Origin of the sequence: Hasllibacter sp. MH4015, assembly GCF_020177575.1 — a bacterium.
Classification (GTDB): Bacteria; Pseudomonadota; Alphaproteobacteria; order Rhodobacterales; family Rhodobacteraceae; genus Gymnodinialimonas.
Window position 1 is genome coordinate 2,787,720 of record NZ_JAHTBK010000001.1, and the last position, 110,054, is coordinate 2,897,773.

The 110,054-nt window shown below is 64.3% G+C and carries 112 protein-coding genes and 1 other RNA gene (2 of these 113 cut by a window edge); 35 read left to right on the forward strand and 78 right to left on the reverse strand.

The window, feature by feature from the left end:
• The 6 genes from KUW62_RS14215 to KUW62_RS14240 all read right to left on the reverse strand — a co-directional run.
• Positions 1–672: the 5' portion of a 2-dehydro-3-deoxygalactonokinase gene (locus KUW62_RS14215; protein WP_224816124.1), read on the reverse strand. The gene continues 240 nt to the left of window position 1, outside the view; only the first 672 of its 912 coding nucleotides appear in the window; its start codon is at positions 670–672; its stop codon lies off the left edge, out of view.
• Positions 669–1,439, reverse strand: a complete 771-nt coding sequence (locus KUW62_RS14220) for an SDR family NAD(P)-dependent oxidoreductase (protein WP_224816125.1) — start codon at positions 1,437–1,439, stop codon at positions 669–671. The genes KUW62_RS14215 and KUW62_RS14220 overlap by 4 nt, the downstream gene beginning before the upstream one ends.
• Positions 1,436–3,559, reverse strand: coding sequence for an alpha-galactosidase (locus KUW62_RS14225; protein WP_224817124.1), 2,124 nt, complete (start codon positions 3,557–3,559; stop codon positions 1,436–1,438). Before KUW62_RS14225 ends, KUW62_RS14220 begins: the two co-directional genes overlap by 4 nt.
• 47 nt (positions 3,560–3,606) lie before the next feature.
• Complete coding sequence (locus KUW62_RS14230) at positions 3,607–4,458, reverse strand: carbohydrate ABC transporter permease (protein ID WP_224816126.1); 852 nt, start codon at positions 4,456–4,458, stop codon at positions 3,607–3,609.
• 3 nt (positions 4,459–4,461) lie between these two features.
• Positions 4,462–5,508: a carbohydrate ABC transporter permease gene (locus tag KUW62_RS14235; RefSeq protein ID WP_224816127.1), complete on the reverse strand. Its 1,047-nt coding sequence runs from the start codon at positions 5,506–5,508 to the stop codon at positions 4,462–4,464.
• Between the two features lie 116 nt (positions 5,509–5,624).
• Complete coding sequence (locus KUW62_RS14240) at positions 5,625–6,887, reverse strand: ABC transporter substrate-binding protein (RefSeq protein ID WP_224816128.1); 1,263 nt, start codon at positions 6,885–6,887, stop codon at positions 5,625–5,627.
• Between the two features lie 154 nt (positions 6,888–7,041).
• Between KUW62_RS14240 and KUW62_RS14245 the strand changes: the two genes are divergently transcribed.
• On the forward strand, positions 7,042–7,866 hold the full coding sequence (locus tag KUW62_RS14245; RefSeq protein ID WP_224816129.1) for an IclR family transcriptional regulator: 825 nt from the start codon (positions 7,042–7,044) through the stop codon (positions 7,864–7,866).
• Between the two features lie 18 nt (positions 7,867–7,884).
• Positions 7,885–8,940: an ABC transporter ATP-binding protein gene (locus KUW62_RS14250; RefSeq protein ID WP_224816130.1), complete on the forward strand. Its 1,056-nt coding sequence runs from the start codon at positions 7,885–7,887 to the stop codon at positions 8,938–8,940.
• 33 nt (positions 8,941–8,973) lie between these two features.
• Here KUW62_RS14250 and KUW62_RS14255 read toward each other — a convergent pair whose 3' ends face one another.
• The 7 genes from KUW62_RS14255 to hemC all read right to left on the reverse strand — a co-directional run bounded on the left by KUW62_RS14255 (position 8,974) and on the right by hemC (position 16,705).
• Complete coding sequence (locus KUW62_RS14255) at positions 8,974–9,789, reverse strand: sulfotransferase (RefSeq protein ID WP_224816131.1); 816 nt, start codon at positions 9,787–9,789, stop codon at positions 8,974–8,976.
• Positions 9,786–12,245: a glycosyltransferase gene (locus KUW62_RS14260; protein WP_224816132.1), complete on the reverse strand. Its 2,460-nt coding sequence runs from the start codon at positions 12,243–12,245 to the stop codon at positions 9,786–9,788. Before KUW62_RS14260 ends, KUW62_RS14255 begins: the two co-directional genes overlap by 4 nt.
• Positions 12,246–12,254: 9 nt before the next feature.
• Entirely contained in the window at positions 12,255–13,127 is an 873-nt protein-coding gene (gene rfbA, locus KUW62_RS14265; RefSeq protein WP_224816133.1) for a glucose-1-phosphate thymidylyltransferase RfbA, read from the reverse strand.
• A gap of 121 nt (positions 13,128–13,248) precedes the next feature.
• Positions 13,249–14,094: a dTDP-4-dehydrorhamnose reductase gene (gene rfbD, locus KUW62_RS14270; protein ID WP_224816134.1), complete on the reverse strand. Its 846-nt coding sequence runs from the start codon at positions 14,092–14,094 to the stop codon at positions 13,249–13,251.
• Positions 14,091–15,131 (reverse strand): dTDP-glucose 4,6-dehydratase, encoded by a 1,041-nt coding sequence (gene rfbB, locus KUW62_RS14275; protein WP_224816135.1) that lies wholly within the window; start codon positions 15,129–15,131, stop codon positions 14,091–14,093. The genes rfbD and rfbB overlap by 4 nt, the downstream gene beginning before the upstream one ends.
• The gene (rfbC, locus tag KUW62_RS14280) at positions 15,128–15,694 is read right to left on the reverse strand and encodes a dTDP-4-dehydrorhamnose 3,5-epimerase (RefSeq protein WP_224816136.1); all 567 of its coding nucleotides are present in this window, start codon (positions 15,692–15,694) and stop codon (positions 15,128–15,130) included. The genes rfbB and rfbC overlap by 4 nt, the downstream gene beginning before the upstream one ends.
• Before the next feature lie 54 nt (positions 15,695–15,748).
• Complete coding sequence (gene hemC / locus KUW62_RS14285) at positions 15,749–16,705, reverse strand: hydroxymethylbilane synthase (protein ID WP_224816137.1); 957 nt, start codon at positions 16,703–16,705, stop codon at positions 15,749–15,751.
• A 102-nt stretch (positions 16,706–16,807) separates the two neighbouring features.
• Here hemC and hemE point away from each other — a divergent pair, with 102 nt between their 5' ends.
• Positions 16,808–17,839, forward strand: coding sequence for a uroporphyrinogen decarboxylase (hemE, locus tag KUW62_RS14290; RefSeq protein ID WP_224816138.1), 1,032 nt, complete (start codon positions 16,808–16,810; stop codon positions 17,837–17,839).
• A 9-nt stretch (positions 17,840–17,848) separates the two neighbouring features.
• Here the strand turns inward: hemE and KUW62_RS14295 are convergent, their stop codons facing one another.
• From KUW62_RS14295 to hemF, 4 genes are read right to left on the reverse strand one after another with little or no spacing between them, the layout of a single operon-like run.
• Positions 17,849–18,607 carry a glycosyltransferase family 25 protein gene (locus tag KUW62_RS14295; RefSeq protein WP_224816139.1) on the reverse strand — a complete coding sequence of 253 codons (759 nt, stop codon included), beginning with the start codon at positions 18,605–18,607 and terminating at the stop codon, positions 17,849–17,851.
• A gap of 2 nt (positions 18,608–18,609) precedes the next feature.
• On the reverse strand, positions 18,610–19,389 hold the full coding sequence (locus KUW62_RS14300; protein ID WP_224816140.1) for a glycosyltransferase family 25 protein: 780 nt from the start codon (positions 19,387–19,389) through the stop codon (positions 18,610–18,612).
• 42 nt (positions 19,390–19,431) lie between these two features.
• Positions 19,432–20,490, reverse strand: a complete 1,059-nt coding sequence (locus tag KUW62_RS14305) for a glycosyltransferase family 4 protein (RefSeq protein WP_224816141.1) — start codon at positions 20,488–20,490, stop codon at positions 19,432–19,434.
• A gap of 27 nt (positions 20,491–20,517) precedes the next feature.
• Entirely contained in the window at positions 20,518–21,396 is an 879-nt protein-coding gene (gene hemF, locus KUW62_RS14310; RefSeq protein ID WP_224816142.1) for an oxygen-dependent coproporphyrinogen oxidase, read from the reverse strand.
• A 243-nt stretch (positions 21,397–21,639) separates the two neighbouring features.
• Here hemF and KUW62_RS14315 point away from each other — a divergent pair, with 243 nt between their 5' ends.
• Positions 21,640–23,052: a serine hydrolase gene (locus KUW62_RS14315; protein WP_224816143.1), complete on the forward strand. Its 1,413-nt coding sequence runs from the start codon at positions 21,640–21,642 to the stop codon at positions 23,050–23,052.
• Positions 23,053–23,063: 11 nt separating this feature from the next.
• Here KUW62_RS14315 and ccoS read toward each other — a convergent pair whose 3' ends face one another.
• From ccoS to fnrL, 9 genes are all read right to left on the reverse strand, one after another.
• Complete coding sequence (gene ccoS / locus KUW62_RS14320; protein WP_224816144.1) at positions 23,064–23,222, reverse strand: cbb3-type cytochrome oxidase assembly protein CcoS; 159 nt, start codon at positions 23,220–23,222, stop codon at positions 23,064–23,066.
• The gene (locus KUW62_RS14325) at positions 23,222–25,405 is read right to left on the reverse strand and encodes a heavy metal translocating P-type ATPase (protein WP_224816145.1); all 2,184 of its coding nucleotides are present in this window, start codon (positions 25,403–25,405) and stop codon (positions 23,222–23,224) included. The genes ccoS and KUW62_RS14325 overlap by 1 nt, the downstream gene beginning before the upstream one ends.
• A complete protein-coding gene (locus KUW62_RS14330; RefSeq protein WP_224816146.1) occupies positions 25,402–25,884 on the reverse strand; it encodes a FixH family protein in 483 nt (160 codons plus the stop codon). Before KUW62_RS14330 ends, KUW62_RS14325 begins: the two co-directional genes overlap by 4 nt.
• A complete protein-coding gene (gene ccoG, locus KUW62_RS14335) occupies positions 25,881–27,404 on the reverse strand; it encodes a cytochrome c oxidase accessory protein CcoG (RefSeq protein WP_224816147.1) in 1,524 nt (507 codons plus the stop codon). The genes KUW62_RS14330 and ccoG overlap by 4 nt, the downstream gene beginning before the upstream one ends.
• 226 nt (positions 27,405–27,630) lie before the next feature.
• Positions 27,631–28,515: a cytochrome-c oxidase, cbb3-type subunit III gene (ccoP, locus tag KUW62_RS14340; protein WP_224816148.1), complete on the reverse strand. Its 885-nt coding sequence runs from the start codon at positions 28,513–28,515 to the stop codon at positions 27,631–27,633.
• A complete protein-coding gene (locus tag KUW62_RS14345) occupies positions 28,512–28,703 on the reverse strand; it encodes a cbb3-type cytochrome c oxidase subunit 3 (protein ID WP_224816149.1) in 192 nt (63 codons plus the stop codon). The genes ccoP and KUW62_RS14345 overlap by 4 nt, the downstream gene beginning before the upstream one ends.
• 13 nt (positions 28,704–28,716) lie before the next feature.
• On the reverse strand, positions 28,717–29,538 hold the full coding sequence (gene ccoO / locus KUW62_RS14350; RefSeq protein ID WP_224816150.1) for a cytochrome-c oxidase, cbb3-type subunit II: 822 nt from the start codon (positions 29,536–29,538) through the stop codon (positions 28,717–28,719).
• A 16-nt stretch (positions 29,539–29,554) separates the two neighbouring features.
• Positions 29,555–31,156: a cytochrome-c oxidase, cbb3-type subunit I gene (gene ccoN / locus KUW62_RS14355; RefSeq protein ID WP_224816151.1), complete on the reverse strand. Its 1,602-nt coding sequence runs from the start codon at positions 31,154–31,156 to the stop codon at positions 29,555–29,557.
• 202 nt (positions 31,157–31,358) lie between these two features.
• Positions 31,359–32,105: a transcriptional regulator FnrL gene (gene fnrL / locus KUW62_RS14360; protein WP_224816152.1), complete on the reverse strand. Its 747-nt coding sequence runs from the start codon at positions 32,103–32,105 to the stop codon at positions 31,359–31,361.
• An 87-nt stretch (positions 32,106–32,192) separates the two neighbouring features.
• Here fnrL and hemN point away from each other — a divergent pair, with 87 nt between their 5' ends.
• Positions 32,193–33,548, forward strand: a complete 1,356-nt coding sequence (gene hemN / locus KUW62_RS14365; RefSeq protein WP_224816153.1) for an oxygen-independent coproporphyrinogen III oxidase — start codon at positions 32,193–32,195, stop codon at positions 33,546–33,548.
• Here hemN and KUW62_RS14370 read toward each other — a convergent pair.
• The 5 genes from KUW62_RS14370 to KUW62_RS14390 all read right to left on the reverse strand — a co-directional run bounded on the left by KUW62_RS14370 (position 33,545) and on the right by KUW62_RS14390 (position 40,634).
• On the reverse strand, positions 33,545–35,452 hold the full coding sequence (locus KUW62_RS14370; protein WP_224816154.1) for an ABC transporter ATP-binding protein: 1,908 nt from the start codon (positions 35,450–35,452) through the stop codon (positions 33,545–33,547). The two genes, hemN and KUW62_RS14370, sit on opposite strands and share 4 nt — an antisense overlap.
• Complete coding sequence (locus tag KUW62_RS14375) at positions 35,449–36,777, reverse strand: ABC transporter permease (RefSeq protein ID WP_224816155.1); 1,329 nt, start codon at positions 36,775–36,777, stop codon at positions 35,449–35,451. The genes KUW62_RS14370 and KUW62_RS14375 overlap by 4 nt, the downstream gene beginning before the upstream one ends.
• A gap of 7 nt (positions 36,778–36,784) precedes the next feature.
• Complete coding sequence (locus KUW62_RS14380; RefSeq protein WP_224816156.1) at positions 36,785–37,936, reverse strand: microcin C ABC transporter permease YejB; 1,152 nt, start codon at positions 37,934–37,936, stop codon at positions 36,785–36,787.
• Positions 37,937–37,942: 6 nt separating this feature from the next.
• Positions 37,943–39,877, reverse strand: coding sequence for an extracellular solute-binding protein (locus KUW62_RS14385; protein ID WP_224816157.1), 1,935 nt, complete (start codon positions 39,875–39,877; stop codon positions 37,943–37,945).
• A gap of 238 nt (positions 39,878–40,115) precedes the next feature.
• On the reverse strand, positions 40,116–40,634 hold the full coding sequence (locus KUW62_RS14390) for a cytochrome c family protein (RefSeq protein ID WP_224816158.1): 519 nt from the start codon (positions 40,632–40,634) through the stop codon (positions 40,116–40,118).
• A 106-nt stretch (positions 40,635–40,740) separates the two neighbouring features.
• Here KUW62_RS14390 and KUW62_RS14395 point away from each other — a divergent pair, with 106 nt between their 5' ends.
• Positions 40,741–41,571, forward strand: a complete 831-nt coding sequence (locus KUW62_RS14395; protein ID WP_224816159.1) for a prephenate dehydratase — start codon at positions 40,741–40,743, stop codon at positions 41,569–41,571.
• 211 nt (positions 41,572–41,782) lie between these two features.
• Here the strand turns inward: KUW62_RS14395 and KUW62_RS14400 are convergent, their stop codons facing one another.
• From KUW62_RS14400 to KUW62_RS14415, 4 genes are all read right to left on the reverse strand, one after another.
• Positions 41,783–42,979 (reverse strand): RNA polymerase sigma factor, encoded by a 1,197-nt coding sequence (locus tag KUW62_RS14400; RefSeq protein ID WP_224816160.1) that lies wholly within the window; start codon positions 42,977–42,979, stop codon positions 41,783–41,785.
• Positions 42,976–43,329 carry a YciI family protein gene (locus tag KUW62_RS14405; protein ID WP_224816161.1) on the reverse strand — a complete coding sequence of 118 codons (354 nt, stop codon included), beginning with the start codon at positions 43,327–43,329 and terminating at the stop codon, positions 42,976–42,978. The genes KUW62_RS14400 and KUW62_RS14405 overlap by 4 nt, the downstream gene beginning before the upstream one ends.
• Before the next feature lie 28 nt (positions 43,330–43,357).
• Positions 43,358–43,870, reverse strand: coding sequence for an SRPBCC family protein (locus tag KUW62_RS14410; RefSeq protein ID WP_224816162.1), 513 nt, complete (start codon positions 43,868–43,870; stop codon positions 43,358–43,360).
• Positions 43,871–44,018: 148 nt separating this feature from the next.
• Entirely contained in the window at positions 44,019–46,031 is a 2,013-nt protein-coding gene (locus KUW62_RS14415) for a bifunctional 2',3'-cyclic-nucleotide 2'-phosphodiesterase/3'-nucleotidase (protein WP_370632897.1), read from the reverse strand.
• Between the two features lie 34 nt (positions 46,032–46,065).
• On the opposite strand from KUW62_RS14415, the gene nudC reads away from it, so the two are divergent.
• The 3 genes from nudC to KUW62_RS14430 all read left to right on the forward strand — a co-directional run bounded on the left by nudC (position 46,066) and on the right by KUW62_RS14430 (position 48,400).
• Positions 46,066–47,049 (forward strand): NAD(+) diphosphatase, encoded by a 984-nt coding sequence (nudC, locus tag KUW62_RS14420; RefSeq protein ID WP_224816164.1) that lies wholly within the window; start codon positions 46,066–46,068, stop codon positions 47,047–47,049.
• A 74-nt stretch (positions 47,050–47,123) separates the two neighbouring features.
• On the forward strand, positions 47,124–47,594 hold the full coding sequence (locus KUW62_RS14425; RefSeq protein WP_224816165.1) for an SRPBCC family protein: 471 nt from the start codon (positions 47,124–47,126) through the stop codon (positions 47,592–47,594).
• 47 nt (positions 47,595–47,641) lie between these two features.
• Positions 47,642–48,400, forward strand: coding sequence for a Stf0 family sulfotransferase (locus tag KUW62_RS14430; RefSeq protein WP_224816166.1), 759 nt, complete (start codon positions 47,642–47,644; stop codon positions 48,398–48,400).
• On the opposite strand, the gene KUW62_RS14435 is transcribed toward KUW62_RS14430, so the two are convergent.
• Positions 48,397–49,326: a DMT family transporter gene (locus KUW62_RS14435; RefSeq protein WP_224816167.1), complete on the reverse strand. Its 930-nt coding sequence runs from the start codon at positions 49,324–49,326 to the stop codon at positions 48,397–48,399. The two genes, KUW62_RS14430 and KUW62_RS14435, sit on opposite strands and share 4 nt — an antisense overlap.
• Before the next feature lie 70 nt (positions 49,327–49,396).
• Positions 49,397–50,269: a neutral zinc metallopeptidase gene (locus tag KUW62_RS14440; RefSeq protein ID WP_224816168.1), complete on the reverse strand. Its 873-nt coding sequence runs from the start codon at positions 50,267–50,269 to the stop codon at positions 49,397–49,399.
• A gap of 102 nt (positions 50,270–50,371) precedes the next feature.
• Here KUW62_RS14440 and ffs point away from each other — a divergent pair.
• Both ffs and rsgA read left to right on the forward strand, forming a co-directional pair.
• Positions 50,372–50,470, forward strand: an RNA gene (gene ffs / locus KUW62_RS14445) — signal recognition particle sRNA small type.
• 201 nt (positions 50,471–50,671) lie between these two features.
• Positions 50,672–51,718, forward strand: coding sequence for a ribosome small subunit-dependent GTPase A (gene rsgA / locus KUW62_RS14450; RefSeq protein WP_224816169.1), 1,047 nt, complete (start codon positions 50,672–50,674; stop codon positions 51,716–51,718).
• A 25-nt stretch (positions 51,719–51,743) separates the two neighbouring features.
• Here the strand turns inward: rsgA and KUW62_RS14455 are convergent, their stop codons facing one another.
• The 3 genes from KUW62_RS14455 to KUW62_RS14465 form a co-directional block, all read right to left on the reverse strand.
• Positions 51,744–52,097 carry a DUF6404 family protein gene (locus KUW62_RS14455; protein WP_224816170.1) on the reverse strand — a complete coding sequence of 118 codons (354 nt, stop codon included), beginning with the start codon at positions 52,095–52,097 and terminating at the stop codon, positions 51,744–51,746.
• Between the two features lie 79 nt (positions 52,098–52,176).
• The gene (locus KUW62_RS14460; protein ID WP_224816171.1) at positions 52,177–53,631 is read right to left on the reverse strand and encodes an ankyrin repeat domain-containing protein; all 1,455 of its coding nucleotides are present in this window, start codon (positions 53,629–53,631) and stop codon (positions 52,177–52,179) included.
• 275 nt (positions 53,632–53,906) lie between these two features.
• The gene (locus KUW62_RS14465; RefSeq protein ID WP_224816172.1) at positions 53,907–54,230 is read right to left on the reverse strand and encodes a hypothetical protein; all 324 of its coding nucleotides are present in this window, start codon (positions 54,228–54,230) and stop codon (positions 53,907–53,909) included.
• A gap of 210 nt (positions 54,231–54,440) precedes the next feature.
• Here KUW62_RS14465 and KUW62_RS14470 point away from each other — a divergent pair, with 210 nt between their 5' ends.
• Both KUW62_RS14470 and KUW62_RS14475 read left to right on the forward strand, forming a co-directional pair.
• A complete protein-coding gene (locus tag KUW62_RS14470) occupies positions 54,441–54,803 on the forward strand; it encodes a YidH family protein (protein ID WP_224816173.1) in 363 nt (120 codons plus the stop codon).
• Between the two features lie 62 nt (positions 54,804–54,865).
• Positions 54,866–56,638 (forward strand): DNA polymerase III subunit gamma/tau, encoded by a 1,773-nt coding sequence (locus KUW62_RS14475; RefSeq protein WP_224816174.1) that lies wholly within the window; start codon positions 54,866–54,868, stop codon positions 56,636–56,638.
• 52 nt (positions 56,639–56,690) lie between these two features.
• Here the strand turns inward: KUW62_RS14475 and KUW62_RS14480 are convergent, their stop codons facing one another.
• Complete coding sequence (locus tag KUW62_RS14480) at positions 56,691–57,296, reverse strand: histidine phosphatase family protein (protein ID WP_224816175.1); 606 nt, start codon at positions 57,294–57,296, stop codon at positions 56,691–56,693.
• Between the two features lie 157 nt (positions 57,297–57,453).
• Between KUW62_RS14480 and KUW62_RS14485 the strand changes: the two genes are divergently transcribed.
• Positions 57,454–57,798, forward strand: coding sequence for a YbaB/EbfC family nucleoid-associated protein (locus KUW62_RS14485; RefSeq protein ID WP_224816176.1), 345 nt, complete (start codon positions 57,454–57,456; stop codon positions 57,796–57,798).
• Positions 57,799–57,814: 16 nt separating this feature from the next.
• Positions 57,815–58,414, forward strand: a complete 600-nt coding sequence (gene recR / locus KUW62_RS14490) for a recombination mediator RecR (protein WP_224816177.1) — start codon at positions 57,815–57,817, stop codon at positions 58,412–58,414.
• Between the two features lie 167 nt (positions 58,415–58,581).
• Here recR and KUW62_RS14495 read toward each other — a convergent pair whose 3' ends face one another.
• Positions 58,582–59,226, reverse strand: a complete 645-nt coding sequence (locus KUW62_RS14495; protein ID WP_224816178.1) for a ribonuclease T2 — start codon at positions 59,224–59,226, stop codon at positions 58,582–58,584.
• 136 nt (positions 59,227–59,362) lie between these two features.
• Between KUW62_RS14495 and KUW62_RS14500 the strand changes: the two genes are divergently transcribed.
• On the forward strand, positions 59,363–60,112 hold the full coding sequence (locus tag KUW62_RS14500) for a DUF1013 domain-containing protein (protein ID WP_224816179.1): 750 nt from the start codon (positions 59,363–59,365) through the stop codon (positions 60,110–60,112).
• 109 nt (positions 60,113–60,221) lie between these two features.
• Complete coding sequence (locus KUW62_RS14505) at positions 60,222–60,806, forward strand: DUF4453 domain-containing protein (RefSeq protein WP_224816180.1); 585 nt, start codon at positions 60,222–60,224, stop codon at positions 60,804–60,806.
• Positions 60,807–60,839: 33 nt separating this feature from the next.
• Here the strand turns inward: KUW62_RS14505 and KUW62_RS14510 are convergent, their stop codons facing one another.
• The 3 genes from KUW62_RS14510 to clpS are packed head-to-tail and all read right to left on the reverse strand — an operon-like array spanning position 60,840 to position 63,041.
• Positions 60,840–61,649: an SDR family NAD(P)-dependent oxidoreductase gene (locus KUW62_RS14510; protein ID WP_224816181.1), complete on the reverse strand. Its 810-nt coding sequence runs from the start codon at positions 61,647–61,649 to the stop codon at positions 60,840–60,842.
• 27 nt (positions 61,650–61,676) lie between these two features.
• Complete coding sequence (locus KUW62_RS14515; protein WP_224816182.1) at positions 61,677–62,672, reverse strand: class I SAM-dependent methyltransferase; 996 nt, start codon at positions 62,670–62,672, stop codon at positions 61,677–61,679.
• Between the two features lie 15 nt (positions 62,673–62,687).
• A complete protein-coding gene (gene clpS, locus KUW62_RS14520; protein WP_370632898.1) occupies positions 62,688–63,041 on the reverse strand; it encodes an ATP-dependent Clp protease adapter ClpS in 354 nt (117 codons plus the stop codon).
• Positions 63,042–63,121: 80 nt separating this feature from the next.
• Here clpS and KUW62_RS14525 point away from each other — a divergent pair, with 80 nt between their 5' ends.
• Genes KUW62_RS14525 through KUW62_RS14535 form a run of 3 tightly spaced genes read left to right on the forward strand, consistent with a single transcriptional unit; the run spans position 63,122 to position 65,696 of the window.
• Complete coding sequence (locus KUW62_RS14525; RefSeq protein WP_224816183.1) at positions 63,122–63,826, forward strand: HAD family hydrolase; 705 nt, start codon at positions 63,122–63,124, stop codon at positions 63,824–63,826.
• 34 nt (positions 63,827–63,860) lie between these two features.
• Complete coding sequence (locus KUW62_RS14530) at positions 63,861–65,027, forward strand: MFS transporter (protein ID WP_224816184.1); 1,167 nt, start codon at positions 63,861–63,863, stop codon at positions 65,025–65,027.
• A 60-nt stretch (positions 65,028–65,087) separates the two neighbouring features.
• The gene (locus tag KUW62_RS14535; RefSeq protein WP_224816185.1) at positions 65,088–65,696 is read left to right on the forward strand and encodes a CDP-alcohol phosphatidyltransferase family protein; all 609 of its coding nucleotides are present in this window, start codon (positions 65,088–65,090) and stop codon (positions 65,694–65,696) included.
• Positions 65,697–65,701: 5 nt separating this feature from the next.
• Here KUW62_RS14535 and KUW62_RS14540 read toward each other — a convergent pair whose 3' ends face one another.
• Positions 65,702–66,685: an NAD(P)H-quinone oxidoreductase gene (locus KUW62_RS14540; RefSeq protein ID WP_224816186.1), complete on the reverse strand. Its 984-nt coding sequence runs from the start codon at positions 66,683–66,685 to the stop codon at positions 65,702–65,704.
• A 71-nt stretch (positions 66,686–66,756) separates the two neighbouring features.
• Positions 66,757–67,446, reverse strand: coding sequence for a COQ9 family protein (locus KUW62_RS14545; RefSeq protein ID WP_224816187.1), 690 nt, complete (start codon positions 67,444–67,446; stop codon positions 66,757–66,759).
• Between the two features lie 104 nt (positions 67,447–67,550).
• On the opposite strand from KUW62_RS14545, the gene rpsU reads away from it, so the two are divergent.
• On the forward strand, positions 67,551–67,757 hold the full coding sequence (gene rpsU / locus KUW62_RS14550) for a 30S ribosomal protein S21 (protein ID WP_224816188.1): 207 nt from the start codon (positions 67,551–67,553) through the stop codon (positions 67,755–67,757).
• A 124-nt stretch (positions 67,758–67,881) separates the two neighbouring features.
• On the opposite strand, the gene KUW62_RS14555 is transcribed toward rpsU, so the two are convergent.
• From KUW62_RS14555 to KUW62_RS14575, 5 genes are all read right to left on the reverse strand, one after another.
• Positions 67,882–68,505 (reverse strand): hypothetical protein, encoded by a 624-nt coding sequence (locus tag KUW62_RS14555; protein WP_224816189.1) that lies wholly within the window; start codon positions 68,503–68,505, stop codon positions 67,882–67,884.
• On the reverse strand, positions 68,502–68,645 hold the full coding sequence (locus KUW62_RS14560) for an aa3-type cytochrome c oxidase subunit IV (protein WP_224816190.1): 144 nt from the start codon (positions 68,643–68,645) through the stop codon (positions 68,502–68,504). The genes KUW62_RS14555 and KUW62_RS14560 overlap by 4 nt, the downstream gene beginning before the upstream one ends.
• An 84-nt stretch (positions 68,646–68,729) precedes the next feature.
• Positions 68,730–69,773 carry an MBL fold metallo-hydrolase gene (locus KUW62_RS14565; RefSeq protein WP_224816191.1) on the reverse strand — a complete coding sequence of 348 codons (1,044 nt, stop codon included), beginning with the start codon at positions 69,771–69,773 and terminating at the stop codon, positions 68,730–68,732.
• A complete protein-coding gene (locus tag KUW62_RS14570; protein WP_224816192.1) occupies positions 69,766–69,990 on the reverse strand; it encodes a hypothetical protein in 225 nt (74 codons plus the stop codon). Before KUW62_RS14570 ends, KUW62_RS14565 begins: the two co-directional genes overlap by 8 nt.
• Positions 69,991–69,992: 2 nt before the next feature.
• Positions 69,993–71,672, reverse strand: coding sequence for an acyl-CoA dehydrogenase (locus tag KUW62_RS14575; RefSeq protein WP_224816193.1), 1,680 nt, complete (start codon positions 71,670–71,672; stop codon positions 69,993–69,995).
• Positions 71,673–71,819: 147 nt separating this feature from the next.
• Here KUW62_RS14575 and KUW62_RS14580 point away from each other — a divergent pair, with 147 nt between their 5' ends.
• A complete protein-coding gene (locus tag KUW62_RS14580) occupies positions 71,820–72,755 on the forward strand; it encodes an L-threonylcarbamoyladenylate synthase (RefSeq protein ID WP_224816194.1) in 936 nt (311 codons plus the stop codon).
• On the opposite strand, the gene KUW62_RS14585 is transcribed toward KUW62_RS14580, so the two are convergent.
• A complete protein-coding gene (locus tag KUW62_RS14585) occupies positions 72,746–73,324 on the reverse strand; it encodes a YqgE/AlgH family protein (RefSeq protein WP_224816195.1) in 579 nt (192 codons plus the stop codon). The genes KUW62_RS14580 and KUW62_RS14585 overlap by 10 nt on opposite strands.
• A gap of 107 nt (positions 73,325–73,431) precedes the next feature.
• Between KUW62_RS14585 and KUW62_RS14590 the strand changes: the two genes are divergently transcribed.
• Positions 73,432–74,241 (forward strand): protein-disulfide reductase DsbD domain-containing protein, encoded by an 810-nt coding sequence (locus KUW62_RS14590; protein ID WP_224816196.1) that lies wholly within the window; start codon positions 73,432–73,434, stop codon positions 74,239–74,241.
• Position 74,242: 1 nt separating this feature from the next.
• Here KUW62_RS14590 and KUW62_RS14595 read toward each other — a convergent pair whose 3' ends face one another.
• The 4 genes from KUW62_RS14595 to KUW62_RS14610 form a co-directional block, all read right to left on the reverse strand.
• Positions 74,243–77,641, reverse strand: a complete 3,399-nt coding sequence (locus tag KUW62_RS14595) for an efflux RND transporter permease subunit (protein ID WP_224816197.1) — start codon at positions 77,639–77,641, stop codon at positions 74,243–74,245.
• Position 77,642: 1 nt separating this feature from the next.
• Complete coding sequence (locus tag KUW62_RS14600) at positions 77,643–79,100, reverse strand: efflux RND transporter periplasmic adaptor subunit (protein ID WP_224816198.1); 1,458 nt, start codon at positions 79,098–79,100, stop codon at positions 77,643–77,645.
• An 86-nt stretch (positions 79,101–79,186) separates the two neighbouring features.
• The gene (gene moaB, locus KUW62_RS14605) at positions 79,187–79,729 is read right to left on the reverse strand and encodes a molybdenum cofactor biosynthesis protein B (RefSeq protein ID WP_224816199.1); all 543 of its coding nucleotides are present in this window, start codon (positions 79,727–79,729) and stop codon (positions 79,187–79,189) included.
• A gap of 37 nt (positions 79,730–79,766) precedes the next feature.
• Positions 79,767–80,549 carry a uracil-DNA glycosylase family protein gene (locus KUW62_RS14610; RefSeq protein ID WP_224816200.1) on the reverse strand — a complete coding sequence of 261 codons (783 nt, stop codon included), beginning with the start codon at positions 80,547–80,549 and terminating at the stop codon, positions 79,767–79,769.
• A gap of 146 nt (positions 80,550–80,695) precedes the next feature.
• Between KUW62_RS14610 and KUW62_RS14615 the strand changes: the two genes are divergently transcribed.
• The 8 genes from KUW62_RS14615 to KUW62_RS14650 all read left to right on the forward strand — a co-directional run bounded on the left by KUW62_RS14615 (position 80,696) and on the right by KUW62_RS14650 (position 86,548).
• Positions 80,696–81,154: a hypothetical protein gene (locus KUW62_RS14615; protein ID WP_224816201.1), complete on the forward strand. Its 459-nt coding sequence runs from the start codon at positions 80,696–80,698 to the stop codon at positions 81,152–81,154.
• 55 nt (positions 81,155–81,209) lie between these two features.
• Complete coding sequence (locus KUW62_RS14620) at positions 81,210–82,154, forward strand: aspartate carbamoyltransferase catalytic subunit (RefSeq protein WP_224816202.1); 945 nt, start codon at positions 81,210–81,212, stop codon at positions 82,152–82,154.
• A gap of 66 nt (positions 82,155–82,220) precedes the next feature.
• Positions 82,221–82,733: a hypothetical protein gene (locus KUW62_RS14625; RefSeq protein ID WP_224816203.1), complete on the forward strand. Its 513-nt coding sequence runs from the start codon at positions 82,221–82,223 to the stop codon at positions 82,731–82,733.
• A gap of 48 nt (positions 82,734–82,781) precedes the next feature.
• Entirely contained in the window at positions 82,782–84,053 is a 1,272-nt protein-coding gene (gene pyrC, locus KUW62_RS14630) for a dihydroorotase (RefSeq protein WP_224816204.1), read from the forward strand.
• Complete coding sequence (gene plsY, locus KUW62_RS14635) at positions 84,053–84,661, forward strand: glycerol-3-phosphate 1-O-acyltransferase PlsY (protein WP_224817126.1); 609 nt, start codon at positions 84,053–84,055, stop codon at positions 84,659–84,661. The genes pyrC and plsY overlap by 1 nt, the downstream gene beginning before the upstream one ends.
• Before the next feature lie 75 nt (positions 84,662–84,736).
• Entirely contained in the window at positions 84,737–85,222 is a 486-nt protein-coding gene (locus KUW62_RS14640; protein WP_224816205.1) for a DUF805 domain-containing protein, read from the forward strand.
• 204 nt (positions 85,223–85,426) lie between these two features.
• Complete coding sequence (locus KUW62_RS14645) at positions 85,427–85,792, forward strand: DUF805 domain-containing protein (RefSeq protein ID WP_224816206.1); 366 nt, start codon at positions 85,427–85,429, stop codon at positions 85,790–85,792.
• Positions 85,793–85,966: 174 nt separating this feature from the next.
• A complete protein-coding gene (locus tag KUW62_RS14650) occupies positions 85,967–86,548 on the forward strand; it encodes a DUF805 domain-containing protein (RefSeq protein WP_224816207.1) in 582 nt (193 codons plus the stop codon).
• A gap of 13 nt (positions 86,549–86,561) precedes the next feature.
• Here KUW62_RS14650 and KUW62_RS14655 read toward each other — a convergent pair whose 3' ends face one another.
• From KUW62_RS14655 to KUW62_RS14670, 4 genes are read right to left on the reverse strand one after another with little or no spacing between them, the layout of a single operon-like run.
• Entirely contained in the window at positions 86,562–87,932 is a 1,371-nt protein-coding gene (locus tag KUW62_RS14655) for a glutamate--cysteine ligase (protein ID WP_224816208.1), read from the reverse strand.
• A 51-nt stretch (positions 87,933–87,983) separates the two neighbouring features.
• Positions 87,984–88,508 (reverse strand): hypothetical protein, encoded by a 525-nt coding sequence (locus KUW62_RS14660; protein ID WP_224816209.1) that lies wholly within the window; start codon positions 88,506–88,508, stop codon positions 87,984–87,986.
• A complete protein-coding gene (locus tag KUW62_RS14665) occupies positions 88,505–89,305 on the reverse strand; it encodes a hypothetical protein (RefSeq protein ID WP_224816210.1) in 801 nt (266 codons plus the stop codon). The genes KUW62_RS14660 and KUW62_RS14665 overlap by 4 nt, the downstream gene beginning before the upstream one ends.
• Positions 89,302–90,036 carry a 16S rRNA (uracil(1498)-N(3))-methyltransferase gene (locus tag KUW62_RS14670; protein WP_224816211.1) on the reverse strand — a complete coding sequence of 245 codons (735 nt, stop codon included), beginning with the start codon at positions 90,034–90,036 and terminating at the stop codon, positions 89,302–89,304. The genes KUW62_RS14665 and KUW62_RS14670 overlap by 4 nt, the downstream gene beginning before the upstream one ends.
• Before the next feature lie 3 nt (positions 90,037–90,039).
• Here KUW62_RS14670 and ubiA point away from each other — a divergent pair, with 3 nt between their 5' ends.
• From ubiA to KUW62_RS14685, 3 genes are all read left to right on the forward strand, one after another.
• On the forward strand, positions 90,040–91,023 hold the full coding sequence (gene ubiA, locus KUW62_RS14675) for a 4-hydroxybenzoate octaprenyltransferase (protein ID WP_370632899.1): 984 nt from the start codon (positions 90,040–90,042) through the stop codon (positions 91,021–91,023).
• Positions 91,024–91,108: 85 nt separating this feature from the next.
• Positions 91,109–93,067 (forward strand): OmpA family protein, encoded by a 1,959-nt coding sequence (locus KUW62_RS14680; RefSeq protein WP_224816213.1) that lies wholly within the window; start codon positions 91,109–91,111, stop codon positions 93,065–93,067.
• A 20-nt stretch (positions 93,068–93,087) separates the two neighbouring features.
• Positions 93,088–93,417: a prefoldin subunit 3 gene (locus tag KUW62_RS14685; protein WP_224816214.1), complete on the forward strand. Its 330-nt coding sequence runs from the start codon at positions 93,088–93,090 to the stop codon at positions 93,415–93,417.
• Between the two features lie 30 nt (positions 93,418–93,447).
• Here the strand turns inward: KUW62_RS14685 and KUW62_RS14690 are convergent, their stop codons facing one another.
• The 9 genes from KUW62_RS14690 to KUW62_RS14730 form a co-directional block, all read right to left on the reverse strand.
• Positions 93,448–93,891, reverse strand: coding sequence for a molybdenum cofactor biosynthesis protein MoaE (locus KUW62_RS14690; RefSeq protein ID WP_224816215.1), 444 nt, complete (start codon positions 93,889–93,891; stop codon positions 93,448–93,450).
• 4 nt (positions 93,892–93,895) lie between these two features.
• Positions 93,896–94,141 (reverse strand): molybdopterin converting factor subunit 1, encoded by a 246-nt coding sequence (gene moaD / locus KUW62_RS14695; RefSeq protein ID WP_224816216.1) that lies wholly within the window; start codon positions 94,139–94,141, stop codon positions 93,896–93,898.
• The gene (gene pgsA, locus KUW62_RS14700) at positions 94,141–94,833 is read right to left on the reverse strand and encodes a CDP-diacylglycerol--glycerol-3-phosphate 3-phosphatidyltransferase (RefSeq protein WP_224816217.1); all 693 of its coding nucleotides are present in this window, start codon (positions 94,831–94,833) and stop codon (positions 94,141–94,143) included. The genes moaD and pgsA overlap by 1 nt, the downstream gene beginning before the upstream one ends.
• A 1,035-nt stretch (positions 94,834–95,868) precedes the next feature.
• Positions 95,869–97,740 carry an excinuclease ABC subunit UvrC gene (uvrC, locus tag KUW62_RS14705; RefSeq protein WP_224816218.1) on the reverse strand — a complete coding sequence of 624 codons (1,872 nt, stop codon included), beginning with the start codon at positions 97,738–97,740 and terminating at the stop codon, positions 95,869–95,871.
• A 289-nt stretch (positions 97,741–98,029) separates the two neighbouring features.
• Positions 98,030–98,803 carry an SDR family oxidoreductase gene (locus KUW62_RS14710; protein ID WP_224816219.1) on the reverse strand — a complete coding sequence of 258 codons (774 nt, stop codon included), beginning with the start codon at positions 98,801–98,803 and terminating at the stop codon, positions 98,030–98,032.
• Positions 98,804–98,816: 13 nt separating this feature from the next.
• On the reverse strand, positions 98,817–99,767 hold the full coding sequence (locus KUW62_RS14715; RefSeq protein ID WP_224816220.1) for a calcium/sodium antiporter: 951 nt from the start codon (positions 99,765–99,767) through the stop codon (positions 98,817–98,819).
• Positions 99,760–99,960 (reverse strand): hypothetical protein, encoded by a 201-nt coding sequence (locus KUW62_RS14720; protein ID WP_255599123.1) that lies wholly within the window; start codon positions 99,958–99,960, stop codon positions 99,760–99,762. The genes KUW62_RS14715 and KUW62_RS14720 overlap by 8 nt, the downstream gene beginning before the upstream one ends.
• Complete coding sequence (locus KUW62_RS14725; RefSeq protein WP_224816222.1) at positions 99,960–100,763, reverse strand: S49 family peptidase; 804 nt, start codon at positions 100,761–100,763, stop codon at positions 99,960–99,962. Before KUW62_RS14725 ends, KUW62_RS14720 begins: the two co-directional genes overlap by 1 nt.
• Before the next feature lie 119 nt (positions 100,764–100,882).
• On the reverse strand, positions 100,883–101,707 hold the full coding sequence (locus KUW62_RS14730; RefSeq protein ID WP_224816223.1) for a fumarylacetoacetate hydrolase family protein: 825 nt from the start codon (positions 101,705–101,707) through the stop codon (positions 100,883–100,885).
• Between the two features lie 74 nt (positions 101,708–101,781).
• Between KUW62_RS14730 and KUW62_RS14735 the strand changes: the two genes are divergently transcribed.
• Complete coding sequence (locus KUW62_RS14735; protein WP_224816224.1) at positions 101,782–102,696, forward strand: ribokinase; 915 nt, start codon at positions 101,782–101,784, stop codon at positions 102,694–102,696.
• Here the strand turns inward: KUW62_RS14735 and KUW62_RS14740 are convergent.
• The 8 genes in view from KUW62_RS14740 to KUW62_RS14775 are tightly spaced (at most 58 nt apart) and all read right to left on the reverse strand, a layout consistent with a single transcriptional unit that may run on beyond the window.
• Positions 102,693–103,646 carry a hypothetical protein gene (locus KUW62_RS14740; protein ID WP_224816225.1) on the reverse strand — a complete coding sequence of 318 codons (954 nt, stop codon included), beginning with the start codon at positions 103,644–103,646 and terminating at the stop codon, positions 102,693–102,695. The two genes, KUW62_RS14735 and KUW62_RS14740, sit on opposite strands and share 4 nt — an antisense overlap.
• 58 nt (positions 103,647–103,704) lie before the next feature.
• Positions 103,705–104,013, reverse strand: coding sequence for a Dabb family protein (locus KUW62_RS14745; RefSeq protein ID WP_224816226.1), 309 nt, complete (start codon positions 104,011–104,013; stop codon positions 103,705–103,707).
• A 41-nt stretch (positions 104,014–104,054) separates the two neighbouring features.
• Positions 104,055–105,290 (reverse strand): glycerate kinase, encoded by a 1,236-nt coding sequence (locus KUW62_RS14750; protein WP_224817127.1) that lies wholly within the window; start codon positions 105,288–105,290, stop codon positions 104,055–104,057.
• Positions 105,281–106,288, reverse strand: coding sequence for a LacI family DNA-binding transcriptional regulator (locus tag KUW62_RS14755; RefSeq protein WP_224816227.1), 1,008 nt, complete (start codon positions 106,286–106,288; stop codon positions 105,281–105,283). The genes KUW62_RS14750 and KUW62_RS14755 overlap by 10 nt, the downstream gene beginning before the upstream one ends.
• Positions 106,285–107,448: a dihydrodipicolinate synthase family protein gene (locus KUW62_RS14760; RefSeq protein WP_224816228.1), complete on the reverse strand. Its 1,164-nt coding sequence runs from the start codon at positions 107,446–107,448 to the stop codon at positions 106,285–106,287. Before KUW62_RS14760 ends, KUW62_RS14755 begins: the two co-directional genes overlap by 4 nt.
• A gap of 3 nt (positions 107,449–107,451) precedes the next feature.
• Positions 107,452–109,038: a GMC family oxidoreductase gene (locus tag KUW62_RS14765; protein ID WP_224816229.1), complete on the reverse strand. Its 1,587-nt coding sequence runs from the start codon at positions 109,036–109,038 to the stop codon at positions 107,452–107,454.
• A 9-nt stretch (positions 109,039–109,047) separates the two neighbouring features.
• A complete protein-coding gene (locus tag KUW62_RS14770) occupies positions 109,048–109,758 on the reverse strand; it encodes a 3-ketoacyl-ACP reductase (RefSeq protein WP_224816230.1) in 711 nt (236 codons plus the stop codon).
• Positions 109,755–110,054, reverse strand: the final stretch of a protein-coding gene (locus KUW62_RS14775) for a GMC oxidoreductase (RefSeq protein ID WP_224816231.1). It continues 1,164 nt past the right edge of the window; 300 of the gene's 1,464 nt are visible here — the last part of the coding sequence; its start codon lies off the right edge, out of view; it ends in the stop codon at positions 109,755–109,757. The genes KUW62_RS14770 and KUW62_RS14775 overlap by 4 nt, the downstream gene beginning before the upstream one ends.

Consider the following 110,054-nt stretch of genomic DNA (forward strand, 5'->3'; position numbering starts at 1 on the left):
GTCGAGAACATTCTGGGCGCGCAGCCCGAACAGCCATTGGGACACCTTCTCGGGCTGGGAAATCGTGTCGGACACCGCCTGCACAAAGGCATCATCGTTCTGGCCCGACGCGGATACCGAGTGGCGCAGGACGGATTCCTCGGCGAGCAATTGAAACAATTCACCGGTCATCGCGGTCTGGAAACTCACCACCTCCTCGGCTGAGATACGGACCCATTTGGAATGGGTGCCGGGCAGCACCAGAACGCCGTCGAATTTCGGGTTCTGCGCCAGAAAGCCCGCGATCTGCGTCTCTTCCCCGCGCATGACGTCCGCGGGCTTTGCCTGTGACAAGCCCGGCACGACGCTGACATGAAGGCGGGGATCGGCGGATGGCGCGACGATGGGCGACAGGTCGGTGGGCCGTGCGGGCACGGCGACATAGGGTGCCTCCACCCAGCCCTGACGCGCGCCGACCATGCCGCAGGCCACAACGCGCATGCGGCCCGCGCCCAACCACGGCTCGACCAGGCGCAAGAGGGCGGGCTCAAACCCGTCGCGCGGCAGCTTGCCCATGCCATCCGCGCTGCTGACCTCTGCCTTCGCCTCGGCCCCGACCATGGCCCAGGCACGCAGATGCGTGGTCCCCCAATCGACGGCGATCCAATCGGCGTATGATTGATTGCCGCTCATCCCGTTGTCACCACGCCGCCGTCGATCACCATGGTCTGACCCGTCATCGCCTTGGAGGCGCGAGAGGCGAGGAAGAGCGTCCCGCCGACGATATCCTCGGGCTTTAGATGTTCTTTCAGGCACATGCGTTTCATGTGGGCGGCAAGATCCTCGGGTGAGGCCCACATCTCCAGTTGCTTTTCCGTCAGCACCCAGCCGGGCGCCAGCGCATTGACGCGGATGCGGTCGGGGCCGAATTCACGGGCGAGGCTGCGCGTCAGGGCGGTGATCGCGCCATTGGCAGCGGTGTACGCGGGGTAGCCCGCATTGCCCATCATGTAGCTGATCGACGACATGTTGATGATGGAGCCACCACCCGCGGCGCGCATCCCCCCGATCACCGCCTGGCAGCCGAAGAAATAGGCCTTCAGGTTGATGGCCTGGGACCAGTCCCAGAACGCCTCATCCACCTCTAGGGTATTGTGCCGTTTGTCGTTTGCGGCGTTGTTGACCATGATTGTGACCGGGCCGTGGGCGTCGGATGCCTCAGCGATGGCGGTGCGCAGGCGATCGGTGTCGGTGATGTCACACAGAAGGCTGAGCGGGCGATTGCCGGTCGCGGCCTCCATCTCATCGGCGAAGGCGCTGGCGTCGGATCGCTGCACGAAGGCCACTTTGGCACCTTGCCGCAAGAACCCTTCCGTCAGGCTGGCGCCGATGCCTGACCCGCCGCCGGTGATGAACACGGATGCGCCGCTCAAATCAGGATAGATCGCGCTGTCGCTCATAATCTCTGGCCCTCCAGGACCCACATCGTATCGGGAAAGTTCCATGGCAAGGTCAGGCCATGATGCATCAGCCACGCGCCGGAGACCTCCACGGGTCCTTGCTTGAGCGCGGGCATGCCGCGACTTAGCGCTGGGGCGTTGTGCCGGTTCATCAAGGTGATCCGGTAGGTGGCAGCTTCGTCCAGGGCGGTAAGGCGCAGGGGGCGCGGGGCGATCTGGTCGGACGTGGCGGACTTGCCCGCGAAGACGACGAATTTGTCGCCGTTGCGCGTGATTTGCTGTTCCGCGATGACCGCCGGATCAGCGGAATCGAGCCGCAGAAGATCGGCCTGCAACATCCAGGTGCGGTTGTGTTTCCACCAGCTTGTGACTTCGCGCAGCACCGCCGCCTCGCGGTCATCCAGCTCGCGCGGGTCCATCTCGAACCCCATGTGGCGTTGGGCGGCAACCCAGGCGCGGAAGGAAATGTCGAAGACACGGCCCGACGTGTGGCACCGCCGCGGCCCGACATGGGAGCCGGTGACGGCGATGGGCAGGAACAGGGCCGCGTCGTGTTGGATGCGCAGGCGTTCGAGGGCGTCATTGCTGTCACTCAACCAAACCCGCTGGGTCCGTTTCATGATGCCGAAGTCGATGCGCCCGCCGCCCGAGGCACAGCTTTCGATCTCCACCTTCGGGAAATCGGCGCGCAGGCGGTCGATCAGCGCGTAGGACCCGCGCGTCTGATCGGCGTCGGGCATGGGCAGTACGCGATTGTGGTCCCATTTGACGTAGTCGATGGGATGGGCAGACAGGATCGCGGCCATCCGGTCGTAGATGAAATCGCGCACCTCCGGCAGGGCCATGTTGAGCGCCTTTTGCTGGCGGCCCAGGGTCTGATCCTCGCCCCCCAAGGCCCAATCGGGATGGGCGCGGTGGATGTCGCTGTCGGGATTTATCATCTCCGGCTCGAACCAGATGCCGAAGGTCATGTCGAGCGCGTGGACATGGTCGATCAGGGGTCCCAGGCCATCGGGGTATTTCCGGGCGTCGACCTCCCAATCCGACAGGGAGCGGGTGTCGTCGTCGCGCTGGCCGAACCAGCCGTCATCGAGCACGAAGCGTTCCGCGCCCAGATCGGCGGCGCGGGTCGCGATGTCTTTGAGAACGTCGAGCTTGTGGTCGAAATAGACCGCTTCCCAGCAATTGTAGTGGACCGGGCGCGGGCGGTTCTTGTCGGGCCAGGTCACGATGCGGTCGCGGAGATGGCGCTGAAAGCTGACCGCGCAACCGTTCAGGCCGGTGCGGGAATAGGTGACGTAGAGCGTCGCGCTCTCGAAGGTGCGGGCGGCTTGAACTTCCATCCTTGCGGCATGGCCGAATTGGATCTGGCGGCGGCCATCGGGCAATTCCTCCGCGATCATCTTGTGACCGCCGGACCAGCCGTAATGGAAGCCGTAGGCCTCCCCTTGGGTGTTGGTGCACCCTTCGCAGGGGATCAGGAGGCCAGGGAAATGTTCGTGACCCGTGCGGCCCGTGCGGTTTTCGCGGTAGCGCATCCCGGCGGACCAGGCGGTGCGATTGGTCTGGAACTCCCCCGTCCAGCGGCCCGCGAAGTCGATCATCTCGGTGGATTGTTGCGGCGCGGGCAGGACGGGCGCGGCCAGCCAGTGGAGGTGTACCGCGCGGTCCGCATCCAACCGGGTCTTGGCAGTGATGATCCGGGTGGAGGGATCGGTGGCAAACAGGAAGGTCAGGGTCAGGCCGTTCGCGTCATCCGCATAGCGCAGAACCAGCGTCCCATCCGCCGCCTCCTCCCCCGCATAACAGAACTTCGGCAACAGCGGCGTGCCGTCCCCGTCCCGCAGGATCAGGCCCGGTTGGCCGGGGAAAGTGCGCACGGCTTCCGGGCACAGCGACAGGTCCGGGTTTTCGTCCAGCATACCGCCCGTGACGTCCAGCTCGTGCGCGGCGTGGAGCGTCTGAAGATGCTCGTCCACCGGAAGCGGTGCACCCCAATAGACGACTTGCGGCAAGCGGTCGCCCGTGGCCGCCAGCACCATGGTCTGCCGCCCATCATCGTCGAGCCGCCATGTCCGCACGGACGGCACGGCGAGGGCCACCTTGCCCTCTCCGGACATGTCTTCAGCTTCGGTGCCGTCGAGGACCACATCCATGGCCGATATCCTTACTTCACGGCGCCGAGCGTCAGGCCCGCGATAAAGTGCTTTTGCATCAGGAAGAACATCGCGACCGGCGGGATGGCCGCCACGATGCTGCCCGCGCTCATCAGGTGATACATCGCGCGGTATTGGCCGTTGAAGGCGGTGATACCGGCGGTGACGGGCTGCGATTCAGGGCTTTGCGTCAGCACGACGGCCCAGAAGAAATCGTTCCAGATGAAGGTGAAGATCAGCACGCACAGGGCCGCGATGGCGGGCTTCATCAGCGGCAGGACGACGAACCAGAAGATGCGCCATTCGCTGACGCCTTCAACGCGCGCGGCCTCGATCAAGGCGCGGGGCAACGCGCGGATGAAGTTGCGCATGAAGAGTGTGCAGAACCCGGTCTGGAAGGCGATGTGGAAGAGGATCAGACCAAGGCGCGTGTCGTAAAGGCCCATCTGGTCCGTCAGGTCGCGCACCGGCACCATGAGGATCTGGAACGGTACGAAATTGCCCGCCACGAACATGAAGAAGATCAGAAGGTTGCCCTTGAAGCGGTAGACCCCCAGCGCGAAGCCGGTCATGCAGCTGAGCGCGACAGCGCCGAACATCGTGGGAATGGTGATGACGACCGAGTTCCACAAATATTGTGGCATCGCGGATTCAGCGAAGACCGTCCAGTAATTCGTGATTCCCTGGAAACCCGTTGCAGGCCAGCCCCAATAATTGCCTTGGGTGAAATCCTCACCCGGTTTGATGGAGAACCAGATCACCGCCAGAAGCGGGATCAGCCACACCAGAAGCGCGATCGGCAGAACCACTTGATAAGTCGCCTGAACGCCACGGGAATAATGCTGGATCGGACGTGGAAACATCGCTTAGGCCCCCTTCTCGTCCCGCCACATCTTCCACAGGAAGCCGGCGATATAGACCATCATGATGAGGAACAGGATCACGGCGATCGCGGAGCCATAGCCCATGCGGAACCCGAATTCGCTGAGCGCCACGTCGTACATGTAGAAGGCGAGCACGGAGGTGTTGTAGAAGCCCGGGCCCCCATTGGTCATGATCGTGATGAGGTCGAAGGACCGAAGCGCCCCGATAACGGTGACGACAATCGCGATGAAGGTGGCGGGCCAGAGCTGCGGCAGGACCACGTACCACAACATTTTCGGCCCCTTGGCGCCGTCAAGGCGCGCAGCCTCGATCTGTTCGGGGTCCACGGCATTCAGGCCGGTCAGGTACAGGATCATGCAATAGGCCGTCTGCGGCCACAGACCGGCGGCGATGATCCCGTATGTGGCGTATTCGTTGGAGCCGAGGATATTGATGCTCTCGAACCCGAAGAAGATCAGCACCTGGTTCAGAAGCCCGTCATTGGGCAGGTAGAACCATGAGAAGACGAGGCCGACGACGACCTGGCTGAGAACAAAGGGGAAGAAGAAGAGCGACTTGTAGAGCCGCATCCCGAACACTTTCTGGTTCAGGAACAGCGAGATGAAGAGGCCGCCGGGGATCGCGAGGAAGTAGAGCAGCAGCCAGATGACGTTGTTCTGGAGTGAGGTCCAGAAGAACGGATCGTTCCAGAGCTGCTGGTAATTCTCCCAACCGACATATTCGCCGGTCCAGACATTCGCGCCCGTGGGTTCACACCCCTCTGTCCGGGCGGCGCGGTTCCCGAGCTCGGTACAGGCGAGATCGGTCAGCTCCGTGCCTTCAACGGCGCGGTATTCCGGCGAGTAGAGCCCGTTCCATTCGTAGAACGAGATGTAGAAGCTCTGCACGATGGGGATGATCACGTAGAGAGCGAAGAACAAAAAGGCGGGCAGCAGGAAAAGCCAAGGGGCGATGGCCTGTTGGCTGATCTTGCGTCGCGGCGTCGGATCGCTGTGCTGGATCGGGGTGTCTGTCGTGACAGATGCCATGGGTCCGGTCCTCTCGGATCTATCGAAATTCTTGCCCGCCCATAGCCTGGCGAGAGGGGGCGGTCCGGCCCACGCAAAGGCGCGGGCCGGACCAGACTTGGATCAGAGGCGCGGCCTCAGTAAATGCGCTGACGCGCACCTTCGAGGATTTGCAGAACCTGGTCCAGGGTCGACGGATCAACCATGAACTGCTGGAAGCCCTGCATGGCGACCTGCGCCATTTCCGCCGGTGCGTCGCGGTCGAAGAACTGCGCGATGCCGCCACCTGCGTTGTTCGACAGCATGTCGAAGCCCGCATTCAGGAACTCGTCGTCGTCAACCGAGGAGTTGGCGTTGACGGGCAGCTGACCCAGATTGTCACCGTTGTTGATGAGCGTCTGGTTCTCGGCCGAGGTCACGAACAGAAGGAAGGCTTCCGCCGCTTCCACGTTCTCGGCATTGGCCGCGATGTGGAACGTGTCGGTCGGCGCGTCTTCACCCGGCTCGATCGAGGCGTCGATCTGCGGGAACTGGTAGAACCCCAGCTGATCGTCGGAAAGCCCGGCCTCGCGCAGCGGTGCCACGGCGAAGTTGCCCATCAGGTAGGCCGCGGCCTCACCGTTGACCATGAAGGGCAACGCTTCCTGCCAGGAATAGGTCTGGTGGTCGTCGATGAAGGCGCCCATTTCGATCAGGGTGGCCCAGTTTTCGAACGTCGCGCGGACGCGATCATCGGTCCACTCGACCTCACCAGCCGTCAGGTCCATGTGGAAATCATAGCCGTTGGTGCGCATATTGAGGTAATCGAACCAACCGCCCGCGGTCCAAAGGAACTTGGTGCCGATGGTGTAGCAGGCGCGACCGCTGTCGATGATCGCCTGGCAGTTCGAAAGCTCTTCTTCCCAAGTGGTCGGCGCTTCAAGCCCGAGCTCCGCAAAGATGTCCTCGCGATAGTAAACGCCCCACTGGTAGTAGGTATAGGGCACGCCCCAGATACCGTCATCCATGGTCATGGAGCCCTGGGTGGAGGCCAGCGTTTCGGTCAGCCCGCCCTCTTCCCACAACTCGGAGATGTCCATGAACAGGCCCGCTTCCACGTAGGGGGCCATGCGGTTGCCCGCGTACCAGTTCACGACATCGGCCGTGCCGGATTGCAGAACGTTGCGGATCTGGGTTTTCCACGCTTCGCGGTCGGTGATGACCAACTCGATCTCGAGATCGGGATGCTCTGCACCGAACCGCTCGACCATACCTTCCATGACCGCGCGCGGTGCCGGGTTCGACATGTCCGAGAAGATGCGCAGCTCGCCCGAAAGCGCGTGGCCATCGGCAAGTGCCGCGCCCGAAAGCATGGTGGCTGCTGCCAGCGCCGCGGCGCCGGTTTTGAAAATGGATCGCATGGTGTCCTCCCTAGTGATCCGTCTGGAATTGGTTTCATTATGTGAAACCTGGTTTCTTATATTGAAATCCTACGACGAATGGGCCTAGTCTTGTCAACAGCAAAGCGCGGGCGGATCGCCACAGATCGCGCGGGCGGCGATGTTCGGGGAGGACATGGCCGAGGGAGACGGGGAGAGGATCAGCGTGACACACGGCACGGGCGAGACAGGGGACGGAACGGTCGGCAAGGCGCTTGCCGTTCTGGATGCCGTCGCCTCCTTCGGGCGCCCCGTCCGGTTCAGTGAACTGCTTCTGTCCAGTCCCTACCCCAAGGCCACGCTTTACCGCCTGCTCCAGGTCCTGACCAAGCAAAGCATGCTGACCTACGATATCGAGCGGCAGACCTACGCACCTGGTCTGCGGCTGGTGCGCCTGGCCCATTCGGCGTGGCAAAGCGCGTCGCTTGCCCCGGTGGCGCGCCCCTATCTCGACGCCCTGTCGGCAGAGGTGGGAGAGACGGTTCACCTTGCCCAACTTGATGGCGGTCAGGTCCTTTACGTCGACAAGATCAACGCGCGCACCCCGCTTCAGATGTACAGTCAGGCGGGCAAGGTCGGGCCGGTCTATTGCACCGGTGTCGGCAAGGCGATGATCGCTTTTCTGTCCGATGCGGAGGTCGAACCGATCTTGCAGCAGCAAAGCTACCACGCCTTCACGCCCGCGACATTGGCCAGCCCGGATTCGCTGCGCGCGGAGCTTGTGGAAATTAGGGCGCGCGGACACGCCTATGACCGTGAAGAGCATGAGCCGGGCATCATCTGCATCGCCGTGCCGATCCTCACGCGGTCCGGCCGGGTGCTTGGGGCCGTCTCCGTCACGTCTTCGACGTCGCGCACCAGCCTTGCCGGGCTCAACGCCCATTTGCCGCGGATCAATGCCGCCGTCGCCTCAATTGCCGGGGAAGCGCAGGATTGGCGCTTTCCCGATGCCGCAGAATAAACCGGAAAGGGAACCAACATGTCAGGGCTGCAACTCAGCGATGTGATCAAACGCTACGGGCAGACGCAGGTGATCCATGGCATCGACCTGACCATCGAGGACGGGGAGTTCTGTGTGTTCGTCGGGCCGTCGGGCTGCGGCAAGTCCACGCTGTTGCGCATGGTGGCGGGGCTGGAGGAAACCACCGAAGGCACCATCGAAATCGGCGCGCGCGACGTGACCCATGCGGACCCGGCAGAGCGCGGGGTCGCCATGGTGTTCCAGACCTACGCGCTTTACCCCCACATGACGGTCGAACAGAATATGGGCTTCGGCTTGAAAATGAACGGGCATCCGGCGGTCGAGATCAAGGAAAAGGTAGCCGAGGCGTCGCGCATCCTCAAGCTGGACGATTACCTTGCGCGCAAGCCCGTGGCCCTGTCGGGCGGCCAGCGTCAGCGGGTGGCCATCGGGCGTGCCATCGTGCGGGGGCCGGAGGTGTTTCTATTCGATGAGCCGCTGTCGAACCTGGACGCGGAATTGCGGGTGGAGATGCGGGTGGAAATCGCGCGTCTGCACAAGGAGATCGGGGCCACGATGATCTACGTGACCCACGACCAGGTCGAAGCCATGACGTTGGCCGACAAGATCGTCGTCCTGCGCGCCGGCTACATCGAGCAGGTGGGCGCCCCCCTTCATCTCTACAACGATCCGGACAACAAGTTCGTGGCGGGCTTCATCGGCAGCCCGGCGATGAATTTCTTCGACGGCGTCCATGCCGGTGGCACCGTAACGGTGCCCGGGCTGGGTGGGGCGACGATGCCCGCCCCCACGAGCCTTGTCGAAGATGGCCCGGTCACGGTCGGCTTGCGTCCGAACAAGGTCGCCTTGACCGACGGCGACACCCACAAGGTGGATCTGTCCGAGCAATTGGGCGGCGTCAGCTACCACTATGTGAACGCGCCGGACGGGTCACGGATCGTGGTGGAGGCCCATGACCAGATGGCGCCCGGTTTCGGTGCCCCGACCGGTATCATGTTCGATCAGGCCGATGTCTATTTCTTCGATGCGAAGACGGAAGCGCGGTTGCGCTGACGGGGCGGGGTCGCCGCACGCTTCGTGGTGCGATCAGGCCGCGCGGGCAGTGTGCGCTGCGATCATCGCGCCAAGGTCGTATCCCCGTGAGGCAGCGATCGGGCCACAGCGCCGGGCCACCCGTGCCGCCGCCGTCGGGGACAGTACACGGCGCCATTGATCGACATCGGCGCGCCCGTCCCCGACACTCCACAGGTGATCGGGATGGGGGATGTCGGCAAATGCTGCGATCCTTGTCATCGCCGCCGGGACGTCCGCCAAGATATCCTCGTAGCGCAGTTCCAGCATCCGCGACGGTGGCGCGAGAGGGGCCATTGCATCCCAGATTTCGACCGCTTCGGACCAGCAATTGATGGCACCTTGCAGATCGGGGATCTTCACCTGTCGGCCCAGTTGAAGGCTGGACACGACATTGAGCGGATTGCGCACAAGGTGCAGGACGCGCGCGCGCGGAAACTGGCCGAGGATGAGGGGCAGGCCGTAGATATTCTGGGGCGTCTTGTCGAACCAGCGAAAGGGAGCGTCAATGCGGTTGGCTTGCGCGAAGGCCCCGACATAGCGCCGTTGCAATTCCGCCTTGTTGGCGCAGCGCCGCAGGAGGAGGTCGAAAGTCGCCTCATCCACGCCGTCGATCTCCCGGTGCCGGCGGAGGAGCGCGTTGCGTCGATGCGGGCGCAGGCCGCCGGGGGACCGGAACGGATCAGACCAGCGCATGAAATGCGTCTCTTCGGGGCAGATGAAGCCCGGAATGCGGCGCAGAAGGTCCCGCACCCAAGTCGTGCCCGACCGCATGGAGCCGACGATGAAAAGCGGCCTCGCATCGGCCATCGGCGGAAGGGCTTGCGTCACGCCGCGACCTCCGCCGTCGGCGGGTGCGATCGGGCGCGCAGCAGAGCGTTGAACATCCGCTCCGGCGCGGTCCCGAACGGGTGAAGCGGCACGGTATGCCCCAAGGCCGCTTCTTCAAGCGCCTCCCCCTGCGCGCCAAGCGCGAAACCCGTCACGGGAAGGCCCGTCGCCAGTGCCTCATGGGTGACGAAGGAGAATGTTTCGGGCCAGATCGATGGCATGATCCATTGGGTGATGCGGTAATGCCGGGTCCAGTGGGTAATGTCCCCGGGCGCGTATTCGCCGTGGATCGTCACGTTGCGCGGCATGGCAAAGTGGCTGTCGACATGGCCGATCACCACGAACGCGACGTCGGGATGGGCCTCGGCCATCCGTTGCAGGACATGCGCGCCCTTCTGCCGGTTGAGATGACCCAGAATGCCGATGCATTGCTGCGGAAGGTGGGACGGGCAAACAGGCGCGGGGCGGGTCGCGATCCGGTGGGGCCGCAAGCGCAGCCGCGCATCGGGATAGGCCGCCTGCATGATCCTCAGGGAGCTGGGGGAAAAGGCGACAACCTCGTGGGATGCCTCGACCAATGCGCCCCATGCGGCGCACCATTGCGGCAGGGCCACAACCCCTCCGTCCGGGCGGCGCGTGGTATGGGCCGGGTCGGATTCGTCCAGTGCGGGAACACCCTTGTAGAGGTCGTTCGCACCGAGCAGCGTATAGGATGGAGAGATGGGGAAGTAGTCATGCACCCGCATCGCGACCAGATCACCGCGCCCGCCACGGCGGAGCGACAGAAGCGCGTCCGGCAGCGAGACAGGGTCGCGATCACCGACCCCGCAGGAATAAATCAGCTCCACCCGATCGACCGGGGCCAGCAAATCCCGGATCAGCGTCAGATCGTCGGTTTCCGCGCAATGGCGCTGCCCGTCGAGGTGCAGCTCGATCCGCCAGCGGCGCGCACCGCCCACGCGCAGAACCACGGCAGCCGGCGCTTGCGCGATCTCGGCCTGGAGCGCGTGTTCGGCCCCACCGCCGAGGGAATGGGCAAGGAAAACCGGCAAAGGCCGCGCCCATTGGCCCGCGAGCGCGATACCGAGAGCGAGGCGCGGGGTGGACAGGGGATCACCCGCGATCCAGCGCTGCACGTCGGCGTCATAATCTGGATAGCGGCGGGAGATTTGCGCGCCCGCGCGACGCAATTGCAGCACCTTGTCGGCCGCACCGAAGCTCTGCCCGCCCACATGCTCCACGAATAGTCGCGGCTGGCAAAGGTGCCGACCGCCCAGGGCGCGCACCTTCTGACACCAATCGACCTCCTCCCCATAGCCGCGCCCGAATGCTCTATCGAACGTCGGCACGCGGGCCAGCCATGCGGCGGACATTGCCATGCAAAATCCGATGCCTGTCGGCAGATCGGGCAAGGCGATCGGGGAGAGGCCACGGGCCACGCGATCCAGCACATCGCCTTCGCCGTTTCGCAGGGCGCAGCCGCGCCCGATTGCGGGGACCGAACAGATCTCCGCCGCGTTGGACATCGGCGTCACCGAAGCCACACCCGGGTCCGACAGCGGACCGGTGAGCCGGGAAAGCCAGTTTTCGGGCACCATAGCATCGGTATTGAGCAAAACGACGGGCCCGTCCCCGGGCCGCGCTTTGGCCGCGGCAAGGCCGTCATTGACGCTTCCCACGAACCCTTCGTTTTCCGCGTGTTCGATCAGCGTGACGCGATCCCCCTGCCCGTCGACCCAGGTTCGGAGCCATGGTCGGACGGCCGGGTCGGTGGATCCATCCTCGACCGCGATCAGGTGCCACGGCAAATCGGAGTGGCGCTCGACCCTGTCGAGGCACGCCTTCACCAGGTCCAGCGCGTTGAAGACGGGCACGATGATGGTCACGATCGCGGGCCGAGCGGGGGGCGACGCGGGTCTGAGCCATCCCGCATCAAGCGGGTGGCCCGTTTGTGGCAGGTCGAGGCGCAAGGCCCGCTTGATCGTCAGACGGTGCTGCGCAGGATCGCCAAGCCCAGTGGCATAACCCGCCAGGGCGGGGCAAGCGCGGAGGACGTCGCGCAGGAATGCGCGCTGGAGACGGCGGTTTGCGGCACGCGGTAGGGGGTCCTCGGGATGGGGAATGGTGACGGCGCGCGCGTCACCCGCGCAGAGCAACCGAAGCGCGCGGGCCGTGTATGGAACCCCAACCTCGAATCCCACATTCACGGCACCGCCGTGCCGCCTTGCGACGTCGGGGCGCGGGATGTCGGGAGTGAAGGCCGCCTCTCCATCGGGCCATGACAGGCGCAATTCGGTGCGATCCGCCCACCCCACGAGTTTCAGCTGGTCCCCGTCGCGAAACACCTGCTCCACCTGCCCCCAGCGGCGCCCCAGCGGTCCGAGGGCAACGCTGCGTCGCCGATCCGAATGGACGGCAGTGTAGCGCAGGTAAAGGGCGTGGAGGCGGCGGAGCATCTGGATGGACTACCCTTTCCGGACCGAGGCGAGGTAGCGGCCATACCCGGTTTTGCCGAACAGCTTTGCCCGCTCGGTCAGGGCATCGCCGTCGATCCATCCGGCCGCGAACGCGATTTCATCGGGGGAGCCGACCTGAAGCCCCTGTCGCTGGGTCAGCGTGCGGACGAAATTCCCGGCATCCAGAAGGCTTTCATGGGTGCCGGTATCGAGCCAGGCATAGCCGCGCCCCATCCGCTCCACCGTCAGGGCGCCGTCGGAGAGGTAGCTTTCCAGAAGGCTCGTGATCTCCAACTCGCCCCGCTGGGAGGGCGTAACCTCCGCCGCGCGGTCGGGGGCCGTGCCGTCGAGGAAATAGAGACCCGTCACCGCGTAGGGCGACGGTGCGACATCCGGCTTTTCAACGATAGCTTTCACGCTGCCATCGGCGGCAAAATCGACGACGCCGTAGCGCTCCGGGTCCGTGACCCGGTAGCCGAACACGGTCCCGCCACGCGCACGTTCGTTGGCCGATGCCAAGACCTCGGGCAGACCGTGGCCGAAGAATATGTTGTCGCCCAGAACCATGGCCGATGGCGCGCCGTCGAGAAACGTCTTGGCCAAAAGATACGCCTGCGCCAGACCATCCGGGCTAGGTTGCTCGATATACGTAAGGTCGAGGCCCCACTGGCCGCCATCGCCCAAGGTACGCTGAAACTGATCCTGGTCGCCGGGGGTGGTGATGATCGCAATCTCGCGAATGCCCGACAGCATCAGGACCGACAGGGGATAGTAGATCATCGGCTTGTCGTAGATCGGTAGAAGCTGCTTGGACACGCCCACCGTCACCGGGTAGAGCCGCGTGCCTGAACCTCCTGCCAGGATGATACCTTTGCGCGCCATTCTGTGCGCCTCCGTCCAAGAAATGTCCCACCGGGCGTAGCGCGTCGGGCGGGACTTGCCAATCGTGACAGACCGATAGGCGGACCATGGACTGACGAAGGTTAAGACCGATTAAACGCGATCAGCGCGATTGAAGATCTTTCACGACAGCGTGCAGCCCCTCGCGCCACGCGGGGCGGTGAAGGCCGAAAGCGGCCTGCGTCGATGCGCAGTCCAGCCGCGAATTCAGGGGGCGTTTTGCCGGGGTCGGATAGTCTTCGGACGGTATGCCTTCGACCGTGCAAGTGATGCCAGCCACGTCGAAAATCGTGCGCGCGAAATCGGCCCAGGATACGTCCGGCGCGCCGGAAAAATGGTAAGTACCGCTCAATCCGGGGTCGCGCGACAAGCCATTGGCGATCTCCACACAGGCCGCCGCAATGGCGCGTGCCGGTGTCGGTCCGCCGATCTGATCGGCAACGATGGTCAGGCAGTCCCGATCGCGCCCCAGCCGCAGCATCGTCTTCACGAAGTTGGAGCCGTGGGCCGAAAAGACCCACGACGTGCGAAGGATGGCATGGGGTCCACCCGCGGCGCGCACCGCAACCTCTCCGGCCAGCTTGGTGCGCCCGTAGGCCCCGAGGGGAGCCGTCACATCACCCGGTTGCCGTGGCTGATTGCCGGAGCCGTCGAAGACGTAATCGGTGGATATTTGGACGAAGGGAATATTCTTCGCCGCGCAAAGCTGCGCAATGGCGCCGGGGGCTTCGGCGTTGATCTTGTGGGCCTGCGCCTCCTCCTCCTCCGCCGTGTCGACGGCTGTGTAGGCGGCGGCGTTGATGACGGCGGTGGCATCGCTGGCCGCGATCAGGGCCGCGCAACGCAAGGGATCGTTCAGGTCCGCCTCGGCCCGGCCGATGCATCGCACGCCAACTTCCGCCAGTTCCCGTGCCACCTGCCCCGATTGGCCAAGGGCGAGAAGCGTCATGCGCCGGTTCCCAGGCGCTGTCCCACGCCATCGCGATCCTGCAAGGCGCGCCACCACTGTGGATTGTCGAGGAACCAGTCCACGGTTTTGGCCAGACCCTCCTCTACCGTGACGGACGGCGACCAGCCCAATTCTGCCTGGATGCGCGAGGCGTCGATGGCGTAGCGCATATCGTGGCCCGGACGGTCGGGGACGAAGGTTATGAGGTCGGCGTGGGGCGCGGCGTCGGGACGGCGTTCGTCCAACAAGCCACATAGCAAGCGGACCAGCTCGATATTCTGCAACTCGTTATGCCCACCAATGTTGTAGCTCCGCCCGACCTGTCCCTTTGCCAGCACACAGAGGAGCGCATCGGCGTGGTCCTCCACGAACAACCAATCGCGGACGTTTTCGCCAGTGCCGTAGACGGGGATCGGCTCTCCGCCTAAAGCCTTGAGGATCACCACGGGGATCAGCTTCTCCGGAAAGTGGAACGGTCCGTAGTTGTTGGAGCAATTCGTCAGTAGCGTCGGCAGGCCGTAGGTTTCGTGCCATGCCCGGACCAGATGGTCGGATGCGGCCTTTGACGCGGAATAGGGCGAGTTGGGCGCGTAGGGCGTATCTTCGGTAAACAGACCCTCCGGACCCAACGTGCCGAACACTTCATCGGTGGAGACGTGGTGGAACCGAAAATCGTCTGGACGACCAAGCGCGTCCCAATGGCTGCGGGCAGCCTCGAGCAAATTGTAGGTGCCGGTCACGTTGGTTTCGATAAACGCGCCCGGCCCGTCGATGGAGCGATCCACGTGGCTTTCGGCGGCCAAATGAAGGATGGCGTCCGGTGCGTGGCGCGACAGGATCGCATCGAGCGTGGCGCGGTCGCGAATATCGCCCCGTTCGAACGTGTAGAGATTCGATTGCGCGACGGAGGCCACGTTGTCCAGGCATGCGGCATAGGTCAGCGCATCTAGGTTGATGACCTCATGTCCCCGCGCAACCGCCAGGCGCACGACAGCCGATCCGATGAACCCCGCCCCGCCCGTGACCAGGATCTTCATTGCGTGCCCCCGTAGACGAACGGCGTTTCAAGGTTCCTCAGCCGCCCCGCGACCCGATCCTTGCTCGACAGGATCGGATCACCGTCCAGCCCCCAGTCGATCCCGATATCTGGATCATTCCAGATCACCGCGCCTTCCGTATCGGGCGCATACGTATCGGAGCATTTGTAGATAATCTCGGTCCCCGGCTCTCGTGTGACGAAGCCATGGGCAAAGCCTTCGGGCACGAGCAATTGCTTTGCGTTCTCGAAGGTCAGTTCGATGCCGAAATACGCGCCGAAGGTGGGCGAGCCTTTGCGGATATCCACGGCGACATCGAAGATCCGCCCCCGTCCGCACCGGACCAGCTTGGCTTGCGCCCTGGGGGGGGCCTGGAAATGCAAGCCACGGATGGTGCCCACCTCTGCCGACAGGGAATGGTTGTCCTGCACGAAGCGCGTCGTGATGCCACCTGCTGCAAACGTGTCTTGATTATAGGTTTCGGCGAAGAAGCCCCGTTCGTCCCCGAAGCGCTTCGGCGTCAGGACCAGAAGGCCGTCGAGGCCGGTTTCTTCAATCTGCATCTGCGGGCCTGCTCTGCCACTTTGCCTTGGCCGGAGCATGCCATGGGGACGCACTCAATGCCAGTCGAAGAAGCCTGGCCCCGCCCGGTCGCGCAGCTCGCGCGCCATCTCGGCACCAAGCGCCGCGCCATCCTCGATCGGGGCCGTGCGGTCGTCGGTCAGCACTTCGGATCCATCGGGGCGCAGGATCTCTCCGCGCAGGCGAAGCGTTGCGCCGTCCAACTCGGCCAGACCCGCAATCGGTGTCTGGCAGGACCCGTCGAGCCCTTTGAGAAACGCACGCTCCGCAGCAAGCCGTTGGCCGGTTGGTCCATCGTGGATCGCCTCCAACATCGCGGCTGCCCTGTTATCATCCATCCGTCGTTCGATCCCGATGGCACCTTGGGCGACGGCGGGCAGCATGTCTTCCACGTCGATGGCGGATTTCACGACATCCACCATGCCCAGACGGCGCAGACCGGCCATGGCAAGGAACGTGGCATCGGCCACCCCGTCCCCCAGTTTCTTCATCCGGGTCTGCACGTTGCCACGAAACTCCACGACGTTGAGGTCCGGACGCCGCGCTGCCAATTGCGCGCGGCGGCGCAGGGACGACGATCCGACCACGGCACCCTCCGGCAATGCGTGCAGGCTGTCATGCCCAAGCGCCACGAAGGCATCCCGCACGTCTTCGCGCGGCAAATAGCAATCGAGGACCAGGCCCGCGGGCTGTTCCACGGGCATGTCCTTCATGGAATGCACCGCGATGTCTATCGAAGATGACAACATGTCCTCCTCGATTTCCTTGGTGAAGAGCCCCTTGCCGCCCAGTTCCTTGAGCGCCACATCCGCGTCGATCAGGCTGCGGTCATCGCCGGTTGTTTTGATGATGACGATTTCGAAAGCCTCTTCAGGCAGTTCGAATGCCGCCATCAGCCGGGCGCGGGTTTCATGGGCCTGTGCCAGCGCCAAAGGAGAGCCGCGTGTTCCAATCCGAAGGGGCTGTGCGGGGGTCGGCAAGTCAGTCGTCATTCTCTCTCCATAGCGGTGTCAACTTGGGTTGACAACGGGCGCTTGCCTGACACTTTTAAGCAGAGTGATCCGGCCCACAATACGACCCTGAGGATAAGTCCCATGCCCGACAAGAAAAAACTGCTGCGCAGCCTCGGCGGGGAAGCGATGGACGTGCCACCGGTTTGGCTGATGCGTCAGGCGGGGCGTTATCTGCCGGAATATCGGGCTACCCGCGCGCAGGCCGGGGATTTCCTGTCGCTGTGCTACAATCCCGAATTGGCCGCCGAGGTCACGTTGCAACCGATCCGGCGCTACGGGTTCGACGCGGCGATCTTGTTCGCCGATATCCTGCTGATCCCACAGGCTCTTGGTGCCGACCTTTGGTTCGTGACCGGCGAAGGGCCGCGCCTGTCCACGATCACCGACGCGTCCGGCATGGCGAGGATAAAGAGCAAAGACGACATCCACGAACACCTCGCCCCGGTCTACGAGACGGTGCGCATCCTATCGCAGGAGCTTCCCCAAGAAACGGCGCTGATCGGCTTTGCGGGCGCGCCCTGGACGGTGGCAACCTACATGATCGCCGGACGCGGGACGCCGGATCAGGCCCCCGCCCACAAGCTACGCGAGGAAGATTCCGGGACGTTCGACGCGCTGATGGACCTGATTACAGAGGCCACTATCGAGTATCTCGACATGCAGGTGCGGGCGGGTGCGGAGGTCGTGAAACTTTTCGATTCCTGGGCCGGCTCCCTCAAGGGCGACGCATTCGACAAATACGCCACTGCACCGGCCAAGAAGATCATTGCCGAGTTGAAATCGCGCCACCCCGATCTTCCCATCATCGCATTCCCGCGCGAAGCGGGTGACAAGTATGTCGGGTTCGCAAACGAAGTCGGCGCGGATTGCCTGGCCATCGATACGTCCGTCGATGCAACATGGGCCGCCGAGAAACTTCAGGTGGATGGCTGCGTACAGGGCAACTTGGACCCCAAGCTGATGGTCACCGGCGGTGAGGCCCTGCAATCGGAGGCGCGCCGGATCGTCGATGCGCTCAAGGGGGGGCCGCATATCTTCAACCTGGGCCACGGGATCACGCCCGATGCCGATCCCGAAAACGTCCATCGCCTGCTGGAAGCCATCCGCGGATAGGCCCGGGCGTTAGTTCCTGTCCAACGGAACGATGGCGTAGTCCGACCCAGGACCGCGCCGCATCCGCCGCAGCCCGATCCGCACCTGCGCCGCGATACGTCGCATGCTTTGGGCAAAGGTCTTGGCCGCCTTCGGGCGCGGCTCCGCGTCAATCGCGCTGGTGGTGGCAAGCGGCGGAGGGATTCCTTCCGCGGCACAACGATCCAGCTGACACGCCAGGGCAGGAACAGCTTGCCACGCCCGCAGATCATAGGCCGCGCACAGGATCGCATCGGCCAGGCCCGGCGCGTAAGCCACCCGGTCCAGCAGGCGTTGCGCGCCAGTCGGCCACAGGACATAGGCGGCCGCTCCGCTCTTGTCCTGCCACAACCGCTGCATGGGTGCGGCGGAATGCGGATCACGCCCAATCAGCTTGCTCCGCCCACGGGTCTCCAGCGTGACAAGATCCACATCGCGAACGGTGTCGAGCCGCTCAAGAAACCGTGGAGCACCGGGCATCAGAACCGCGTCGTCTTCTAAGATCAGGCGCGGCGCGTCCCCTTCCAAAACGGCGCGCCACGCCGCGCGGTGGCTTGCGAACGCGGCCATTTCTGTGGTTCGCAAAGGCCTTTCCCAGCGGCTCCAGTAGGGAAAGTCCCTCGGCGGTTCCAGATGCGCCGGGGTCACGGCCTCCAAACGCTCGTATGGGATGGACAGGGCGTCCAACTGCGACGCCATGAATGCCATACGCTCCGGCTCCAAGGCGAGGTTGATGACAAGCGCCTGCATCGTCAACGCACCCCGCGCAACCGATGCCATCGCAATGCGATATGATACGCCGCCTGTACTCGCAGGTTGCGCCAGATGCGCGATATCCCACCCCCGCGTGCATTTCGGCGGAACTGACTGATCGTGCCTGTGACCGTTTGCTGGTCGCCCATTTGCAAGGGGATGGGGCGGGTCAGGGCGAAGCGCAATCCGTTTTCCCAGAAATACTTGTGGTCGTCGTCAACCGGCCGAAAGAACGGGACCGACCGATCCAAAAGGCGCGTCGCCGCTGCACGGGTCAACGCGTAGCCAAGGCAGCAGGTCGGGACACGGTAAGGGACAGCCAACTGAATCCCGGGGGCCAATTCCCGCTCCGCGATGACCGACGCCTCGGGATGGTAAGAAAAGAGCTTTGCAACATCCCAATCGCTGCCCCCGTCGTCACAGAGCGCCGCCATGACCCGGCGCAGGTCGGGGCTGGCGTCCAGATCATCCTCGAACACGAAACCACCGGGCGCGGCGGCGGTGGCAATGCGACGCCACGCCTCTATGTGACTGAGATAGCATCCAATTTCCGCAGGCACGAGGTCGCGACGCGCGTGGCGGCGATTGGCATCCGCATCATAGGCCGCGCGCATCTCCGCGACGCTCAGGGCGTTCCCATTGACCGCCTCTATCCGTTCAAACTCGATACCCTGCGCCTCGAATTGGCCGCGCACGTTGTCCATCCGCACTGTATTCGCGGCCAGGTTAATGACGAAAGACGGCCAGATCGGCGGGATCGTGTCTTGCTCGCGGCTCATGGTCGAATGCTCTAGCGAATGCGGTGGGATGAGGAAAGCGGCCTAGCCTTCCGACAGCAGCCGCCGATAGATCGCCATTATGGCCTCCGCCTCCGCTTCTATCCGGAAATTCCGCTCCACATGGCGTCGCGCGGATGCTCCCATCGCTGACAGTTTGGTCGTATCCGACAGCATCTCAAGGATCGCATCGGACATGCCCGGTATGTCCTGCGGTGAAATCAGCTTGCCCGTTTCCGCCGTCAGCAATTCCGGAAATGCGCCGACGGTTGTGGCCACGACCGGAACCCCGCAGGCCATCGCCTCAAGCGGGGTCAATCCGAACCCTTCCCAGCGCTGCGGCGCCACGAAAAGATCGAGAACGCGATACCAATCCGCCATTTCGTGAACCGGCACCTCCGGCAGGAAATGGATGCGGTCGCCAACGCCAGACGCGGCAGCCTTAGCGCGGAGATCGGCCTCGTAAGTCGTATGGCTTTCCGTCGCGCGACCCATGATCAGCGCATGGCCGTGTGTCACCTGCTTCAGGACCGGGATCATGGCATCAAGGAAATCACCCGTCCCCTTTTGCGCGCGGATACGCCCGTAGCATCCGACCAAGAGACCGTCTTGCAGTCCCAGCCGGTTCCGAAGGGCAGCTCGGTCGTCGGGCGGCGAAAACTGCGTCGTGTCGATGCCGTGCAGGATCACATCGGCCGGATGATCGAGGTAACCGGCCGTCTTACGAGACGTGGCGATAAGGTGGTCCATCCGGTCGATCAACCACTTGGTGTAGCCCGTGTGTTTACGCTGAGAGGCGGAGGTGAAGACCAGTTTCAGACGCTTGCCGAGCAGGTATTTCAGGGCGAGGCCCGCCAACATCTCCGTATTTCGCCTGGCGTGCCAGACCCGTGGGCCGGAGGGTCCGTTCCGCGACATGGTGATAAGCGCGGAAGGTGGGATCGTCGGGACGTGCAGCGGCATGTCCGGGGCCACGGCGGCCAGTGCCATCGCCTTCGCCTGCAAGGGAACCAGGCGCACGATCGTGGCGGTCACGCCGCTCAACCGCCGTTTAAAATTGGGAACCAGAACGTCAAGCTCGGCGGGATTGGGGCGGTGCTCCATGGGCCGCTTCCTGCCTCAGATGCGGGGTCAGGTCCACTTCGCAATCGGCGGCAGGGACATCAGCACGGCGTTTGCATCATGCCCGGTTTCAAGTCCGAACTTGGTGCCACGGTCGTAGACGAGGTTGTATTCGGCGTAGAGGCCGCGGTGGATCAGCTGCGCCTCGCGGTCTTCTTCCGTGAACGCTTCGTGCCGCCGTTTCTCCACGCAGCCCAGAAATGCCGGAAGGAACGCGCGGCCCACATCCTGGGTGAAGGCGAAATCCGCCTCCCAATCGCCGGTATTGAGGTCATCGTAGAAGATGCCGCCCACGCCACGGGCCCGGTTTCGGTGGGGGACGTAGAAATACTCATCCGCCCAGGCCTTGAACCTTTCGTAATAGTCCGGATCGTGGCGGTCGCAATGGTCCTTGAGGACATGGTGAAAATGCGCCGTATCCTCTTCGTACTCGATGGCGGGGTTCAGGTCCGACCCACCACCGAACCACCACGCTCCGGGGGTCCAGAACATGCGGGTGTTCATGTGAACTGCCGGGACGCGAGGATTTTGCATATGCGCAACCAGGCTGATGCCCGAGGCCCAGAAGCGCGGATCATCCGCCATACCGGCAACACCGCGCGCCGCCATCGCCTTCTGCGCCCTTTCCCCCAACGTTCCGAACACGGCGGAGACATTGACGCCGACCTTTTCGAAAACGCGCCCGTCGCGCATGACGCTCATCAGGCCGCCGCCTGCATCCGACCCGTCGTCGGACGCGCGCTTGGTTTCCGTGACCTCGAACCGACCCGCTGGCGCATCGCCGCCTTGGGAGTCCTCGACCGCCTCGAAGGCTTCGACGATCTCGTCCCTCAGGCTACGGAACCACGCGGCGGCACGGGTCTTGCGATCATCAATCAGGTCTTTCATCGGTCTCGCGGTCCTTTTGCAACACTCGCACAGGTTGTAGCAGGCACGCGGCGGCACCGCCATGGCGCGACGCGCGTGTCGCAGCCCACATTTTGACGGTGGTGTTGCATCGAAGACCACATCTTCCAAATCCTTGCATGCAGTGGGAAAAATCGCGCGAAGCGATGGATTTTGAAACCGCTTTGGCCTAGGATCACACGCAATAGCCGCAACAGACGGCACCTGAGGCAGATAGAGCAACTCATGTTCGTACGGTTTTTTTACGTCGTCCTTCTGGGCGTCGCTTTGACGTTTGGCGCAATTTCGCCCGGTCAGGCCGCGCCCTATGCGGCGATGGTCATGGATGCGCGCAATGGCGAAGTTTTGCATTCGCGCAATGCCGACACCCGCCTGCATCCGGCATCGCTGACCAAGATGATGACCCTCTATATCGCGTTCGAAGCGATCCGGTTGGGTGAGATTACGCTCGATACCGAAGTTACAATCTCCGCCAATGCCGCAGCGGAGCCGCCGTCGGAGCTTGGCCTGCGCGCGGGGTCCACGATCCGCTTCCGCTATCTCATCCGCGCCGCCGCAATCCGCTCTGCCAACGATGCCGCCACCGCGATCGGAGAGGTCTTGTCCGGGTCCGAGGCCGCGTTCGCGCGCCGCATGAACCGTACCGCGCGCGCCCTTGGCATGACACGCACCACGTTTCGCAATGCCCATGGGCTGACCCAAGCCGAACATTTGTCGACGGCGCGGGACATGACGATGCTGGGGCGGCGGCTGATCTACGATTACCCGCAATATTACAACCTCTTCTCCCGCATCACCGCCGATGCCGGTATCGCGCAGGTTCGCAACACCAACCGGCGGGTGCTGACCAATTATCGCGGCGCGGACGGTATCAAGACCGGCTACACCCGCGCTGCGGGCTTCAACCTCGTCGCATCCGCCCAGAGGGGGGAGGAACGGATCATTGCAACCGTTTTCGGGGGTCGAAGTTCGGCGTGGCGAAATGAACGGGTTATGGAGCTTCTCGACATGGGCTTCGAACGCGCGCCATCCTCGGTCGCACTTCGCATACCGCCGCTTCCGACCTATTCGGGCGAAGATCTGGAACCCGCAGGCACCGGGGGCGCACCGCCCGGCCAAAGGGCCGTCACCACGTCGATGCGCCCGATCATGCGTCCCGGAAACGGGCCCGACGGGGAGTTGCTGGCAGCGATTTCCGAAGCCGTGGGCGAAGCGCTGACGAATATCCAGGACCCCGAAGTGGAGGCCGCGATACAGGCCGCCGCCGGTGCGCTGGATACGGCCCCCGCTACACCCGCGCCAAGGCCGGAACCGCAGGCCGCCCTTGAGCCGGAACCGGCGCCGCTGGTCCCGCCCCGCCCGGCCCCGGAGCCGGAGGTGGTGACGCGCGCATCGTCCACGGGTTCGCGTCTTTTCGGCGTCTCTCTCGGGCCGCAGGTGTCGCACCATGCCGCCGAGCGCTTGTTGTTGCGCACGGCGTTGGCCGAGCTTGGCACATTCGACACGGCCCTGCGTCGGGTGGTTTCGACGGGTCGTGGCTTCGATGCGCGGTTCGCCGGAATGACCGAAGACCAGGCCACGCGCGCCTGCGCACGGTTGAGCGCACGCAACGTCACGTGTGAACCGTTCGGGCCGTAACGGTTGGGGCGCTATTGCTTGGGCGTATCGTCGTAATCGTCGCGCAGAATCCTGTGGGCGTCCCCTTCGGGGTCGTCGAACTGGCCCTTGCGCAACATCCACCAGAACGCGACGAGCCCGGCCCCTCCGAGGATCAGGCTGACGGGGATGAGGATGCCAAGTACGTCCATTACTTGAGCCTCAGCGCATTGAGCGAAACGGTCAAGGAAGATGCGGACATGGCCAGCGCGGCGATCAGCGGCGAACACAAGCCCGCCACCGCCAAGGGAACGGCGAGAATGTTGTAGACCGACGCAACGCCGAAATTCTCCTTGATGCGCCGGCGCGCGGATCTGGACGTTGTCATCGCGTCGAGGATCGGCAGCAAGCTGCGCCCGGTCAGCACCATGTCAGACGCGGCGCGGGCCGCCTCCAACGCGGTTGCCGGAGAGATGGAGACATGGGCCGCCGCAAGGGCCGCCGTGTCGTTCATGCCGTCGCCCACCATCAGCACCTTATGGCCCGCCTGCCCCATTTTGGTGACGGCCTCTGCCTTCTGGGCGGGCCGCGCCTCTGCCACGAAGTCCTGGATCCCGATCCGCGCCGCGAAGTCAGAGACGGCAGGGGCGACATCACCGGACAGGAGGATCACGCGCTTGCCGTCTGAAAGGAGCGCGCGAACGAGGTCTTCCGCGCCGTCGCGCAGGGTATCGGCGAAGGGAAGCGCATAGGTTTCTGCCCCGATCCTCAGATAGCTGGCCGTGGTTGCAAGTGCCTCTGCCCCGACCCAGCTGGCACGGCCAAGTTTGACGGGCTGGCCCTGCCATTCCCCCTCGATCCCGTAACCGGGCCGTTCCGCAACATTGCGAAGCCGCGCAGGGGTCACGCCCCTGTCTGTCAGGCCATGCGCCAGCGCCTTGGAGAGCGGATGCTCGGACGCGTCTGCGAGGGCCAGGGCCACGCTGGAAGTGGTCTCGTCCAAGGCATCAAGGTTCAAGGCCTGCGGTGCGCCATCGGTCAGGGTTCCGGTCTTGTCGAACACCACCGTGTCGACATCGGCCAACCGTTCCAACGCCGTTCCGTCCTTGATCAGCATACCTCTGCGAAACAGGCGCGCGGAGGCAGCGGTGGTGACGGCGGGTACGGCAAGGCCAAGGGCACAGGGGCAAGTGATAATGAGGACCGCCGCCGCGATATTAAGGGCCACGCGCAGATCCCACGTGTAAGCGAACCAGCCCATGGCCGCGAGAAGCGCCACGATATGCACACCGGGCGCGTAAAGTTTGGCCGCCGCATCGGCCAGGGATGTGTAATTGTTTCGACCCGCCTCCGCCACTGCGATCAGATCGGCGATGCGCGCCAATTCGGTGTCGCGACCGGCGGCTTGAACCTGCACCGTGATCGGGCCGGTCAGGTTCGCCTCCCCCGCATGTACGGCATCACCTTCGGCGGCGACGGCTGGCAAGGTTTCCCCGGTCATCACCGATCGGTCAAGCTCCGTCCGGCCCTCCGTCACAACACCGTCGACCGGGATGCGCCCACCGGGCAAAACGCGGATCAGGTCCCCCGGGCGCAGGTCCGCCGCAGCCACCGTCCGGGTGCCAGACCCGTCGATGCGCAAGGCGCGCGGAACATCCAGCGCGGCCAGCTCCTGCGCGGCGGAACGTGCATTCGCGCGCGTCCTGTGGTCCAGATAACGCCCGGCCAGAAGGAAGGTGCACAACGCAATCGCCGCATCGAAATAGGCATGTTCGCCCGACAACATCGTCTCGTACAACGAGGTTCCAACGGCCAGAACGATCGCCAGGGTGATCGGCACATCCATGTTGAGCCGCCCACCCTTCAATGCGGCGAAGGCCGAAACGTAGAACGGCTGCCCGGTGAAGATCACGGCAGGGATCGCGATGGCGGCGCTGATCCAGTGCATCATGTCACGGGTCACGCCCTCCGCCCCGGACCAGACCGCCACTGACAGAAGCATCACGTTCATCATGGCGAACACCGCCACGGCGAGACGCATCAAAAGCGCGCGACCCCTCGCATCGACCTGCGTGGCTGCAAGGACCCCGGCATCAAGCTCATGGGCCTCGTAACCCGCATCGGTCAGGTGTTTGCACAGCAGCTCGGGCGCTGTGTCCAGATCCGCGTCCACTGCCACGCGGCGAAGCGTCAGGTTCACATGGGCATCGCGCACACCCGGCACGGCGCGCAGCACACGCTCCACCCCCGAAATGCAACCGGCACAATGAATTCCCGGCAAGGCCAGCATCACGCGCGCGTCGCTGGGGGCGATCCCGGCGATCTGCTGAGCCAGCGGCGCGGCATCACAGGCCGGGCAGGCCGATGGCCGTGCGGGATCGGCGTAAGCGGTCATTGCCCCGCCAGCGTGAAGGTGATGTTGTGGCGATAATCCGTGCCATCGCGCGCCGTCCCGGTCAGGCGCAAACGCCACCGGCCCACGTCCAGGTCAGCCGGGGCAGTCAGAACACCATTCGGCCCCCGGGTCAGGTCCAGCAGCTGGTCATCGGCGCGCGTCGTGGGCCGTGTCAGCAGCGCCTCAAGCTCCGCCGGGTAGACGGGCCGTCCGCCTTCATCCACGAGGGTCAGGACCACGTTTCCATCTTCGACCGTCACCGACGCGATCCAACCCAGCGCCTCCTGCGCCGAACGGCGATCATCGAAGGTCTGGCTGTCGGCATAGCTGGAGGTGACTTCCAATCCCGGAAACGTAGAAACGGCCTGAAACGCCATGAACAGGTTGACCCCGATGATGACGGAGAAGCAGCCACCGAATACGGCCAGCACGTGCCAACCGGTCAGTTTGCGGGTCTCGGCGATGCTCTGGTCGGTCATTGCGGCTCTCCCTGTCCGAAGAATGTCGTATCCTGATGGGCGCGAAGGTTGTCGCCCAATTCCTCCACCCAGAAGCGGAAATCTGTGCGCTCTGCCGCCGCGGCTTCACTGCCCGGGCGCGCGATGACGTAGACCCGTTGGAGCAGAGTTTCATCGGCGGGGACATCCACGGTCAGATTCGGGGTCCCCTCCAATGCCACCTGCAACACGTTGTCGGAGACGAGCGATACGTGGAAGGTGGCGTCCTCGCTCCCCATGTTGCGGATGCGCACGTCATACGTGTTGCGGATGGACCCATCGCTCAGCGTGACGAATTGCGGATTGCGCACTGGCGCGACGGTGATGTCGATTTCTGTCCGCATGAACAATGCCACGACCAGTCCGATGCCGATCAGCGACCATAGGGCGGTATAGATCAGCGTCCGGGGCCGAAGGATGTGGCGCCAGACCGGCACCTTGCTTTTGCCCGCGCGTTCATTCGCCTCATCGGTCAGGGCAACATAGTCGATCAGGCCCCGTTCCGCGCCGATCTTCTCCATGATGTCGTCACAGGCGTCGATGCAGAGCGCGCAGGTGATGCATTCCATCTGCTGACCGTCGCGGATGTCGATGCCGACGGGGCAGACATTCACGCACGCATTGCAGTCGATGCAATCGCCAAGCGCCTGGGCCTCCGGCTCGGCCTTGGTGGTCGATCCCGGCTCCTGCCCCGTGATGGTCGGTCCGGCAAGGCGCGACGAGGCAATGGCCGCCTCGGCGATGGCACGGCGGCGCTTGCCTTTGCCGCGCGGCTCCCCCCGCCAGTCGCGGTATGCGACGGTGATCGTGTGCTCATCCATCATGGCGGCCTGGATGCGGGGCCAGGGGCACATGTAGATGCAGACCTGTTCACGTAGGAACCCACCAAAGATGAAGGTGGTGGCGGTCAGGATCGCGATGGTGACGTAGGCCACGAACGGTGCCTGGCCCGTCACGATCTCTCGCAGCAGGGTCGGTGCGTCGGCGAAGTAGAATACCCAGGCCCCGCCCGTCGCCACCGCGATCAGCAGCCAGACGATCCACTTGGTGACGCGCAGGCGCCACTTGTGGAAATCCCACTTCTGCTTCCACAGGCGCAGGCGGGCGTTGCGATCCCCCTCGATCCAGCGCTCGACGGTGAAGAAAAGATCGGTCCAGACCGTCTGCGGGCAGGCATAGCCGCACCAGACACGCCCCAGCGCGGAGGTGAACAGGAACAAGCCAAGGCCCGCCATGATCAAAAGGCCCGCAACGAAATAGAATTCGTGGGGCCAGATCTCGATCCAGAAGAAGAAGAACCGGCGGTTCGCCATGTCCACAAGCACGGCCTGATCCGGCAAGGCCGATCCGCGGTCCCACCTGATCCACGGGGTGATGTAGTAGATCCCCAGCGTGACGATCAGGATCGCCCATTTCAGGTTCCGGAACCGGCCCGAAACCCGCTTTGGGAACACCGGTTCCTGCGCGGCATAGAGCTTTGGCGCGGCATCGTGAGAGGCCATGGATGTCTTTACCTTGAGATCTGGTTTCTGTTCGCCCCTCGACCCTAGATCGGGCGCGCCATCGTCACCTTGACGTGGATCAATATGCGCCCGGCGGCTCGCTTTACGCCCGCTGATCGGATCGAAGCGCCAGCCCCACGATAAAAGCGCGAACAGGACATGGGGCTGGCGCCGAACCGGCGACGGTCGTTGTGCCGCCGGTGTTCTTTTTCATCCCAAGCGGCGTCTATTCGCCGCCGCCCAGGCTGTGGACGTAGATCGCCGTGGCGCGCACTTCGGCCTCGCTCAGGCGGCCCGACCACGCCGGCATGACGCCGAACCGGGAATGACGCACGGTTTCCTCGATCGCCTCCGGGCTGCCGCCGTAAAGCCAGATGGCATCGGTCAGGTTCGGCGCGCCAAGCACGCGGTCGCCCATGGCGTTTTCGCCGTGACAGGCAGAGCAATTGTCGAGGTAGACAGTTTCGCCCTCCGCTGCCAAGGCCGCGTCCCCGTCCTGACCCGAGATGGTGAGGACATAGTTGACGACCTGCGCGATTTCTTCGTCGCTCAAGATCCCCTCGAACGCGGTCATCTCGGACCAGCGGGCGTCGGGGTCGTCCTCGTTGCGGATACCGTGAGCGATGGTGGCGTTGATCTCCTCCACCGTGCCGCCCCAGAGCCAATCGTCATCCAGAAGGTTCGGATAGCCCGAGGCCTGAACGCCTGCTGCGCCGCGCCCATGGCATTGGGAACACCAGGTGGCAAAACTCGATGCACCGGACTGGATGGCGTAGTTGTAAAGCTCCGGCATCTCGTCGCGGGTCACTTCGGCCAGTTCGACATCCGTCAACTCGGTCCGCAGATCGGCGTTGAGGGCCTCGAACCGGTCGATATCCTCGGCCACTTCCGCCCGGGTGGAATAGCCCAGCACACCCGGTGTCGCGCCCGAAATCATCGGCCAGGCCGGGTACATGACGGTATAGGCCACGCCCCAGATGATGGTGAGGTAGAAGCACCACAGCCACCAGCGCGGCAGGGGGTTGTTGAATTCCTTGATCCCGTCCCAGCTGTGACCGGTGGTTTCGGGATCCCCCTCTTGCAGGTCGGAACGGTTGGTCTGGTCAGTCATTGGCGGGCCTCCTCGGCCTGGGCCTCTATCGGTTTGTCGTCGTGGCGGAACGGGATGTCGGCGCTGTCGGAATGCACCCGACGCGATCCGGGGCGGAATGCGAAGAGCACGAACCCGAGGAAGCTGAGCACAAGGAATACCGTGCCGATGCTGCCGGAGAGTTCGCGAAGAAATGTGTAGTCTTGCATCTTTGCGCCCTCCTCAGCGGCTTTCTTCCGGCGTGAAGGTCGAGAAATCGACCAACGTGCCCAGCATTTGCAGATAGGCGATCAGCGCATCCATTTCGGTGACGTCAGGATTGCCGTCGAAATCACGCTGTTGCGCGCCGGGATAGCGGTCGGTCACGCCGGGGTCGCCAAAATCGGTGGCCTGCTCGATGAAATCGAAACGGGCGTTTTCCAGCATGTCCTCGGTATATGGCACGCCGACGAAGGCATGGGTCGCCATCAGGTCGCCGACATATTCCCCTTGCAGCGTCACATTGGCGAGGAACGCGTAGGACGGCATAATCGATTCCGGCACAACCGATTGAGGGTCGATCAGGTGATCGAGGTGCCATTCGTCCGAATAGCGCCCGCCAACCCGCGCCAGATCCGGCCCGGTGCGTTTGGAGCCCCATTGGAACGGGTGGTCGTACTGGCTTTCAGCCGCAAGGCTGTAATGGCCGTACCGCTCCACCTCGTCGCGCATCGGGCGGATCATCTGGGAGTGGCAGACATAACAGCCCTCCCGGATGTAGATTTCCCGCCCGGCAAGCTCCAACGGGGAATAGGGGCGCATGCCTTCTACATTCTCGATGGTGTTCTCCAGGTAGAAGAGCGGGGCGATTTCCACGATACCGCCCACCGTGACGACCACGAAGCTGAGCGCCAGGAGGAGCGTTGCGTTCGTCTCGATCTTCTTGTGCTTGTCTATGAAGGCCGAGTGATGCGGCAACTCGTTGGGAATCTCCTCGGGAAAATCCGACAGGGTCGAGACCTTGGGATCGTCTTCGGGCGGTGTGACTTTGTCATTCGTTGTCATTTTTCCAGCCCCTTTCTTATTCAGCGGGGACTGCGGAATTGGTGTCGGCCACGGCCTCACCCTTCCGAACAGTCATCCACAGGTTCCAGGCCATGATCAGCGCACCCGACAGGAACAACACCCCGCCCAGGCCCCGGACCACATACATCGGAAGTTTGGCTTCCACGGTGTCGGCGAAGGAGTTCACGAGGAAACCCTGCGCGTCGACCTCACGCCACATCAGACCTTCCATGATCCCCGTGACCCACATCGACGCCGCGTAGAGGACGATGCCAACGGTCGCGAGCCAGAAGTGCCAGCTGACGGCGCGCACGGAATAGAGCGCCTTGCGGTTCCACAGTTTCGGGAACAGGTAGTAGAGCATTCCGAAGGTGATCATCCCGTTCCATCCCAGCGCACCGGAATGCACGTGTCCGATGGTCCAGTCGGTGTAGTGCGACAGCGAGTTGACCGCGCGGATCGACATCATCGGGCCTTCGAAGGTCGACATGCCGTAGAAGGCAAGCGACGTGACCATCATCCGCAGGATCGGGTCGGTGCGCAGCTTGTCCCAGGCCCCTTGCAGGGTCATCAGGCCGTTGATCATGCCACCCCAAGAGGGCATCCAGAGTACGACCGAGAACACCATGCCGAGGGTCGAGGCCCAATCCGGCAGCGCGGTGTAGTGGAGGTGGTGGGGACCGGCCCAGATATACAGGAAGATCAGCGCCCAGAAGTGGATGATCGACAGCTTGTACGAGTAGACCGGGCGTTCGGCCTGCTTCGGCACGAAGTAGTACATCATGCCCAGGAAGCCCGCCGTCAGGAAGAAGCCCACGGCGTTATGGCCGTACCACCATTGCGTCATGGCGTTCTGCACGCCGGAGAAGACCTGCACCGAGCGCGAGCCCCAGATGGAGACCGGGATCGACATGTTGTTGACCAGGTGCAGCATCGCGACGGTCACGATGAAGCTGAGCAAGAACCAGTTGGCCACGTAGATGTGCGGCTCCTTACGGGTCAGGATCGTGCCCATGTAGACGACAAGGAAGGCGACCCAGACGATGGTCAGCCAAAGGTCAACGTACCATTCGGGTTCAGCATATTCCTGACCCTGGCTCGACCCCAGAAGGTATCCGGTTGCCGCCAAGACGATGAACAATTGGTAGCCCCAGAAGACGAACCAGCTGAGATTGCCGCCCCATGCGCGGACGGCGCTGGTGCGTTGCACGATGTAAAGGGACGCCGCGATAAGCGCGTTGCCCCCAAAGGCGAAGATCACGGCGGAGGTGTGAAGCGGACGCAGACGTCCGAAGTTCAGATAGGGCTGCGCCCATTCGAAATTCAGCGCCGGAAACGCCAGTTGGAAGGCGATGAACACGCCCACAAGAAACCCGGTGCATCCCCAGAAGACCGTGGCGATGGCCGCGGCCCGCACGGGGCCGTCCATGTATTCGCCGGTCGGTGTGGCCACTTTCGGCTCACCAGTCTGGCGCACTTGCCACAGAAACAGGCCGCCCGCGACCAGCATGATAATGATGGCATGAACCTTGTATGCCGGGTCCAGGCCGTAATTGGCAGCGATCGCACCAAAGATTGCGATCAGGCCAAGGATCGGCAGCTTCACGTAATCAAGCATCGATCGTCCCTTCGTCGTGCCCCGGTTTGACCTGGATGCGAATCCAAAAGCCGCCCGGAGCGATTCCATCTGCGACAGTGATCGTTGATCGGTCGTGGGCGGGCCTTGATCTGTGTCAAACGTCAGGGCTTGGGGACGCGCCACCGCACAAAAAACGCCCCGGCGAGGCGGGGCGGTCCTTTAAGGTACGTTGTGGGTCGGGTCAGACGAGCATGCCGCCATCGGCATCATCGCCGGTCTCGTCGAGCAGGACGTGGAAATCGGGGATGACGATGCGCCGCTTGCCTTCCAGCACGATAACCCCGTCCCGTTTCAGGCCGGAAATCTGGCGGCTTACGGTTTCCAGCGTCAGTCCGAGATAATCGGCCATCGCCTCCCGTGTCAGCGGCAGATCGAAGGACACATTCGTGCCCGGCACATCCTTGTCGGCCCCTGCCTCCCGCCGGGCAATGATCGACACAAAACTCGCGATCTTCTCCCGCGCGGTCTTGCGACCCAGAAGGAGCATCCACTCGCGCGCGGCGTCCAGCTCGTCCAACGTCATCTCAAGCAGGCGCTGGCTGACATGGGGCGTTGTGATCATCATGTCCTGGAACGGTTTGCGCCGGAAACAGCACAAAGTCACATCTGTGGTGGCCGTCACGTCATAGGCGACAGTCTCTCGGTTGGGGCGCCCGATAAAGTCTGAGGCCAGCAAGAGGCCGGTCATCTGCCGCCGCCCGTCTTCCATGGTTTGCGAAAGCGTTGCCACGCCGCTCACCACCGAGGCGACGAAGTCGATGCTGTCGCCGGCCCATACGATCGTCTCGCCTGGGCTAAATTTCTTGTAATACTTGATCGCCTCCAGCTGCTCCAACTCATCGGCGTCGCAGCGCGCGCACACGGCGCGGTGTCGGATCGGGCATTGCGCGCAATCCAACGGCATCAAGTCTATCGGTCGTTGTTCCATGCCGTGGCTCCTGTCCGCTCGAACCACCGGCGTTCTCGTTGATCCATATCAATGTCGAAGGCCCGGTCTGACCCTAAACCTAGACCCATGGACCAGTATTCTCAACTCCGCCGGTTCGGACTCTTTGACGCGAATGTCCCGCGCTACACGTCCTATCCCCCGGCCTCCAAGTTCAACGATGCCGTGACACCGGACATTCATCGCCAATGGCTTGGTGCGATCCGGCCCGGTGCCCAGGTCTCGATTTACCTGCACATTCCGTTTTGCCGCCGCCTGTGCTGGTTCTGCGCCTGTCGCACGCAAGGCACGCGGTCGCTTTCGCCCGTATCCGCCTATGTCGACACCTTGATCCAGGAGATTGCGACAATTCGCGCGGCCTTGCCCGACGGGGTACAGGCGGCCCGTATCCATTGGGGCGGCGGTACGCCCACGCTTCTTCCGCCTGACGACATCGTGCGCCTGTCCGACGCCGTGTTGACCGCCTTTCCGACGACATCCGCATCCGAGATATCTGTTGAGATCGACCCCAATGAAATCGACGCCCCGCGTCTGGATGCATTGGCGCGGATGGGGATGACCCGTGCCTCGATCGGGGTGCAAGACTTCGACCCTGAGATCCAGACAATTATCGGTCGGGAGCAGAGTTACGACGTGACCCTCGCGGCGGTCGAGGGCATTCGGGCGCGGGGCATCCATTCGCTCAACACCGATCTGCTCTACGGTCTGCCCAAGCAGACGCGGGCCCGGATCGCGTCGTCCATCCAGATGCTGCTGTCGCTCAATCCCGACCGCATCGCGCTTTATGGCTACGCCCACGTTCCGTGGATGGCCAAGCGTCAGGCGCTGATCCCCACCGACGACCTGCCGGGGCCTGAGACACGGCTGCGGCTGTTCGAGACCGCGCAGGAAACCCTGGCCTGGGACGGATATCGCCAGATCGGCATAGATCACTTCGCGCGCTCCTCCGACAGCCTGACGCAAGCGGCGGAGCAAGGGCGGTTGCGGCGCAACTTCCAGGGCTATACGGACGATATCTGTGACGTGCTCATCGGCCTCGGGGCGTCGGCCATCTCGAAATTTCCGCAAGGATTCGTACAGAACCAGGCTGCGACGGCGAAGTATCAAAAAGCCGTTCGCGCCGACGCGCTTCCCACCGGGCGCGGCCATGTCTTCGGCGGCGACGATGTGCTGCGCGCCCGCATGATCGAGATGCTGATGTGCGACTTCCACATCTCCGTGGACGGGTTGGTTGCGGAGAGGCTTGGGTCCGCCAAGCGCATCCGCGGCATTCTGCGCCGTGCGGCGGACGCTTTTCCGGGTCAGGTTCACTACAGCGCCGACGGATTGCACGTGCCCGACCGCGCCCATCCCCTTGCGCGGCTGATCGCGCGGCAACTTGACGCCTACGAGATCGAGCCGTCGGGCCATTCCTCCGCGATCTAGGCCACGCCTGCCTTGGTGTCAGCGAAGGCCGCGCGCATCAATTCGCGAGTGTATTGGGTCTGCGGATTTTCGAACAAGGCCTCTGTCTCACCGGATTCGACGACATCCCCCTGCTTCATCACGATCACCTTATGGCTGAGCGCGCGCACGACCTTGAGGTCGTGGGAAATGAACAGGTAGGCAAGGTTGTTGTCCCGCTGCAGGCGGCGCAGAAGCTCCACGATCTGCACCTGAACCGTCATGTCGAGCGCGCTTGTCGGCTCATCCAGCACCACCAGTTTCGGACGCAGGATCATCGCGCGTGCAATGGCGATCCTTTGCCGTTGTCCGCCGGAAAATTCGTGCGGATAGCGGTGCATCATGTCGGGGTCGAGCCCCACTTCCGTCAGGATCTCCGCCGTCCGCTCGATCCGCTCGGACCGTTCCACCCCTTGTACCTGCAACCCTTCCGACACGATCTGTTCGATCGTCATGCGCGGGCTGAGGGAGCCGAACGGGTCCTGGAATACGATCTGCATATCGCGCCGCACATCGCGCAAATCGGCATTGTGTACCTCCGTCAGGTCCCGGCCCAGAAACACGATCGGTCCATCGGATCGGATCAGGCGCAGAATCGCGAGCGCCAACGTGGTCTTGCCCGATCCGCTTTCGCCCACGACCCCAAGCGTTTCCCTTTGGCGGATAGAGATGCTGGCCGCGTTGACGGCCTTCACATGGCCCACGGTCTTGCGCAGAAGGCCGCGTTGGATCGGGAACCAGATGCGCAGATCCTCGGTCTTGAGGATTTCTTCGGCATCTGCGGGCACCGGATGAGGGCGACCCGACGGCTCCGCGCCCAGAAGCTTGCGGGTATAGGGGTGCTTTGGATTGTCGAAAATCTCGGCGGTGCGCCCCTGCTCCACGATCTCGCCGCCTTGCATGACGCAGACCCTGTCCGCGATCCGGCGGACGATGGCAAGATCGTGGGTGATGAACAGAAGGCTCATACCCTCCGACCGCTTGAGCTCCGCCAGAAGCTCAAGAATTTGCGCCTGGATCGTCACGTCAAGCGCGGTTGTCGGTTCGTCGGCAATCAGCAACTCGGGGCCATTCGCCAATGCCATGGCGATCATGACCCGTTGCCGTTGCCCCCCGCTCAATTGGTGCGGGTAGGCGTCCAACCTTGTTTCGGGATCGCGGATACCGACCTTCGTCATCAACTCGATGATGCGGTCCTTCAACTCGGACGGCACCGCATCGTGCAAACCCATCGTGCGGAACAAAAGCTTCAGCAGCAAGAGCGGCACGCCGATGATTGCCGTCCAGATGGCGGCCTGTATCGCCGCCGCGACCGCAGCAGCGATTAGAAAGAACAGCCAACTGCCATGACCGATGGCCGCCTCGACCTGCGCGCGCCAAGGGCTGAGATCGCCCGGTTGAACAACTGCGAAAACGTAGAAGGCAATCAGCGCCAGAATGCCCCACATCACCAGGAGGCTGCGCAGCAGATTTGCCCGCGCAAGGCCCCCTGCGCTGCGGCGCAAGGAATTCGGGTAGCGATAGCCGCCGTGCAGAACAAGGCTTTCGGCCAATTGCCGTTCCAGCGTGTGCAACGGGTTCAGCGACGTCATCGGCTCCTGAAAGATGAAGCTGATGTCGTTGCCGCGAACCTCGCGCAGCTTGGCCTCGGACGCGCCGATCATCTCCTGCCCGTTGTAAGTGACCGAACCGCCGAGTGTCGCGGATGGGGGCAGAAGCTCCACCGCCGACAGGGCGGACACCGATTTGCCTGATCCGCTTTCGCCCACAAGGGCCACGGTCTCACCCTTGTCGACATGGAACGAGATGCCCTTGACCGCTCGCACGGATTGCCCGTCCTGGCTGAAATCGACGGTCAGGTCGCGGACGTCCAGAACCCGGCTCATGCGAAGGTTTTCCTTGGATCAAACGCATCCCGGATGCCTTCGAACACGAAGACAAGAAGCGACAGCATGATGGCGAAGGTGAAAAACGCGGTGAAGCCAAGCCACGGCGCGGTCAGGTTGTTCTTGGCCTGCAACGTCATCTCCCCCAGCGATGGCTCGGACGACGGCAACCCGAAGCCCAGGAAGTCGAGGGAGGCAAGGCCACCAATGGTTCCCGTCACGATAAACGGCAGGAAGGTCAGGGTCGCGACCATGGCGTTGGGCAGGACATGCCGGAACATGATGGTCATCGAGCCCACGCCAAGCGCGCGGGCGGCGCGGACATATTCGAAATTGCGCGCCCGCAGGAATTCCGCGCGGACCACGCCCACAAGACCGGTCCACCCGAAGGCCACCATCAAGAAGACCAGAAGCCAGAAGTCCATCGCGAAAATCGTAGCGACGATGATGATGACGTAAAGACTTGGCGTCGCGTTCCAGATCTCGATGATGCGCTGGAAGATCAGGTCGACCCAACCGCCGAAAAAGCCCTGTATTGCGCCCGCGAAAATGCCGATGGCACTTGCAAGCACGGTCACGATCAGCGCGAAACTGACCGACAGCTCGAACCCGTAGATTACGCGCGACAGCACATCGCGGGACGTGTCGTCGGTCCCCAGAAGGTTTGCGCCCCGGATCTCCTCGGGCAGAAGGCCAAAGCGGCGGTCCCAATCCTCCGGATCAGCGCTTCGAGGCAGATCGAAGACAGGCGCGCCATCGGGATCGTCAGCCGGAACAAACCACGTATTGATCACGTTGGGCGCGCCGGGCGCGGTGCCGGGCCGATCCACGATCGTGTCGTAGGCATAAGGGATCGGGGGCCAGATCAGCCACCCTTCTTCAACATCCGTCCCGGCATATTGGCCGGTGCTCTGCACCTGTTCGATGACATCTTCCGGATCATCCCAACAGGCGTCCAACCCGCCAGAGATGATAAGGCACTGCACCTCCACATCGCGGTAGACGGCCTCAGCCCGGAAATCGCCGCCGAACTGGGTCTCCGGATAGAAGTTGAGCATCGGCGTGTAATATTCGCCCTGAAACTGCACCAGCAGGGGCCTGTCATTTGCCAGAAGCGGTGCAAGCAGGCTTAGCCCGTAGAGCACCAGGAAGATCCAGAATGACCGGTACGCGCGGCGATTGGCCTTGAAGTTCCGCCAACGGCGTTGGTTGAGCGGGCTGAGCCAACCCGACTTGCGCCCGGTGCCGCGCAGCTTCGGGCCGCCGGGCTCCGGGTCCTGCTCCGGCAAGGGCGTGGGGATTGGCTGATCTATGGGATGGCTCATCCGCGCGTCATCCCTGCCGCGTCTCGAAGTCGATACGTGGATCAATCCAGACATACATCAGGTCCGAGATGATCCCGACCGCCAGCCCGATCAGGCCGAAGACGTAAAGCGTGCCGAAGATCACGGGATAATCGCGACTGACCGCCGCCTCGAACGACAAACGCCCCAACCCGTCGAGCGAGAAGATCGTTTCGATAATCAGCGACCCGCCGAAGAACACGCCCACGAAGACCGCCGGGAAGCCCGCGATCACGATCAGCATCGCGTTACGGAAGACATGGCCGTAAAGCACGCGCCGTTCCGGCAGACCCTTGGCCTTGGCCGTCATCACGTACTGCTTCTTGATCTCATCCAGGAAGCTGTTCTTGGTCAGCAAGGTCAGTGTCGCGAAGGCGGAGATGGTGGAGGCCAGAACCGGCAACGTGATGTGCCACAGGTAATCCCCGATCTGCCGGAGCATCGTCATATCCTCGAACCCGTCGGAGGTCAGGCCACGTAAGGGGAACCATTGCAAATATCGCCCGCCTGCAAACAAGACGAGCAGCAAGATGGCAAAGAGGAAGCCGGGGATCGCGTAGGCCACGATGATGATGCCTGATGTGATGCTGTCGAAAGCAGAGCCGTCGCGCACGGCCTTGCGGATGCCAAGCGGGATCGACACGAGATAGGCGATCACCGTCGACCACAGGCCAAGCGTGATCGACACCGGCAGCTTTTCGATCACCAGATCCACGACGGAGATGGAGCGGAAGTAACTCTCCCCGAAGTCGAATTGCAGATAGCCCTTCATCATCAGCCAGAACCGTTCCCAAACCGGGATGTCCTCGGCGAAGCAGGCGTCCTCATCCAGGTCCGGTTCGCCCGTGAACCCATCTTCACACACGATCCGGGCGAAGTTGAACTCCACTCGCAGGCTTTCGAGGAATTGCGGCGGCAGGCCGCGTGCGCCCTGATAGCCCGTGTCGAAGTCGGACTCGCCAATGGTCTCCGACCCGCCGCCCGAGATACCGGCGAACACGTCCCCTTCCCCTTCCAACTGTGCGATGACCTGATCGATCGGTCCGCCCGGCACGAATTGGGTCAGCAGGAAGTTGACCATCATGACCCCGATCAATGTCGGGATCACGAGCGCCAGTCGTCTGAGGATATATGCGCCCATCTTGGGTTAGAAGGCACCCTGTTCGCGCAAGGCGGCTTCGGCTTCCGGGTCGATCCACCAGAAGTCGAGGAAGCCGAGCGAGTAAGGCGGGAGTTCTTCGGGGTAGCGGTACATGTCATAATACGCGACCCAATGCCCGTCACTGAACCATTGCGGGATGCGGATCACGCGATCCCTCAGCACACGGTCGAAGGCTCGGACAGCGACATCCAACTCCTCGCGGGTTTCGGAATTCACCACGATCTCGATCAACGCATCAATGGCAGGATCGGCGAGACCCGGTTGGTTAAAGAGGCTTTCGTCGGCCCCGAGCGATCCGAAATACTGCCGCAATCCCGACCCGGGCTCATAGCCCATGGGGAAGTGCCCGGTCACGATATCGAAATCGGCATCCCGTTCACGCTGCTGGAGCTGCGCATTGTCCACGCGGTTCAGCGAAGCATTGACACCGATCGCGCGCAGGTTCTCGACGAAGGGGTTTATGATGCGATCAAAGAGCGGAGAGGAATTGAGGAATTCCACGTCGAGGGTGCGCCCCTCTTCGTTGCGCAGCATTCCGTCGTCGCCCGGAACCCATCCGGCTTCTTCCAGTAGCGCGGTGGCGCGACGCGACTGGCGTCGGTCAAGCGCGCGATCCGGGTTGGACGGCGGCACGACGAACGCCTCTTCGGTAAAGACGGTCTCGGGCAGTTGATCGCGAAGGGGTTCCAGAAGAGCGATTTCCTCGGCACTGGGCAAACCCTCGGCCTCCATCCACGTGTTCTCCCAAAAGCTGTTCGGCTGCCTGTAGAGGCCGTAAAACAGCGTTTGGTTGGTCCATTCGAAATTGAACATATGTGCGATCGCGCGACGCACGCGGACATCCTGGAACTGCGGACGACGCAGGTTGATCATGAACGATTGCCCCGATGCGATGGAGCCGTCGGGAAGCTCCTCCCGCACGATGGTCCCGTCTTCCAGGGCCGGGAAATCATAGTTGTTGGCCCAGGCCTGGGACGAGATTTCCTGCCGCCATGTGTAATTGCCTGCCGTGAACCCCTCGAACGCGGCAAGGCTGTCGCCGTAGAACTCGATACGGATCGAACTGAAGTTGTTCCGGCCCCGGTTGATCCACAGATCATCGCCCCAGTAATTCTCGTTGCGGGTGTAAATGACGCGCTGACCCGGCTCGACTTCCCCCAGGACGTAGGGGCCGGAACCGATCAGGGGCTCCAGGCGACTTTCCTCGAAATCAAGACCGCTCGCCTCGTGGCTGGCCTGGCTGATGACCGGAAGGCCGCCCGCGGATTGAATGCGGTCGCGCAACGGCGCATCGGGGTTGAACGTGTAACGGATCCGGCGATCGTCCAGAACCTCAGCGCTTTCAATGGTCAACGGAATGGAGGCGCGGAAGGACGGCAACCCTTCGTCACGCAGGATTTCGTAGGTGAACAACACGTCGTGCGCCGTCATCGGCGTACCATCGGAAAACGTAATCCCCTCGCGCAGCGTGAAGATCACGTAGGACCGATCTTCGGGATAGGCGAATTCCTCGCAAAGCAGGCAGTAAGCCGAACCGATTTCATCGGCGGTCCCGGTCAACATGTTTTCGAAAAAGATGGAGGATAGAACCGCAGGACGACCGATACGCGAGTAGGGATGCATGGAGTCGAAGGAGCCGGAGGACCAGGAGAACGACATCTCGCCGCCCTGGGGCGCGTCGGGGTTGACGTAGTCCAGATGCTCGGCATCCGGGCCATAGCGCAATTCCCCGAAGGTGGAGATCCCGTAGGTGCGGATCAGTCCGTCCTCGCCCACCTCCTGCGCCTTGGCAGAAAGCGCGGTCAGACCAAGGATCAACGCGGCCCCGATCACGGGAAGGCCGAAGCGCCACGCGGCATGGGCCTCCGGTCGATCCTCATGGGCTTTGACGGTCACTTGCGGCTGGTTACGGTCCTGCATCTGCACCTCCCCGGATCATTCGGCAAAATTGGACGCAATTCTTGATCGCGTTACCATTATTATGTGTCATTCGACGTTAGAGACCAGAGTGGGCGAGGTTCAAGTTGAGATTCCGTGATCTCGCCGTGAAATTCCGCCGATCCGGGATCTTCACGACCGCTGCCCGACAATCCCATCGTGAACGACAAAGGCCGCCCCGATCGGGCGGCCTTGCGAAAATCCGGCCCTGGGTGCCGTTTTATTGCTGCGTGGCAAGGTAAGCGATCAGGTTCGCGCGATCCGCGATATCGTCCATGCCGCCATAGCTCATTGCCGTACCGGGCGCCCAGGTGCGCGGATTTTCCAGAAAGCCGGACAGCCGCTCGGGCTCCCACACGCCATCGAGGCTGGCCAGCGCGTCGGAGAAGTCGAAGCCCTCCGCCGCGGCGATGTCACGTCCAACGACGCCCACAAGGTAGGGGCCGACGCCGTTCTGCCCCGCATTCAGCGCATGGCACGACGAACATTGACGCCACAGCCGTTCCCCGGCGATAGCATCGGCGGCTGCAAAGACCTCCTCGAACGGAACTTCCGGTTCGGCCTCCGCCTCGACCACATCGCTGGCATCGGGGATCACGACCCGGTAGCCGCTGACGTGATCTTCGCCGTGGGTATCCACGTTGTAGAGGCCCTCGGCGGCCCAGCCGCCCAGCAAAAGCACCAGAAGCGCGCCGCACAGGGCGCCAAAGGCTTTGGTGATTGTCATCGTGTCGAACATGTCGGCTCCATCGGATGTCGCTTTGCCGGGTATCTATGGTGTTCCTTTAGCCCATGGCAAGGTGTAGGGAGCGCGACGAAACGACCATTTTGCAATGGATTTGCCTATGACGGACCGTATCGCCTTCCAAGGAGAGCCCGGAGCCTATTCGCATCAGGCGTGCCACGATGCGCGTCCGGGGATGGAGGCCCTGCCCTGCGCGACCTTCGAGGACGTGATCGAGGCGGTCCGGTCGGGCGATGCGGCGCAGGCCATGTTGCCGGTGGAAAATTCCACCTATGGTCGCGTGGCCGACATCCACCGCCTGTTGCCTGAATCCGGTCTGAATATCGTGGACGAGGCGTTCGTTCGCGTGCATATCAACCTGCTTGGTGTGAAAGGGGCGGCACTGTCGGACGTGACGGAGGCCTATAGCCACCTTGTCCTGCTGCCCCAGTGCAGCACATTCCTGCGCGAGCACGGTATCACCGGCCGTGTCAGCCCCGACAATGCCCGCGCGGCGCGTGATGTGGCCGACTGGGGGGACACCGGCAAAGCGGCACTGGCCTCCGAACTGGCCGGAGAAATCTACGGCCTCGACGTGTTGGCGCGCAATATCGAGGATCACGACCGCAACACGACGCGGTTCCTTGTCATGGACCGCGCGCCGGACATGACGCGGCGCGCGGACCGGATGATGACCACCTTCGTCTTTCGGGTGCGCAACATCCCCGCCGCGCTTTACAAGGCGATGGGCGGGTTCGCGACCAATGGTGTGAACATGACCAAGCTGGAATCCTACATGGTCGACGGCGTATTCACCGCAACGCAATTCTACGCGGATATCGAGGGGCACCCGGACGACACCAACGTGCAGCTCGCCCTGGACGAGTTGTCGTATTTCACGTCGGAATTGAAAATCCTCGGCACGTATCCGGCGGATCACGCGCGGGATTGATGTCGCTTATCACGTTGAGAAGTCGACTTAAGTGCTTGCTTTCATTTAATTCTGGATGAAATCTTTACCATTTCTTAACAATTTCAGCGGCGTCGAACGGGCCGGCGGCGGATAAGGGGCGCTGCCCCCGTCGCCCGCAAGCGGGCGCCTCCCCCGGGATATTTCCGGCACATGGAAGACAGGGTCCCTGCGCATCAGGTGGCTCCCGTATTCAGGACAGGCGTGGGGCGAGGGCCGCGCGGCGCGCCTCCAACCAGCGGGTGGCGGGCGCGTAGGTGCTGAGGTCGATGGCGCGCGTATACGCATCGGCCGCCGATTGCGGATTGTACGCGGCCAGCAGATGCGCGCGGGTGGCCCAATAGGGTTGAAACGCCTTCACCGCGTCTGGTTCGATCAGGTCGAGAAGCGCCAGTGCTGCCGCGGGACCCGCATCTTCGCCCACGGCGGCGGCGCGGCCCACGGCTGCCCCGAGACTTGGATGGGCCTGCATCAGGCCCGCGTAAAGCTGGCTCAACGCGCGCCAGTTGGTCACCCCGGTGACATGGCGCTCGGCGTGGACCGCCTGAATGGCGGCTTCCAACTGGAATCGGCCCGGCGCGCCCAGGGCACTGGCACGTGTGAGGAACAGGGCGGCGCGGTCGATCAGCCCGGTGTTCCAGAGGTCTGGATCTTGCTCGGGCAAAGGGACGTAAAGCCCCGCGCGCAGGTTGGCCCCACGCCGCGCTTCGATAAAGGTGATGAGGGCGGCGAGGCCAAGGGTTTCGGCATTGTCCGGCATGAGATCCGCAAGAAGCGTGGCGAGGTAATGGGCCTCGTGGCTCAGGTCGCCGGTGCCTTCCTGCCAATCCACCGCGTAGGCGGCATAGACCGCGTTCAGGAGCGCATCGCGGCGGCTGGCAATGTCGGGGTCTCCGGGCAGCACGAAGGGAATGCGGGTGTCCTTAATCTTGCGTTTCACCCGCACCAATCGTTGCGCCATGGCGGAGGGTGCCACGTTGAAGACCCGCGCGATATCGGCGGCCTGTACGCCAAGCACCGTTTGGAGGATCAACGGAGTGCGCAGGCCCTCCTCAATGGCGGGGTGTGCACAGACGAACATCAGCTTGAGCCGGTGGTCGGGAAAGCTCAGGTGATCTGTGGTCGGCATTTCCGGCACCTCCTCGGTGAAGGTGATGCGCCGGTCGCGGCGCGCGCTGTCGGTGGCGCGGTTCCGCGCGGTGGTCAAAAGCCATGCCTCGGGACGATCCGGTATGCCGCGTGCGGGCCATGTTCGGAGCGCCTGCACGAAGGCGTCGGCCAGCGCGTCCTCCGCCGCGGCAATGTCGCCGCTGCGCGCCGCCAGCATCGCCACCAGTTTCCCATAAGATGCGCGCGCCGCATCCTCGGCGGCGCGCGCGGGCGCGGTCAAAGGCTGTCCATGGCGGAGGCGCGGATTTCCACCTTTCCCATCTGCGCAGCGGGGCATTGCTCCGCCCATTTCAGCGCAACGTCCAGATCGGGTACGTCGATCACGAAATAACCGCCGAGGGTTTCGCGGGTTTCAGCGACCGGGCCGTCCTGAACGCTCTTCTCGCCGTCCTTGAGGCTGAGCGTCGTGGCCGTATCGGCGGGGTGAAGCCAGTCGGTGTCCACGAAGATGCCAGCCTCCTGCAACGCACCGATATACTGGCCGTAGACAGCCTTCATTTGCACCCAGTCATCTTGCGTCATCTGGGCCGTGTCAGCGGGATCGGAATAAAGGAGAAACGTGTATCGCATGGGGTATGTCCTTGATGATTGGTCGGAATTAGGCCGTGACACGGGCGATGTTGGCAAGGCCCGTCTCGTAGGTGCCGCCCAGCATCCGATCGAGGAACAGGCCGAAGACCCGCGCGATCGGGTTCAGTCCGAGGTCGGATTCGACCGCCCAGGTCACGCGCGTCCGATCCCCTTCGGCTTCGGCCCGGATATGCTGGACGGGTTGGCCCATGGCGCCAAGGTCGATGGCATAGGTCACGACGTTGGGCGTCACGGCGGAGATGGTTTGCGTGCCGGTACCGTCGCGCCCGTCGAACCGGAACCCGGCCCCGACACCGCCTGCGGGGCCGAAGGGCTCGATCGTCAGCTCCGGATCGGTCGTGAGGTAGGGGTTGAACCGCTGAAACCCTTCGGATGTGGAGGCGAGCGCGATCACCGCATCGGGCGCGGCGTCGATCAGGGCAGACCGTTCCACCGTCACGTGGCGCGGGAGCAGAAAGGTGGCTGCGGTCGCGATGGCAAGGGTGGCGACGCCAGCGGCGAGGATCGTGGTGAGGGTCATGTCATTCTCCGTCTCAATAATGGCGAAGGCATCAGCGCCTTCACTGAGATGACGAACGGGGAGACGGGCAATCGACAGGATGTCGGGAGAAAAACAGCGCGTCGGTCGTAAGCATTTGTTTTCTATATAGAAGAATTTTGCGCGCAGGTCAGAGACGAAGACTATAGGCGTCGTATCCCGGCGTTGCATTGTCGACGGGCGCATTCGGCCCAGTCAGCCCGAGGGCCGCGATCCGGTCCTCGTGCTGCGCCGCGCCGGGTCCGGTTTCGAAGATCACCTCGACCCCGCCCAGCGGTGACAGCGACCATGTCGGCTCCACCTGCGGGTGCAGGGGTTGGTCGGCCTCGGCCATGTGGGTCGCGACGGCGTCACGGACGGCGAAGGGGGCCGACAGCACCTCCTCCGCCGCGCCGGCGGCATGCATGTGCCCGCCCCCTGCGGCGCGGTAGGAATTGGTAATCACGAGCGCCTCGTCCTCCGGCAATACGGGGCGATCATCGGCAAATCGCAGGTTGCGGATGCGTCCCGGCGTGTCGAAGATCACGTCCCCTTCCGCATTGGTGCGGGGTGGCTGTGTTACGTCGATTTCGTACCGAAGACCGGCGAGGCGGTCGAAATTGTATGGCGCGAAGTCATGGTCGATCAGGAATTGCCGTGCCGGTCCGTTCGGGTCGATCTGGCGATAGACCGACGCGCTGCGCTCCAGCCACTCGCGGATGCCGTTTGCGTCGATCCGCAGGACGCTGAGCATGTTGGGATAGATATAGAGGTCGGCCGCGTGGCGCAGCATCAGCGGCCCCGGCGGGATATCGGTGAAGTGGGACGGCCCGGCCCGGCCCCCCGCCTTGAACGGAGAAACGGCGGACAGGATGGGGCGCCCGGAAAGGGTTTCATCCGCGCGGATCAGCGGCGCGGCGGCGGCGAATTGGGCGGCGGCCACGACCTGCGTTGCGTGGCACGGGGCAAGGGTGCTGAAATACGTCTCAAGCGGCACAGCGGTCTGCCCCAGGGGACGAGAAACGAAGGCGCGCGTTGCCTTGTGGGCCCGGTCCATATCGGCCACCAGTTCCGGGAAGTCCGGGAAATAGCCGTGCGCGCCCACCTCAGCCGCACCGGAGCCAAGCGGGACGGCCGCGCAGGCCCGTGTCCGCACCTGCCAGCCGTCTGCGCCTGAATCCGTCAGTTCGAGGTCGATCAGCCCAAGATGGGAGCCGAAAGCGCCCGGTTGTACGATCGGTGTCCCATCGCCGGGGGCGGCGTCGTCGCCGGGGAAGGTCCGGTGCGTGTGGCCCGCGATGACGGCATCCACGCCGTCCAGCGATGCGATCGCGCGGGCCGCATTTTCCGCGCGGTGTTCGGCGACATGGCTGCCCAGCCCGGTATGGGCAAGGACGATGACGAGATCGGCGCCCTTGCCACGCAGGACGCTCACCTGCCCCTGGACGGTCTGCATCATGTCGTCGAATTTCAGCGCGCCATCGAGATGCGGCTTGTTCCATGCCGCGACCTGCGGCGGCAGGCAGCCCGTCACGCCAATCCGCAGCGTCCGCTTGCGGCCTGCCTTGTCCACCATGTCGCGTTCGAGCATGACGTGCCGCGGCACGAAATCGGACCCGTCCGCGTTTTCGCAATTCGCGGAGACGATCGGAAACCGCGCCTCTGCCAGCGTGTCGGTGAGGTACGGAATGCCGAAGTCGAAATCGTGGTTTCCCAATGTGGCCGCATCGAATCCGATCCCGTTCATCGCCGATACCATGGGATGCATGTCGCCCCGCGGCACGATCTCTGCCAGTGCGGCGTCGGCGAGCGGTGTGCCCTGAAACGTGTCGCCATTGTCGAACAGAAGGCAATTCGCGGCGGCGGCACGGTGCGAGGCAATCAGGCTCGACAAACGCGCCAGCCCCAGAACAGGACTGCCGCGATCCGTGAAATAATCGAACGGCAAAAGATGCGCATGCAGGTCCGTTGTGGCCAGAACCCGCAATTCCACTTTGGTGTCACCCGAAATCTGCCGCTCGGTTGCAATTTCCCTCGGGAGGGTCATGTTTGCCCCGATCTGTTTTTCGTTCACCGTTAGACTTCGCGCGCTCCGGGCGAAGGGCAAGGGCGACGTCGCGATCCGTTTTGCCCAACCGCCGCGGGCTTGTTGTAAAATTGGCATACCCAAGCGGGGCGGCCTTCAGGAAAGGACATTCATGTTGCACGCCGAGACAGTCACGTTCGGGACCTCTGGTCTCGACCGGGCCGCCGTCCTGCGCAGGGACGGGGAGCGTCTGAAGGCGGCCCTTGCCGCCGGGGCACCCGTTCTTCCGCTGTGGCAGGGCAAGCCGATGGTCGTCGGCACGCCGGACGCGGGCGACATTCAACTGGCGTTTCGGAAGATGGGGGATGCGGTCCTGTCGAAAACCGATGCGGAGCCGGTCTTGCTCGGCCTTGACGAAACCGGGGACCAGCCGGTCTTCGCGCTCGATGTGTCGGCGTGGGAGCCCAAGAACGTGGATCAAGCCGCGATCAACGCGTTTCGCGATCCATCCGTGCAGGTTCATCCGGCGGAACGGCTGGACGGTGCGGGCTTCCGGGAATTGCGCGGGCTGATGACCCACATGACCCGCAGGGAGGCGGAACTGGCCGCCACGGCGCGTGCCGTCCTCGGTTGGCACCGCACCCATCTTTTCTGCGCCAAGTGCGGCAAGCCATCCCAAGCGGCTGAGGCCGGGTGGCAGCGCGATTGCGGGTCGTGCGGGGCCAAGCATTTCCCGCGCACCGATCCCGTGGTCATCATGCTGATCACCCATGGCGATGCGGTGCTGGTTGGCCGTTCCCCCGGATGGCCCGAGGGTATGTATTCCCTGCTTGCCGGGTTCGTGGAGCCGGGTGAGACGATCGAAGCCGCCGTGCGCCGCGAAGTCTTCGAGGAATCGGGCATCCGCGTGGGTCATGTCGATTACCTCTCCAGCCAGCCCTGGCCGTTCCCCGCCTCGCTGATGTTCGGATGCCGGGGGGAAGCGCTCAGCACCGAGATCGAGGTCGACCCGGAAGAGATCGAGGATGCGAAATGGGTCACGCGGTCCCAGATGCTGGAGGTCTTTGCAGGCAATGATCCCACGATGTTACCGGCCCGAACCGGCGCCATCGCGCATTTCCTTCTGCAACACTGGCTGGCCGATACGCTGGATTGACCGGACCCAAGGCTTGACCAACGCGCCCCGCCCCTTGCACATCAGGGTCGGGGCAGAAAAGGAACGGGCACGCGATGAAATTCAAAGTCTCCGAAGATGTGGACGCACCGGCAAGTATCGTCTGGACACGGTTCACCGATTTCAGCGGGATCGAGGCTGAGGCCACGGGACGCGGTGCGGAACTGTCGCGCGTCGGCAATTGGTCGGAGCCCGCCATCGGACGGTCCTGGCGCGGGTCGGTGACGGTCCGGGGCCGTGTCCGCCCGCTTGCGTCGGAGATCACCGCGCTCGACGCGCCCGATCGCTGCGTGATTGCCACGACCATCGGCGGGATGGAGGCGCTTTACGAGCTGACCTTTCTGGAGCTTCGCCCCGACATGACCCGCGTTCAGGTGGTGCTTGACCTTTCGGCCAACACGCTGTCCGCCCGTCTGGCTCTGCAAACGATGAAACTTGCGCGTGGGCGCGTGATGCAGCGCCTGCAAGGATACCTGGCGCGGCAAGGCAATCTGGCCGAAGACGATTATCGCCGCTCACGGGCCTGAGATGGCGTTGGTGACGCGCACTATGCGCTCACTTGCGGCTTAATCCCGTGCCCGTCCAATCCTACATCATCTGTACCACGCCGCGCAGCGGCAGCACGTTGCTTTGCAAATTGCTTGCGGCAACGGAACAGGCCGGACAGCCGGACTCGCATTTCCACACACCGTCCTTGGATCGGTGGCTGGACGTGTATGGCCTGAACGAGACGACGTTTCGCGACGACCGCGAGCGACTGGTCGCGATCTTCCGGGCCGCCCATGCGCGCGGGACGGGTGAAGGTCGCATCTTCGGGCTCCGCATGCAGCGCAAGAGCTTTCCGTTCTTCATGGCGCAGGCCCGGCACCTGCAAGAGGGACATCTCAGCGATTTGGAGGTACTGGAAGCCGCATTCGGGGCGACCAAAATCATCCATCTCAGCCGCGCCGACAAGGTAGAACAGGCCGTCTCCCTCGTGATCGCGGAGCAATCGGGGCTTTGGCATCGGGCGGCAGATGGATCGGAGTTGGAGCGTCTGACCCCAGCGGCGGAGCCGATCTATGACCGGGACCGGATCAAGTGGGCGATGGCCGATCTGACGCGACAGGATGCGGAGTGGGAGGATTGGTTTTCCTCACAAGGGGTTGCGCCTTTGCGGCTGACTTATAGCGCGCTGGCACATGATCCGAATGCCGTTCTGGCAGAAGTATTAGCGGAGCTGGGGCTTGATCCGGCCCTGGCCGATGGCGTCCGCCCTCCGGTCGCGAAACTCGCCGACGCCCGGAATGCGGAGTGGTGCGCCCGATACAAAAGGAGCGGAGACACACCCTAGGGCTGTGGCGTACCCGCCCGCCTTGCGCCCCGCTGCAACCCCAGTTGCCGTTCGCGCCAAATGATCATGATCCCAGCCACGACGATCAGCGCAGCACCCCCCAGCATGGTCGCCGTGGGCACCTCACCAAACACCGAATAGCCCACGATGATCGCCAGCAGCATCGAGGTGTATTCGAACGGCGCGATCAGGGACGCATCGGCGAACCGGTAGGAGGACGTCAGAAGGATCTGCCCCACACCCCCGGCAAGCCCCGCCGCGATCAGCATCACGAATTGCCCGGTGCTCGGCCAGACCCAGCCCCAAGGCAACGTCAGGAGGCTGAGCCCCGTCGCCGTGATGGAGAACCAGAAGACGATGGCCGCCGTCCGCTCCGTCTGGACCAGTTTTCGGACGAAGACCTGCGCAAGCGCGGCGCAGACCGCCCCCATCAGGACTAGGATCGCGCCGAATGCCTGGGCCGTGTCAGCGGTTGCGGGGTCGATATTCAGGCGGGGCGACAGGACGATCAGGACACCGCCCATGCCAAGGCCGACCATGGACAGGCGGAAGATGCGCACGTCTTCCCCCAGGAACATCGCGGCGAAGACAACGACGAGGATCGGGGCGGCGTATCCGATGGCCGTGACCTCCGGCAGGGGTAGAAGGCCCAGACCGGCAAAACCGAGGCCCATGGCCGTCGTGCCGACCAGCCCGCGCCAGAAATGGCCCATCGGGTTTTTCGTCTCCAGCCCGTGGGCAAGGTCATGCTGGATCAGGAGCCAGGCCAAGATCACGGGGATCGCGAAGAGCGACCGGAAGAACACCGCCTGACCCGGCGGGATCGTGTCCGCGGTCGCCTTGATCAGCGATGCCATCGTCACGAATACGCAAACGGAAGCGATTTTCAGCGCGATGCCGCGCAGCGGGTTCTGGTCGGTGGCCATGGGTCCGGCCTACGCCGGTGGCGGCGGGGCGGCAAGGGCCGTCACCTTTGCGAGCCTGCGCCGGGTCCTGTCACAACCGATCCGCCGCGAAGGTATCGCATTGGTTGGGATCACCGGTCTGGTAGCCGATGGTGAACCAGCGCGCCCGCTGCTCGGACGTGCCGTGGGTGAAGGTGTGCGGACGCGCAACGCCGCCGCCGCGGGTTTGCAGGTAATCGTCCCCGATCCGCCGCGCCGCATTCAACGCCTCGTCCAGATCGCCGGGTTCCAGAATGTCGCCGAGGCGGCTGGCCCAGACGCCCGAGAAGCAGTCGGCCTGAAGCTCAAGCATCACGGAAATCCGGTTGGATTGGGTCTGTGAGGATGAGGCTCGGATGCGGTTGGCCTCTGCCAGAATACCCAGCTCGTTCTGGACATGGTGGGCGACTTCATGGGCGATGACATAGGCGGCGGCGAAATCCCCGCCCGCGCCAAGCTGCCGCGACATGTAGGCGAAGAACGCGGTGTCGAGATACGCGCGTTCGTCGGCGGGGCAGTAGAACGGGCCGGTTGCGGCCTGCGCACCGCCACAACCCGATTGCGTCGCTCCGGAAAACAGCACGAGGGTCGGCGGATCGTAGGGCGCACCGAAAGAAGCGGGATAAACCTCGGCCCAGACATCCTCCGTCGTGGCCAGAACGCGGGATGCGAATTCCCCCGCCTGTTGTTCCTCCGCGCTCAGCGGACCGGTTCCGCGTGTCTGGGTCTGTTGCTGAGGAACACCGCCGGGATTGTTCAGGAGCGGCGTCAGATCCACCCCAAGGAAATAGCCGATCACGACAACCGCCAGCAGGCCGAGGCCACCCGCCCCGGCGGCCCGCCCGGAGCCGCCGCCCCGCGCCCGGCCCCCGGACCGGCGGCGGTCGATCACGTTACGGCTGGAACGGCGGTTGCGCAGGCGCATGGGGTTCTCCTTCAAGCGTGTCGAGGCGTCAACGCCGCCCAGTGTAGCGCGGTTCCGGCGCAGACGTCTTGCGATTCGACGCGCGCCGCCTTATCTGGGCGGGGAGAGGTTGGCGCGGGCAAGCACTTCGCCAACCCGGTCAGATCCGGAAGGAAGCAGCCGTAACGATTCCTGCTTGGGTCGTTGTCCAGCCTCTCACCAACCCTTCTCTCCGCGACTTGGCAAAGGGTTTGGAGCAGCCCCAAGAGCCGCGCGCGCGCCGCGCCAGCGCCCGCAGATACCGGAGGTTCGATGCCGATTGCATGCCCCCTCCGGGCCCGCGCCTGAGATCAGGCCGCGCCCGTTGAATTGACCGCGCCGCGAATAGCGGCACTTTTGTCATGACCAATCGGGATTGTTCCATTGACCACCTATTCCCTCGCCGACCTTGGATGGTCGGCCCGCCACCTTTCGCTCCTCTCGCCGGAGGAGGTTGCCGATCCGCATCCTGCGCGCCTGACCACGATCGCGCGCGACCGGGCCTTCGCGCTGTCCGCATCCGGCCCGATCAGCCTGCTTACCCCATCGGGCCTGCGCACCGGCGATCTTGTCACCGGTGACTGGGTCCTGACCGACCCGGATCAAACCACCATCACCCGCCTGCTCGACCGTGACACGTTGCTGAGCCGTCGCGCCGCCGGTGAAGGGCGGGAGACCCAGTTGATCGCCGCGAATGTCGACACGCTCGGCATCGTCACCTCGTGCAATGCCGACTTCAACGAGGCGCGGCTCGAACGCTACCTCGCCCTTGCCGCCAGCGCCGGATGCCTGCCACTCATCATCCTGACCAAGGCCGATCAATGCGACGATCCCGGCGATTTCGTGCGCCGGGCGGAGAATCTGTCGCCCATGGTGACGGCCATCGCGCTCAACGCCAAGGCGCCGGACGTTGTGGATACCCTGCGCCCGTGGGCCGGGAACGGGCAGACGCTGGCCCTCGTCGGGTCGTCCGGTGTCGGAAAGACGACCTTGTCCAATGCCCTGACCGGCGCGGCTGAGGCGACGGCGGACATCCGGGAGGATGACGCCAAGGGGCGGCACACGACAACGTCCCGCGGCCTAGCGCGGACCATCCACGGTGGCTGGTTGATCGACACGCCCGGGATGCGGTCCCTGCCGCTGACCGATGCGGCTGACGGGATCGAGGCGGTTTTTGCGGATATCGAGGCGTTGACGCAGCAATGCCGGTTCAACGATTGCGCCCACGCGACCGAGCCGGGATGCGCCGTTCAAACCGCGGTTGCGTCGGGCGATCTGGATCCGGACCGCCTGAAACGGTTCCTCAAGCTGATGCGGGAAGACGCGATCAACAGCGAACAGGTTCACGAATCCCGCGCCCGTCAGAAGAATCTGCACAAGATGTACCGCAGCACCCAGAATGCAGGCCGGTCGCGGAAGGGCGGAACATGACGCGGACACACGGGGTTGGGAGGCGCTAAAGCTCCTCCCAACGGCTCAGCTTGGCTTCCGCACCGGCCCATCGGTAATAGGCCGCCATGGCCAATCCGAACAATACACCCGCCAGAAGCGAGGCAAGGATCGCGACCACGACCGGAAGGTCCTGCGTGCGCCAACTGAGCAGCCACATCACCAAACCCCATAGCAACCCGAAGGCCGGGCCAAGGATCAGGGCCGCACGCCAGAAGCTCATGTAATGGGGCGGACGCGGCCTGAGGCCCATGGCGCGGGCCAGCCGGAAGACAGGTGGCGCATAGTTCATCCGCCGGATGGAGGAGGCCTCAAGCTCCGCCAGGGCGCGCGTGACACGGGCCTCGTAATCGTCCGACATGGCCAACCTCCTTGCGGCGTCCGCTTGTTTCTGGCCCGGCACACGGCTCAAGACAAGCGGGAGGGCCGCGCCGCACCGCTTACACCGGCCCACCATCCACGACCTGTCCCGGCCGCGCCTTGGCCCAGTCGCGCAGGAAATCCGCAATCTCCGGATCGGCCACACGGTCGGGCGCTGATCTGGGCAGCGCAACGCCCTGGTCGAGCGCGAGGCGCAAGCATTCCAGATGGTCGCGATGCGCCCGTTCAGGATTGTTTTCCGCCCCGTGCAGAATCGTGGAAAACAGGTTGCCGCCATAGCCGTTGATATGCCCCAGATCCGGGGCGAGGCTGATGAAATAAGCCAGAACCTCCGGCAGACCCTCCCACCCCGCCAATTGCACGGGCGTCAGGCCCTCCACATCAGGGTGGTCATATTCCGCGCCCGCCGCGACGAGGCGCTTTATATGGTCGAGCTTTCCGGGCAGGTGCAGGATCTCGCGCACGATGTTGCGCGCGGCCTTCGGCATCTTGGCCGGGTCGATATACCGGCCGTCCACGGGTCGATCATCGGCGATATCGGCCAGAAGACGCTCCACCTCCGACAGGGGCGTGGCGTGACCCCGCGCTTCGAGCGTGGTGGCCAGCGCCGCGTTTCCGAAGATCCGGGCATAGGCGTAGGGTGATACGCCATCGTGGACGCGCGTGGGGTCGGCGCCGTTGTCCAGCAACAGGCGCACCATTTCGGGCGGGCTCATCCGTCGGGCGGCCTGATGCAGCGCGGGCATCACCCAAGGAGTTTCACCCCCGACCTCCGCCCCGTTGAAATCGTCCACCCGCGCGCCCGCATCCAACAACAGGCGCACCGCTTCGACATCGTGGAAATCCATCGCCCGCAACAGGGCATTGGTTCCGTTCGGGTTCGCATTATGCGCCAGCATCAGGCGCAGGCCGCCGTGGTGTCCAAGTTCCGTGGCGTGATACAGCGTCTCTCCGTCATCGGGATCGGCACCATTGTCCAGAAGCCATTCGCCCAGCGCCATGTTCCCGGCATGGCCAATCGCAAAGTAGAGGGTGGAAAGCTTGTGGCTCGGGTCGCTTTCGTAGGGAACGCCGTAATTCACGTCGGCCCCATGGCTTAGCAAGAGATTCGCGATGGCCAGCATCGCACCCTCCCGCTCGGGATAGAGCGGGAGGGCCTTGGACTGCGCCATGACAGTCAGGGGCGGGGCAACGGGTGCCGGCCGGGTGGCAAGGGCGGGATCGGAGGCGATCATCGCGGCCACATCGTCGTGCAGGAACAACAGGCAGCAAAGCGCGAGGTTGCCGCGCGGCAGGTCTGGGTCGGCCTGCAACATGCGCTGAACAACCTCCTGCTGGCCCTGCTTGAGCGCCACGCCCAGGCGCTGTTGCCGCTCCGCCCGGTCCATGCCTTGCATTTCCACGGACAATTTCAGGTGCGGCCAGGACGCGAAGGCGCGTTCGCGCGCGATGACATGGAGGAAATCGGCGTGTTTCAGATCCGCCCCCTCGGTCCGGGGGCGGACTGAATTCACGCGTGCGTGCGCATCACGATCTCCGCCGTGATACGCTTTTTTTAACGTCGCAGCCTCGCGACGCAATTGGTCGATCGAAGTCTTCATCGGATCCCTCATACGCTGCCCACCGATCCGCTAAGCGAGGGCCTGAGAGACACCGAACCGTGTCTGTCGTTTGCTCTGGAGGGTGCCGGTATCGGCTTTCCGCGGATCTGGATGCTGCCCTGACAGCCTGCTTATGGTAGGTCACACGGGCAATATTTTCAAGTGAAAGCACTAAATTCGGCGCGCGATCAACTGAGCAGGCTCAGGACGGAGGCGGCGAGGGCGTTGCCAAGAAACGCCACGATGCAGGCGGCGGAAAAATAGATCATCGCCAGGAACAGCGCCCATCGCAGGCCCGTCCGCCCCCGAAACGTCCCATCGCGCCACAGCAGGATCGCCGCCGCCATCGCGGGCAGATGCGCCATGGTGAACAGGACGACCAGCGTCTGGTCGAGGCCCGCCAGAGTCGCCCGCGGACCGCCCGACACGATAGCCGCAAGCCAGAAGAGTGCCGCGGCAATTCCCATCACGCCGGTGAATGCGATCAACGCCTGGCGGAGGGCGGGCCTCATCCCCCGCCCCCTTGGGGCATGCACGTTGGCCGACCGACCGATGCGGTGTCTGACATGACTCACCCTTTTTCTCCCGCGACGCGCCGCGCCCGTACCCCTCCATCGCCCGCCATCCGGCCCAACGCAATGGGCGGCGGTTTGATTGCCGTCGCGGGCGCAAGAAATCTTGCGGGGCTGGATCGAAGGGGCCGGGCGCGCTACGTCCCACCCATGGCAGATCGCAACGACATGGCGGAATCCCGCACCGATTGGGCAGAGGATCGCACGATCCTGGCCAATGAACGCACATTCGCGGGGTGGATGCGCACCGGCATGGCGTCCGTCGCCATCGCCATCGGCCTGAAAGCCGTCTTCGGCGCGTTCGAACCGACATGGGCCGCCAAAGCCCTGTCGAGCGTCTTCATCGCGATTGCGTGCTACATCTTCTACTCCGCCCGCCAACAGGCCTGCGCCACGCTGCGCCGGATGGATGAGCACGAGGCGGAGGCCAAGCCGACCCATTCCATGACCCTGATCGCGGTGCTTCTGGCGGCGGGCTCGATCCTGACGGGCGCCATCCTGTGGCTCCTCTAATCCAGTGGACGCCGTGATCCGGGCCGCATACCTTTGGCGCTGACCCGAGAGCACGGATTCCCATGAGCGCCGACGAAAAGCCCACCTACCAGGTCCTTGCCCGCAAGTATCGCCCCGCGACCTTCGCCGATCTGATCGGGCAGGAGGCGATGGTCCGCACGCTCAAGAACGCTTTCGACGCGGACCGGATCGCGCAGGCCTTCATGCTGACGGGCATCCGGGGCACCGGAAAGACGACGACCGCCCGGATCATCGCCAAGGGCCTGAACTGCATCGGCCCGGACGGGACAGGCGGGCCGACGACCGACCCCTGCGGCACCTGTCAGAATTGCGTGGCCATCGCCGAAGGCCGCCATGTCGACGTGATGGAGATGGACGCGGCCTCCAACACCGGGGTGCAGAACATCCGCGATGCGATCATCGAAACGGTCAGCTACCGGGCCGCACAGGCGCGCTTCAAGATCTTCATCATCGACGAAGTTCACATGCTGTCGACCTCGGCATTTAATGCCTTGCTCAAGACGCTCGAAGAACCGCCCGCCCACGTGAAGTTTCTTTTTGCGACCACGGAAATCCGCAAGGTTCCGGTGACGGTCCTGTCGCGCTGCCAGCGGTTCGATCTGCGCCGGATCGAACCTGAAGTTATGATCGCGCATTTGCAGCGCATCGCGGGGCTTGAGGACGCCCAGATCGCCGAGGATGCGCTGGCCCTGATCACCCGCGCCGCCGAGGGCTCCGTCCGCGATGCCATGAGCCTGCTGGACCAGGCCATTGCCCACGGGGCCGGAGAGACGACCGCCGATCAGGTCCGCGCGATGTTGGGCCTAGCAGACCGCGGACGCGTCATGGACCTGTTCGAGGCGATCATGGCGGGCGAGGCCGCGAAAGCCCTCGATGAATTAGGCGCGCAATATGCCGATGGCGCCGATCCGGTCGCCGTCCTGCGGGATCTGGCGGAGATCACCCACTGGCTGTCCGTGATCTCCATCACGCCGGATGCTGCCGACGATCCCACGATCGCACCCGATGAACGCACCCGCGGGCTGGCGCTGGCCGAAAAGCTGCCGATGCGGGTGCTGACGCGGATGTGGCAGATGCTACTCAAGGCGTTGGAAGAGGTCCGGATGGCCCCCAACGCGATGATGGCCGCTGAGATGGCCGTGATCCGCCTGACCCATGTGGCGGAGCTTCCGACGCCGGGCGATCTGGTCAAGAAGCTGGGGCAGATGCAGCCCCCCGCCGGCGGCGCGCCCGCCGGTGGTGGTCGCGGCGGCGGTGGCGGCGGGACGCCCGCGCCCGCACCCGGCCCGCAGGCCCGAACCACCGGCACCGCGCCCCTTGGCGGGGGTGGCCCGCAAGCCGCCCTTGCGCCGCAATCCGGCCCCGACCTGAGCCTCTATCCCACGTTTGAAAGCGTTGTGGCGCTGGTTGAACAGGCCCGCGACATAAAGCTGTTGATCGAGGTGAAGACGAGCCTGCGCCTCGTCTCCTACAGCCCCGGCCGGATCGAGGTACAGACGACCGACGCCGCACCCAGGGATCTGATCCCCCGCCTTGGGCGATTGTTGCAGACCGCGACGAGCGCACGCTGGGGCATAACCGTCGCCTCGGATGGCGGCGGGCCGACGATCGAGGAACAGGAGCAGGCGAAGCGCAGGACGCTGGAGGCGGAGATTACCGAGCACCCGTTGATGCAGGCCGTGCTCAGCCGTTTCCCCAAGGCCCGCATCTCCGAAATCCGATCCCACGCGGAGCTGGAGCAGGAAGCCGCCGTGCAGGCGCTCGAAGAGATCCCCGAAGAAGCCGACGACTGGGACCCGTTCGAGGATGAATGATCCGGCCCGGCGCTGCCCAGCCCGGATCGAGGACTGAAACCCGCGCACCCGCTCAGGGTTGCGGCCAGGCATCCGGCCCGATGGCGCCCAGAACCTCCACCTGCCCGTCCGCCACGCGCAGCACATAGGCCACGCCTTGCGGTTCGGGGTAGATGCCGGTCACGGCCTCGAACGGGTCGTCGTGGCCGACGATAACGCGGTTCGTTCCCTCGGCGATCGGGGCGGCGATCAACGGCTCCACCCGGGCGCGCATCGCCTCGAACTGGGCATCGGTGTATTCTTCCGCCGGCTCGAAATTCAGCGCGCTCGTCTCGGAAAAGGTGCCGAAGGCAAGGCCAGCCGTCTGCCAGGCCCGGCAGTATTCGCTGGACAGAACGTCGCCGACGGGAATGCCGTGCCCCTCGATCATCGCGCCGATATGGAGGGCCTGCTGCCATCCCGTCCGGCTGAGCACGCGCTGGGTGGCGCAGTTTTGCGGATCGGCGGTCACCTGGTCGGCATAGTCGGATTCCGTCTGGGCGTGGCGGATATAGACCACGTGTCCGCCGTCTTGCAGCGCTTCGATCAGGTCCGACGGGGCGGCGTCCTGTGCAAGCGCGGGCAATGCGGCGAGCAGCGGCAGAAGGGGTGAAAGGGTCAGGGCAATACGAAAGGTCATCGGGTCGGCCTCTTGCGTGAGTTTTCCGGGTGCCGACGAGGTGCCTTGGCCATCAGGTCTCATATCCGATTATTTTTGTCAAGAATTGTCCGCCTTGCCGCCACGCCTCCACCCCCGTATCTGTTGCGCAAACGTATTTCAGCGGGAGAGCACCACGATGATGAAGGGTTTGGGCGGCCTTGGCGACATGGCCAAGATGATGAAACAGGCGCAGGAATTGCAGGGCAAGATGGCCCAGCTGCAAGAAGACCTCGCCTCCATGACGGTGCAGGGCGAAAGCGGCGCGGGCCTGGTGAAGGCGACCGCGACGGCGAAGGGTGAGCTGACGGCGCTGGATATCGACCCGTCCATCTTCAACGAGGATGACAAGGAAGTGGTGGAGGACCTGATCCTTGCCGCGATCAAGGACGCGCAGAGCAAGGCCCAGGACAAGCATAACGAGGAAATGGGCCGCCTGACCGAGGAGATGGGCCTGCCCGCGGGCGTGAAGATGCCGTTCTGACCCTGGCCCGATCGACGTGTCCGATACGCCCAAAGACATTGAAGAGCTGATCGGGATCATGGCCCGCCTGCCGGGTCTCGGCCCCCGCTCCGCCAGGCGCGCGGTCCTGACGCTCATTAAGAAGCGCGGCGCGTTGATGCGACCCCTTGCGGACACGATGGCGCGTGTGGCCGAGACGGCGCGCGAATGCGTGAATTGCGGGAATATCGGAACCGGCGACCTGTGCCCGATCTGTCAGGACGTGCGCCGCGCCACCGGAGAGCTCTGTGTCGTCGAGGACGTCGCAGACCTCTGGGCGATGGAACGCGGCGGCGCCTTCAAGGGGCGCTACCATGTCCTGGGCGGCACTCTCTCGGCGCTTGACGATATCGGGCCGGAGGATCTGCGCATCCCCAGGCTGCGCGACCGTATCGCCGATGAGGGCATCACCGAAGTCATCCTCGCGTTGAACGCGACGGTCGACGGGCAGACCACGGCCCATTACATCGCCGACGAAATCGCCACGACGAACGTCACGCTTTCCTCCCTTGCCCAGGGCGTGCCGATCGGGGGGGAGCTGGATTACCTCGACGATGGAACAATCTCCGCCGCGCTCCGCGCGCGAAAATCCCTCTGACACCACACACCGCGCGCGCTCTTCCATGTGCCGAAAATATCCTCGGGGGAATCGTCCCCAAGGGGACGATGGGGGCAGACAGCCCCCGACCCCGGTCGCATTGCGCAAGACCGCATGATTGGGCGAGGTGCGGAGGGGGCAGCCCCGTGCGTCTCCTCCCCTGCCCTTCAGCGCATCGGAGAGAACAGGGCGTCGGGCGACGTGCAATCGCGGATCACGTCCGCCCCGCACGCTCTCGGCTCCAGGTCGCGGGTCAGGCAGATACGCACTTCCTGAATGCGGTTCGCCCGGCAGGTCACGGTCAGCATATCCGCCTCCAATTGCGGATTCACCTCCAGGAACGCGGCCTCGATCACCGCGGCGGCGACGCGCAGGTCCTCGTCCACGCGGCGCAGCAGCTCCGGCCTAGTGACGCTCTCATAGGCCAGCCGGGACAGCGCGAAATAATCCCGCGCCTCCAGGCCCGTGCACACGCCGTGCTTGCGCCATTGGTGCCACGCGAGGCCGCTGGTGCCCATGATGTCGGCCATCCCCCCGGTCATGCCGCGTGATGGAGCGCGCATGGTGGTGGGGCAATAGCTTGGCCAGCCGTCCTCGTATTGCGGCCAAAGCCCGTGAAGCGTGAAACCGAAACCCTGCCCGGCCTCGCATTGGGGGCTGTCGCGGTCATCGCCTTCCAGCGCGCACCATGTGGGCGTCCAGCTTAGGCTCATGACGTAATAGTCGAATTCACCCGCCGGTTCCCCGTCCGCCCGCACCATGCCCGACAGGCAGATCAATACCCCCGCCAATGCCTGTCCCAACCTTGTCATTTGCTCTTCCCTCCGGGCAATCCAGCGCCTATATAGCCGTGGATTTCCCTGAAATCGAGGATCGGCGGGCCAGCCCCGCAAGCCGCTTCCACCGGCCATTCTCCTCGTATCCGCAAGACCCTTGGAGGGACCTGAGATGAACAAACCGATCATGGCAAAAGCCACCGCTGTCTGGCTGGTCGACAACACCACGCTGTCGTTCAAGCAGATCGGCGATTTCTGCGGCCTGCACGAGTTGGAGGTGCAAGGCATCGCCGATGGCGACGTGGCAGCCGGCGTGAAGGGCTTCGACCCCATCGTCAACAATCAGCTGACCCAGGAAGAGATCGACGCGGCCACCGCCGATCCGACCCACAAGCTGAAACTGAAATTCAACTCCGCCGCCGTGGGCGAGGAAAAGCGCCGTGGCCCGCGCTACACGCCCTTGTCCAAGCGTCAGGATCGCCCGGCCTCCATCCTGTGGTTGGTTAAGTTCCATCCCGAATTGACCGATGGGCAGATCTCCAAGCTGGTGGGCACCACCAAGCCAACGATCCAGGCCATCCGGGAGCGGACCCACTGGAACATCCAGAACATCCAGCCCATCGACCCGGTCGCCCTCGGCCTGTGCAAGCAATCCGAGCTGGACGCGGCCGTGCAGAAGGCCAACGCCAAGAAGCTGGCCGAAGGCGGCGCGATGACGGACGATGAACGGCGCAAGCTTGTGTCGACCGAAACGTCCCTCGGCCTTGATACCGAACCCAGCGTGCCCGCCGCCATCGCGGGGCTTGAGACCTTCAGCCTCTCGACCGACGACGTGGAGATCGAGAAGCCCGAAGAAACGCCGGACGCCGACAGCTTCTTCAACCTGCCGGACAAGGACGACGATAAGGACGACGAGGATTGATCGCCGCCTGATCGCCCGGATACCCAACCCCGCATGGCAACCCGGTGCGGGGTTTTTCTTTGCCGGATCGCAGGTTAGCGTGGTCCCGAACCGGTGGAGAGGATGCGCCATGCCCCGTCTTGCCCTGCTTGGCCTGCTTTGGCTTATCGCCTCGCCCGCGCAGGCGCAGAACGATGCGTGGTGTCAGGAACTTTGGCTCAGTCGGAACACCGTGTTCGACCGTGCCGGGCAATGCTTTGCCTCCAATCTTGGGCGGGCCGTCTTCGACAATTCCGATTGTACCGGCCCGGTGGAAGCCCTGTCGCCGCTGGATGCGGAAATCGTTCGTCAGGTGATTGAGATGGAGGACGGCGCGGGCTGCAATGTGGATACCAGCGCCCACCGGGTGAACCCGGAGGTGCTGGAGTTCCGCGCCCGCCTGAGGGAGCTTTGGACGGTGCCCGTGCGTGCAGATTCAGAACACGGATGCGGCGGATATCGCGGCCCGGTGCGGGAACTGCATGCCGGTATCTCCACCAGCACGGGCGTGATTGGCTATCTGTGGCACGGCAATTGGTTCAGCTTCGTCCACCAGCCCCTGCCGCCGAATTGGGAATACATCACCGTCAGCGACGGCAATGGTGAGCGTGTGGCCCATGGCTGGGTCCAGAACCTCGTGATGAGTGACGACACGTGCGATTTCATGGCCGGGTAACCGGCGCGTCCGGTGCGGCTCGGCGAACCCGACCTAATGCGCCGCAGTGGTGACCGCGTCCAGAAGTGTGCGCCCGCCGTCGATGGTCAGCACCTCACCGGTGACGAACCCGGCCCCGTCGGAGGCGAGGAATTGCACCGCTGACGTCACCTCGCGGGCGGAGGCGATGCGCCCCATGGGCGTGCATTCCCGGATCTCCTGCCGCAGACCATCGGTTTCATTCAGGCTGTCCTTGAGGCTTGCCGACATGACGGAGCCGAAAGCCACACCGTTCACGCGGATGCGATGCGGGGCGAGTGCCACGGCAAGGCTGCGCGTGACCTGGTCGAGCGCGGCGGTGGCGATCGAATAGCCCATCAGGTCGGGGTGCGTCCGCCGCGCCGCGATGGACGAGATATTGACGATGGAGCCAACCGGCCCCTCTCCCTGCTCATCCTCTTCGGCCTGCGCGATCATGCGTTTCGCGACCGCCTGGCTTAGCCGAAGGGCCGCAAACGTGTTCTGTTCCAGCATCGCCTCGACGGAGGTGTCGGCCGGGTCCAGCGGATCGGTCGTCAGGATCTGGCGGCTTGCATTCACCAGGATATCGACCCGGTCATAGGCGTCGATCGTGGCGGAGATCAGGTTCTCGACCGTCAGGCGCTCGCGCAGATCGCCGCTGAAATAGCGGATCTGGCTATCGTCGCCCTCGGTCTCTCCGCATTCGTCCTTCAGGCGATCCTTGTCGCGGTCGGCGAACATCACGTTCGCGCCCCGGTCAATGAAATGGCGTGCAATCGCCAGACCCACGCCGTTCGCGGCGCCGGTCACAATCGCGGTCTTGCCCTGGATGGATAGGCCCATCGTTTCAATCCTTCGGAAATGGACGTGTCAGCGACCGGCCGTTTTCGGCTTGGTCGCCTCGTAGATCTTGTAGCCCTCAAGCTCACCCAACATGGCGCCCGTCCCAAACGTCGCCTTGAGCGTGTCTTCATAGGGCAGGTGACGGTTGGCCACCATGAAAAAGCGCCCGCGTGACGTCAGGTTGCGCGCCGCAGACTGGATGAAGGCGCGGCCCAGGGACGGATCAGCGCGGCGGCCCACGTGGAAGGGCGGGTTGCAGATGATCGCGTCATAGGGGGCTTCGGGCGTGTAGGTGGTGGCATCGGCCCAGTGGAACGCGGCCCGGGGGTCGGTGACGTTGACCCGCGCGGCCTCCAGCATGGCGTGGTCCGCCTCGATCAGGTCGAGCGTTTCGATCTCGGCGTGTTCGTCCAGCACTTCACCGGCCAGGTATCCCCATCCCGCGCCCCAATCCGCGACACGACCCTTGAGTTGCGGCAGCAGCGCCACAAGGATTTCGGAGCCCCGATCCGGCCCGTCCACGGAAAAACCGCCCGGAACGGTGACGTAGCCATCGGGGCCTTCCCGTGGCGTAGCGATCCACCCAAGGACATCCTCGGGGATCAGCTCAGGACGGCGCAGCCAGATCAGTTTGCCGTGGGATTTCGACATCACGCCGTCGACCTCGAACACGCGGCGGAGTTGCTTGAGGATCGCTTCGATCCCCTCCTCCTTCTGGCCGTCGACCATCACGAGCCCGCCGGGGACGACATGGCCCATCGCCTCGGCAATCGACGACAGCGTTCCGGCGCGGGATTTCGTGATCTGGACAAGCGCGGCGGGGAAATCGCCCTCCGCATCCACCGAAACGTCCAGCCCGCGCGCGGCAAGCCGGTCGTGGTCCGGCGCAAAGCCTTGGACGCACGTCACCTGTCCCAGCGCCGAAAAATCGCTATCGGCCCGCGCGCGCAGGACCAGCACCGGGGTGCCGGGCGGATCAATCTCTCCGCCCTCGATCGCGAGGGTCCATCTGTCGGGGGTCATGGATCAGGCAGAGGATTACTCCTCTTTCTCCATCGTGCATTGCAGCGGATGCTGGTTGCGGCGCGCGAAATCCATCACCTGCGCAACCTTCGTCTCCGCAATCTCGTGGGAGAAGACGCCAACCACGGCCAGGCCCTTCTTGTGGACCGTCAGCATGATCTCCACCGCCTGGGAATGCGTGATGCCAAAGAACCGCTCCAGCACGTGCACGACGAATTCCATCGGCGTGTAGTCATCGTTGAGAAGCAGCACCTTGTACATCGGTGGCTTCTGCGTCTTGGGCTTTGTCTTGGTCAGGATGGAGGTATCCGCATCGCCCCCATCGGGACCCATCGGATCATCCGCCATCATGTGCAAGCTCTGGATCATAGGCCATTGTCCCGGTTACAACGCGCGAACGCTTGGGACGCAGTATATAGGAGCGAAACCGATTCCGAAAAGAGGGGCCGATGGGTGAAAGGTTAAGCGTGGTCGGATTCGATGCCGATGACACGCTCTGGCAGAACGAAAGCTTCTTCCGCCTGACCGAGGATCGGTTCGCGGACCTCTTGCGCGATTTCGTGGATGGCGATCACCTGATGGAGCGGCTTCTGGCCGCCGAGCGCAAGAATATCGGCCATTACGGCTTCGGGATCAAAGGCTTCATGCTGTCGATGATCGAAACCGCGATCGAGGTGACGGAAAACCGTGTCCCCGCCCAGATCATCGGCCAAATTCTCGACATGGGGCAGGAGATGCTGCGCCACCCGATCGAGCTTCTGCCCCATGTGGAAGACACCCTTGCCACGCTCTCTGACACCCATCCCCTGATCCTGATTACCAAGGGCGATCTTCTGCATCAGGAACAGAAACTGGCGGCCAGCGGTCTGGGCGATCTGTTCCACGGGGTCGAGATCGTGTCGGAGAAACACCCCGAAACCTATCGCCGGGCCTTCACCGATCACGGGGCGGGACCAGACCGCGCCATGATGATCGGCAATTCAATGAAATCCGACATCGTCCCCGCGTTGGAGGCCGGCGCATGGGCCGTCTACGTCCCCCACGGTCTCACCTGGGCACTGGAGGCGGCGGAGGCGCCCGAAGGTCACCCGCGCTTCCGCGAGATGCCGGATCTGGGCGGCGTTCCCGATCACATTGCCCGGATCGAGGGATGAGCCCGCCGCCACGCCCCCCCGGCACGCCGCTCCGATGATTGTCCCCGCGCGCCCCGCCCCAATCGTCGCGGCCCTTGGGATCGTCCAGATCCTCACATGGGGCAGCAGCTTCTACCTCGTTGCCGTGCTTAGCTCTCCGATTGCCTTGGAGACCGGCTGGTCCTTGCGCGCAATCTCCGGCGGGGTGTCCCTTGCACTTCTGATCGCGGGCCTGTGTGCGCCCCGGGTCGGGCACCTGATCCGCAGCCACGGCGGAAGACCCGTCCTGCTCGGGGGCATCGGGCTTCTGATGATCGGGCAGATCCTGCTCGCCTCCGCCACCAATCTGCCGCTCTATTTCCTCGCATGGGTGGTGCTTGGCGCGGGCATGGCCGGGGCGCTCTACAACGCGGCCTTCTCCGCGCTTGGCGTGATCTACGGGGCAGGCGCGCGGGGCGCGATTACACGGCTGACGCTGTGGGGCGGGTTCGCCAGCACGATATGTTGGCCGCTCACGGCGTTTTTCGTGGAGCATCTGGGCTGGCGCGGCGCGGTCCTGTGTTACGTCGGGATCAACCTGTTCGTGACGGTGCCGCTTGTCTGGTTCGTCCTGCCGCGCCACACAATCGACGCAGCCCCCGACACGGCAACCGAATTGCCGCCCGTGATCTCCGCCTTTGATCCGCGCTTCGCTTGCATGGCGGTCGCCGGGATCAGCCTTTCGCTGGTGGGTGCAACCGTGTCCGTGCATCTGATAACGCTCCTGACCGCCACGGGGATCAGCGTGGCCGCGGCCGTGGGGCTTGGCGCGTTGATCGGACCCGCGCAGGTCGGCGCGCGTCTGTTGGAGCTTCTCGGACGGGAACGCCACCATCCCGTTGTCACCCTGATCGCGGCAGCGGCCTTCATTTGCGCGGGGTTCGCCATATTGCGGTTCAACCTGCCCGCGGCGGCGGGGTTGATTGCCTATGGCGCGGGCAACGGGCTCTTCTCCATCGCCCGGGGCACCGTACCCTTGGCCGTATTCGGTGTGCGCGACTACGCGCCGATCATGGGTCGGCTCGCGCGTCCGATCCTCCTGGCCTCCGCTGCCGGACCGTTTCTGGGCGCCTTCGTGATCGAGGCTTTGGGGCCGCAAACAACCCTCACCCTCCTTTTGATCCTGACGGCCCTGCCGCTTCTGTCCGCCCTGGTGCTCGCCGCGCTGATCCGGCGCGGATAACGCAAAGGTCAGCGGCGTCAGGATTGACGGGCCTATCCCACCACGCCAAAGCATCCCCCCATGATCGACGCCCGCCTCCTTCCGCTTCAGCGCGCCCTGATGGCACCGCCCGCGCGGTTTCTGGTGGCGCGCGGCGTCACCGCCGATCAGATCACTATCGCCGGTTGCGGCATCGGCCTGCTGGCCGCGCTCGCCGCCGCGATGCAGCTTTACTGGCTGGCGCTGATCGGTCTGGCGCTCAACCGTCTGGCCGATGGTCTGGACGGGCCGGTCGCGCGCCGGACGCAGGTCACGGATCGCGGTGCGTTTCTCGACATCGCGCTCGACTTCGTGTTCTACGCGGCGTTTCCCCTGGGCTTCATCTTTGCCGATCCCGCGGCCAACGGCCTTGCCGGGGCCAGCCTGATCGCCAGCTTCGTGCTGACTGGCACATCGTTCCTGGCCTTTTCGATCATCGCCGAACGTCGCGGGCTGACGACGGACGATTTTCCGAACAAGGGCATCTACTACCTTGGCGGCCTGGCCGAAGGGGCCGAGACGATTGCCGTCTTCGTTGCCTTTTGCCTGTTCCCGGCGGCGTTTGCGTGGATCGCATGGGGGTTCGCGGCGATCTGCGTGATCACCGGTTTCACCCGCTACATGGCGGCGTGGATCATGTTCGGCGACTGACCCGGTCAGGCGATCTTGAGGATGATCTTGCCGATATGCTGGCTTGATTCCATCCTCCTATGGGCCTCGGCCGCCTGATCCAGGGCGAAAGTCTGATCCATCACAGGCGCCACCCGCCCCGCATCTATCAACGGCCAGACATGGTTTCGCAGGACCTCGGCGATGGCGGCCTTCGCGCCGTCGGATTGCGGGCGCAACGTGGAGCCCGAGATCGTCAGCCGCCGCGTCATCACTTGGGCGAAGTTCATCTCGACCTTCGGGCCTTGCAGGAAGGCGATCTGCTGGAGCCGTCCGTCATCGGCCAAAGCCTTCACGTTGCGCGGCAGGTAATCGCCCCCCACCATGTCGAGGATCAGGTCCGCACCACCGACCCCGCGCATCACCTCCACGAAATCTTCGTCCTGGTAATTGATCGCGCGCTCCGCACCAAGGCGCAGGCAGGCCGCGCATTTCTCATCTGACCCGGCCGTGGTGAAGACCCGCGCGCCAAGCGTGCTGGCCAGTTGGATCGCCGTCGTGCCGATCCCGCTGGACCCGCCATGGACAAGGAAACGTTGCCCGGCGGCCAATCCCGACCGCATGAACACATTGGACCAGACCGTGAAGAAGGTCTCCGGCAGGACGCAGGCCTCCGCCATGGACAGGCCGTCCGGGACGCGAAGGGCGTGGTCCTGGTGGGTGACGGCATATTCCGCATATCCACCGCCCGGCAGCAACGCGCAGACGGTATCACCCGCCGACCAGCGCGTGACGCCGGGGCCGATCGCCTCCACCACGCCCGCCGCTTCCAGACCGGGCAGATCCGAGGCACCCTTGGGCGGCGCATAATTGCCCGCCCGTTGCAGCGCGTCGGGGCGGTTCACCCCGGCATGGTCGATGCGGATCAGGATCTGTTCCGCCCCCGGGGAGGGCACCGGACGCTCGCATAGGCGCAGAACCTCCGGCCCGCCGGGTTTCGTGATCTCGACCGCGCGCATCATTTCCGCCATATCCGTGCCTCCGTCCGAATGGGTCGCGCCACATCACGCGGAAAACGGGGGGATGACAAGCCGGTCAGGGGTCAGGTCCGGGGCGGCCAATGTCCGGGCAGGTCCTGCGCCCCGCCCCGTGCGGTGGGGGCCTTGATCCCGGCGGTAAGACGCTCGAAGCCCTCCGCGAGCGGTCTCAGGATCGCGTTTTCGCGCACCTTCGCCTTCACCCGCTCGATCCGCATCACGTCGTCGATCCGCCGATCCAGGAACGCCCAGGTGGCCGAGTGGTCGCCCGACTGGTCCCCGAGCCAATACAGGACGACGGAGGAATAGACCCCCGAAAGCGTCGCGCGTTTGGTGTACCAGTTCAGATCCTGCGACGTATCGCCAAGCCCGGTCCAGATCACGTCCGCCGTTTCCCAGACCAGCTTCGCCCCGTCCGCGGCATAGATCGGCAGCGCAAACAGCGTGGCGCCCCGGCGCACGGCTTCCTTGTCGTCCTCCACCATCTCCAGCCGCAGACGCACCGCGTGGGCCACCCTGTCGCGGAACCGCATCGCGCTCAGATCCGCCTCCGCCAAAAGGGCCGCAAGCCGCCGGTCGCCGCGCCTATGAAATGCGATTGCAAGGTCCACCGCCCCGCGCGGAAAATGCGCGCGCGCCTCTGCCGTCGTTGCCCCGACATCGGCGGCGGCGGCCTTGAAACTCGTTTCCGTCCAGCCGTCGAACGGCACATGCATCAGGCTTGCATCCAGGATCTCTTCCGCGCGCGCATCCATCTCAAATCTCCATTTCCCGTTGCTGGACAAGATAGGGGGCCTTTGCTATAGCGCCACTTCCTGCAGTTCCTTGCAATTCTAACCTAGAAAGGTGGTGACACCACATGCAGGTCAGTGTTCGCGACAACAATGTCGATCAGGCGCTCCGTGCTCTGAAAAAGAAACTTCAGCGTGAAGGCGTTTTTCGTGAGATGAAGCTCAAGCAGCATTACGAAAAACCGTCGGAGAAGCGCGCGCGTGAAAAGGCGGAAGCTATCCGCCGTGCCCGCAAGCTGGCGCGCAAAAAGGCGCAGCGCGAAGGGATGCTCTGAGCATCGCTTCCGTCCAGATCGCATCCGCGAGACGAGAGAATCAAGAAACCCCCGAAGGCCTAGCCTGCGGGGGTTTTGTTTTTGCGACGCTGCGCGGTATGGCCGTGACTTAAGACGCGCCCAGTCAGTTCGCCGCCGTCACCTGCTCGGCCAGAACCGCATCGCTGCCGTCCTCTTCCTCGCCGAGCGTGCCGACGAAGTACTCCTCCCTCACGCCGGGAATGGCTGCGAATTGCTCCATGGTGTTGAGCGGGAAGAAGGTCTGTTCGATCTGCGCGAAGGCGGGCGTGTTGCCAAGGATCTCCGTGATCGAGCGGGAGCAATAGGCCGGCGCAACCGCACCGTAGGCCTGCACCGCCTGGCTTAATTGCTGCGCTGTCTGGGCGGACACCTCGACGGTTTGCGTCCGCACCTCGAATATGCCGTTGGACTGGAACGCGATGTAGAGGTCCATGTAACCGGGCGACATGCCGAACAGGACGTCATTACGCTCCGGAATACCGGGATTGTGCCAGCTGCCCGCGGGGTCGAACAGCAGCCGCTGCGCCCCGTCGATCAGAAGCGCGGAATGCGCGCCGGAATTGTTGCGGGTGTTGATCGACGTGATCAGCGTGACGGTTGCAGGACCGGACGGCACATAGGTCGCGCGCGCCACGGCGTCATCGGGCGCCCAGACGGACTCCCCGGCACAGCCCGCAAGGGCCAGCGCCACAAGGCCCGCAGCCGCCAGTCGTACCGCACGGATCATGTGGCGAAGATCGCAAGGCCGATGAGGATCACGATGCAGACGATCGCCACATTCGTGGACATCCGCATGAAGCCGTCAAATGTCTTTTCCTGGGTCGAGACATCCATCTCGCCGTGCTTGTAATCGTCCTGGTCGGCCATGGTCGTATCCTCTGGTCCGGTTGCGCTTGTTGCGGGTGAAATACCGCAGAATTTCGCCAGTGTCAGCCCCGCGGGGGCGCGGCATCACATCGCGATGGAATAGGCGTAGGCCCCGTCCTCTCGCCGCCGCCGCGTCACATCCCCTAGCCTGTGCAGGTGGTTGAGGTGCGCGACCGCCTCGACCAGGGCCAGGCCATAGGTCCCCTCGTCGATCTTGCGCTTGAAGAGCGGCGCAAAGCACTCCGCCGCGCTGCACTCCCCCTTTGCGATATGCGTGCGCAACCGATCCAGCGCGCCGTGGTGATTCTCGATCAATTGCCGCATCCGCGACGGCAGGCCGGTGAAGGGCAGCTTGTGGCCGGGCAATACCAGCTGGCTGTCGCGCGCGTGCGGTTGCAGCGCCTCGCAGGCCGCCATCCAATCGCCCACCGGATCGGCACCGGGTTCGGTCGCGTAGACCCCTATATTGGGCGAAATCGTCGCCAGCAACTGATCGCCGCCGATCACCAGCGCGCCATCGCGGCTCCAGAAGGTTGCATGGTCGGGCGCGTGGCCGTGGCCGAAGCGGATGTCCCACACCCGACCGCCCATCTCGACCGTCTCCCCCTCGATCAGGCGGGTGAAGCCGAGCGGCATGGGATGCACGATATCCGCGAAGTTGAACGGCCGCTCCGACAGGCGTTTGTCGAGCACATCCTTGTCCATCCCGGCATCGACCCAGAATTGCACCTGTTCGGGCGTGGGCGTCGCCTGCTCGTCCAGCATCAGCATCCGCGCGAACAGCCAGGCGGTGCGCGTCATGCAAAGCTCCACCCCTCGCCCCTGGAACCACCCGGCAAGGCCCACATGGTCAGGATGGTGGTGGGTGACGATCAATCGCTTCACCGGCACACCCGCCAGGGGGCCCGCGATGATCTTTTCCCATAGCGCAATCGTGCGGCGTGAATTGAGGCCGGTATCAATCAGCGTCCAGCCATCGTCGTCGCGCAACGCGTAGGCGTTCACATGGTCCAATGCCATCGGCAGCGGGATACGGAACCACAAAACGCCCGGGGCGACCTCCACCGCTTCGCCTTCGGGGGCCGCTTCGGCGAACGGCGTGCGGATCGGGTTCGCACCATCAGGCATTTCTTGGATGTCCCTTCGCGTGCCGCTCGTTGCCGCGTTTGTAGTTACCGGTCAGGCGCGCCAGCTCTTGCTGAACGGCATCCCCATCGCCACTTTCAGCAAGGTCCAGAAAATCCGAAGCCTTGCCGCCCCGCAAGGTCGTGGCGCGCTTGCCGCGATGAAGGATCACGACGTCACCGTTCTTTCGGATCTCCCAGGAGAAGCCCAGATCCGCCACGCTCACGCCGCCAGTTCGTCGGGCGTCAGATCGTGCAGCCCCGCCGACCCGCACCGCGCCTGCGCCATCATGGCGTGGGCCTCGGGCAGCAGGCGGGTGATGTGATACTGCGCCATTGCCTTGCGCGCCTTGTCGCCGGTCGCCGCGGCTTTCGCGTGGTAATGCGCGCCCAGGACGCGCGCGAATGCCATCAGATAGGGAACGGCGCCGCCGAAGCGGTCTTCCATGTCAAGCGCCAGGATATCCTCGGTCGTTTTGCGCAGGGCCTTTGCCATGGGACGGATCACATCGGCGAATTCACCGCCGGCGGCTTCGACCTCATCAAGCAGCGCGAATGCCGCGTCCCCGCCATCCATCAGCTTGCGGCCCACAAGGTCCATCGCCTGGATACCGTTCGTGCCCTCGTAGATCGCCGCAACACGGACGTCGCGGGCATATTGCGCGGCGCCGGTTTCTTCGATGTATCCCATGCCGCCGTGGATCTGGATGCCGATATTGGCGACCTTGATCCCCGTCTCCGTGCCATAGGCCTTGGCGATGGGCGTCAGGAACGCGGCGCGCGCATCGGCGGCCCCATCGCCGGTCGTGGCAAGGTCAATCGCCACGGCAAGATCCAGCGCCATCGCGCGGGCGGCGAAGGTCTCCGCCTTCATTTCCATCAGCATCCGGCGCACATCGGCGTGGTCGATGATCGTGCCGGTCTCGCCCTTGGTGCGGCCCTGCTTGCGCTCCACCGCGTAGGCCAGCGCGTGTTGGTAGGCCGCGTCGGCCACGCTGACGCCCTGCACCGCCACACCGAGGCGCGCGTTGTTCATCATGGTGAACATGGCGGCCATGCCCTTGTTCTCCTGCCCGATCAGCCAGCCGGTCGCATTGTCGTACTGCATCACGCAGGTGGGAGAGCCGTGGAGGCCCAGCTTATGTTCAAGGCTCACCACCTTGAGGCTGTTGGCCACACCGGGATTGCCATCGGCATCGGGTATTTTCTTGGGCACGAGGAACAGGCTGATCCCCTTGGTGCCCGCCGGCGCGTCGGGCAGGCGCGCGAGAACCAGGTGCACGACATTCTCGGTAAAGTCGTTGTCGCCCCAGGAGATATAGATTTTCTGCCCGCTGACCGCGTAGGTCCCATCGCCGTTATCGACGGCCTTGGTCGTCAGCGCCCCCACATCCGATCCCGCCTGCGGTTCGGTCAGGTTCATCGTGCCGGACCATTCGCCGGAAGTCAGCTTGGGCAGGTACAGGTCCTTGATCGCGTCGGGCGCATGATGCTCCAGCGCTTCGATCTGGCCTTGCGTCATCAGCGGGCTCAGTTCCAGCGCCAGGCACGCGCCGCCGATCATCTCGTTCACCGCCGTCGTGATCGTGTGGGGCAGGCCCAGCCCGCCATACTCAGGATCGGCGGAAATCGCCATGAACCCGGCCTCCGCCAGCGCATGATAGCCGTCGCCATAACCCGGCGACGTACGCACGACCCCGTTTTCGAGCTTTGCGGGATGCAGATCGCCCGCCCGGTTCAGCGGCGCGATCACATCTTCGCAGATGCGCCCGGCCTCCGTCAGGATGGCGGTGACGACATCGCCCGTCGCCTCCGCGAACCGGTCGTGGGCGGTGACACGGTCAAACCCCACCACGTGATCGAGGCAGAAGGTGATGTCGGATACAGGGGCACGATAGGGCATGGCAGCCTCCCTCAACCAAAGGTCCGTTTGCGCGCAAGTGCGTTTCGCGCTAGGGCCAACGTCTGTTGCAGGTCGCACGTTAAGCGTCTGGCTTGCGGTTTGCGCAATCTCAACGTTACGTCACGGATGCCCGCTTCTCACCCCGAAATGTTACACGATGATGTCCACTCTGTCGCCCGCGCGGTGGCGCTGCTGTCGGCGGGCGGGTTGGTCGCCATGCCGACGGAAACCGTCTACGGGCTGGCCGCCGATGCGCGCAATCCCCGCGCCGTGGCCCGTGTGTTCGAGGCAAAGGGCCGACCCACCTTCAACCCGCTGATCGTCCACGTCCCGGATATGGAGGCGGTGGCCGAGATCGCGGAGGTGTCGCCCCTTGCCCGTCAATTGGCCGATGCGTTCTGGCCCGGCGCCCTGACGCTGGTTCTGCCGTCCCTCGGGACAGTTGCGGATCTGGTGACGGGCGGGCTTTCGACGATTGCCGTGCGCATCCCCGCCCATGATTTGTCCCAAAGGCTTCTGCGTGCGTTCGACGGCCCGCTTGCGGCCCCGTCCGCCAACCCGTCGGGGCAGATCAGCCCGACGCGCGCCGCCCATGTGGCAGCGGGCCTTGGCGGGCAGGTCAATGCGATCCTGGATGGCGGTCCCTGCGCGGTCGGGCTGGAATCGACGATCCTTGCCCCCAGCCCCGACGGCGTGCGCCTGCTGCGCGAAGGCGGCATCCCGCGCGAGCGGGTGGAGGCGCTTCTCGGCACGCCCCTGATCGCGGACCTCACCCCGGGCCGCGTCGAAGCTCCGGGCCAGATGGAGCGGCACTACGCCCCCGCCACCCGCCTCGTGATGGCGGACACCCCCCGTCCCAACGCGGTCGTGATCGGGTTCGGAGACCATATCGGCGATCTGAACCTGTCGGCGGCGGGCGACCTGGTGGAGGCGGCGGCCAACCTTTTCGCAACGCTACACGCTGCCGACGCCCTGGCGAAGGGGCAGGGCAAATCCCTGATCTGCGTCGCACCCATCCCCGATACGGGGCTTGGCCGTGCGATCAATGACAGGTTGCGGAGGGCTGCTGCGCCTCAGGCATGACCGGCCTCTGATGACAGCATCAGCGGATTGATCCCGAGGCTTTCCACCGCCGCGTTCCACTTCCGCTCCATCGGCAGATCGAAGACCAGCTCCGGCGTGGCATCGACAGTCAGCCAATCGTTGCGCTGGATTTCCGCATCCAGCTGGCCTTCGCCCCAGCCGGCATAACCAAGCGCAAGGATCGCGCGGTGTGGCCCTTTCGCGGCGGCGATATCTTCAAGGATTTCGAGCGTCCCGGTCATCGAAAACCGATGGTCGATCCGCATCCCTTCCTCGCCCCTTGCGCGGTAATCGGAGGAATGGAGGACAAAACCGCGCTGCATTTCCACGGGGCCGCCGAAACAGACCGGCACCCTCGGGATCGCACCGCGCCGTGAAATCTCCAACTGCTCCATCATCTCCGCGAAGGTGATGTCCTCCATCACCTTGTTGACGATCAACCCCATGGATTGCGACGGCGCATGGGCGCAGACGAACACGACTGCGCCCGCGAAACGGGGATCTTCCATCGCGGGCATCGCGATCAGAAGCTTGCCGGTCAGATCGACGGAAAGGTCGGGCATGGCCATGGCGCCAGCATGGGCCTGTTGCAGAATTCAATCAATCGCGTTTCTCCTGCGCGCTGTCTCGCAAACGTGACTTTTCATTTCGGGCGCAAATTTCTACCTCCATACGGATGACGTTTCTTGCCCGCACCCTTGGCACGTTGGCCCTTGGCCTTCTGACTGCCCTGCCCGCCTCGGCGCAGTTCTTTTCCGCCGACGAGGTGGTGGAGGTCAGCCTGATGCCCGGCTACCGGCTGGACGGCGACCGGCACATGGCGGCGATCCGTATCCGGCTGGCCCCGGGGTGGAAGACCTACTGGCGCGCGCCGGGTGAAGGGGGCGTGCCGACGATCCTGCGCCTGACCCAGGCCGAAGGCGTGTCGGGCATGGCCATCCACTGGCCCCGTCCGCAGGTCTTCTTCACCAACGGCCTGCGTTCCATCGGGTATGAGGGCGACGTGATCCTTCCCGTGGAATTCGCGATGTCCACCGATGGCACGGCGGAAGTGGCCGGGCATCTTGATTTGGGCGTATGTCAGGATGTCTGCATGCCGATCTCGGTCGACCTGGGCGGGCTTTTGCCCGCGCAGACGCTGCGCGACGGGGCCATTGCCGCCGCGCTGTCCGACCGTCCCCTCACGGCGGCGGAAGCCGGGGCAGGCCCCGTGACCTGCGCGGTGGAACCGATCAGTGACGGTCTGCGCGTCACCGTGCGCGCCCAGGTCCCCGATACCGGCAATGACGAGACGATGGTGGTCGAACACCGTGATCCGATGATCTGGGTGTCTGAAGCCGTGGGCCAGCGGCAGGGCGGCTGGTTGATTGCCGTGGCCGATGTGATCCCCGCAGACCATGGCCCGTTCGCGCTCAACCGGTCCGATCTGCGCATCACCGTGATCGGCTCCCGCCAAGCGGTGGAGCTGAACAGCTGCACCGGGTGATCTAGCCCGCCGACCGCGCCCGGCGTCCGCCACCCGTGGCCACCGCCACCGCGATGGCAACAAGCCACGCCAGCACACACAGCACCGCCGTCCCCACAAGGAACACACCCAAGGCCGCGGGCGCGCTGCTGCCCAACGCGGCGAATGGCCCCCACATCGCCCCGCCCGCGATCACCGCCCCAAGGGTCGCGGCAAAGATTGCGGCGCTGGCCAGGGTCAGCCCCAAAAGGCTCAGCGAGAAACCCGGGCGCAGGCCCATGCTGCCAAGGCCCCGGCGGAACCCGCGCATCTGCTGGCCGAAATCCTGCCCGATCGCCAGAAGCGCGGGCACGACCAGCAGAACGACCACCATGCCGAAGCCAAGTCCGTAGACCAGCGTGATCACCGTGGGCTTCAGGAACTGCGCATCCTGGGAGCTTTCGTAGAGAAGCGGCATCAGCCCCAGAACCGTCGTCAGTGTCGTCAGCAAGACGGGCCGCAAGCGGTCGCACGCCCCGTCCACGATGGCCGGGAAAAGGCCGCGCTGTTCCGAATACTCATCCACCGTCGTCACCAGAACGATGGAATCGTTGATGATGATCCCGGTCATGCCGATCAGGCCCACCACCGTGAACATGCTCAAGGGGACATCCCACGCGACATGGCCAAAGATCGTGCCCACCAGACCGAAGGGGATGATCGCCATCACCACCATCGGGCGCATCCAGCTTGCGAAAATCCACGCCAGCACAAGGTGTATGCCGACAAGGCATAACAGGAAGCCGGTCAGTGCTTCCGTCAGGAAGGCGCGCTCCTGTTCCGCCAATCCCGCAAGGCGCGTGGCGACGCCGAAATTCTCCTCGATCTGCGGAATGATGACGTCGCGCAATTCCTCCATCACCAATTCCGCGCGGGCCGGATCATCCTCGCTCAGATCGCCGGACAAGGTGATCAGCCGCACCCCATTTTCCCGCTGGATGGAGGAGAATCCCTGCCGGGACGTCACCGTCACGATATCGGCCAGCGGCACATATTGCCCGCTCTCGGCGCGCAGCAATGTCCGGTCGAGGAAATCGGCCGTCAGCTCGCCCTCGGGCAATTCCACGCGGATCGCCGCGGTGCGTGCGCCATCGGGATAGGTCGCCGCCTCGATCCCGCCCAGCCGGTCACGCAAGGTCCGCCCAAGCTCCGAGATACCGAACCCCAGCGCTTCGCCCTGCGGCGTCAGCTCCAAGCTCAACTCCTCCCGGTCATAGGCCATGCTGTCTTCAAGGCCGGTCACTTCGGGATAGACGACCAACGCGGCCTGCAAGGCCTCCGACGCGGCTTTCAGCGTTTCGGTATCGGCGCCGAAGATCTGTACGTCGATCGCGTCACCCCCCGGCCCGCCGCGCCAGCCGCGGAACGACAACGCCTCGGTCAGCGGCAATTGCCGCACCTCGTCTTGCAGGGCGGAGGCGAAGGCAAAGCTGGAATAGGGCCGCAAATCCGCGCTGATCAACTCAATATCGAGCGAGCCCAGAAGATCGGTGTCCTTGTTATCGGTTCCACTCAGGCCGCGTCCCGTCGTGCCGCCGACCTGCGCCAGCGCATAGGCCAGCGGGTTCACCCCGTGCTCCTCCTCGAATTGTGCGGCCACGGCCTCCGCCGCGCGTTGCAGCTCGGCCATCTGCACCAGCGTATCGGCACGCGTCGCCCCGTCGACCATGGCGAAATTGCCCGTGACTGACCCCGTCTCAGGCGCGTTGAAGAAGCGGAAGATCACATCGCCCCGGATGAATTGCGCCGTCTGCGTCGACAGGATCACGATCACCGCGGCAATCACCGGATATCTCGCCCAGACCACGAAGCGCATCAACGGGCGGAACAACCGCTCCTTCACCCAATCGAAGCCCTTGTTCACCACGCGGCTCGGCAGGTCGTACCAATGGGTCTTGGCGGAGTGGGCCAGCGCATGGGCCATGTGGTTGGGCAGGATCAGGAAGCACTCCACCAATGACGCGACCAGCACAACGATCACGGTGAACGGAATATCCGCAATCAGGTCCCCGAACCGCCCCCCGATGGCCACAAGACCCGTGAAGGCAAGGATCGTGGTGATCGTGGCGCTGAAAACGGGGGCCGCCATGCGCCGCGCGGCGTTTTCGGCGGCGATCACCGGGGGCTCGCCCAAGGTCCGCGCGCGGTAATCGGCATGTTCGCCAACCACAATCGCATCGTCCACCACGATCCCCAGCGTGATGATCAGCGCGAAGAGAGAGATCATGTTGATCGTGATCCCGGCCACGAACATCAGCGCAATCGCCGCCGTCATGGCCACCGGAATGCCCATCGCCACCCAGAACGCCGTGCGCGCATTAAGGAACAGGAACAGCAGCGCCACGACCAGCCCGAGGCCCAGAAGCGCATTGTCGAGAAGGATGTTGAGGCGGCCCGAAATCGCCTCCGCCCGCGTATTGATAAGGTCGATGGTGGTGCCTTCCGGCAGCGTAACCTCAAGGGCCTCCGTCACCCGCTCCACCGCCGCTTGCATGGCGATGGCGTCACCTTCTTCGGTGCGGTCGACGCGGATCGCGATGGCCGGGTCGTCGCCGACGAAATACGCACGCTCCCGGTCGATCCCATTCACCTCGATCCGGGCAATGTCGCCGACGGTCAGGGCCGATCCGTCGGCATTGATCCTCAGGGTCAGGGCGGAAATCGCCTCGGCCGAGCGGGCCTCCGACCCCGTCCTGATCCGTGCATTGGCCGCATCCACGTCGCCCGCGGGTGCCGTCACCGCCGCCGCCCCGATTACCGCTGCGATCTCGGACATGGAGATGTCGTAGCGGATCAGATTGGCGGAGGGGACTTCGACAATCGTCTCGGGCGCCGCCACACCCCGGATCGTCGTGTTCGTCACCCCCACGTCGAAGAGCCGCGCGACCAACTCGTCGGCGAACCGACCCAATTGTTCCGGGGCCACGGGGCCGGTGATCACCACATCCGTCACGCGGTCGAACCAATTGCCGCGCCGGACCTGTCCTTCCTCGGCGTCGTCCGGCAGGTCGGTGATCGTGTCTAGGGCGGCCTGCACATCGTCGGCGGCGCGGTCCATGTCCCAGCTCGGCTCGAATTCCAGCCCGATATAGGCGCGCCCTTCGTTCGACACGGCCTCAGAGGAGGTCACACCGGGCACCGCCAGAAGCGTCGGTTCCACGATGGCGACGATGCCGATATCGACATCCTCCGCACCCGCCCCGTCCCAGACGAAGCGCAATTCCACCGTGTCGGAGACGACGTCGGGGAAGAATTGCGCCCGCATCTGCGGGAACGCCGCCAGCCCCGCCACCACCATCATCACCAGAAGCAGGTTCGCCGCCGTGCGGTGGCGCGTGAAGTAGCTCAGGATACCGCTGGCGGGACCGGGCAGGCTGCGCATCTCAGCTGCCCATCCGCGCTTCGAGGCGGTTGACCATGCGCAGGGGGACTTCTTCCTCGTTCAGCTGCCGCAGCAGCCGCTCGCGAACATCGGACGGGATGAAATTGTTACCCTCCACGAACGCGATCAGCCGCGCGCGGCGGTCGGGATCAAGGGCGATCGTATCGGGTTCTTCGGGCGCGTCGGCGGCTTCGGGGCGGATCGGGTTGATGCGGATACCGTCCCCCAGAACCGGCGTCCGGGTCAGCACCACGTCGCGCCCGTTCAGGCCTGGCCCGCGGATCAGGACGTCATCGCCCTGTCGGCGCAGCAGCTCGACCTCTACCGCCTCCAGCACGTTGTCTTCCCCTAGGGCAAGCACTTGACCGTCCGATCCCAGGGCCGTCGCCGGAATGCGCGCCACGCCCGTCAGGGGCGCTTCCTCCACCTCCACGCGGACGAAATCGCCCACGCGCAGGCCCCGGAACGTGTCGATCCGCGCGAACAGCAGGCGGCCCGATTGCCCCTCCTCCACCGCGCCGCTTTCGCGGGTTAGGGTCGCCTCCGCCTGCACGTCAAGGCCGAAGACATCCAGAACCACCTGCACCGGCAGGCGCGGCAGCGTGCCGTCCTCGTCTAAAAGGCGGATGTATTGGGCGGTGGAGATGCGGAACGCCACTTCCAGCGCATCGGCGTCGATCAGGGCGGCAAGGCGCTCGTTGCGGTTCAGCAGGCGACCGGCGGCCACGTCCACATCGGTCAGCACCCCGTCGAATTCGGCGCGTAACTCCGTCTGGGCAAGCCGTCGCTCCGCCTCGGCCAGCGCGATGCGGCGACGTTCCAGTGCCGTGCCGGCACTGTCTACCCGCGCCTCGGCTTGGGCCAGCGCGCGGCGTTGCGCCAGGATTTGCTGGTTCGCCGTCGCCTCGGCCAGTTCCGCCGTCTCCACGGCAGCGGTCGATCCGACGCCGCGCTCCGCCAGGTCCTGCGCCCTGTCCAGTGCGCGGGCGCGCAACTCCGCCTGCATCCGGGCGGCGTCGACTTCTTCCTCGGCCAGTTCAAGTGCCCGGGTGGCCTCCGCCAATTCGTTCTCCGCATCCCGCAGATCGGCCGCCGCCGTGTCGCGTGCCGATTGCGCCTCCGCCGGGTCGATACGCAGCAAAAGCTCGCCCGCCTCCACCGCGCCGCCCTCCTCGAAGACCTCCGCCAATTCCACGACCGTCCCCTCCGCCGGGGCGCGCAATTCAAGCGTCCGGCGGGACCGGATTTCGCCAAATGCCGTCAGAACCGGCGTTTCCTGACCGAAGACCAAGGGCGCAACTTCGGCGGCGAACACACGCTCGCGCCCCTGCGCGGGGCGGCCTTCATCGGCCCACCGCGCCTGCAACGCGCCGTAGGTCGTGTATCCGGCAAGCGCAAGCAGCCCGACAGTCGCGGCTGTCAGGAACAATCCGATCAATGCGCGGCCTAAGAACCTCATGGAATGTTCCCGGGTAAAGAAGCGTTCAACGTTATGTAGCGGTGTGGCCCGAAACGTCCAAGTCGGGGGTTACACGAAGCCGTGGGTCATTTCCGTCGCTTGTGCTCATCGAGCCGGGGCAGGATTTCCACGAAATTGCAGGGCCGGTGCCGGTAGTCGAGCTGGTAGACCAGGATTTCGTCCCAGGCATCCCGGCACGCCCCCGACGATCCGGGCAGCGCGAAAAGGTACGTTCCGTTGGCAACGCCCCCCGTCGCACGCGATTGCACGGCGGAGGTGCCAATCTTGGCCATGGAGACGTGGGTGAAGACGGTGCTGAAGGCCTCGATCTCCTTCTCGTAGACGTCGCGATGCGCCTCCACCGTCACATCGCGGCCGGTCAGCCCCGTGCCGCCCGTGGTGAGGATCACGTCAATCTCCGGGTCGGCACACCACCCGCGCAATTGATCTACGATTGATATACGGTCATCGGGCAGAATGTGACGCGCGGCGAGTGTGTGGCCCGCCTCCGTCAGACGCTGCACCAACGTATCGCCGGACGTATCCTCCGCCAGGGTGCGCGTGTCGCTCACGGCCAGCACGGCAATGCGGATCGGGATGAAATCCCGGGTCTCGTCGATGCGGCTCATTCGCGGCCCTCCCGGCGATCGTTGACCGTGACCCGCTTCACCGCAAACGCCCCTTGATCGCAAGCAGATCGGCCCACGCCTCCCGCTTCGCCGCCGGGTTTCGCAGAAGGTAAGCAGGGTGGAACATCGGCATGGCGGGCTTGCCCAGCACATCCTCCCAGTTCCCCCGCATCCGCGTGATCCCGCGCCTGCCCAGAAGGCCCGCGCAGGCGTGATTGCCCATCAGCACGACCACATCCGGCTCTGCCAGCTCAATATGCCGCCGCGTGAACGGCCCCATCATCGCCAGCTCCTCCGGCTTGGGGTCGCGGTTCTGCGGCGGACGCCACGGCAGCATGTTGGTGATGTAGAGGCCCCCATCCCCGTCCACGTTCCGGTCAAGCCCGATCGCCGCGAACATCTTGTCGAGCAATTGGCCCGCGCGGCCCACGAACGGCTTGCCCTGCTGATCCTCGTCCCGGCCCGGCGCCTCCCCCACGACCATCACGCGGGCGCTGGGATGCCCGTCGCTGAACACGAAGTTCCGCGCCCCGCGCTTCAGGTCGCAATGCTCGAACCCCTCCATCGCGGCGCGCAACGTCTCCAGTGATCCGGCGCTTTCGGCCAGTTGGCGGGCGATCGTCACCTTGTCCACCTCTGGCGTGGCGGGTGTGACAGGGGCGGACACGGTGACAGGCGCGGGCGCCGGTTTTGTCACCGGCACCGGCGCAGGCAAATCGAAACGGTCGACCGGCAGGTCCAGGATCGCCTCGTCAGCGCCCAGTTCCACTTGCCAGTCGAGCGCCGCCAGGGCGTCCCAATATCCCAGTGAGTCTTCCATCATCGTCAAGCTAGGCGGGATTGCCCGGGGCCGAAAGGCCCCGCATATGCCAAAGGGCGCGGCGTGCGGATCACACTGGGCCGCCGGGTCCCTTCTAAAACCAGCTTTGCCTTGCCCGCGTGACGCCGCCCTGCCACGCAAGCAGAATGCAAACCGCCCGTGTCCTGACCGTTTCCGCCACCTATTCGCGCGACCCCGGCACCGTGTTCGCCGAAGCGATCGACTTTGACGCGATGGTTGATGCCACCAAGGGCCTTGCGACCTACAAAGGCCTGCCCGCTGGCAGCTTCGAGGAGGGCAAGACCTACGAGACCTATGTGACGGTCTGGGGTTGGATGCATAACCCGCATTACCGCATCCATGTGGAGCGGCTGGATCACGATGCGCGCCTGGTGCAAAGCCGCGAACAGGGGCGCGCGATCCGGCAATGGGACCACACGCTGACGGTGGAGGATCACCCGACCGGCAGCATCTGGACCGACCGGATCGTGATAGATAGCGGGCTTCTGACCGGCTACATGGTCCGCGTCGGGCGCTACCTCTACCAATATCGGCACCGCAATCGTGATGCCGTGGCGATCACGGCCAGCATCACGCGCCCCTGACCTTGCCGCGCGCCCGTCCCCGCCCCTATAACCGCCCAAATCGCGGGAGGGTTTGATGGCATTCGACAAAGCGCATCTTCTGGGGATCGAGGAGCTGTCCCCGGTTGAGATCACCGCCCTTCTGGACCGCGCCGATATCCATGCCGAGGCCGAGCGCGGAAGCCGCGACCATGGCAGCCCGCTCAAGGGCCTGACACTCATCAACATGTTCTTCGAGAATTCGACCCGCACCCAGGCGAGTTTCGAGATCGCGGGCAAACGCCTTGGCGCGGACGTGATGAACATGGCGATGCAGACGTCTTCGGTGAAGAAGGGGGAATCGCTGATCGACACGGCGCTGACGCTCAACGCCATGCACCCGGACCTTCTGGTGGTCCGCCACCCCCATTCCGGCGCGGTCAAGTTGTTGGCCGACAAGGTGAATTGCGCGGTCCTGAATGCCGGCGACGGGCGGCACGAACACCCCACGCAGGCGCTTCTGGACGCGCTCACGATCCGCCGCGCCAAGGGGCGGCTCCACCGGCTCAACATCGCGATCTGTGGCGACATCGCCCATTCCCGCGTCGCGCGGTCGAACATTCACCTTCTGGGCAAAATGGAAAACCGTATTCGCCTGATCGGCCCGCCGACACTGATGCCCTCGGGCGTTGCGGATTGGGGCGTGGAGGTGTTCGAGGATATGGAGGAGGGCCTGCAAGGCTGCGACGTGGTCATGATGCTGCGCCTGCAACGCGAACGCATGGACGGCGCGTTCATCCCGTCGGAACGGGAATACTACCACCGCTTCGGGCTCGATGCCGCGAAGCTTTCCGCCGCCAAGGACGACGCGATCATCATGCATCCCGGCCCGATGAACCGCGGGGTGGAGATCGACGGCGTGCTGGCCGACGACATCAACCGGTCCGTCATTCAGGAACAGGTGGAGATGGGCGTCGCGGTGCGCATGGCCGCGATGGAGCTTCTGGCGGAGAACCTGCGGGAAAGGCGTGCGGCGGCGTGAAGGAACCGTTTTGAAGTCTGAAAACTTGGTCCACAAAGCCATCGAAATGAAAGTTCACCTCAGCCCATGACCCAACTCCACATCTTCGCCCTCAACGAACCCACCACAATCTCCCACACGGACCTCACCCGCCAGAAGGGGGAGGTTCCGGACCTGCCGCCACTCGCCCAATGGCTCGGGCTGGACGCGCTCGACACTGATCGGATCGAGCTTTTCCCGGTCTCCGACCTCGGCGGCATGGCCCTTTCCGACTACATCCAACTGGCCTTCACGCCCGACCCCGCCATTCCGCTCGACACGCAATCGCGGCTCAATGCGCTGAGTGGGGCGGTGCTTCTGGTCCCCGACGCCGCCATGACCGGCACCCCGACGCCCTCGTCCCACGTCACCGAAATCGCGACCATCCCGCTGGCGCAGGCCGATCATACCGCGCGCTTGCCCAAGGCGGATGCAACACCGACGGAGACGTCACCGCCTCCCGCCGCGCAGGACCGCGAGCGCACGCCGCCGATCGCGCTCTACGCCTTCCTCGGGATGCTCGTCTTTGCCGTTCTCGTGTTGTTCATCGGGTGGTCCTGACCCACTGACCCCTTGATATTTCCGGGCGACCGAGACAGGGGTTGAGCCATGACGAACACGCTTCTGCACAATGCGCGCTTGATCGACCCCGAAGCCGGGACCGAGGCGCTTGGCTGGGTCCGGATCGAAGGCGGCCTGATCGCGGAAGTGGGGGACGGTCCCCGTGCGGGCGGCGTGGATTGCGGGGGGGCCTGCCTTGCACCGGGCATCGTCGATGTGGGCGTCAAGGTGGGGGAGCCGGGCGAGCGCCACAAGGAAAGCTTCCGGACCGCAGGGCTGGCGGCGGCGGCGGGCGGTGTGACGACGATCATTACTCGGCCCGATACGACCACCGCGATCGACACGCCGGAAGTCCTCGAATTCGCAATCCGCCGCGCGCGGGACGAGGCGCGGGTGAACGTGGCCCCCATGGCCGCCCTGACCCGCGACCGTGCGGGGCGCGAAATGGTGGAGATCGGGTTTCTGCGCGATGCGGGCGCGGTGGCGTTTTCTGACGGCGATAACGTGTTGTCGAACGCCAAGGTCCTGTCCCGCTGCATGACCTATGCCCGTTCGCTTGACGCCCTGATCGTGGGCCATCCACAGGACCCGGTGTTGAGCGACGGGGCCGCCGTAACGTCCGGCAAATTCGCCGCGCTGAAGGGCCTGCCCGCCGTGTCACCAATGGCCGAGCGGATGGGGCTGGAACGGGACCTTGCGCTGGTGGAGATGACGGGCGTGTCCTACCACGCCGACCAGCTATCCACCGCCGTCGCCCTGCCCGCGCTGAAGCGCGCCAAGGCCGCCGGGCTGGACGTGTCGGCGGGCGTGTCGATCCATCACCTGACGCTCAACGAATTCGACGTGAGCGATTACCGCACGTTCTTCAAGCTCAAGCCGCCGCTGCGCTCCGAAACCGACCGGCTGGAGATGATCGAGGCCGTGCGCGATGGCACGATCGACATCATCTGCTCCATGCACACGCCGCAGGACGAGGAAAGCAAACGCCTGCCGTTCGAGGCCGCGGCCAGCGGGGCCGTTGGGTTGGAGACGCTTCTTCCCGCGGCCTTGCGCCTCTACCACGCGGGCCAACTGAGCCTGCCGGAGTTGTTTCGCGCCATGTCCCTCAACCCCGCGCGGCGCTTCGGCCAGGGGTCGGGTCGCCTTGCCCAGGGTGCGCCTGCGGACCTCGTGCTGTTCGATCCCGATGCGCCCTTCATCCTGGACCGCGCGAAACTACAATCGAAGTCGAAGAACACACCGTTCGACGAGGCGCGGATGCAGGGCCGGGTTTTGGGCACCTGGGTCGGCGGCGCGCGCATATTCGGCGGTGCATCGTGATCCCGGTGATCGAAACCGCCGCGCCCCTTCTCGTGGCAACGGCGCTGTCGGCCTACGCGCTTGGGTCAGTGCCCTTTGGCCTTGTCATGGCGCGCCTGTTCGGCTTGGGCGACCTGCGGCAGGTGGGGTCCGGCAATATCGGGGCGACGAATGTCCTGCGCACCGGCAACAGGCTTGCGGCCTTCCTGACGCTTGTTCTGGATGCCGGGAAAGGTGCGATTGCCGTTCTGGTTGCGCGCTGGCTGCTGGCCGAAGATGCCGCGCAGATTGCCGGGGTCGCGGCGTTTCTGGGCCATTGCTACCCCATCTATCTGAGGTTCCGGGGCGGCAAGGGTGTGGCGACATTCCTCGGGACGCTTCTGGCATTGGCTTGGCCCGTGGGCATGGCGGCCTGCGCGATTTGGGCCGTGACGGCGGGCCTGTTCCGCATCTCGTCCCTCGCGGCGCTGGTGGCGGCGATCCTGAGCCCGGTTGCGGCCATCGTTCTCGGCCGCCCCGAGACCGCGATCTTCTGCATCGCGCTCGCGATCGTCATCCTCGCGCGCCACCGTACCAACATCGCACGGCTGATGCAGGGCGATGAGCCGCGGATCGGCAAGAAGAGCTGATAATCTCGGCAAAGAGCCAAAGTTCTGCCGCGTTCACCTGATGAAACTGGGGGCCGATTTGAACAAGGGTTCGCAATGCCCCCGGGTCAGGCGCTGACGCGCAACATCTCTTTCATGTTCACCAGTCGCGGGCGCACCGGGCGGGCGGAGTTCTGGTGGTTCGCGGCGGCCATTGCGCTGGGATTTGCATGCTGCGTTAGGATGCCGCTCTGGATGGAAGACTATGCCGATGCCTTTCCGCAGGATTACCTGATCCTGCGCGTCGTGGCCGCGGGCGTGTTGAGTATCGCTCTTCTGACCGCGTGTTGCCGCCGCCTCCATGACAGCGGGCATCGCACCGGATGGATCCTGCTGGTGCTGGTGCCGGTTATCGGCTGGCTGGCGCTTGTGGCGCTTTTGCTGATGCGGGGGACCCATGGGCCCAATCAGCACGGGGACGATCCCGCCCCCTGGCGAGGTGTGCCGCGCGGCGATCACCCGGCGCTGGAGGAGGCCGCCGATGCGGAGCGCAGGCGCGTCAGCGACGTGCAGCGGTATTACCGCGAAATGGTGCGAAAATAGGCATCCGGGCGCGCCGTTCGTGCCGTGTTGCGCAAGGGGATCACACCAACCGGAGGGTTTCCTTACCCGCGCGTTAATTTCGTTGATTTCGCAAGGACCTCACGCAATTGTGTCGCCGAACGGAGGCACCGGGCGCCCTTTCGCGCCGTTTGACGTGCCGCCGTCGAAGCAAAGAGAAGACCGGACCCTGAAAGGACATTATCCATGGATTTTATGACGGCTGTTAAGCATGTCTTTGCGAATTACGCCAACTTCTCCGGACGCGCGCGCCGCTCGGAATACTGGTGGTTCTACCTCTTCAACATCATCGTCAATGTCGTGGCGTCCGTCGTCGACGGGGCCATCGGAATGCCGATCGTGTCCATCGTCGCCTTCCTTGCCCTGATCGTACCCGGTATCGCCGTGGCCGTGCGCCGGATGCATGACGTGGGCCGGTCCGGCTGGTGGCTGCTGATCCTGTTCGTGCCGCTCGTCGGTATCATCCTCGTCATCTACTGGTTCGTCCAGCGTGGCACGGTTGGACCGAACGAATACGGCGCTGATCCCTACGACGCGGCCCCCGCCGTCTGAGCCATCGCCGACAGCACGACACCTTGAACGACCCGCCCCAAACGGCGGGTCGTTTTTCTTTGGGTCGAAAAACCCCAAAGATTGGCCCGCTCTTGCCCCACGAAGGGCACAATTCGGAACGACCGTGTCCCGGACGCTGATCATTCAGCACTGCTAGTCACGGGGTTTGACGTCATGGGTTTCGCACGGGCCGTTGGGCGGGGTTACGTCCACATGTTCAATGTCGGCGGTCGCGCGCGCCGCTCGGAATACTGGTGGTTCTTCGTCTGGCAATTGCTGGCCGGTGCCGCGATCGGTGCAGCCTTCGGATTCTACGCGGCAACCAATCCCGAACAGGTCCAGTCCTGGATCCGGCAGATCGAGCTCAGCGGTTCCGTCCCCGGGGAACTCTGGACCTATTGGGCCTATTACATGGCCGCCAATTTCATCTTGTTCTGGGTTCCGGGCATGACGGTTCTGGTCCGTCGCCTGCACGACACCGACCGGTCGGGCTTTTGGTACTTCATCTCGCTTGTGCCGTTCATCGGCTTCATCTGGCTGATTGTCCTGCTGTGCCTGCCGGGGACCCACGGCAACAACCGGTTCGGGCCCGACAGCGCACCGGATCGCAAAGTTCCGCCGCCCGCGCATCCCGCCTTCGCCGCTGAATTGCAGGGCGAGGAGCGTGACCGCGCGGAGATCGCCCGCCGGGCCGCCGCGCGCGATTACTACAAGCGCCGCGTGCTTCCGTCGATCCACGGCGCCGAGGGCACCTGAGACCGGCGATCCTTCAGTAGGAGTATTCCGCGTAAATCCGGCTCAGATCACCGGCCCATTCGCCGCTGTATTTCTCCAGCAATTCGTCGGCGGGGACCTGGCCCGTCTCCACTGAATCCCGCAAGGCGTTGAGGAAATGGGTCTCATCCGGGACCAATCCCCCGGCCCCGGGCATGGCGCGGGCCGCAAGCCCGGCCTCGGAAATCGCCAGAACCTCGCGCGCAAGGTCGATCATCTTGTACTTGCCGGCAACCGCATCCAGCCCCCGGACCGAGGCCTGCACTCGCATCTCGTCGCGCGTTTCGGCATCGAAGCCGCGGCACAGGTCCCACGCCGCGTCCAACGCCCCCTGATTGTAGGTCAACCCGACCCAGAAAGCGGGCAATGCGCAAAGCCGCCGCCACGGGCCGCCATCGGCGCCGCGCATCTCGATGAACTTCTTCACGCGCGCCTCGGGGAAGAGGGTCGTCAGGTGATCCGCCCAATCCGACAGCGTCGGCTTCTCGCCGGGCAGGGCGGGCAATACCCCCTTCAGGAAATCGCGAAACGATTGGCCAAGCGCGTTGTGGTACGTGCCATCGCGGTAGACGAAATACATCGGCACATCGAGGGCGTATTGCACCCAGGCCTCGAACCCGAAGCCGTCGTCGAACACGAACGGCACCGTGCCTGTGCGGTCCGGATCGAGGTCGCGCCATACCCGGCTGCGCCAGGATTTGTGGCCGTTGGGTGCGCCGTCGATGAACGGGGAATTGGCAAAAAGCGCCGTGGCCACGGGTTGCAACGCAATCGCCACGCGCATCTTCTGGACCATATCGGCCTCGGACGCGAAATCGAGGTTGACCTGAACCGTGCAGGTCCGCCGCATCATGGTTCGGCCCATCGTACCGACCTTCTGCATATAGGCATCCATGAGCTTGTAGCGGCCCTTGGGCATCAGCGGCATGTCTTCGTGTTTCCAGATCGGGGCGGCGCCCAGACCGATGAAATCGACACCGATGATGTCGGCCACCTCGCGCACTTGCCGCAGATGCTCGTTCACCTCGTCACAGGTCTGGTGGATCGTCTCCAGCGGTGCGCCGCTCAGCTCGAGCTGACCACCGGGTTCGAGGGAGACATTGGCGCCGTCCTTCTCCAGCCCGATGATGTTGCCGCCTTCCATGACGGGCGACCAATTGAACCGGTCGCGCAGGCCCTCCAGCACCGCCTTCACGGATCGCGCGCCCTCGTAGGGGATGGGTTGCAACGTATCGCGGCAGAAGCCGAATTTCTCGTGCTCGGTCCCGATGCGCCAATCGGCCTTCGGTTTGCAGCCATCGGCAAGGTATTGCGCCAGTTGATCGTGGTGTTCGATCGGGCCGCCGCCGGATTGGGGGATGGACATCTTGGCTTTCCTTCGCCGGTCGCGTTCGGCCTAAGGCGTGGCCTCTGGGCCTCAGGGTGTCAAGGCCAGCGGATGATCGCGGACCCAAAGCCGCTGCGACCCCTTTGTGCGGCTTTGCACAGCCTGGATCAGCCTGTCGATATTGACGCCCGGCAAGGCCGAGAATGCGTCGAAAAGCGCGTCCGCCCCTGCGGCATCGACCGGGATCACCAGAAGTTGCGACGGATCGGCCAGAACCCAGGTCGTCTGATCGTTGCCATCCCGGCGGACCGACAGCACCTTGAGGTCGTCCAGCGCCATCGACCCGCCCGTCACCGGCCCCATGTAGAGGATCCGCCCCTCATCCACCTTCACGACGCCTGGCCCATCGCTGCCAGTGAAGAAGCGCGCGCGGCGCAGGGCGGGGACGAGAATGATCGCCGCGATCGCGATCAGCACGTAACCGAAACCCGTCATCACCATGCCGCCGGGCCGCGTGGCGATCCACAGGCCGAGGGCGGCGACGATGCAGGCCGCGATCACCTCGCGCCAGCGGGACAGGGCGGCCATGGCCTCTGGTCGGAAAAACCCGCTCATGCGCGAATACCTTCATACGGGGCTTGGCGCGGTTCGAACGTCATATCGTTGAAATCGTGCAAGCGAACCTCGTCGCTGAGACCATTGCGCCCGAGCTTCATGCCGTAGAGCCCGCCCATCCTGGCCACCTGTATGCCGTCGTCCCACGGCTCCGCCCATTCCCAATCCGGCATCTCCACCGCCGCGTCGCCCCGCACCAGGGTGTAAACCGGATTGCTGAGCGAACCCTTGGTCCGGAAGCCATGTTCGAAGCGCAGGCGCAGGGACCAGTGGCCGCGCAAGGGTTTTTCAAGGGTGACATCATAGCGTTCGCCACCCGTGATCCGCCAGCCGCGCGCCTCCAGCATGGCGGGGAAGAACAGCCCCATGTGGAACCCGTCCGTCCCGCTGGGATAGGCATCTTCCGGAGCCGGGTGGAGGCCATCGGGCAAAGGTTTCGGCACTGCAAATCCGTTGCCGAACACCAATCCATCCCGCGTGAAGGCGCCGCCGCCGAACCACGTCTCGTCAAAGGGCCAATAGGCGATGGCACTCAGCCACGGCGCGCGGCTGATCGCGGTCCAGTACCTGCCGCCCTGCCCCGCAAAAACGATCATGTGCCGCCCGTCCGGTGACAGATCGCTTTTGTGGACGTAGATCGTTCCCTTCAACCACTGGCCCATCTCGATCGCGCCGCTGCGCCGGTCCCAGAGCATAGACGCCACCTGCCGTGTCGGGCCGCGCCGCAGGATCAGCGCCTTGTCACAGGCAATAGCCGGGATCACATGGAGCCGCGCGGGCGGAGCAGTGCCGCTCATCCCCAATCCCCCTGCGCCATCTGCCACAGGGTCAGGGCCGCGACCGCCGCGGTGTCGGCCCGCAGGATGCGGGGGCCAAGCGGGATCGGCACCACGAAGGGCAGACCACGCAACCGCGACCGCTCCGCGTCGGAAAATCCGCCCTCCGGCCCGATCAGGATGGCCGCCGGGGCGGGGGCATCGGCACGCAATGTGCTCCCCGCCTCAGAATGCGCCAGCGCCTCATCGGCGAAAACCAGCGCGCGCTCCGCATCCCACTCTTCCAGCACCTGCGCCAGGGGGCGCAGCGCGGCGACGTCGGGCACAAACGTGCCGCCGCATTGCTCCGCCGCTTCAATCGCATGGGCCTGCAAACGGTCCTGGCGGATGCGGTCGGAATTGGTGAAGTCGGTCTGCACGGGCAGGATGCGGGACGCCCCCATCTCGGCGGCCTTTTCCACGATGAAATCGGTACGCGCCTTCTTGATCGGCGCGAAGAGCAGCCAAAGGTCGGGCGGGTTCACTTGGGCTCCGCTTTGCGCACCGCATACCAGCACACCGCCGCGCTTGCCGGCCTGTGCCACCTCCGCCCGCCACTCGCCATCCTTGCCGTTGAACAGCGCCACCTCGGCCCCGACCCCCAGCCGCATCACATTGAACAGGTAATTCGCGTGGTCCCGCGACACGGGAACGCTTTGCCCCTTGCCCAAGGGGTGATCTACATAGAGGCGGATTTTCGGCCGACCGGACATGGAATGATAGGTATGAGCAACGCGCCACAGGAACAAGCCAATGCCGCGGGCGAAGTGGCCGATGCGGTGCGTGGTAATTGGGTGGATCGCTATGCGCCTGCCGCGACCCGCCCCTACCTGCGCCTCAGCCGGGCGGACCGTCCCATCGGCACTTGGCTTTTGCTTCTTCCCTGTTGGTGGGGTCTGTTTCTGGCCATTGCCGCGAACCCCGCCACCGCGACATGGTATGATGGATGGATCTTTGCGGGGTGTGCCATCGGCGCTTTCCTGATGCGCGGCGCGGGCTGCACCTGGAACGACATCACCGACCGCGAATTCGACGGCGCCGTGGCGCGCACCGCGTCCCGCCCGATCCCCTCGGGACAGGTCAGCGTGAAAGGGGCCGTGATCTGGATGGCGGTGCAGGCACTTCTGGCCTTTGGCATCTTGCTCACATTCAACGTGCCCGCGATCCTTCTGGGTATCGCCTCGCTGGTGCTGGTCTGTATCTACCCGTTTGCCAAGCGCGTGACCTGGTGGCCGCAGGTCTTCCTGGGGCTCGCCTTCAACTGGGGTGCACTCTTGGCGTGGACGGCCCATACCGGCAGCCTGTCGCTTGCGCCTGTCCTGCTCTATCTCGGCGGTATTGCGTGGACCCTGTTCTATGACACGATCTATGCCCACCAGGATCGGGAGGATGACGCGCTGATCGGCATCAAATCCACCGCCCGCCTGTTCGGGGACAAGACCCGCCTTTGGCTTCGTGGCTTCCTGATCCTGACCGTCCTGTTCATCGGCGCCGGTGTTCTTGTGGCGCTGGTGCCCGGCGGCAATGTCTTCGCGCTTCTCCTGGCCTTCGTGGGGGTGTGGGCGATGGGTTGGCACCTGTCGTGGCAGCTTCTGCGACTGGACATCAACGACGGCGCGCTCTGCTTGCGGCTTTTCCGGTCGAACCGGGATGCCGGGCTGATCCCCGTGCTGTTTTTCGCCGCCGCCACACTCGTTTGATTGAAAGCCCCCGCCGGACAGGGTAATCCGGTCGGACAAGGCCCCCAGAAGGCACCATCGAGCAGGCAAACCGGGTCACATCCCAATGTCGATATCTGAGCGTATCTCTGCCCTCGTCGGCCCCGCCTCTTTCGTTGTGGCGGGCGGTCTTTCAGTGGCCGTGGCGATCTTCGCCGCGATCACGATCGAGCGTCGGACAATCGAAGATGTCGAAACCGTGCTGGCCGCCGATGGCATAGACTGGGTTCTGGTGTCGGCCAACGGATTGCAGGTGTTTCTTGACGGGACGGCCCCGAACGAAGTGGCCCGGTTCCGCGCGCAGACGGGTGCGTCCGCCATCATCGACCCGGATCGCGTTATCAATCGCCTCGACGTGGCCGCCGCCGACACCGCCGCACCGCCGCGCTTTTCCCTCGATCTTCTGCGCAACGGTGACGGCATTCAGCTGATCGGCCTGATCCCCGGCCCGGGTGGGGACGAAGCCTTCGCCATCGCGGAAGCCATCGCCGACATCGCGGGGGAGGCAGAGGTCGTTAACATGATCGAAAGCGCAGAGCTTGCCGCGCCGGAGACGTGGGACGCCGCCCTTGCCTATGGTCTGCGCGCGCTGGAAACACTGCCGCGATCCAAGGTGACGGTCTTCGCGGACCGGGTGGAAGTTGAAGCGGTGGGAGAGACCCGCGAACAACGCGCCGAATTCATCGCCCAGTTGCAGCAAGACCAGCCCGAGGGCGTTGAAGTCGTGCTCGACATTTCCGCGCCCCGCCCGGTCATCACGCCCTTCACCCTGCGCTTCGTGCGCGACGCGGAGGGGGGGCGCTTCGAGACTTGTACCGCCGACACCGCACCGGCACGCGACCGCATCGTGGCCGCCGGTCTTGCGGCTGGGGCCACCGGGGTAATCCCCTGCACCATCGGCCTCGGCGTCCCATCACCCTCGTGGGGCGAAGCGGTGGAAACCGCCCTCGAAGCTCTTGCGCGATTGGGTCAGGGCACCGTCACGTTTTCCGACGCCGACGTGACCCTGATCGCGGCGCAGGGTACGGCACAGGTGGATTTCGATACCGTCGTGGGAGAATTGGACGCCGACCTGCCCGACGTCTTCTCCCTCCAGGCCATTCTACCGGAGCCGGAGACGCTGGCGAGCACCGGTCCCGCGCGCTTCACGGCCACCTTCGACGCCGAGGATGGCGCGCGTCTGCGGGGGCGGCTGCCGCCCGGCTCCATCGGGCAATCGGTCCAGACCTATGCCTCCGCGCTGTTCGGCGCGGACGCCACCGATATCGCCACGCGAGAAGTTGCGGACCTGCCCCAAGGGTGGTCGGTGCGGGTCATGGCGGGCCTGACCGCGCTTTCGGAACTCAATGACGGCCAACTGGTCGTGGAGCCCGATCTGCTGCGCCTGACCGGCAATACCGGCGATACGGAACTTGTGTCCCGCCTGACCCGCCTGCTGACGGAGGAGCTTGGCCCGGGGGAGAATTACGACCTCGACGTGCGCTACGTGGAAGCGCTCGACCCCGTCGCCTCCCAACCGACGCCCGAGCAATGCGAAAGCCGCATTCGCGCGATCCAGGAAGAAACGAAGATCACCTTCGATCCCGGCTCCACTGAAATCAACGACACGGCTGGTGAGGTGCTCGACGCCATCGCGGAGGTTTTGCCAGATTGCCTCCATGTGCGCATGGAAATCGGCGGCCATACCGATGCGCAGGGGGGCGAAGGCATGAACCTGAACCTCAGTCAGCGCCGGGCCGACGCGGTGCTCAACGGGCTTCTGGCGCGCGGCGTGCTCGTGACCAACCTGACCGCGCAGGGCTATGGCGAAAGCCAGCCCATCGCCTCCAACGATGACGAGGACGGCCGCGAACAGAACCGTCGCATCGAATTTCGCCTTCTGGCCAGTGCGGAGGTCGCCGCAGCCGCCGGGGACATCGATGACCAGCCGCGCACGCGGGGCGGCATCCTTGCCCAGGGTGAGATCGCCGATTGGCCGTTCGAAATTCGCCCCCTCCCCCGCCCGATCAATCCCGACGGCGAATAGATGAAAGACGCTGACGCACCATGAACCGCCTGGAATTCATCATCGCAATCGCCATCATCCTGTTCGTGGCCTTCGCCCTGGGGTGGCTGGCCCATTGGCTCGTGACGCGCTTCAACCAGGTGTCGTCCGCCGATCTGGGGGAAATGGAAAATCTCGCCCGCGCGCTCCACGATGCCGAGGAAACGCGGGATCAGGCCATCGCTTACCTGCAACAGCGTGAGGGCGAGTTGACCAACCAGCTGAGCCAGACGGAGGCGGAATTGCGCGCGGCGATGGACGGCCTGCGCGAGGCCCGCACCGAAGCCGAGGAACTGCGCGTCTACATTGAGGAAACCAACAAGGGTAATTGACCGCGACGCTTTGGTGCGCGGGCATTGCACCTACCAGCGGCTCAGCGCGTCCTCATCCTCATCCTTGGCCGCGACCCATTCCGCACCCCGGGCGGTGACTTCACTTTTCCAGAACGGCGCGCGGGACTTCAGGTAATCCATCAGGAAATCTGCCCCCTTGAACGCATCGGCGCGGTGCGGGGCGGCGGTGGCGACCATCATGATGACCTCGCCCGGGTCAAGCCGTCCGTGGCGGTGGATGATCATCGCGTCGGTCAGCGAGAAACGCTCGACCGCCTGGAGCCGCATTTCGCCGAGCGCCTTTTCGGTCATGCCGGGATAGTGCTCGATCACCAGGGCTTGAAGGTCGCCTTCGGCCACGTCGCGGGTCAGACCGGTGAAACTGACGATGGCACCAGCACCTGCGACGCGCTCGGAAAAAGCGTTGAGGGCCGCGCCCGGATCGAAGCGGTCTTCCCGCACCTCCACGGACATGGGCTCACCCCCCCGTCATGGGCGGAAAGAACGCCACTTCGCGGGCCTCGCGCAGGGGGGTGTCAAGGTCGACCAATTCCTGATCCACCGCGGCCCGGATCGCCTTGAGGTCGGAAAAGGCATAGGCGTGGGCGTCGGACCGGGTCTTCAATTCCTCGATCAGCGCGGAGACGGTCGGGGCGTCGGTCTCGACCACCTCGTGTCCGGTGCCAATCCGTTCCCGCAACCATGCGAAATACCTCAACTCCATCACTCGGGCTCCGTCAGGTAGGGGCGCGCCTTGCGGAAATAGTCGATACCGGTGATCGCGGTCAGGGCCGCGGAGAGCCACAGCAGGGCGATGCCCAGAAGCTCGCTCCACTGATATCCGAACAAGATCCAGCGCAGGTTGAATTCATCCTCGACCTCCCCTGCCATGATGCCGTCGATCAGCGCCGCGTCCATCCCGATGGTCAACGCCCAAAGGTAGTGGGCGAAAAGGCCCCAGCAAAACAGCAGGCCGATGGCGAACATCTGCACCGTGGTTTTCCACTTGGCGAGCTTCGTGACCTTCAGCTTGCTGGCATTGGCCCCCAGGAATTCTCGCAGGCCCGAAACGAAAATCTCGCGCAAGAGGATCACGATGATGGGGATCAGGAAGACCGGGTTCAGGGACAGGCTGCCCGCGCTGATGGTAACGCCGTAAAGCGCCAGAACGACCGTCAACGCGATCACGACCATCGCCTTGTCGGCAATCGGATCAAGCATCGCGCCGAACTTGGTTTCCTGCTTCCATGCGCGGGCCAGAACGCCGTCAACGTAATCGGTGAAAGCCGCTGACATGAACAGCAAAAGCGCCACCCAATCGGCGAAGGGGCGAGGCAGCAGAATGAACACGAACGCCACCATCGGCGCCGCGACAAGGCGCACGAGGGTCAGGCTGTTTGGCAGGTTCAGGCGCATGGGCCCTTGTTAGCCGGGATGCGGGGCCGGGGCCAGAGGGGGTGGGTTTGCGGTGCAGGTTGCAAGGTTGCAACCGGGGGTTAAGATATTGAAACAGAACGAAATTGTGAATTTTGTTAAGGTTTTGCTAAGGGGTTGGCAGGCGCTGCATTAGATCTCGAGTCGGCCACCGCACATGCTGAGACAGCCGAACTTTGCCAGCCATGGCTTTTTCAGCTTGGGTTACGCTCAGCCCGCGCTTGCTTTCGAGATAGAGTGACCGCCTAAATCCGTATTATGTTAAAGGAACATATCTCTTTCTTTAGTGTCCGCCCATGCAGTCCCTAGGGCTTCCTAAACAGATGCCTAGCGTATCAGTTATGGCCGGTACAATCTCTTGAAATTGATCGCCTCCAATTATGCCTCCTCCCGCTCCGGCGATATCTGGAGGACTGGTATGGCACCGAAGTCCAGTCGGAACAGTAGTTCTACCGCTGTAATGAGGATCATTCTCTAACTCTTCCACTAGCGCAGTGATTTCTTCTTCGGTCATTGGCCGTCCCAACTGCTCTTGGTTTTCGCGAATTTGGTGGTACGTGTCATGCCCGATGACGCCAAGTACCATTCCGGCACCTTCAGCGGCCAAACTTGGCTCTGGGATCAATATACCTGCTAACGCCGCACCAACCCAGGGCGCTAGTGCTGCTCCCATTTCACAGGAAGATGCCTGAACCGGAAATGCGAGAAGGCCAATGGCGACTACCATCGCGCGCATAATACCTGTCTCCTTCGCCGTGCACCGGGATAATAGCTACGTCTCATTTTGCGATCAGGTTGGTTCCAAGACAATGTATCTTTTGTACCAATCCGTGGTTCGACTTGGTCGCCAAAACATTCGTTTTCACCGAAATTTGTTCTGAGACAGATGACTGCTCTACTCCGATGTGCCAGAACCGGTCGTTTTTGTCATCGATAGCCATTACACTGAAAGACACGCTGTCGGCATGGACAAAAACCCTGGGCATAACCTTGGAGGTTTTGGGACGGTTTTGCCCCTCACCCCCCCTCATGGAAGTGATCGTAGATCTTCTGGGCCAGCCCCTCGCTGACCCCCTCCACCGCTTTCAAATCCGCCAAATTCGCCCGCGTCACCGCCTTGGCCGAGCCGAAATGTGACAGCAGCGCCCGCTTGCGCGCTGCACCGACGCCGGGGACGTCATCGAGCGGCGTGGCGCTAACAGCCTTCGACCGCTTGTTGCGATGCGCGCCGATGGCGAACCGGTGCGCCTCGTCCCGCATCCGCTGGATGAAGTAGAGGACGGGATCGTTGCGCTTGAGGGCGAAGACGGTCTTCCCGGGGCGGTGGAATTCTTCCTTGCCCTGGTCACGGTCGATGCCCTTGGCAACGCCGATGAATGGCACATCCTCGACCCCGAGGTCGTCCATGATTTCCTTCACGGCGCTGACCTGCCCCGCGCCGCCGTCGATCAGCAGAAGGTCGGGCCAGGCCTCGGACTCGCGGTCCGGGTCTTCCTTGAGCAGTCGTTTGAAGCGTCGCTTCAGAACTTCCTTCATCATGCCGAAATCGTCACCAGGCGTCAGCTCCTCCCCCCGGATATTGAACTTGCGGTATTGGCTTTTGGTGAAGCCGTCCGGTCCTGCCACGATCATCGCACCGACGGCATGGGCCCCCTGGATGTGGGAGTTGTCGTAGACCTCGATCCGTTTCGGCGGCGCGTCCAGATCGAAAGCCTCCGCCAACCCCTTCAACAATTTGCCCTGTGCCTGGCTTTCGGCCATCTGCCGGCCAAGGCTTTCGCGGGCATTGCGGCGGGCGCCTTCGACAAGCTCCATCTTTTCGCCGCGCTGGGGCACGAGGATTTCGACACGAGTGCCGCGCTTGGTGCTGAGCGCATCGGCCATCAGGTCCATGTTCTCGACCGGGTGGGAAAGGATGATCTGACGCGGCACATCTTTGCTGTCGTAGAATTGGCCCAAGAAGGCCTCCAGTACTTCGGGCTCCTCGATGTCGGGGCCGACGCGCGGGTAGTAATCCTTGTTGCCCCAATTCTGGTTGGCACGGATGAAGAAGACCTGCACGCAGGCCTGGCCCCCTTCCATATGCAGCGCGATCACGTCGGCCTCGCGCACGCCACGCGGGTTGATGCCCTGGGCGGATTGTACATTGGTGAGCGCGCGAATGCGGTCGCGCAAGGCGGCGGCGCGCTCGAATTCCATCTCCTTCGACGCCTCCGCCATTTGCTCGGCCAAGTTGGCCTGCAAATCCGTGCTGTCGCCCTTGAGGAAGCGGACAGCATCGGCGACGGAGGCGGCGTAATCCGCCTCGCTTATATGACCGACGCAGGGGCCGGAGCATCGCTTGATCTGGTAGAGCAGGCAGGGCCGCGTGCGGGTCTCGAACGTCGCATCGGTGCAGTTGCGCAGAAGGAAGACCTTTTGCAGCTGGTTGAGCGTGCGGTTGACGGCACCGGCCGAGGCGAAGGGGCCGAAATACTCCCCCTTTTCCTTCTTAGCGCCGCGATGCTTCTTGATCTGGGGGAAGGCATGGGTGCGGCTGACGACGATGTTGGGGAAGCTCTTGTCGTCGCGCAGCAGCACGTTGAATTTCGGCTTGAGCTGCTTGATGAGGTTCTGTTCCAGCAGCAGCGCCTCCGTCTCCGTCCTTGTGGTCAGGAACATCATGGAGGCGGTATCACGGATCATCCGCGCGATGCGGGGCGAATGGCCGGAGGGCTTGGCGTAATTGGCGACGCGGCGCTTGAGGGCGCGGGCCTTGCCGACATAGAGCACCCGGCTTTGGGCATCGAGCATGCGGTAGACGCCGGGCGACATGTCGAGCGTCCGGACGTAGTCGGCAATTACCTCGTGGCCCGATTTGGCCCCTTTGTCGGTCTCAATTTTCGTCATCTGTCACAAATCTGTGATTCTTCGCTGCGCTGCAACGGCGCGCGGTGCAGATCAAGGCCCGACCTCTCCACCGCTTCTGTGGATAACCTTGCGGACAACTCTTGGGCATCCGGAATTTTCCTTTGTTTTCGGCAGACTTCTGCGATTTGCCTCTTTTTTAAGCAATTACATAAGTCGCTGTTTTCAAACGAAATATATAATGTCGCGGAGGGTGAAATGTTGCAGAACGCGCACATCTTTTCATTCGTGAAGGATTTGTGACGTCGGTGGACAAGCCCCTTCCGCGGCGTCACTCCACCCCGAGCACATCGGGCGTCTCCCACGCCAGGTGCTGACCGCCATCCACGCAGATCAGTTGCCCCGTGACGGCCCGCGCGGTCAGGAAGTAGCGCAGAGCATCACAGATCGCGGCTGGATCCGCGCCGCGTTCCAGAATGGTGGCATCGCGCTGCGCCTGGAAGTGTTCCGCCGATTGCCGGGCGCCTTGCATGGTGGGGCCGGGGCCGATCCCGTTCACGCGGCAGCGCGGGGCCAGCGCCTGAGCGGCGGTGCGGGTGAAGGCCCAAAGGCCCATCTTGGCGAGTGTGTAGGTCATGAATTCGGGCGTCAGCTTGCGCACGCGCTGGTCGATCATGTTGACCACAAGGCCGCGCGCCACAGGCTCCCCATCCTCGCCCGTATCGGGGTCGGGCAGTTGCGCGGCGAAGGCCTGGGTCAGGACGAAGGGCGCGCGCAGGTTGGACATCATGCTGCGGTCCCAGCTGTCCCGCGTGGCGCTTTGCAGATTGTCGTAGTCGAAGATGGAGGCGTTGTTGACGAGGACCTGCACGGGACCCAGGGCGTCGACAACCCGCGGCAGAAGGCTTTGGACCGCGTCCTCGTCCAGAAGATCGGCCTGAAGCGCCACGGCACGGACGCCGAGGGCACGGGCATCCGCCGCCGTCTCCTCCGCCGCGTCCGCGCTGCCGTTGTAGTGGATTGCCACATCGTGGCCGGCGCGGGCCAGTTCCAGTGCCATCGCGCGGCCCAGCCGCTTGGCGGCGCCCGTTACCAATGCCGTCATGCCCGTCCCCTTCTTACACCAGGAGCAGGACGATATAGCCCGCATAGAGCGCGGAAAAGGCCAGGCCGACCGGGCGGCCCATGGGCCAGCGGAAAAACACGAATGGCGCGATCACGATGGAGGCGGCGAGCATCACCCAAAGGTCGAAGCGCAGGATCTCCGCATCGACGGGGATGGGGCCCACGAAAACCGCGACGCCAATGATCGCCAGAAGGTTGAAGACGTTGGAGCCGATGACATTGCCGATGGCCACGTCCGCCTGTCTGCGCAGGGCCGCCATGACGGTGGTTGCCAGTTCCGGGAGCGACGTGCCGACCGCCACGAGGGTCAGGCCGATCACCGTGTCGCTGACGCCGTAGGCCGTTGCGATCTCCGTCGCGCTGTCGATCAGGAGGCTGGCCCCCAGCGGCAGGCCGAGCAGACCAAGCACGAGGTAAAGCCCGATCTTCCAGCTTTCCATGTTCGGATCGGCTTCCTCCAGCTCGTCACCGACATCGGCGCCGTTGGCGTCGTTGCGGTGGGCGCGGGCCTTGCGCACGGCGTCGCCCAAAACCAGCGCCAGACCGGTAAGCAGGATGATGCCGTGCCACCAGGTCAAGGGGCCGAGAAAGCACAGGACGATGAACAGGAACGTCGCGACGATCATGAACATGTATTCGCGCCGCGTGTCGCTGGTCGCCGCAAGCCCGGCCATGAGGGCGGGAACACCAAGGACAAGCAAGATATTGGCGGTGTTGGAGCCCACCACGTTGCCAAGCGCCAGGCCCGGCACGCCGTTCAGGATCGACTGGATGGAGATCAGCAACTCCGGCGCGGAGGTGCCGAAGGCCACAACGGTCAGCGACACGATCAGCGCGGGTATGCCGAGGCGCAAGGCAAGGTTCACCGCGCCCTTTACCAGCACGTCACCGGCCAGGAGCAGGATCACCAATCCCAGGATGGCAAAGCCGAATTCGTCAGCCATTCGGCCCGCCCCGGCAGATGCGGCATTCGCCGCCGCGCAAGTTCATCCGCCCGCAGGTCGGGCAGGTGCGCGGTTTGGGCAGGGGGGACTTGTCCTTGTTGCGACCGATCTTTCCCAGACCGAGCCAGCGCAATTTTCCGAACATGGCCAGAACCGCCATGAAGATCAGGAACAAGGTAACGATCTTGAGCATCACGTCAGGCCATAGCGTGCGTAAAGCGCCCGCTCCTCCAGCCCCTGATCGAGGTCGGTGAGGACCTGCGCCCCAAGACGCGGCAGAAGGCCCCGCTTGGGCCCATGCTTGGTAAAGCGCGCCTTGTCGCCGTAAAGCTCTTTCATCTTGGGTACGAGATGCGCGATCCCGTCGGCCAGACCCAAATCGACCCCCCGCGTCCCGGCCCAGAACGCGCCGGTGAAGAGGTCCTTGTCGTCGCTAAGGCGATCGCCCCGGCTGGTTTTGACGTGGTCGATGAAGACGTCGTGGACCTGCTGTTGCAGGTCCTTGAGCCGATCCACGTCTTCGGCCCGTTCGGGACGGAACGGGTCCAGAATGGATTTGTCCTTGCCGGCCGTGTAAACGCGCCGCTCCACCCCGATCTTCTGCATCGCCTCCACGAAACCGAACGTGGTGGAGATCACGCCGATGGACCCGATGATGGAGCTTGGATCGACCCAGATGTCGTCACCTGCGCAAGCGAGCCAATAGCCGCCGGAGGCGGCCACGTCCTCCACGAAGGCGTGAACGGGGATATCCTTTTCCTTCGCCAGCCGCCGGATGCGCGCGGCCACGAGCGCCGATTGCACGGGCGAGCCGCCGGGGGAATTTATCGCAAGGGCCACCGCCACCGGCTTGCCTTTGGAAAACGCCTTCTCGATCACCGGCCCGTAGGTGGCATCATTGATCCCCTGACCGCGCGGGCTGGCGGTGATCGCGCCTTGCAGACGGATTACGGCAATGGTCGGGTCGGAATTCAGGAACGGAATGAAGCGCTTCATGCAACGCGATGTAGGCCCCTAGGGGGCAGGCAACAAGGCGGCGCTTACGCTTTTCACGCAAGGCTGTTGCGGAAGTCACCCGCCGCCCCGAACCACGCCCGCGATCCTGTGCCGCCGACCTACCCCGCGCGGACCGGAAGGCGCTGCTCGCCCAGCCCGTCGATGCCCAGGCGCATCTCCTGCCCATCACGGAGGAAGACTTGCGGCCTGCGTCCCATGCCGACGCCAGGTGGCGTGCCGGTGGTGATGACGTCTCCCGGTTCCAGCGTCATGAACCGGCTGACATATTCCACGATGAACGCGGGGCCGAAGATCATCGTGTCGGTATTGCCGTCCTGCATCCGCTGCCCATCAACCTCGAGCCAGATGGCGCGGCCCGACGGATCGCCGACCTCGTCCGCCGTGACCATCCAAGGGCCGAGGGGCGCAAAGGTGTCGCAGGATTTCCCCTTGGTCCATTGCCCCCCCATTTCCTGTTGGAAGGCGCGTTCGCTGATGTCGTTGACCACGCAATAGCCTGCGATGTGATCGGCTCCCTGCCCTTCGCTGAGGTTCTTGGCGCGCTGGCCGATCACGACGCCCAGCTCCACCTCCCAATCGGTCTTTTCGCTGCCGGGGGGCAGGATCACGGGGTCGGTCGGGCCGGAGATCGCGGTGGTCGCCTTCATGAAGAGGACCGGTTCGGTCGGCACGTCCCAGCCGCCTTCCGCCGCGTGGTCGGCATAGTTCAGTCCGACGCAGACGAGCTTGCCGACATCGCCGACGCAGGCGCCCAGCCGCACGTCACCGGCCAAGGGCAAGCCGTCGATGTCGAAGGACGGCATCTTGGAGAGGCTCGCCCCGTTGATGTCCTCCACCACGCCCGACAGATCGCGCACCTGCCCATCGGCGCCCAAGACGCCCGGCTTCTCCTGCCCCTTGTCGCCCCATCTGACCAGTTTCATCGCGCGTCCCTCCCTTGCCTATGTGGCGCGCATCATGCTTCGCTCCGCCGACAAGTCCAAGGGGGCGCCTACATATGGCCGACATCATCGTTTTGGGGATCTACGCCGCCGACGCAGCCTATCGCACGGCGAAGATGCCGGTTGTGGGGCAGACGCTTCTGGGGACCGGGTTTCAGCTTGGACCCGGGGGCAAGGGGTCCAATCAGGCGGTTGCGGCGGCCAAGGCGGGCGGGGACGTGGCGTTCCTGAGCCGGATCGGAGCGGACACGTTCGGGCAGATGGGCCGCGATGTCTGGACCTCCGCCGGGGTGGAGGCGCTGGTGATCGAGGATGCGGACCTGCCCACCGGGTCCGCGGGAATCTTCATCGAAGACGCGACAGGCCGGAATGCCATCGTTGTGGTGCCGGGGGCCGCGGGCGCGATTGGGCCGGAGGATGTCGAGGCCAGGGCGGACCGGATTGGGGCCGCGAAAGTGGCCCTGACCCAGCTGGAGCAACCGATGGCGGCGGCGGAGCATTTCCTGCGGATCGCGCACGGGGCCGGCGTGACCACCATCCTCAACCCCGCCCCTGCCGCCGATTTGCCGGAGGGGATGCTTGCCTTGTGCGATTACGTCACGCCGAACGAGACGGAGGCCGAGGAATTGACCGGACTGCCCGTCACGGGGCCGGATGATGCCCTGCCCGCCGCGAAGGCGCTGATGGCCCAGGGCGTCCGCAAAGGGGCGCTGATCACGTTGGGGGAAAACGGTTCGCTCTTCTGGGACGGAACCGACGCGATCCACACGCCGCCGATGTCTGCCGGGCCGACCCTGGATACGACCGGCGCGGGCGATGCATTCAATGGCGGCTTCGCGACGGCGCTCGCCGATGGGCTGGATATGCGCCGCGCCTTGCGCTTTGCGACCGCAACCGCCGCCTTGTCGGTCACGAAACACGGCACGGCGGCGTCGATGCCCGTGCGTGCGGATATCGACGCGCTGCTTTAGCCCTCCGCCTCCTTGGCCGCCTTTTCCGCCGCTTGCTCCTCCTCAAACCTCTGAAGGGAGGTCTCGATCGTGGCGATGTGATCCTCCAGCCGCGCGTGGAACGGCACCGGGACCATGTCGCGCATCATGTCGCGCAGGCCCGGCCATTGGGGCGCGGGGTAGAGGAAACGTTGCCGATGATAATGCAGAATCGTGGCGTCGGGGATGTTGGAGTAATTGCCGCGATGGGACAGGGAGTAATTGTGCATCTCGTCCAGCACGCGGGTCTTGTAGCCGAAGCGCTTCATAGTGAGCGGCAGGGTGATCTGGTCGAGCCACGGGCGCTTGTTGGCAATCGCGCAACCGAAGTCGAAATCAAGCGCGGTTTCGATCCAGTGCTCGCCAAACCGTTTGCCGTCCATGGGGTGCCTGGCCTCGGGAAAGGCGATGAAACCCGCGTTGAAATAGGGGACGAATTCGTGACGTCGCCCGCGCAGCAGCCGGACCCGTTCGGTGGGCACGGTCATCCCGAAATGCGCGTAGGCCCGTTCCCAGCGGTCCGTGCCCGCGCCCCAGGTCGGGCGGCCCTCCGGCGCGGCGGCCGTCGTGTCGGGCGGCAGGTCCATGAATTCCGCAAGCGAGCCCATGCAGGCCATGTCGGTGTCGAGGAAAATGGAATGGGTGGTGCCGCGATCGTCGCGGGCGGCCACCAGCTTGTTGCCATGGGGATAGCCGCCCTTCCACTTCGGCGGGTTTGGCAGGGTCCGAAGCTCCACCCCGCAGACCTCGTAGATCGCGTGGGTCATGTCGGTGATCTCGGGGCGGTGCGCCTCTCCGACATAGGCGATCTGGCGGATCCGGTCATCGCCGTCATGGGCGCGCTTGAGCGACATGGCGAGGAGCCAGGACTGCTCCTCCAGCCGGGGGCCGTCGGCAACGTAGAATAACGCGAGGGAGGGATCTTGGGTCACGGGGTTTTCCGCTTATGGCTGCTCTGCGCGGAGTGTAGCCTTGAAACGCCCCGCGCGCCTAGACCTCCAGGTCGGCCACGAAAATCCCGTTCGCGCCACCTTTGCAAGAGGCGACCAGTTGCGCGCCTGCGGCTTGGTGGTCGGGATCGGCGGCGTAAGCCTCCAACGCTGCGCGGTCGGTGAAGGTGCAGCAAAACCCGTAGGGATAGCGTTGGGATTTTCCCTCGAAATCGCGGTTCGGACCATGGTCGAAGCGCGTCAGCCCCGGCAGTTTTTCGGCAACCGCGGCAAGGTCGGCCATCGTGGACTTGATCCGGGTCAGGCCCGCATCGTCGGCGGGATCGAGAAGGACGATGTGTAACAGCATGTTGCGTCTCGCTATTGGGTGGGGTGACGGGTGCGGGATGCTCAGGTGACGAGGATCGCGCGGAAATCGTTGACGTTGGTGAGCGTCGGGCCGGGGATTACCTGATCGCCGATGGCTGCGAAGAAGCTATGGGCGTCGTTGCGGTCGAGCGCATCGGACGGGTCGATGCCTTTGGCGGCGGCCTTGGCGAGCGTATCGGGGTCGATCACGGCCCCGGCCACTTCGGCAGCCCCGTCGACACCGTCGGTATCACAGGCGATGGCGTGGATATTGTCCGCACCGTTCAAGGCCAGCGCCAGGGCGAGGGCGTATTCCGCATTTGGTCCGCCGATCCCGTCACCGCGCCGGGTGACAGTGAGTTCGCCGCCGGAGAGGATCAGCGTCCCCGGGGCGGCCTTACAGGCCAGCGCGGCGTGGGCGGCGGCGATATCGCGGGCTTCGCCTTCGATGGAATCGCCCAGCATCTCGACCGTGTAGCCCTGCGCCTTTGCCAGATCAGCGGCAGCGGCAAGGGATTGGGACGGCGCGGCGTAGATCACGTTTTCGGTCCGAGACAGGCGCGGATCGTCTGGCGTCACCGTATCGCCGCCCCGCAACAAATATTCCGCGATGGAGGCAGCGGGGGTGACGTTCCACGTCTGCAAGGCTTCCAACGCCCGGCCCGCGTCGCCGGAATGGCCGACCGTGGGTCCGCTTGCGATATCGCCCGGATCATCGCCCGGTACATCGGAGATCATCAGGGCCAGCATCCGCGCTGGATACGCCGCCGCCGCCAGCTTGCCGCCCTTGACCGCAGAGATCTGCTTGCGGATGCCGTTGATCTCTCCAATCGGGGCGCCGGAGGCGAGCAGCGCCTGGGTCAGCGCCTGCTTTTCCGCCAAGGTGATACCGCCTGCGGGCGCGGTCAGCAGCGCGGAGCCGCCGCCGGAGATCAGCGCGAGGACGAAATCGCCTTCGCCCGCCGTCGCAAGCAGGGCAAGCAGTCGCTTCGTGGCCGCCTCCCCCGCCGCGTCCGGCACCGGATGGGCGGCCTCCACGATTTCGATTCCCTGGCAGGGGCGCGCATAGCCGTAACGGGTGATGACGAGCCCCTCACACGGGCCCCACTCGGCCTCCACCGCTTCGGCCATGCGCGCGCTGGCCTTGCCCGCGCCGACCACAAGCACCCCGCCCGCGGGTTTGGGCGGCAGGGCGGCGGCGAGGCTTTGCATCGGGTCGGCGACCTCCACCGCGCGGGCGAAGAGAGACCGGAGGAAGGTGTTGGGCGTCAAGGAAATCGTCCTGTGCTGGAGGTGCGAGCGACCAGATCGACGGGCGCGCGGTGATCCGGGGGTGGCGTTTCGCCGTCCTGCATCCATGCCAGAAGCCGGTCAGCGGTGGCGCGCGCGAAGCCGTCGATGTCACAGGCGACAGAGGAAAGCTGCGGCCAGACCAGCGCGCAATCCTCGATGTCGTCGAAGCCCACGATCCGGAAATCGGTGCCGAGGGTCTTGCCGGCCTTGGCGAAGCCTGCATGGAGGCCCAAGGCCACGAGGTCGTTGAAGCAGACAGCGGCATCTGCGCCAGCGTCGATGAGGGGTTGCGCAGCTTCAACGCCGAACGCGCGTGTGGAGCGGCCATGGAAGGTGAGCGGTTCGGCCGCGGCGCGCTTCATCTCGGCGAGGTAGCCGGATTTGCGTTCCTCGGTGATCTCGCGGCCCTCAACACCGCCGACAAAGGCGATGTTCTGTGCGCCCTGGTTCATCAAATGCCGCGTGGCACGGGCCGAGCCTGCGGCATAGTCGAAGCTGGCAAAGGGAAAGAGGCCGGTGCGCGGATCGGTCTTGCGCAGGACCTGAATGGCCGGAAGGCCCGCGCGTTCGATCTGGTCGAAGGCCGCGCCGCCATCGCCGTAGGCGGGCGAGACGACAAGCGCGGAGACGCCGTGTTCAATCATGGAGCCCACCAGTTTAGCTTGCAGGTCGGCGTCTTCATCGCTGTTGGCGATGACGGTGGCGTAACCTTTGGCGGCGAGGGTCATCTGAAGGACGGTGGCGAATTCGGTGAAGAACGGGTTGCGCAGGTCGTTGATGACGAGGCCCACAAGACCGGCGGATTGCGACCGCATCTGGGCCGCGGCACGGTTATAGACATAGCCGATGTCCGCCATGGCGGCGCGGACGGCCTGCCGCGTTTCGGCCTTCACCTGCTTGGAATTCTGCAAGACGAGAGAGACGGTTGATTTCGACACGCCCGCCTTGGCGGCCACGTCGAGGATGGTGGGGCGTCGGGTCACGGGTCGATCCCGTGGAGCGCCAGAAGCTGGGTCATGCGCTGTGTCGCGAGGTCCGGGTCGGAGAGGAGCCGCGCCTGATCGGCGAGACGGAAAACCTGCGCGTAATGCGTGATCTCGCGGGAAGATTGGAAGCCTGCGGGCATGATGAAATGGGACTGCGCGCCGTTCAGCCAGGCGAGGAACGCGATCCCCGCCTTGTAGTATTGCGTGGGGGATTTGAAGATTTCGCGGCTGAGCGGAACGGTCGGGGTTAGAAGCGCGTGGTAGGTCTCAAGATCGTCTTGCGCGAGGGCTTCGAGGGCTTGGGACGCGGCGGGGGCGATGGCGGCGAAGATACCCAAAAGCGCGTGGGAATGATGCGTCCCGTCGCCTGCGATCAGGGGCGCATAGTTGAAATCGTCGCCGGTATAGAGGCGGACACCTTCGGGGAGGCGGGCGCGGAAGGCCTCCTCGTGGGTCTGATCGAGCAGGCTGATCTTGATGCCGTCGATCTTTGCCGCGTTGCGGTTGATGAGGTCGACGACGATCTGGTTCGTCTCCTCGATGGACGCGCCGCCCCAATAGCCATTGAGCGCCGGGTCGAACATCTCGCCCAGCCAATGGAGGATGACGGGCTGCGATGCCTGCGCGATGAGGTCGTCATAGACGCGGGCATAGGTCTCGGGTCCCGCGCCGATGGCAGGCAGCGCGCGAGTGGCCATGAGGATGATCTGCCCTCCAGCGGCTTCAATGGCCTCCATCTGATCCGAATAGGCGGCTTTGATGCGGACGGGGTCAGTGAGGTCGCCCGGCGGCACATGGTCCGTGCCTGCCCCGCACGCGACGCGGGGACTCGCGCTGTGGACCTTGGCGGCACGCATCGTGCGCTCGATCAACTCCTTCGCCGTCTCCCAGTCCACACCCATGCCACGCTGCGCGGTGTCCATGGCCTCGGCCAAACCAAGACCCTGATCCCATAGGTTTTCGCGGAAACGCAGGGTGGCGTCCCAATCCACCGCCGGGCGGCCCTGCCACGGGTCGCGTTCGGCCAGCGGGTCACTGACGACATGGGCGGCTGCGAAAGCGGTGCGGGTGAGTGGGACGGAAGGCGCGCGAGGTGTGAGCGGGTCGCCTTGCAGCGCATAATCCTCCAGCGTTCCGGCGTAGGTGGGGAGTTTCATGGCCTATATCCCGTGATCTTCGCGGATCATGTCGGCGGCTTTTTCGCCGATCATGATCGTGGGCGCGTTGGTGTTGGAGGAGACAACGTTCGGCATAATGGATGCATCGGCGACGCGGAGGTTTTCGATCCCGTTGAAGCGCAGACGCGGCGTGACCACGGCGCTGTCGCCCGGCCCCATGGCGCAGGTGCCCGCGCAATGGTGCGAGGTCTTGGAATGCTGGCAGATGAAGTGGAAGTAATCGTCGTCGGTTTTGACATCGGGGCCGGGGAGTCGCTCGGCCTTGATGAAGGGTTTCAGCGCGTCTTGGGACAGGATTTCCTGCGTCAGCTTGAGGCCGCGAATGGACATCTCCCGGTCTTGCGGGTCGGCGCAATAGTTCGGGTCGATCAGCGGGGCCTTACGCGGATCGGCGGATTGCAGGCGCACGCTGCCGCGCGACCGGGGGCGGAGGTAGCACGAGTTCAGGGTCACACCGCCTTCGGGCATTGCTGCAACCCCCGCCTCGATCCCCGTGCCGAGGCCTAGGTGGAATTGCAGATCGGGGGAACGGGCGTCGGGGTCGGCGTACCAGAAGCCGCCCGTCTCGAAGAGGGAGGATGCGACGGGGCCTTTGCGCGTGAACATGTATTGCAGACCGGCGAGCGCGCTCAGGTGCGGCTTGGCGAAGCGGTCATAGGTGTGGGGGCCTGAAACCTCGGCAATGCAATAGAGGTCGAGATGGTCTTGCAGGTTGCCACCCACTTGAGGTTGGTCGAGCAGAACGTCGATACCAAGCGCGCGAAGGTCGTCGGCGGGACCGATGCCGCTGAGTTGCAGGAGGCGGGGCGAGCCGATGGCCCCTGAAGACAGAATGACCTCGGTTCCCGCGTGGATTAGAGAGCGGTCGAGCATTTCGACACCAACGGCCCTGCCCCTGTCTAACAGCATGCGCCGCACTTGCGCGCCGAGTTTCACGGTGAGGTTCGGGCGGCGTTTGTTCGGGTGAAGGAACGCCATCGCGGCGGAGGACCGGCGGGCGTTCTTCTGGGTCAGCTGGTAATAGGCGGCGCCTTCCTGCACGTCGCCTGTGACGTCTTCGTTGAACGGAATGCCGACCTCTTTAGCGGCCTCAAAGTAAGCCTCGCAGATCGGAAGGGGGGCGGCGGGTTTTGAGACGCCGAGGGGGCCGTCTTGGCCGTGATATCGGCCCGAGTAAGTGTCGTTGCCCTCGGATTTTCGGAAGTAGGGGAGCACGTCTTCATAGCTCCACCCCTCGCATCCCTTCTGTCGCCATTCGTCATAATCGAGCGGATGGCCGCGCGTGTAGATCTGTGCGTTGATGGCCGATCCGCCGCCGATCACTTTCGCCTGAGTGTAGGTGAAGACTTTGTTTTGCATATGCTTTTGGGGCGTCGTGCTCCAACCCCAAGACGCGATGCCCTTGGTCATCTTCGCAAAGCCCGCGGGCAGGTGGAAGAACGGATGGCGGTCGGAGCCGCCGGCCTCCAACAGGCAGACGGAGACGTTCGGATTTTCGCTCAGGCGCGAGGCGATCACGGACCCTGCGGACCCGCCGCCGATGATGAGGAAATCGTAGGATTCGGACATGGGCGCTTTCTACAGGCGGTGGATCGACAGACCGCCATCGACGGGGATCTGCGCGCCGGTCGCGAAGGCGAAATCGCCGCGCGCAAGGGGGACGATGACTTGGCCGATATCGGCGGGCTGGCCCCAGCGGGCGGCGGGCACGATCTGCGGGATACGGTCGGTGTAGCTTTCGGCGACGGGCGCGGTCAGGGGCGTTTCGATGATGCCGGGGCGGATGTCGAACACGCCGATATTCTCGGGCGCGAGGCGGGCGGCGAAGGCCTGGGCCAGCATCGCGGTGGCGGCCTTGGAAGTGCAATACTCGGCACGGTCGGGGCTCACCATGGTGGCGCTGACGGAGGTGATGAACGTCAGAGAACCGTAGCTGTCGGACGGATCGGCCAGCATCCGGCGGGCAACTTCTTGTGCAAGAAAGAACGCGCCGCGCGTGTTCACGGCCATGCAACGGTCGAAGCTTTCGGGGCTCATGTCGAGGAGGTCGCCGCTGTGAAGCGCGCCGACGCCGGCGTTGGAAACGAAGGTGGTGATGGGGCCTGTTGCGTCGAGAAGTGCAGGGATCGCGTCGAGGTCGCGGACGTCGTGCTGGTGGTAGGTGGCAGGGAACGGCATCGCGGCCTCGGGTTGTTCGGAGGCCACGGCAACCTCCCACCCCGCCGCGTGGAGCGCCTGCGCGATGCCAAGGCCGATGCCTTGCTGGCCGCCGGTGATGAGGGCTTTCATTGCACCAGTTCCTTTTGTTCTGCTGCTTGGCTGCTTGATGTCTCCTTGAGGTGGTCCGCCTGCCGGAGTGCCAGCGCGGCGATGGTCAGCGACGGGTTCACGGCGGCGGAAGTGGGCAGGAGCGAGGCGTCGCAGATATAGAGGTTCTCGAGGTCATGCGCCTTACCGATCGGGTCGCAGACCGAGGTTGTCGGATCGTCCCCAAGACGCGCCGTGCCGCATTGGTGGGAGGGCGTGCGGCGATCAAAGGCCTTGGAGAGGACGATGGGGAAGCCTGCCTTCCTGAGCGTTGTCTT

What these genes read in the sequence shown, in the direction of transcription:
- KUW62_RS14485 (WP_224816176.1), top strand. Translation starts at nt 57,454, where the DNA reads ATGATGAAGGGTTTGGGCGGCCTTGGCGACATGGCCAAGATGATGAAA.
- KUW62_RS14545 (WP_224816187.1), bottom strand. Translation starts at nt 67,446, where the DNA reads ATGGATGCGCGCGCGGAAGAGATCCTGGATGCAAGCCTGATGCATGTG.
- KUW62_RS14580 (WP_224816194.1), top strand. Translation starts at nt 71,820, where the DNA reads ATGTTACACGATGATGTCCACTCTGTCGCCCGCGCGGTGGCGCTGCTG.
- rfbD (WP_224816134.1), bottom strand. Translation starts at nt 14,094, where the DNA reads ATGACGCTTCTCGCCCTTGGCCAATCGGGGCAGGTGGCACGGGAACTG.
- KUW62_RS14250 (WP_224816130.1), top strand. Translation starts at nt 7,885, where the DNA reads ATGTCAGGGCTGCAACTCAGCGATGTGATCAAACGCTACGGGCAGACG.
- KUW62_RS14390 (WP_224816158.1), bottom strand. Translation starts at nt 40,634, where the DNA reads ATGTTCGACACGATGACAATCACCAAAGCCTTTGGCGCCCTGTGCGGC.
- KUW62_RS14370 (WP_224816154.1), bottom strand. Translation starts at nt 35,452, where the DNA reads ATGAGCCGGGTTCTGGACGTCCGCGACCTGACCGTCGATTTCAGCCAG.
- KUW62_RS14385 (WP_224816157.1), bottom strand. Translation starts at nt 39,877, where the DNA reads ATGCAGGACCGTAACCAGCCGCAAGTGACCGTCAAAGCCCATGAGGAT.
- KUW62_RS14510 (WP_224816181.1), bottom strand. Translation starts at nt 61,649, where the DNA reads ATGGGCCTATCCATCCAGGGCAAGACCGCGATTGTGACCGGCGCCGCG.
- ubiA (WP_370632899.1), top strand. Translation starts at nt 90,040, where the DNA reads ATGATAGGTATGAGCAACGCGCCACAGGAACAAGCCAATGCCGCGGGC.
- KUW62_RS14395 (WP_224816159.1), top strand. Translation starts at nt 40,741, where the DNA reads ATGACGGACCGTATCGCCTTCCAAGGAGAGCCCGGAGCCTATTCGCAT.
- KUW62_RS14560 (WP_224816190.1), bottom strand. Translation starts at nt 68,645, where the DNA reads ATGGCCGACCAGGACGATTACAAGCACGGCGAGATGGATGTCTCGACC.
- KUW62_RS14415 (WP_370632897.1), bottom strand. Translation starts at nt 46,031, where the DNA reads ATGCCAATTTTACAACAAGCCCGCGGCGGTTGGGCAAAACGGATCGCG.
- ccoG (WP_224816147.1), bottom strand. Translation starts at nt 27,404, where the DNA reads ATGGCCTCTCACGATGCCGCGCCAAAGCTCTATGCCGCGCAGGAACCG.
- KUW62_RS14770 (WP_224816230.1), bottom strand. Translation starts at nt 109,758, where the DNA reads ATGAAAGCCCTCATCACCGGCGGCCAGCAAGGCATCGGCCTTGGCATC.
- KUW62_RS14410 (WP_224816162.1), bottom strand. Translation starts at nt 43,870, where the DNA reads ATGACCCTCACCACGATCCTCGCCGCTGGCGTCGCCACCCTTGCCATC.
- KUW62_RS14645 (WP_224816206.1), top strand. Translation starts at nt 85,427, where the DNA reads ATGGATTTTATGACGGCTGTTAAGCATGTCTTTGCGAATTACGCCAAC.
- KUW62_RS14655 (WP_224816208.1), bottom strand. Translation starts at nt 87,932, where the DNA reads ATGTCCATCCCCCAATCCGGCGGCGGCCCGATCGAACACCACGATCAA.
- KUW62_RS14435 (WP_224816167.1), bottom strand. Translation starts at nt 49,326, where the DNA reads ATGGCCACCGACCAGAACCCGCTGCGCGGCATCGCGCTGAAAATCGCT.
- KUW62_RS14685 (WP_224816214.1), top strand. Translation starts at nt 93,088, where the DNA reads ATGAACCGCCTGGAATTCATCATCGCAATCGCCATCATCCTGTTCGTG.
- KUW62_RS14405 (WP_224816161.1), bottom strand. Translation starts at nt 43,329, where the DNA reads ATGCGATACACGTTTCTCCTTTATTCCGATCCCGCTGACACGGCCCAG.
- KUW62_RS14330 (WP_224816146.1), bottom strand. Translation starts at nt 25,884, where the DNA reads ATGACCGACCAGAGCATCGCCGAGACCCGCAAACTGACCGGTTGGCAC.
- fnrL (WP_224816152.1), bottom strand. Translation starts at nt 32,105, where the DNA reads ATGGAACAACGACCGATAGACTTGATGCCGTTGGATTGCGCGCAATGC.
- KUW62_RS14670 (WP_224816211.1), bottom strand. Translation starts at nt 90,036, where the DNA reads ATGTCCGGTCGGCCGAAAATCCGCCTCTATGTAGATCACCCCTTGGGC.
- KUW62_RS14595 (WP_224816197.1), bottom strand. Translation starts at nt 77,641, where the DNA reads ATGCGCAGCCTGCCCGGTCCCGCCAGCGGTATCCTGAGCTACTTCACG.
- KUW62_RS14725 (WP_224816222.1), bottom strand. Translation starts at nt 100,763, where the DNA reads ATGAAGCGCTTCATTCCGTTCCTGAATTCCGACCCGACCATTGCCGTA.
- KUW62_RS14625 (WP_224816203.1), top strand. Translation starts at nt 82,221, where the DNA reads ATGACCCAACTCCACATCTTCGCCCTCAACGAACCCACCACAATCTCC.
- KUW62_RS14620 (WP_224816202.1), top strand. Translation starts at nt 81,210, where the DNA reads ATGGCATTCGACAAAGCGCATCTTCTGGGGATCGAGGAGCTGTCCCCG.
- KUW62_RS14305 (WP_224816141.1), bottom strand. Translation starts at nt 20,490, where the DNA reads ATGGAGCACCGCCCCAATCCCGCCGAGCTTGACGTTCTGGTTCCCAAT.
- KUW62_RS14230 (WP_224816126.1), bottom strand. Translation starts at nt 4,458, where the DNA reads ATGTTTCCACGTCCGATCCAGCATTATTCCCGTGGCGTTCAGGCGACT.
- KUW62_RS14600 (WP_224816198.1), bottom strand. Translation starts at nt 79,100, where the DNA reads ATGAGGTTCTTAGGCCGCGCATTGATCGGATTGTTCCTGACAGCCGCG.
- nudC (WP_224816164.1), top strand. Translation starts at nt 46,066, where the DNA reads ATGTTGCACGCCGAGACAGTCACGTTCGGGACCTCTGGTCTCGACCGG.
- KUW62_RS14455 (WP_224816170.1), bottom strand. Translation starts at nt 52,097, where the DNA reads ATGTCGGACGATTACGAGGCCCGTGTCACGCGCGCCCTGGCGGAGCTT.
- uvrC (WP_224816218.1), bottom strand. Translation starts at nt 97,740, where the DNA reads ATGACGAAAATTGAGACCGACAAAGGGGCCAAATCGGGCCACGAGGTA.
- KUW62_RS14465 (WP_224816172.1), bottom strand. Translation starts at nt 54,230, where the DNA reads ATGAGGCCCGCCCTCCGCCAGGCGTTGATCGCATTCACCGGCGTGATG.
- KUW62_RS14540 (WP_224816186.1), bottom strand. Translation starts at nt 66,685, where the DNA reads ATGGCGGAAATGATGCGCGCGGTCGAGATCACGAAACCCGGCGGGCCG.
- KUW62_RS14470 (WP_224816173.1), top strand. Translation starts at nt 54,441, where the DNA reads ATGGCAGATCGCAACGACATGGCGGAATCCCGCACCGATTGGGCAGAG.
- hemE (WP_224816138.1), top strand. Translation starts at nt 16,808, where the DNA reads ATGCCCGACAAGAAAAAACTGCTGCGCAGCCTCGGCGGGGAAGCGATG.
- KUW62_RS14475 (WP_224816174.1), top strand. Translation starts at nt 54,866, where the DNA reads ATGAGCGCCGACGAAAAGCCCACCTACCAGGTCCTTGCCCGCAAGTAT.
- KUW62_RS14240 (WP_224816128.1), bottom strand. Translation starts at nt 6,887, where the DNA reads ATGCGATCCATTTTCAAAACCGGCGCCGCGGCGCTGGCAGCAGCCACC.
- KUW62_RS14735 (WP_224816224.1), top strand. Translation starts at nt 101,782, where the DNA reads ATGGCCGACATCATCGTTTTGGGGATCTACGCCGCCGACGCAGCCTAT.
- KUW62_RS14260 (WP_224816132.1), bottom strand. Translation starts at nt 12,245, where the DNA reads ATGCTCCGCCGCCTCCACGCCCTTTACCTGCGCTACACTGCCGTCCAT.
- ccoS (WP_224816144.1), bottom strand. Translation starts at nt 23,222, where the DNA reads ATGGACGTACTTGGCATCCTCATCCCCGTCAGCCTGATCCTCGGAGGG.
- KUW62_RS14640 (WP_224816205.1), top strand. Translation starts at nt 84,737, where the DNA reads ATGCCCCCGGGTCAGGCGCTGACGCGCAACATCTCTTTCATGTTCACC.
- rfbB (WP_224816135.1), bottom strand. Translation starts at nt 15,131, where the DNA reads ATGAAGATCCTGGTCACGGGCGGGGCGGGGTTCATCGGATCGGCTGTC.
- KUW62_RS14730 (WP_224816223.1), bottom strand. Translation starts at nt 101,707, where the DNA reads ATGAAACTGGTCAGATGGGGCGACAAGGGGCAGGAGAAGCCGGGCGTC.
- KUW62_RS14690 (WP_224816215.1), bottom strand. Translation starts at nt 93,891, where the DNA reads ATGTCCGTGGAGGTGCGGGAAGACCGCTTCGATCCGGGCGCGGCCCTC.
- KUW62_RS14610 (WP_224816200.1), bottom strand. Translation starts at nt 80,549, where the DNA reads ATGGAAGACTCACTGGGATATTGGGACGCCCTGGCGGCGCTCGACTGG.
- hemF (WP_224816142.1), bottom strand. Translation starts at nt 21,396, where the DNA reads ATGAAAGACCTGATTGATGATCGCAAGACCCGTGCCGCCGCGTGGTTC.
- KUW62_RS14220 (WP_224816125.1), bottom strand. Translation starts at nt 1,439, where the DNA reads ATGAGCGACAGCGCGATCTATCCTGATTTGAGCGGCGCATCCGTGTTC.
- KUW62_RS14515 (WP_224816182.1), bottom strand. Translation starts at nt 62,672, where the DNA reads ATGACCCCCGACAGATGGACCCTCGCGATCGAGGGCGGAGAGATTGAT.
- KUW62_RS14530 (WP_224816184.1), top strand. Translation starts at nt 63,861, where the DNA reads ATGATTGTCCCCGCGCGCCCCGCCCCAATCGTCGCGGCCCTTGGGATC.
- KUW62_RS14245 (WP_224816129.1), top strand. Translation starts at nt 7,042, where the DNA reads ATGGCCGAGGGAGACGGGGAGAGGATCAGCGTGACACACGGCACGGGC.
- KUW62_RS14650 (WP_224816207.1), top strand. Translation starts at nt 85,967, where the DNA reads ATGGGTTTCGCACGGGCCGTTGGGCGGGGTTACGTCCACATGTTCAAT.
- KUW62_RS14380 (WP_224816156.1), bottom strand. Translation starts at nt 37,936, where the DNA reads ATGGGCGCATATATCCTCAGACGACTGGCGCTCGTGATCCCGACATTG.
- KUW62_RS14500 (WP_224816179.1), top strand. Translation starts at nt 59,363, where the DNA reads ATGAACAAACCGATCATGGCAAAAGCCACCGCTGTCTGGCTGGTCGAC.
- hemC (WP_224816137.1), bottom strand. Translation starts at nt 16,705, where the DNA reads ATGACGACTGACTTGCCGACCCCCGCACAGCCCCTTCGGATTGGAACA.
- moaB (WP_224816199.1), bottom strand. Translation starts at nt 79,729, where the DNA reads ATGAGCCGCATCGACGAGACCCGGGATTTCATCCCGATCCGCATTGCC.
- KUW62_RS14715 (WP_224816220.1), bottom strand. Translation starts at nt 99,767, where the DNA reads ATGGCTGACGAATTCGGCTTTGCCATCCTGGGATTGGTGATCCTGCTC.
- KUW62_RS14615 (WP_224816201.1), top strand. Translation starts at nt 80,696, where the DNA reads ATGCAAACCGCCCGTGTCCTGACCGTTTCCGCCACCTATTCGCGCGAC.
- KUW62_RS14745 (WP_224816226.1), bottom strand. Translation starts at nt 104,013, where the DNA reads ATGCTGTTACACATCGTCCTTCTCGATCCCGCCGACGATGCGGGCCTG.
- KUW62_RS14590 (WP_224816196.1), top strand. Translation starts at nt 73,432, where the DNA reads ATGACGTTTCTTGCCCGCACCCTTGGCACGTTGGCCCTTGGCCTTCTG.
- KUW62_RS14535 (WP_224816185.1), top strand. Translation starts at nt 65,088, where the DNA reads ATGATCGACGCCCGCCTCCTTCCGCTTCAGCGCGCCCTGATGGCACCG.
- KUW62_RS14315 (WP_224816143.1), top strand. Translation starts at nt 21,640, where the DNA reads ATGTTCGTACGGTTTTTTTACGTCGTCCTTCTGGGCGTCGCTTTGACG.
- KUW62_RS14325 (WP_224816145.1), bottom strand. Translation starts at nt 25,405, where the DNA reads ATGACCGCTTACGCCGATCCCGCACGGCCATCGGCCTGCCCGGCCTGT.
- pgsA (WP_224816217.1), bottom strand. Translation starts at nt 94,833, where the DNA reads ATGCGCCTGAACCTGCCAAACAGCCTGACCCTCGTGCGCCTTGTCGCG.
- hemN (WP_224816153.1), top strand. Translation starts at nt 32,193, where the DNA reads ATGGACCAGTATTCTCAACTCCGCCGGTTCGGACTCTTTGACGCGAAT.
- rfbA (WP_224816133.1), bottom strand. Translation starts at nt 13,127, where the DNA reads ATGGCGCGCAAAGGTATCATCCTGGCAGGAGGTTCAGGCACGCGGCTC.
- KUW62_RS14565 (WP_224816191.1), bottom strand. Translation starts at nt 69,773, where the DNA reads ATGCCTGATGGTGCGAACCCGATCCGCACGCCGTTCGCCGAAGCGGCC.
- pyrC (WP_224816204.1), top strand. Translation starts at nt 82,782, where the DNA reads ATGACGAACACGCTTCTGCACAATGCGCGCTTGATCGACCCCGAAGCC.
- KUW62_RS14345 (WP_224816149.1), bottom strand. Translation starts at nt 28,703, where the DNA reads ATGCAAGACTACACATTTCTTCGCGAACTCTCCGGCAGCATCGGCACG.
- KUW62_RS14575 (WP_224816193.1), bottom strand. Translation starts at nt 71,672, where the DNA reads ATGCCCTATCGTGCCCCTGTATCCGACATCACCTTCTGCCTCGATCAC.
- KUW62_RS14480 (WP_224816175.1), bottom strand. Translation starts at nt 57,296, where the DNA reads ATGACCTTTCGTATTGCCCTGACCCTTTCACCCCTTCTGCCGCTGCTC.
- KUW62_RS14440 (WP_224816168.1), bottom strand. Translation starts at nt 50,269, where the DNA reads ATGCGCCTGCGCAACCGCCGTTCCAGCCGTAACGTGATCGACCGCCGC.
- KUW62_RS14425 (WP_224816165.1), top strand. Translation starts at nt 47,124, where the DNA reads ATGAAATTCAAAGTCTCCGAAGATGTGGACGCACCGGCAAGTATCGTC.
- KUW62_RS14680 (WP_224816213.1), top strand. Translation starts at nt 91,109, where the DNA reads ATGTCGATATCTGAGCGTATCTCTGCCCTCGTCGGCCCCGCCTCTTTC.
- KUW62_RS14525 (WP_224816183.1), top strand. Translation starts at nt 63,122, where the DNA reads ATGGGTGAAAGGTTAAGCGTGGTCGGATTCGATGCCGATGACACGCTC.
- ccoO (WP_224816150.1), bottom strand. Translation starts at nt 29,538, where the DNA reads ATGACAACGAATGACAAAGTCACACCGCCCGAAGACGATCCCAAGGTC.
- KUW62_RS14225 (WP_224817124.1), bottom strand. Translation starts at nt 3,559, where the DNA reads ATGTCCGGAGAGGGCAAGGTGGCCCTCGCCGTGCCGTCCGTGCGGACA.
- KUW62_RS14495 (WP_224816178.1), bottom strand. Translation starts at nt 59,226, where the DNA reads ATGACAAGGTTGGGACAGGCATTGGCGGGGGTATTGATCTGCCTGTCG.
- clpS (WP_370632898.1), bottom strand. Translation starts at nt 63,041, where the DNA reads ATGATCCAGAGCTTGCACATGATGGCGGATGATCCGATGGGTCCCGAT.
- rpsU (WP_224816188.1), top strand. Translation starts at nt 67,551, where the DNA reads ATGCAGGTCAGTGTTCGCGACAACAATGTCGATCAGGCGCTCCGTGCT.
- KUW62_RS14505 (WP_224816180.1), top strand. Translation starts at nt 60,222, where the DNA reads ATGCCCCGTCTTGCCCTGCTTGGCCTGCTTTGGCTTATCGCCTCGCCC.
- moaD (WP_224816216.1), bottom strand. Translation starts at nt 94,141, where the DNA reads ATGGAGTTGAGGTATTTCGCATGGTTGCGGGAACGGATTGGCACCGGA.
- KUW62_RS14555 (WP_224816189.1), bottom strand. Translation starts at nt 68,505, where the DNA reads ATGATCCGTGCGGTACGACTGGCGGCTGCGGGCCTTGTGGCGCTGGCC.
- KUW62_RS14235 (WP_224816127.1), bottom strand. Translation starts at nt 5,508, where the DNA reads ATGGCATCTGTCACGACAGACACCCCGATCCAGCACAGCGATCCGACG.
- KUW62_RS14375 (WP_224816155.1), bottom strand. Translation starts at nt 36,777, where the DNA reads ATGAGCCATCCCATAGATCAGCCAATCCCCACGCCCTTGCCGGAGCAG.
- KUW62_RS14710 (WP_224816219.1), bottom strand. Translation starts at nt 98,803, where the DNA reads ATGACGGCATTGGTAACGGGCGCCGCCAAGCGGCTGGGCCGCGCGATG.
- KUW62_RS14295 (WP_224816139.1), bottom strand. Translation starts at nt 18,607, where the DNA reads ATGCAGGCGCTTGTCATCAACCTCGCCTTGGAGCCGGAGCGTATGGCA.
- KUW62_RS14660 (WP_224816209.1), bottom strand. Translation starts at nt 88,508, where the DNA reads ATGAGCGGGTTTTTCCGACCAGAGGCCATGGCCGCCCTGTCCCGCTGG.
- ccoN (WP_224816151.1), bottom strand. Translation starts at nt 31,156, where the DNA reads ATGCTTGATTACGTGAAGCTGCCGATCCTTGGCCTGATCGCAATCTTT.
- KUW62_RS14300 (WP_224816140.1), bottom strand. Translation starts at nt 19,389, where the DNA reads ATGAGCCGCGAGCAAGACACGATCCCGCCGATCTGGCCGTCTTTCGTC.
- KUW62_RS14720 (WP_255599123.1), bottom strand. Translation starts at nt 99,960, where the DNA reads ATGCTCAAGATCGTTACCTTGTTCCTGATCTTCATGGCGGTTCTGGCC.
- rfbC (WP_224816136.1), bottom strand. Translation starts at nt 15,694, where the DNA reads ATGCAGATTGAAGAAACCGGCCTCGACGGCCTTCTGGTCCTGACGCCG.
- KUW62_RS14585 (WP_224816195.1), bottom strand. Translation starts at nt 73,324, where the DNA reads ATGGCCATGCCCGACCTTTCCGTCGATCTGACCGGCAAGCTTCTGATC.
- ccoP (WP_224816148.1), bottom strand. Translation starts at nt 28,515, where the DNA reads ATGACTGACCAGACCAACCGTTCCGACCTGCAAGAGGGGGATCCCGAA.
- KUW62_RS14665 (WP_224816210.1), bottom strand. Translation starts at nt 89,305, where the DNA reads ATGAGCGGCACTGCTCCGCCCGCGCGGCTCCATGTGATCCCGGCTATT.
- KUW62_RS14760 (WP_224816228.1), bottom strand. Translation starts at nt 107,448, where the DNA reads ATGAAACTCCCCACCTACGCCGGAACGCTGGAGGATTATGCGCTGCAA.
- KUW62_RS14765 (WP_224816229.1), bottom strand. Translation starts at nt 109,038, where the DNA reads ATGTCCGAATCCTACGATTTCCTCATCATCGGCGGCGGGTCCGCAGGG.